This window comes from Streptomyces sp. NPDC107562, from assembly GCF_055657325.1.
This window is the reverse complement of the sequence record NZ_JBVKBE010000006.1, coordinates 1-115,343: the sequence shown is the minus strand read 5'-3', so window position 1 is coordinate 115,343 and position 115,343 is coordinate 1. Positions and strand designations below refer to the sequence as shown.

Annotated in this window: 89 protein-coding genes, 8 pseudogenes and 2 riboswitches (1 of these 99 running past the window's edge); of the genes and pseudogenes, 50 read left to right on the top strand and 47 right to left on the bottom strand. The window is 71.9% G+C overall.

Annotated elements, in window-relative coordinates; all coding sequences use genetic code 11:
• Positions 1–13,192, top strand: the 3' portion of a protein-coding gene (locus tag ACZ7LV_RS18965; RefSeq protein ID WP_471940621.1) for an amino acid adenylation domain-containing protein. The gene continues 5,690 nt to the left of window position 1, outside the view; only the last 13,192 of its 18,882 coding nucleotides appear in the window; its start codon lies off the left edge, out of view; its stop codon occupies positions 13,190–13,192.
• Positions 13,193–13,212: 20 nt separating this feature from the next.
• A complete protein-coding gene (locus tag ACZ7LV_RS18960) occupies positions 13,213–13,422 on the top strand; it encodes an MbtH family protein (RefSeq protein ID WP_399894323.1) in 210 nt (69 codons plus the stop codon).
• Positions 13,423–13,482: 60 nt separating this feature from the next.
• Here ACZ7LV_RS18960 and ACZ7LV_RS18955 read toward each other — a convergent pair whose 3' ends face one another.
• From ACZ7LV_RS18955 to ACZ7LV_RS18940, 4 genes are all read right to left on the bottom strand, one after another.
• Complete coding sequence (locus tag ACZ7LV_RS18955) at positions 13,483–14,550, bottom strand: iron-siderophore ABC transporter substrate-binding protein (RefSeq protein ID WP_471940620.1); 1,068 nt, start codon at positions 14,548–14,550, stop codon at positions 13,483–13,485.
• A gap of 69 nt (positions 14,551–14,619) precedes the next feature.
• On the bottom strand, positions 14,620–16,410 hold the full coding sequence (locus tag ACZ7LV_RS18950; protein WP_471940618.1) for an ABC transporter ATP-binding protein: 1,791 nt from the start codon (positions 16,408–16,410) through the stop codon (positions 14,620–14,622).
• Entirely contained in the window at positions 16,407–18,116 is a 1,710-nt protein-coding gene (locus ACZ7LV_RS18945; RefSeq protein WP_471940617.1) for an ABC transporter transmembrane domain-containing protein, read from the bottom strand. The genes ACZ7LV_RS18950 and ACZ7LV_RS18945 overlap by 4 nt, the downstream gene beginning before the upstream one ends.
• Positions 18,117–18,178: 62 nt before the next feature.
• Positions 18,179–18,787, bottom strand: a complete 609-nt coding sequence (locus ACZ7LV_RS18940) for a hypothetical protein (RefSeq protein ID WP_471940616.1) — start codon at positions 18,785–18,787, stop codon at positions 18,179–18,181.
• An 89-nt stretch (positions 18,788–18,876) separates the two neighbouring features.
• Between ACZ7LV_RS18940 and ACZ7LV_RS18935 the strand changes: the two genes are divergently transcribed.
• The 8 genes from ACZ7LV_RS18935 (at position 18,877) to ACZ7LV_RS18900 (ending at position 29,274) form a co-directional block, all read left to right on the top strand.
• Positions 18,877–20,445, top strand: a complete 1,569-nt coding sequence (locus ACZ7LV_RS18935) for an amidohydrolase (RefSeq protein ID WP_471940614.1) — start codon at positions 18,877–18,879, stop codon at positions 20,443–20,445.
• 614 nt (positions 20,446–21,059) lie between these two features.
• Positions 21,060–21,899 (top strand): DMT family protein, encoded by an 840-nt coding sequence (locus ACZ7LV_RS18930; RefSeq protein ID WP_471940613.1) that lies wholly within the window; start codon positions 21,060–21,062, stop codon positions 21,897–21,899.
• Positions 21,900–22,049: 150 nt separating this feature from the next.
• Positions 22,050–23,495: a Gfo/Idh/MocA family protein gene (locus tag ACZ7LV_RS18925; protein WP_471940612.1), complete on the top strand. Its 1,446-nt coding sequence runs from the start codon at positions 22,050–22,052 to the stop codon at positions 23,493–23,495.
• A gap of 120 nt (positions 23,496–23,615) precedes the next feature.
• A riboswitch (cobalamin riboswitch) is annotated at positions 23,616–23,810 on the top strand.
• A gap of 45 nt (positions 23,811–23,855) precedes the next feature.
• Positions 23,856–24,254 (top strand): (2Fe-2S) ferredoxin domain-containing protein, encoded by a 399-nt coding sequence (locus tag ACZ7LV_RS18920; protein ID WP_471940610.1) that lies wholly within the window; start codon positions 23,856–23,858, stop codon positions 24,252–24,254.
• Positions 24,255–24,389: 135 nt separating this feature from the next.
• Positions 24,390–25,382, top strand: a complete 993-nt coding sequence (locus ACZ7LV_RS18915) for an ABC transporter substrate-binding protein (RefSeq protein WP_471940609.1) — start codon at positions 24,390–24,392, stop codon at positions 25,380–25,382.
• Positions 25,379–26,491 carry a FecCD family ABC transporter permease gene (locus ACZ7LV_RS18910; RefSeq protein WP_471940608.1) on the top strand — a complete coding sequence of 371 codons (1,113 nt, stop codon included), beginning with the start codon at positions 25,379–25,381 and terminating at the stop codon, positions 26,489–26,491. Before ACZ7LV_RS18915 ends, ACZ7LV_RS18910 begins: the two co-directional genes overlap by 4 nt.
• Positions 26,488–27,300 carry an ABC transporter ATP-binding protein gene (locus ACZ7LV_RS18905; RefSeq protein WP_471940606.1) on the top strand — a complete coding sequence of 271 codons (813 nt, stop codon included), beginning with the start codon at positions 26,488–26,490 and terminating at the stop codon, positions 27,298–27,300. The genes ACZ7LV_RS18910 and ACZ7LV_RS18905 overlap by 4 nt, the downstream gene beginning before the upstream one ends.
• 192 nt (positions 27,301–27,492) lie before the next feature.
• On the top strand, positions 27,493–29,274 hold the full coding sequence (locus ACZ7LV_RS18900; RefSeq protein ID WP_471940605.1) for an FAD-binding dehydrogenase: 1,782 nt from the start codon (positions 27,493–27,495) through the stop codon (positions 29,272–29,274).
• 57 nt (positions 29,275–29,331) lie between these two features.
• Here the strand turns inward: ACZ7LV_RS18900 and metE are convergent, their stop codons facing one another.
• Positions 29,332–31,650 (bottom strand): 5-methyltetrahydropteroyltriglutamate--homocysteine S-methyltransferase, encoded by a 2,319-nt coding sequence (gene metE / locus ACZ7LV_RS18895; protein ID WP_471940603.1) that lies wholly within the window; start codon positions 31,648–31,650, stop codon positions 29,332–29,334.
• A 172-nt stretch (positions 31,651–31,822) separates the two neighbouring features.
• A riboswitch (cobalamin riboswitch) is annotated at positions 31,823–32,044 on the bottom strand.
• Between the two features lie 147 nt (positions 32,045–32,191).
• Here metE and ACZ7LV_RS18890 point away from each other — a divergent pair.
• The 3 genes from ACZ7LV_RS18890 to ACZ7LV_RS18880 are packed head-to-tail and all read left to right on the top strand — an operon-like array spanning position 32,192 to position 34,463.
• On the top strand, positions 32,192–32,827 hold the full coding sequence (locus ACZ7LV_RS18890) for a metal ABC transporter ATP-binding protein (protein WP_471940602.1): 636 nt from the start codon (positions 32,192–32,194) through the stop codon (positions 32,825–32,827).
• Positions 32,824–33,693 (top strand): metal ABC transporter permease, encoded by an 870-nt coding sequence (locus ACZ7LV_RS18885; protein ID WP_471940600.1) that lies wholly within the window; start codon positions 32,824–32,826, stop codon positions 33,691–33,693. Before ACZ7LV_RS18890 ends, ACZ7LV_RS18885 begins: the two co-directional genes overlap by 4 nt.
• Positions 33,651–34,463 (top strand): metal ABC transporter solute-binding protein, Zn/Mn family, encoded by an 813-nt coding sequence (locus ACZ7LV_RS18880; protein ID WP_471940599.1) that lies wholly within the window; start codon positions 33,651–33,653, stop codon positions 34,461–34,463. The genes ACZ7LV_RS18885 and ACZ7LV_RS18880 overlap by 43 nt, the downstream gene beginning before the upstream one ends.
• Before the next feature lie 191 nt (positions 34,464–34,654).
• Here the strand turns inward: ACZ7LV_RS18880 and ACZ7LV_RS18875 are convergent, their stop codons facing one another.
• Positions 34,655–36,331, bottom strand: a complete 1,677-nt coding sequence (locus tag ACZ7LV_RS18875) for a class I adenylate-forming enzyme family protein (protein ID WP_471940598.1) — start codon at positions 36,329–36,331, stop codon at positions 34,655–34,657.
• Positions 36,328–38,070, bottom strand: coding sequence for a CoA transferase (locus tag ACZ7LV_RS18870; RefSeq protein WP_471940596.1), 1,743 nt, complete (start codon positions 38,068–38,070; stop codon positions 36,328–36,330). Before ACZ7LV_RS18870 ends, ACZ7LV_RS18875 begins: the two co-directional genes overlap by 4 nt.
• A 199-nt stretch (positions 38,071–38,269) precedes the next feature.
• Between ACZ7LV_RS18870 and ACZ7LV_RS18865 the strand changes: the two genes are divergently transcribed.
• Positions 38,270–39,361 carry an acyl-CoA dehydrogenase family protein gene (locus ACZ7LV_RS18865; RefSeq protein WP_471940983.1) on the top strand — a complete coding sequence of 364 codons (1,092 nt, stop codon included), beginning with the start codon at positions 38,270–38,272 and terminating at the stop codon, positions 39,359–39,361.
• A 19-nt stretch (positions 39,362–39,380) separates the two neighbouring features.
• Here ACZ7LV_RS18865 and ACZ7LV_RS18860 read toward each other — a convergent pair whose 3' ends face one another.
• The 8 genes from ACZ7LV_RS18860 to ACZ7LV_RS18825 form a co-directional block, all read right to left on the bottom strand.
• A complete protein-coding gene (locus ACZ7LV_RS18860) occupies positions 39,381–40,376 on the bottom strand; it encodes a sugar ABC transporter permease (RefSeq protein WP_471940594.1) in 996 nt (331 codons plus the stop codon).
• Positions 40,373–41,590, bottom strand: coding sequence for an MFS transporter (locus ACZ7LV_RS18855; RefSeq protein WP_471940592.1), 1,218 nt, complete (start codon positions 41,588–41,590; stop codon positions 40,373–40,375). The genes ACZ7LV_RS18860 and ACZ7LV_RS18855 overlap by 4 nt, the downstream gene beginning before the upstream one ends.
• A gap of 103 nt (positions 41,591–41,693) precedes the next feature.
• Positions 41,694–42,392 (bottom strand): ABC transporter ATP-binding protein, encoded by a 699-nt coding sequence (locus ACZ7LV_RS18850; RefSeq protein WP_471940590.1) that lies wholly within the window; start codon positions 42,390–42,392, stop codon positions 41,694–41,696.
• Positions 42,385–43,542, bottom strand: a complete 1,158-nt coding sequence (locus tag ACZ7LV_RS18845) for an ABC transporter ATP-binding protein (RefSeq protein WP_471940981.1) — start codon at positions 43,540–43,542, stop codon at positions 42,385–42,387. Before ACZ7LV_RS18845 ends, ACZ7LV_RS18850 begins: the two co-directional genes overlap by 8 nt.
• A 110-nt stretch (positions 43,543–43,652) precedes the next feature.
• Entirely contained in the window at positions 43,653–44,558 is a 906-nt protein-coding gene (locus tag ACZ7LV_RS18840; protein ID WP_471940979.1) for an ABC transporter permease, read from the bottom strand.
• Positions 44,559–44,563: 5 nt separating this feature from the next.
• The gene (locus ACZ7LV_RS18835) at positions 44,564–45,532 is read right to left on the bottom strand and encodes an ABC transporter permease (RefSeq protein ID WP_471940978.1); all 969 of its coding nucleotides are present in this window, start codon (positions 45,530–45,532) and stop codon (positions 44,564–44,566) included.
• Between the two features lie 20 nt (positions 45,533–45,552).
• On the bottom strand, positions 45,553–47,139 hold the full coding sequence (locus tag ACZ7LV_RS18830; protein WP_471940588.1) for an ABC transporter substrate-binding protein: 1,587 nt from the start codon (positions 47,137–47,139) through the stop codon (positions 45,553–45,555).
• A gap of 619 nt (positions 47,140–47,758) precedes the next feature.
• Positions 47,759–48,229, bottom strand: a complete 471-nt coding sequence (locus tag ACZ7LV_RS18825) for a DUF6174 domain-containing protein (protein ID WP_471940586.1) — start codon at positions 48,227–48,229, stop codon at positions 47,759–47,761.
• Positions 48,230–48,551: 322 nt separating this feature from the next.
• Here ACZ7LV_RS18825 and ACZ7LV_RS18820 point away from each other — a divergent pair, with 322 nt between their 5' ends.
• From ACZ7LV_RS18820 to ACZ7LV_RS18805, 4 genes are all read left to right on the top strand, one after another.
• Complete coding sequence (locus ACZ7LV_RS18820; protein ID WP_471940585.1) at positions 48,552–49,202, top strand: DUF4360 domain-containing protein; 651 nt, start codon at positions 48,552–48,554, stop codon at positions 49,200–49,202.
• A 247-nt stretch (positions 49,203–49,449) separates the two neighbouring features.
• Positions 49,450–51,516, top strand: coding sequence for a galactose-binding domain-containing protein (locus ACZ7LV_RS18815; protein WP_471940584.1), 2,067 nt, complete (start codon positions 49,450–49,452; stop codon positions 51,514–51,516).
• 1,048 nt (positions 51,517–52,564) lie between these two features.
• Positions 52,565–52,972: an SseB family protein gene (locus ACZ7LV_RS18810; RefSeq protein WP_401671289.1), complete on the top strand. Its 408-nt coding sequence runs from the start codon at positions 52,565–52,567 to the stop codon at positions 52,970–52,972.
• A 164-nt stretch (positions 52,973–53,136) separates the two neighbouring features.
• Positions 53,137–53,952, top strand: coding sequence for an MBL fold metallo-hydrolase (locus ACZ7LV_RS18805; protein ID WP_471940582.1), 816 nt, complete (start codon positions 53,137–53,139; stop codon positions 53,950–53,952).
• A gap of 12 nt (positions 53,953–53,964) precedes the next feature.
• Here the strand turns inward: ACZ7LV_RS18805 and ACZ7LV_RS18800 are convergent, their stop codons facing one another.
• Both ACZ7LV_RS18800 and ACZ7LV_RS18795 read right to left on the bottom strand, forming a co-directional pair.
• Complete coding sequence (locus tag ACZ7LV_RS18800) at positions 53,965–54,234, bottom strand: hypothetical protein (RefSeq protein ID WP_471940581.1); 270 nt, start codon at positions 54,232–54,234, stop codon at positions 53,965–53,967.
• Positions 54,235–54,351: 117 nt separating this feature from the next.
• Positions 54,352–54,741 (bottom strand): MarR family winged helix-turn-helix transcriptional regulator, encoded by a 390-nt coding sequence (locus tag ACZ7LV_RS18795; RefSeq protein ID WP_471940579.1) that lies wholly within the window; start codon positions 54,739–54,741, stop codon positions 54,352–54,354.
• Between the two features lie 279 nt (positions 54,742–55,020).
• On the opposite strand from ACZ7LV_RS18795, the gene ACZ7LV_RS18790 reads away from it, so the two are divergent.
• The 3 genes from ACZ7LV_RS18790 to crcB (ACZ7LV_RS18780) all read left to right on the top strand — a co-directional run bounded on the left by ACZ7LV_RS18790 (position 55,021) and on the right by crcB (ACZ7LV_RS18780) (position 56,413).
• Positions 55,021–55,308, top strand: coding sequence for an ArsR family transcriptional regulator (locus ACZ7LV_RS18790; RefSeq protein WP_471940578.1), 288 nt, complete (start codon positions 55,021–55,023; stop codon positions 55,306–55,308).
• Between the two features lie 227 nt (positions 55,309–55,535).
• Entirely contained in the window at positions 55,536–56,042 is a 507-nt protein-coding gene (gene crcB / locus ACZ7LV_RS18785) for a fluoride efflux transporter CrcB (RefSeq protein ID WP_471940577.1), read from the top strand.
• Complete coding sequence (crcB, locus tag ACZ7LV_RS18780) at positions 56,039–56,413, top strand: fluoride efflux transporter CrcB (RefSeq protein ID WP_471940575.1); 375 nt, start codon at positions 56,039–56,041, stop codon at positions 56,411–56,413. Before crcB (ACZ7LV_RS18785) ends, crcB (ACZ7LV_RS18780) begins: the two co-directional genes overlap by 4 nt.
• A gap of 48 nt (positions 56,414–56,461) precedes the next feature.
• Here crcB (ACZ7LV_RS18780) and ACZ7LV_RS18775 read toward each other — a convergent pair whose 3' ends face one another.
• On the bottom strand, positions 56,462–57,523 hold the full coding sequence (locus ACZ7LV_RS18775; RefSeq protein WP_471940573.1) for a fatty acid desaturase family protein: 1,062 nt from the start codon (positions 57,521–57,523) through the stop codon (positions 56,462–56,464).
• Positions 57,524–57,731: 208 nt separating this feature from the next.
• Here ACZ7LV_RS18775 and ACZ7LV_RS18770 point away from each other — a divergent pair, with 208 nt between their 5' ends.
• The 5 genes from ACZ7LV_RS18770 (at position 57,732) to ACZ7LV_RS18750 (ending at position 62,902) form a co-directional block, all read left to right on the top strand.
• A complete protein-coding gene (locus tag ACZ7LV_RS18770) occupies positions 57,732–58,409 on the top strand; it encodes a FadR/GntR family transcriptional regulator (RefSeq protein ID WP_471940976.1) in 678 nt (225 codons plus the stop codon).
• The gene (locus tag ACZ7LV_RS18765; RefSeq protein WP_471940572.1) at positions 58,406–59,476 is read left to right on the top strand and encodes an asparaginase; all 1,071 of its coding nucleotides are present in this window, start codon (positions 58,406–58,408) and stop codon (positions 59,474–59,476) included. The genes ACZ7LV_RS18770 and ACZ7LV_RS18765 overlap by 4 nt, the downstream gene beginning before the upstream one ends.
• A 337-nt stretch (positions 59,477–59,813) precedes the next feature.
• Positions 59,814–60,065 (top strand): glutaminase, encoded by a 252-nt coding sequence (locus ACZ7LV_RS18760; RefSeq protein ID WP_471940974.1) that lies wholly within the window; start codon positions 59,814–59,816, stop codon positions 60,063–60,065.
• Positions 60,066–60,155: 90 nt separating this feature from the next.
• Entirely contained in the window at positions 60,156–61,550 is a 1,395-nt protein-coding gene (gene mptB, locus ACZ7LV_RS18755) for a polyprenol phosphomannose-dependent alpha 1,6 mannosyltransferase MptB (RefSeq protein ID WP_471940571.1), read from the top strand.
• On the top strand, positions 61,547–62,902 hold the full coding sequence (locus ACZ7LV_RS18750) for a glycosyltransferase 87 family protein (RefSeq protein ID WP_471940569.1): 1,356 nt from the start codon (positions 61,547–61,549) through the stop codon (positions 62,900–62,902). The genes mptB and ACZ7LV_RS18750 overlap by 4 nt, the downstream gene beginning before the upstream one ends.
• 83 nt (positions 62,903–62,985) lie before the next feature.
• Here ACZ7LV_RS18750 and ACZ7LV_RS18745 read toward each other — a convergent pair.
• Both ACZ7LV_RS18745 and rho read right to left on the bottom strand, forming a co-directional pair.
• Positions 62,986–63,822, bottom strand: a pseudogene (locus tag ACZ7LV_RS18745) (D-alanyl-D-alanine carboxypeptidase family protein); the annotation flags it as partial.
• Between the two features lie 175 nt (positions 63,823–63,997).
• Positions 63,998–65,194, bottom strand: coding sequence for a transcription termination factor Rho (rho, locus tag ACZ7LV_RS18740; protein ID WP_471940567.1), 1,197 nt, complete (start codon positions 65,192–65,194; stop codon positions 63,998–64,000).
• Positions 65,195–65,537: 343 nt separating this feature from the next.
• Here rho and ACZ7LV_RS18735 point away from each other — a divergent pair, with 343 nt between their 5' ends.
• Positions 65,538–66,263, top strand: a complete 726-nt coding sequence (locus ACZ7LV_RS18735) for a class I SAM-dependent methyltransferase (RefSeq protein WP_471940565.1) — start codon at positions 65,538–65,540, stop codon at positions 66,261–66,263.
• A gap of 42 nt (positions 66,264–66,305) precedes the next feature.
• Here ACZ7LV_RS18735 and ACZ7LV_RS18730 read toward each other — a convergent pair whose 3' ends face one another.
• From ACZ7LV_RS18730 to ACZ7LV_RS18690, 9 genes are all read right to left on the bottom strand, one after another.
• Complete coding sequence (locus ACZ7LV_RS18730; RefSeq protein ID WP_471940564.1) at positions 66,306–67,055, bottom strand: winged helix-turn-helix domain-containing protein; 750 nt, start codon at positions 67,053–67,055, stop codon at positions 66,306–66,308.
• A gap of 152 nt (positions 67,056–67,207) precedes the next feature.
• Positions 67,208–68,374: a serine hydrolase domain-containing protein gene (locus ACZ7LV_RS18725; protein WP_471940562.1), complete on the bottom strand. Its 1,167-nt coding sequence runs from the start codon at positions 68,372–68,374 to the stop codon at positions 67,208–67,210.
• A 142-nt stretch (positions 68,375–68,516) separates the two neighbouring features.
• A complete protein-coding gene (locus tag ACZ7LV_RS18720; RefSeq protein WP_471940560.1) occupies positions 68,517–68,930 on the bottom strand; it encodes a nuclear transport factor 2 family protein in 414 nt (137 codons plus the stop codon).
• 9 nt (positions 68,931–68,939) lie between these two features.
• A complete protein-coding gene (locus ACZ7LV_RS18715; protein ID WP_471940559.1) occupies positions 68,940–69,908 on the bottom strand; it encodes an acetylxylan esterase in 969 nt (322 codons plus the stop codon).
• A gap of 34 nt (positions 69,909–69,942) precedes the next feature.
• On the bottom strand, positions 69,943–70,392 hold the full coding sequence (locus tag ACZ7LV_RS18710; RefSeq protein ID WP_471940558.1) for a DUF6010 family protein: 450 nt from the start codon (positions 70,390–70,392) through the stop codon (positions 69,943–69,945).
• A gap of 135 nt (positions 70,393–70,527) precedes the next feature.
• Positions 70,528–71,112 carry an Rv1733c family protein gene (locus ACZ7LV_RS18705; RefSeq protein ID WP_471940557.1) on the bottom strand — a complete coding sequence of 195 codons (585 nt, stop codon included), beginning with the start codon at positions 71,110–71,112 and terminating at the stop codon, positions 70,528–70,530.
• 141 nt (positions 71,113–71,253) lie between these two features.
• Positions 71,254–72,009: a ferredoxin reductase gene (locus ACZ7LV_RS18700; protein ID WP_471940555.1), complete on the bottom strand. Its 756-nt coding sequence runs from the start codon at positions 72,007–72,009 to the stop codon at positions 71,254–71,256.
• Entirely contained in the window at positions 72,002–72,607 is a 606-nt protein-coding gene (locus tag ACZ7LV_RS18695; RefSeq protein WP_471940553.1) for a sulfite oxidase-like oxidoreductase, read from the bottom strand. Before ACZ7LV_RS18695 ends, ACZ7LV_RS18700 begins: the two co-directional genes overlap by 8 nt.
• A 97-nt stretch (positions 72,608–72,704) precedes the next feature.
• Positions 72,705–73,115: a MarR family winged helix-turn-helix transcriptional regulator gene (locus tag ACZ7LV_RS18690; protein ID WP_471940972.1), complete on the bottom strand. Its 411-nt coding sequence runs from the start codon at positions 73,113–73,115 to the stop codon at positions 72,705–72,707.
• Between the two features lie 381 nt (positions 73,116–73,496).
• On the opposite strand from ACZ7LV_RS18690, the gene ACZ7LV_RS18685 reads away from it, so the two are divergent.
• Positions 73,497–74,279, top strand: a complete 783-nt coding sequence (locus ACZ7LV_RS18685) for a putative protein N(5)-glutamine methyltransferase (RefSeq protein WP_471940552.1) — start codon at positions 73,497–73,499, stop codon at positions 74,277–74,279.
• Between the two features lie 9 nt (positions 74,280–74,288).
• On the opposite strand, the gene ACZ7LV_RS18680 is transcribed toward ACZ7LV_RS18685, so the two are convergent.
• Positions 74,289–76,367, bottom strand: a complete 2,079-nt coding sequence (locus ACZ7LV_RS18680; RefSeq protein ID WP_471940551.1) for a SpoIIE family protein phosphatase — start codon at positions 76,365–76,367, stop codon at positions 74,289–74,291.
• 329 nt (positions 76,368–76,696) lie between these two features.
• Here ACZ7LV_RS18680 and ACZ7LV_RS18675 point away from each other — a divergent pair, with 329 nt between their 5' ends.
• The 3 genes from ACZ7LV_RS18675 (at position 76,697) to ACZ7LV_RS18665 (ending at position 79,768) form a co-directional block, all read left to right on the top strand.
• Entirely contained in the window at positions 76,697–77,080 is a 384-nt protein-coding gene (locus tag ACZ7LV_RS18675) for a hypothetical protein (RefSeq protein WP_471940549.1), read from the top strand.
• A gap of 91 nt (positions 77,081–77,171) precedes the next feature.
• Positions 77,172–79,187 (top strand): NADPH-dependent 2,4-dienoyl-CoA reductase, encoded by a 2,016-nt coding sequence (locus ACZ7LV_RS18670; protein WP_471940548.1) that lies wholly within the window; start codon positions 77,172–77,174, stop codon positions 79,185–79,187.
• Between the two features lie 29 nt (positions 79,188–79,216).
• A complete protein-coding gene (locus ACZ7LV_RS18665; RefSeq protein WP_471940547.1) occupies positions 79,217–79,768 on the top strand; it encodes a PadR family transcriptional regulator in 552 nt (183 codons plus the stop codon).
• A gap of 52 nt (positions 79,769–79,820) precedes the next feature.
• On the opposite strand, the gene ACZ7LV_RS18660 is transcribed toward ACZ7LV_RS18665, so the two are convergent.
• Entirely contained in the window at positions 79,821–80,360 is a 540-nt protein-coding gene (locus tag ACZ7LV_RS18660; RefSeq protein WP_471940546.1) for a hypothetical protein, read from the bottom strand.
• Positions 80,361–80,527: 167 nt separating this feature from the next.
• Positions 80,528–81,508: a fibronectin type III domain-containing protein gene (locus ACZ7LV_RS18655; protein ID WP_471940545.1), complete on the bottom strand. Its 981-nt coding sequence runs from the start codon at positions 81,506–81,508 to the stop codon at positions 80,528–80,530.
• 368 nt (positions 81,509–81,876) lie between these two features.
• Between ACZ7LV_RS18655 and ACZ7LV_RS18650 the strand changes: the two genes are divergently transcribed.
• On the top strand, positions 81,877–82,578 hold the full coding sequence (locus ACZ7LV_RS18650) for a glycoside hydrolase family 75 protein (RefSeq protein ID WP_471940544.1): 702 nt from the start codon (positions 81,877–81,879) through the stop codon (positions 82,576–82,578).
• Between the two features lie 43 nt (positions 82,579–82,621).
• On the opposite strand, the gene ACZ7LV_RS18645 is transcribed toward ACZ7LV_RS18650, so the two are convergent.
• From ACZ7LV_RS18645 to dhaK, 3 genes are read right to left on the bottom strand one after another with little or no spacing between them, the layout of a single operon-like run.
• Entirely contained in the window at positions 82,622–83,032 is a 411-nt protein-coding gene (locus ACZ7LV_RS18645) for a PTS-dependent dihydroxyacetone kinase phosphotransferase subunit DhaM (protein ID WP_471940542.1), read from the bottom strand.
• Entirely contained in the window at positions 83,025–83,624 is a 600-nt protein-coding gene (gene dhaL, locus ACZ7LV_RS18640) for a dihydroxyacetone kinase subunit DhaL (RefSeq protein WP_471940541.1), read from the bottom strand. Before dhaL ends, ACZ7LV_RS18645 begins: the two co-directional genes overlap by 8 nt.
• Positions 83,625–83,663: 39 nt before the next feature.
• On the bottom strand, positions 83,664–84,656 hold the full coding sequence (dhaK, locus tag ACZ7LV_RS18635) for a dihydroxyacetone kinase subunit DhaK (protein WP_471940539.1): 993 nt from the start codon (positions 84,654–84,656) through the stop codon (positions 83,664–83,666).
• 586 nt (positions 84,657–85,242) lie between these two features.
• Here dhaK and ACZ7LV_RS18630 point away from each other — a divergent pair.
• Positions 85,243–85,418: pseudogene (locus ACZ7LV_RS18630) on the top strand (site-specific integrase); the annotation flags it as partial.
• 281 nt (positions 85,419–85,699) lie between these two features.
• Positions 85,700–86,005 (top strand): annotated as a pseudogene (locus ACZ7LV_RS18625) (SDR family NAD(P)-dependent oxidoreductase); the annotation flags it as partial.
• Between the two features lie 20 nt (positions 86,006–86,025).
• Here the strand turns inward: ACZ7LV_RS18625 and ACZ7LV_RS18620 are convergent.
• Positions 86,026–86,775 (bottom strand): transposase, encoded by a 750-nt coding sequence (locus ACZ7LV_RS18620; RefSeq protein WP_471940970.1) that lies wholly within the window; start codon positions 86,773–86,775, stop codon positions 86,026–86,028.
• Positions 86,776–86,878: 103 nt separating this feature from the next.
• Here ACZ7LV_RS18620 and ACZ7LV_RS18615 point away from each other — a divergent pair, with 103 nt between their 5' ends.
• Positions 86,879–87,424 carry an SDR family NAD(P)-dependent oxidoreductase gene (locus tag ACZ7LV_RS18615; RefSeq protein WP_471940538.1) on the top strand — a complete coding sequence of 182 codons (546 nt, stop codon included), beginning with the start codon at positions 86,879–86,881 and terminating at the stop codon, positions 87,422–87,424.
• Between the two features lie 492 nt (positions 87,425–87,916).
• Here the strand turns inward: ACZ7LV_RS18615 and ACZ7LV_RS18610 are convergent, their stop codons facing one another.
• The gene (locus ACZ7LV_RS18610; RefSeq protein ID WP_471940536.1) at positions 87,917–89,185 is read right to left on the bottom strand and encodes a hypothetical protein; all 1,269 of its coding nucleotides are present in this window, start codon (positions 89,183–89,185) and stop codon (positions 87,917–87,919) included.
• Between the two features lie 250 nt (positions 89,186–89,435).
• Here ACZ7LV_RS18610 and ACZ7LV_RS18605 point away from each other — a divergent pair, with 250 nt between their 5' ends.
• The 9 genes from ACZ7LV_RS18605 (at position 89,436) to ACZ7LV_RS18565 (ending at position 99,941) form a co-directional block, all read left to right on the top strand.
• Positions 89,436–89,669, top strand: coding sequence for a hypothetical protein (locus ACZ7LV_RS18605; protein ID WP_471940535.1), 234 nt, complete (start codon positions 89,436–89,438; stop codon positions 89,667–89,669).
• A gap of 299 nt (positions 89,670–89,968) precedes the next feature.
• Positions 89,969–91,009: a C40 family peptidase gene (locus ACZ7LV_RS18600; protein WP_471940534.1), complete on the top strand. Its 1,041-nt coding sequence runs from the start codon at positions 89,969–89,971 to the stop codon at positions 91,007–91,009.
• 420 nt (positions 91,010–91,429) lie between these two features.
• Positions 91,430–91,666, top strand: a complete 237-nt coding sequence (locus ACZ7LV_RS18595; protein ID WP_471940532.1) for a hypothetical protein — start codon at positions 91,430–91,432, stop codon at positions 91,664–91,666.
• 1,290 nt (positions 91,667–92,956) lie between these two features.
• Entirely contained in the window at positions 92,957–93,733 is a 777-nt protein-coding gene (locus ACZ7LV_RS18590) for a hypothetical protein (RefSeq protein ID WP_471940530.1), read from the top strand.
• Positions 93,734–94,393: 660 nt separating this feature from the next.
• Positions 94,394–94,882, top strand: a complete 489-nt coding sequence (locus ACZ7LV_RS18585; RefSeq protein WP_471940529.1) for a helix-turn-helix transcriptional regulator — start codon at positions 94,394–94,396, stop codon at positions 94,880–94,882.
• A gap of 8 nt (positions 94,883–94,890) precedes the next feature.
• Entirely contained in the window at positions 94,891–96,165 is a 1,275-nt protein-coding gene (locus tag ACZ7LV_RS18580; RefSeq protein WP_471940528.1) for an MFS transporter, read from the top strand.
• A gap of 297 nt (positions 96,166–96,462) precedes the next feature.
• Positions 96,463–97,419 carry a TauD/TfdA family dioxygenase gene (locus tag ACZ7LV_RS18575; RefSeq protein ID WP_471940526.1) on the top strand — a complete coding sequence of 319 codons (957 nt, stop codon included), beginning with the start codon at positions 96,463–96,465 and terminating at the stop codon, positions 97,417–97,419.
• Between the two features lies 1 nt (position 97,420).
• Positions 97,421–99,157, top strand: coding sequence for a non-ribosomal peptide synthetase (locus ACZ7LV_RS18570; RefSeq protein ID WP_471940525.1), 1,737 nt, complete (start codon positions 97,421–97,423; stop codon positions 99,155–99,157).
• Between the two features lie 13 nt (positions 99,158–99,170).
• Positions 99,171–99,941, top strand: a complete 771-nt coding sequence (locus ACZ7LV_RS18565; RefSeq protein ID WP_471940523.1) for a thioesterase II family protein — start codon at positions 99,171–99,173, stop codon at positions 99,939–99,941.
• Positions 99,942–100,358: 417 nt separating this feature from the next.
• On the opposite strand, the pseudogene ACZ7LV_RS18560 reads toward ACZ7LV_RS18565, so the two are convergent.
• A pseudogene (locus tag ACZ7LV_RS18560) lies at positions 100,359–100,984 on the bottom strand (IS5 family transposase); the annotation flags it as partial.
• On the opposite strand from ACZ7LV_RS18560, the pseudogene ACZ7LV_RS18555 reads away from it, so the two are divergent.
• Positions 100,984–101,276 (top strand): annotated as a pseudogene (locus tag ACZ7LV_RS18555) (IS5/IS1182 family transposase); the annotation flags it as partial. The pseudogenes ACZ7LV_RS18560 and ACZ7LV_RS18555 sit on opposite strands and share 1 nt — an antisense overlap.
• A 263-nt stretch (positions 101,277–101,539) precedes the next feature.
• Here the strand turns inward: ACZ7LV_RS18555 and ACZ7LV_RS18550 are convergent.
• Positions 101,540–101,757, bottom strand: a pseudogene (locus ACZ7LV_RS18550) (IS1380 family transposase); the annotation flags it as partial.
• 755 nt (positions 101,758–102,512) lie between these two features.
• On the opposite strand from ACZ7LV_RS18550, the gene ACZ7LV_RS18545 reads away from it, so the two are divergent.
• Positions 102,513–103,871 (top strand): chymotrypsin family serine protease, encoded by a 1,359-nt coding sequence (locus ACZ7LV_RS18545; RefSeq protein WP_471940521.1) that lies wholly within the window; start codon positions 102,513–102,515, stop codon positions 103,869–103,871.
• A 516-nt stretch (positions 103,872–104,387) separates the two neighbouring features.
• Here the strand turns inward: ACZ7LV_RS18545 and ACZ7LV_RS18540 are convergent.
• Complete coding sequence (locus tag ACZ7LV_RS18540) at positions 104,388–105,479, bottom strand: IS630 family transposase (protein ID WP_471940520.1); 1,092 nt, start codon at positions 105,477–105,479, stop codon at positions 104,388–104,390.
• Between the two features lie 89 nt (positions 105,480–105,568).
• On the opposite strand from ACZ7LV_RS18540, the gene ACZ7LV_RS18535 reads away from it, so the two are divergent.
• Positions 105,569–105,910 (top strand): hypothetical protein, encoded by a 342-nt coding sequence (locus ACZ7LV_RS18535; protein WP_471940518.1) that lies wholly within the window; start codon positions 105,569–105,571, stop codon positions 105,908–105,910.
• A 53-nt stretch (positions 105,911–105,963) separates the two neighbouring features.
• A pseudogene (locus ACZ7LV_RS18530) lies at positions 105,964–106,801 on the top strand (transposase family protein); the annotation flags it as partial.
• Between the two features lie 275 nt (positions 106,802–107,076).
• On the opposite strand, the gene ACZ7LV_RS18525 reads toward ACZ7LV_RS18530, so the two are convergent.
• On the bottom strand, positions 107,077–107,535 hold the full coding sequence (locus ACZ7LV_RS18525) for a MarR family winged helix-turn-helix transcriptional regulator (RefSeq protein WP_471940517.1): 459 nt from the start codon (positions 107,533–107,535) through the stop codon (positions 107,077–107,079).
• Positions 107,536–107,641: 106 nt separating this feature from the next.
• On the opposite strand from ACZ7LV_RS18525, the gene ACZ7LV_RS18520 reads away from it, so the two are divergent.
• Complete coding sequence (locus tag ACZ7LV_RS18520; protein WP_471940515.1) at positions 107,642–108,421, top strand: SDR family NAD(P)-dependent oxidoreductase; 780 nt, start codon at positions 107,642–107,644, stop codon at positions 108,419–108,421.
• Positions 108,422–108,468: 47 nt separating this feature from the next.
• Complete coding sequence (locus ACZ7LV_RS18515; protein WP_471940514.1) at positions 108,469–109,218, top strand: SDR family NAD(P)-dependent oxidoreductase; 750 nt, start codon at positions 108,469–108,471, stop codon at positions 109,216–109,218.
• A gap of 81 nt (positions 109,219–109,299) precedes the next feature.
• Here ACZ7LV_RS18515 and ACZ7LV_RS18510 read toward each other — a convergent pair.
• The 6 genes and pseudogenes from ACZ7LV_RS18510 to ACZ7LV_RS18485 all read right to left on the bottom strand — a co-directional run.
• A pseudogene (locus ACZ7LV_RS18510) lies at positions 109,300–109,417 on the bottom strand (IS5/IS1182 family transposase); the annotation flags it as partial.
• Between the two features lie 303 nt (positions 109,418–109,720).
• Positions 109,721–110,704 carry a transposase family protein gene (locus ACZ7LV_RS18505; protein WP_471940512.1) on the bottom strand — a complete coding sequence of 328 codons (984 nt, stop codon included), beginning with the start codon at positions 110,702–110,704 and terminating at the stop codon, positions 109,721–109,723.
• Positions 110,705–111,059: 355 nt separating this feature from the next.
• Complete coding sequence (gene dpgC / locus ACZ7LV_RS18500; protein ID WP_471940511.1) at positions 111,060–112,433, bottom strand: (3,5-dihydroxyphenyl)acetyl-CoA 1,2-dioxygenase DpgC; 1,374 nt, start codon at positions 112,431–112,433, stop codon at positions 111,060–111,062.
• Between the two features lies 1 nt (position 112,434).
• A complete protein-coding gene (gene dpgB / locus ACZ7LV_RS18495; protein ID WP_471940509.1) occupies positions 112,435–113,130 on the bottom strand; it encodes an enoyl-CoA-hydratase DpgB in 696 nt (231 codons plus the stop codon).
• 52 nt (positions 113,131–113,182) lie between these two features.
• Positions 113,183–114,319, bottom strand: a complete 1,137-nt coding sequence (dpgA, locus tag ACZ7LV_RS18490) for a 3,5-dihydroxyphenylacetyl-CoA synthase DpgA (RefSeq protein WP_471940968.1) — start codon at positions 114,317–114,319, stop codon at positions 113,183–113,185.
• 8 nt (positions 114,320–114,327) lie between these two features.
• Positions 114,328–115,343, bottom strand: a 1,016-nt coding sequence (locus ACZ7LV_RS18485) for a thioesterase domain-containing protein (protein WP_471940508.1), incomplete at its 5' end; no start/stop codon positions are given.

Genomic DNA, 115,343 nt, shown 5'->3' with positions numbered 1-115,343 from the left:
CGTGCGCGAGCGGTCCGTCACGACGATGCACTTCGTGCCGTCCATGCTGGAGGCGTTCCTCCAGTCGGACGACGTCACCGCCGACCCCGCCTGGGCCGCGTCCCTGCGCCGCGTGCTGAGCAGCGGCGAGGCCCTGCCCACGGCCGCCGCGCGCCGCTGGCACGCGCTCACCGGCGTACCGCTGCACAACCTGTACGGCCCGACCGAGGCCGCCGTCGACGTCACCCACCACCCGTACGACGGGGACACGGGCACGACCGTGCCCATCGGGCGGCCGGTGTGGAACACCGGGCTGCGCGTGCTCGACCGGTGCCTGCGGCCCGTCCCCGACGGCGTCCCGGGCGAGCTGTATCTGACGGGTGTGCAGCTGGCGCGCGGCTACCACGGCCGCCCGGCGCTGACCGCGGAGCGGTTCACCGCCGACCCCTACGGTCCGCCCGGCACCCGTATGTACCGCACCGGCGACCTCGTACGGCGCCGCGCGGACGGCGTGGTGGAGTACCTGGGCCGCACCGACCGGCAGGTCAAACTGCGCGGCAACCGCATCGAACTGGGCGAGATCGAGGCCGCGCTGACACGGCTGCCCGAGGTGGCGCAGACCGCCGTGACGGTACGGGACGACGCGCTCGTCGCCTACGTCGTGCCGTCGGCCGCCGCCGACGTCGACGCCACGGTGCTGCGTGCGGCCCTGTCCGCCGCCCTGCCCGCCCCGATGGTCCCCGGCGCCTACGTCCCGCTCGACGCGCTGCCGCTGACCCCGAGCGGCAAGCTGGACCGGGCCGCGCTGCCCGCCCCGCAGGCCGTACGGGCCGTCGCCCGCGCACCCCGCGATCCGCGCGAGCAGCTCCTCACGGAGATCTTCGCGGCCGTGCTGAAGCTCCCCGACGCCGGTGTGGACGACGACTTCTTCCTGCTCGGCGGCGACAGCATCACCTCCATCGCCGTCTCCAGCCGCGCCCGCCGTGCCGGTCTGGCGATCGGCCCGCGCGACGTCTTCGAGCACCGCACCCCGGCCGCCCTCGCCGCGGCCGCCACCGTGGACGAGCGGGCCGAACCCGCCGCGGCGGCACCGGCGTTCGTCCTCACCGAGGAGGAACGCGCCCGCGTGGAGCGACTCGCCCCCGGCCGCGTCGAGGACGTGTGGCCGCTCGCGCCGCTCCAGGAAGGCCTGTTCTTCCACTCCACCTACGACGACGGCGTCCTGGACGTCTACACCGTCCACGAGTCCTTCGACTTCGCCGAACGGGTCGACACGGCACGGCTGGTGGCCGCCACCCGCACCCTGCTCTCCCGCAACCCCAGCCTGCGGGCCGGCTTCACCAGCGAAGGCCTGCCCCAGCCGGTCCAGTTCATCGTCCGCGACGCGGAGATCCCGCTCACCGAGGTCGACCTGTCCGGGCTGGAGAGGGCCGAACAGGACGCCCGGATGCGGGAGTTGATGGACGAGGAGCGCTCGCGCCGCTTCGACCTGAGCAGCCCGCTGCTGTTCCGCATGCTCCTCGTGCGCCTCGGGGACGGCCGCGGCGACCGCCTGGTGATCGGACGCCACCTGATCCTGTGGGACGGCTGGTCGGCCTGGCTGTTCCTGGACCAGCTGTTCGCCCTCTACGAGAACGGGGGAGACCCGGCGGGCCTCGACCGGCCCGGCTCGTACCGCGACTACCTGACCTGGCTGGAGCACCAGGACGACGCCGAGGCCACCCGCGCCTGGCGGACCGCCCTCGCCGGGTTCGAGGAGCCCACGCTGCTGGTCCCCGCGGTCTCCGACCGAGGACCGGAGCCGGTGATCCCCGAGCAGCTCGACGCCGTCCTCGCCCCCGAGGTGACCGACCGGCTGCGCGACACCGCCCGCCGGCACGGCCTCACCCTGAACACGGTCCTCAACGCGGCCTGGGGCCTCGCCCTGGCGGCCGTCACGGGCCGCACCGACGTCGCGTTCGGCACCACCGTCGCCGGACGTCCCAGCGAGGTCCCGGACGTCGAGAACGTCATCGGCATGTTCCTCAACACCGTGCCCGCCCGCCTCGCCTTCGACCCGCGTGAGCCGGTCCTCGACCTGCTGCGCCGCGTCCAGGGCGAGCGCCTCGCGCTGATGCCGTTCGAGTACCTGGGCCTGGGCGTCCTCCAGGCCGAGACGGGCCACCGGCGCCTGTTCGACACCCTGTTCGTGCTGCGCAACGCCGACACCGACGAGCGCCTCGCCGAACTGCGCGACCGGCACGGGGCGAGCGCCGTCGCCAACGTGGACGCCACCCACTACCCGGCCAACCTGGTCGTCACCCCGGGCGAGCGGGTCCGGGTCACCCTCGCCTACCGTCCGGACCTGCTGGACGACGGGTACGCGCGCGGCCTGCTCGACCGGTTCGTGCTCCTGGTCGGCCGCCTGGTCGCCGATCCGTCGGCGCCGGTCGGCTCGCTCGACCCGCTGCTGCCCACCGAGGCCGAGGCGCTGGCCCGCGAGGAGGCCGGGAACCGGCAGCCGGTGCCGCACGAGACCGTCGCGGACATGCTCGCCGCCCAGGCCGCCCGCACCCCCGACGCGACCGCCCTCGTCTTCGGCGCCCGGACCGTCACGTACGCCGAACTCGACGCCCACTGCAACCGCATGGCCCGGCTGCTCCTCGCGCGCGGCGCGGGCCCCGAGAAGGTCGTCGCGCTGGGCCTGCCCCGGTCGATCGACATGGTGGTCGCGCTGTTCGCGGTGCTGCGCACCGGGGCCGCGTACCTGCCGCTGGAGCTGGACCACCCGGCCGAGCGGCTGTCGCTGATGCTGGCCGACGCCCGCCCGCTGCTCCTGCTGTCCACCGAGGCGGTGTCACGGACCCTCACCGGCGACACCCCGCGCGTCCTGCTCGACGACCCCGAGGTGGCGGCCGAGCTCAGGGGTCTGCCCGCCGACGCCGTGGACGTCACCTTCAGCCTCGACCACCCCGCGTACGTCATCTACACCTCCGGTTCCACCGGCCGCCCCAAGGGTGTGGTCACGCCGTACGTCGGCCTGACGAACATGCAGCTCAACCACCAGAAGGAGATCTTCGCCCCGGCGATCGCCTCGGCCGGCGGGCGCCGGCTGCGCATCGCGCACACCGTGTCGTTCGCGTTCGACATGTCCTGGGAGGAGCTGCTGTGGCTCGTCGAAGGACACGAGGTGCACGTCTGCGACGAGGAACTGCGCCGTGACGCCACCGCGCTGGTGGTGTACTGCGAGGAGCACCGCGTCGACGTCGTGAACGTGACGCCCACCTACGCCCATCTCCTCATCGAGGAGGGCCTGCTGGAAGGCCACCGGCCGCCGCTGGTGCTGCTCGGCGGCGAGGCCGTGACCGAGACGGTGTGGAACGCCCTGCGGGACACCGAGGGGACCTACGGCTACAACCTGTACGGGCCCACCGAGTACACGATCAACACGCTCGGTGGGGGCACCGACGACAGCGCCACCCCCACCGTGGGCCGCCCGATCCGCGCCACCCGGGCCCGCATCCTCGACGCCTGGCTGCGCCCGGTGCCGGACGGCGTGGCGGGTGAGCTGTACATCGCCGGCGTGGGCCTGGCCCGCGGCTACCTCGACCGGCCGGGCCTGACGGCCGAGCGCTTCGTGGCCGACCCGTACGGGCGGCCGGGCGAGCGCATGTACCGCACCGGCGACCTGGTGCGGCGCGGCCCGGACGGCAACCTCGACTTCCTCGGCCGCACCGACGACCAGGTCAAGATCCGCGGTCACCGCGTGGAACTCGGCGAGATCGAGACGGCGCTCGCCCAGCACCCCGAGGTGTCCCAGGCCGCGGTCGTGGCCCGCGACGACACCGCCGCCCCGGGCACCAAGCGGCTCGTGGGCTACGTCGTCCCGGCGGAACCCGACGCCGAGGCGCTCGACATGGCCGAGCGGGACCAGATCGGCGAGTGGCAGGAGATCTACTCCGCCGAGTACAGCGAGATCGGCACGGCCGTCTTCACCGAGGACTTCGCGGGCTGGGACAGCTCCTACGACGGCGCGCCCATCCCCGTGGAGCACATGCGCGAGTGGCGCGAGGCCACCGTGGAGCGCATCCGCGAGCTGCGGCCGCGACGCGTCCTGGAGATCGGCGTCGGCTCCGGACTGCTGCTGTCGCGGCTCGCCCCCGACGCGGAGGCCTACTGGGCCACCGACTTCGCGGCGCCCGTGATCCGCAAGATCGGCCAGGACCTGGAGGCCGACCCCGAGCTGGCGCGCAAGGTCGAACTGCGCTGCCAGGCCGCCGAGGTGACCGACGGCCTGCCGGCCGGGTACTTCGACACGGTCGTCGTCAACTCCGTCGTGCAGTACTTCCCGAGCCTGGACCACCTGCACAAGGTGATCCGCGGTGCCATGGAGCTGCTCGCGCCGGGCGGCGCCCTGTTCCTCGGTGACGTGCGCGACCTGCGGCAGGCGCGGGTCTTCCAGACCGGCATCCAGCTCGCCCGCGCGGGCACGGAGAGCGACCCGGACACCCTGCGCCGGGCCGTGGAGCGCGGCCTCGCCCTGGAGAAGGAACTCCTCGTCGACCCCGACTGGTTCAGCACCCTCGGCCTCGGCACCGAACTGCGCACCAAGGCCGGCCGGCACCACAACGAACTGGCCCGCTACCGCTACGACGTGGTGCTGTACGAGGGCGAGGACGCCCTGCGCCTCGACGACGCCCCGGTGCTGGACTGGGCCGGTACCGGCGACCTCACCGCCCGCCTGGACGGCGTGGACCTGCTCCGGGTCCGCCGCGTCCCCGACGCCCGTACGGCGGACGACCTCGCGGCGACGCGGGCGATGGACGCCGGACGCCCCGTCCCCGTTCCGAAGGGCGAGGAGCCCGAGCGGCTGCGGTGGCTGGGGGAGTCCCGCGGTTACCGGGTCCTGACGACCTGGTCGGACGAACCCGGCCACTTCGACGCCGTCTTCGTGCGCGGTACTGCGCCCCGGCGCACATCGGGACTGCACCGCCCCCGCCCCGAACGGGGCACCGCCCCCTACGCCAACACCCCCACCGCCGCCCGCGGCAACGGCGCGCTGGTCCGCCGGCTGCGCGAGGACCTGGGGCGGCGGCTGCCCGGCTACATGGTCCCCGCCGCCTTCGTGGTGCTGCCCCGGCTGCCGATGAACGACAACGGCAAGCTGGACGTGCGGGCGCTGCCGGACGCCGAGCCCGCCGTGGCCCTGTCGCAGGGCCGCGGGCCGCGCACGCCCGTCGAGGAGGTGCTGTGCCGTCTCTTCGCCGAGGTGCTGGGGCTGCCGCGCACCGGCGCGGAGGACAACTTCTTCGACCTGGGCGGCCATTCGCTGCTCGCCACCCGCCTGATCAGCCGGGCCCGCACCGAACTCGGCGCGGAGCTCGCGATCCGGGACCTGTTCGAGGCACCGACGCCCGAGGCGCTGGCGCTGCGCGCCGAGGCGGGACGGCCCGCCCGTCCGGTGCTGCGCCCCGTACCCGCGGCCGAGCGGCCCGCACGGGTACCGCTGTCGGCCGCCCAGCGGCGGCTGTGGCTGGTGGAGCGGATCACCGGCGGCGGCGTCGCCTACAACTTCCCGCTGGTCGTCCGGGTGCGCGGAGCACTCGACACCGACGCCCTGCGGGCCGCGCTGCGCGAGGTGACCGACCGTCATGAGACGCTGCGCACCCGGTTCGTGAGCGAGAACGGCGAGCCGTACCAGTGGATCGCGCCGCCCGGCGCGGTCGAGCCCGACGTCCGGGTGACCGACTGCGCCGAGGAGGAACTCGCCGCGCGGATCGAGGCGGCCCAGCGCCGCCCCTTCGACCTGGGCACCGAACTCCCCGTGCGGGCCGAGGTCCTGCGGCTGGGAGCCGAGGACCACGTGGTGGCGGTGGTGCTGCACCACATCACCACCGACGAATGGTCGGACCGGCCGTTCCTGGCCGACCTGAACCGCGCCTACGCGGCCCGCACCACCGGCGAGCGGCCAAACCCGGCGCCCCTGCCGGTCCAGTACGCCGACTACACGCTGTGGCAGGAGCGCCTGCTCGCCGAGGTCGGCGACGAACAACTCGCCTACTGGACACGGACCCTGCGCGAGCTGCCCGAGGAGATCCCGCTGCCGCTGGACCGCCCCGGCGCGGCCCGCACCACGGGCCGGGGCGCCACCGTGCGCCGCTCCCTGCCGGACGCGACGGGGGCCGCGCTGCGGGAACTGGCGGCCGGACACCAGGTCAGCATGTTCATGCTGTTCCAGGCGGCGACGGCGGCCCTGCTGCACCGGATGGGAGCCGGGGACGACATCCCGCTCGGCGCGCCGATCGCGGGGCGCACCGACAGCGCGGTGGACGACCTGGTCGGCTTCTTCGTCAACACCCTCGTCCTGCGCACGGACCTGTCCGGCGACCCGACGTTCACCGAACTCCTCGGCCGGGTACGGGAGGCCGCGCTCACCGCCTTCGAGCACCAGGACGTGCCGTTCGACCGGGTGGTCGAGGCCGTCAACCCGGCCCGCGTCGCCGACCGCAACCCGCTGTTCCAGGTGATGCTCGGCTACCACCACCGGCCCGACGGCGACCCCGACCTGTTCGGGCTGCCCACCGAGTGGTTTGCCATGGACACCGGCATGGCCAAGTTCGACCTGGACTTCACCTTCGTCGACCACGGCGCCGGATGCGACATGGCGCTGCTGCTGGAGTACGCCACCGACCTCACCGACGCGGACACCGCCGCCGGGCTCGTCCAGCGGCTGGTGAGCCTGCTGGAGCAGGTCGCGCGCGACCCGGCCCGGCCGGTGGGCTCGCTGACCGTGCTGACGGCCGAGGAGGAGTCGGCCACCACCACCGTGTGGAACGACACCGCGAGGCCGCTGGAGCCGCGCTCCGTGCCGGAGATCCTGGACGACATCGTCCGGGCCCGGCCCGACGCGCCGGCGCTCGTTGCCGGGAACGAACGGCTCAGCTTCCGGGAACTGGCGGCACGGGTGGACGCGGTGGCCCGGCTGCTGCGGCACCGCGGCGCGCGCCCCGAGACGGTCGTCGGGCTGGCCCTGCCCCGGCACCTGATGGTCCCGGCCCTCCTCGGCGTGCTCAAGGCGGGCGCCGCCTGCCTGCCGCTGGACCCCGAGTACCCGGCCGAGCGGCTGGAGTTCATGCTGCGGGACACCGCGTCCCTCTGCGTCCTGACCACGGCCGCCCTCGCGCCCCGGCTGCCGCGGGACTGCGTGCCCGTCCTGCTCGACGAGGCCGGCCCCGCCGCGGACGGCGAGACCCCCGCCCCCGTGGCACCCGACCCGTCGCACGCCGCCTACGTCATCTTCACCTCCGGCTCCACCGGCCGGCCCAAGGGCGTCGTCGGCACCCACCGCGGCCTGAGCAACCTCTACGCCGTGCAGCGCGAGGACGTCGTCGCCCCCGCCGAGCGGGCGGCCGGCCGTACGGGCCTGCGGGCCGCGCACGCCGCGTCGTTCAGCTTCGACGGCAGCTGGGAGCCGCTGCTCTGGCTGCTGGCGGGCCACGAACTGCACGTGACCGACGAGGCCACCATGGCCGACCCGGCCGCGCTGCTGGCCTACCTCGGCCGGGAGCGGATCGACTACCTCGACGTCACCCCGACCTATCTGCGCGAACTGGTCCACCACGGCTTCCTCGCCCCCGGCGGCCACGTCCCCGGCGTCATCACGGTGGGCGGCGAGGCGACCCCGGCGGCGCTGTGGGAGCGACTGCGCGCGCTGCCCGGCGTCCAGATCCACGACCTGTACGGGCCCACCGAGTGCGCCGTCGACGCCTACGGCTGGCACGACGGCACGTCCGGCCCCTGGGCGGCCCCGGTCGGCAACATCCGCGCCCACGTCCTCGACGACGCGCTGCGGCCCGTCCCCGTGGGCGTCACGGGCGAACTCCACCTGGCCGGCGAGGGGCTGGCCCGCGGCTACCTGAACCGGCCCGGTATGACCGCCGAGCGGTTCGTGGCCGACCCCTTCGGCGCGCCGGGCAGCCGCATGTACCGCACCGGCGACCTCGCCCGGCGCCGCCGGGACGGCACGCTGGAGTTCCTCGGGCGCGCCGACAGCCAGGTCAAGCTGCGCGGGTTCCGCATCGAACTCGGCGAGATCGAGGCACAGCTCGCCGAGCACCCCGACGTGGCCACCGCCGCCGTCATGGTCCGGGAGGACACGCCGGGCGTGCGCAGGCTGGTCGCCTACGTCCTCGCGGCCGGCGACCGCGAACCCGACCCGTCGCACCTGCGCGCCCACGTCGCCGCCACGCTTCCGGCGCACATGGTCCCGGCCGCCTTCGTCCGCGTCACCGCCCTGCCGCGCACCGTCTCCGGCAAGCTCGACGCGAAGGCGCTGCCCGCGCCGGACTTCGCCGCGCTCAGCTCGGGGCGCCGGCCCCGCACCCCCCGCGAGGACCTGCTCTGCGAGGCGTTCGCCGCGGTCCTCGGCGTCCCCGAGGTCGGCATCGACGACGACTTCTTCGCCCTGGGCGGCCACTCGCTGCTGGCCATGCGGCTCACCGCCCGGATCCGGGCGGTGCTCGGCACCGAGGTGTCGCTGCGCACGGTCTTCGACGCGCCCACCGTGGCCCGGCTCGCGGAACGCCTCACGGACGAACGGGACACCGGCCGCCCCGCCCTGACGGTCCGGCCGCGTCCCGAACGCCTGCCGCTCTCCTCCGCCCAGCGGCGCCTGTGGGTGCTGTACCAGGTGGAGGGCCCCTCCGCGACGTACAACATCCCCGCCGCGTGGCGGCTGTCCGGCGCCCTGGACGTGGAGGCGCTGCGCGCCGCGGTGCACGACCTGGTGGCACGGCACGAGACGCTGCGCACGGTCTTCCCCGACGAGGAGGGCCGGGCCTTCCAGCACGTGCTGGATCCGGCCGAGGTCCGGATCCCCTTCCAGGCGGAGGAGGCGACCGAGGAACTGCTGCCGGGGCTGCTGGAGCGGGCCGGCGCGTACGGCTTCCGGCTGGAGAGCGAACCGCCGCTGCGCGTCCAGGTGTTCCGCACCGGGGAGCAGGACTGGACCCTGCTCCTGCTGCTGCACCACATCGCCGGTGACGAGTGGTCCGAGGCCCCCCTCAACCGGGACCTGGCCCTCGCCTACGCGGCCCGTACGGCCGGACGGGCCCCCGAGTGGGAGCCGCTGCCCGTCCAGTACGCCGACTACACGCTGTGGCAGCGTGACGTCCTCGGGGACGAGAAGGACCCCCGAAGCCTCGCCGCGCGGCAGGTCGAACACTGGCGCCGGGCGCTGGCCGGGCTGCCCGAGGAACTCGCGCTGCCCGTCGACCGGCCCCGCCAGCTGGAGGCGAGCTACCGGGGCGGCTCCGCCGACCTGTCGCTGGACGCCGAAATGGCGGCGGACCTGCACCGGTTGGCGCGCGACAACGGCGTCAGCGTGTTCATGGTCCTCCAGGCCGCCGTGGCCACCCTGCTCACCCGACTGGGGGCGGGCCACGACATCCCCATCGGCAGCCCCATCTCCGGCCGCACCGACGCGGCCCTGGACGACCTGGTCGGGTTCTTCCTCAACACCCTGGTGCTGCGCACCGACACCTCCGGGGACCCCTCCTTCCGGGAGCTGCTCGCCCGGGTACGGGAGGCCGACCTCGCCGCCTTCGACCACCAGGACGTGCCCTTCGAGCGGCTGGTGGAGGTGCTCAACCCCACCCGGTCCCTGGCCCGGCACCCGCTGTTCCAGGTGATGGTGGTGTACCTCGCGTCCGGCGGCGACGACGCCGGGCTGCCCGGCCTGCGGGCCCACCGGGACGACGTGGCGCAGACGACGGCGAAGTTCGACCTGTCCTTCGACTTCGTGGAGCGCTCCGACGGCCACGGCGTGGACGGCGTGCTGGAGTACAGCGCCGAACTGTTCGACCACGCGACCGCGCAGTCCTTCGCGGACCGTCTGCGGCGCGTCCTGCGGGCCGTCACCGCGGACCCGGACGTCGCGCTCGGACGCGTCGGCATCCTCGACCCCGAGGAGGAGACGCGGCTGCGCGGCGGCTGGCACGGCCGTCCCCTCGGCGCCGCGCCGACCACCGTGCCCGCGCTCTTCGAGGAGGCGGTGCGCCGGTACCCGGACCTGCCCGCCGCCGCCTCCGACGGCGTCGAACTCGGTTTCGCCGAGCTCGACGCGCGGGCCAACCGGCTGGCCCGCCTCCTGGTCCGGCACGGCGCGGGCCCCGAGCGGTACGTCGCCCTCGCCCTGCCGCGCACCGCGCACTTCCTGACGGCCGTGCTCGCGGTGCACAAGGCGGGAGCGGCCTACCTGCCGCTCGACCCGGACGCGCCCAGGGACCGCACGGCCGACGTCCTCGGCGACGCCCGCCCGGTCCTGACGCTCACCACCCGCGCCCTCGCCGCCGCCCTGCCGCCCGGCACCGATCCCCTCGTCCTCGACGAGCCCGGCACGGCCGAGCGGATCGCGGCACAGGACGCGTCCGGCCTCACGGACGCCGACCGGACCGCCCCGCTGACGCCCCGCCACCCGGCGTACGTCATCTACACCTCAGGCTCCACCGGCCGGCCGAAGGGGGTCGTCGTCACCCACGAGACCCTCGGTCACCTCTTCCACAGCCACCGCGAGACGCTGTACCGGCCCGCCGTCGAGGCCACCGGGCGCCGGCACCTGCGGGCGGGTCACGCCTGGTCCTTCTTCTTCGACGCCTCCTGGCAGCCCCAGCTGTGGCTGCTCGACGGGCATTGCGTGCACGTGGTGTCCGAGGAGGTCCGGCGCGACCCCGAACTGCTCGCGGCGGCCGTCGCCGCGCACCGATTCGACTTCCTGGAGGTCACCCCGTCCTTCTTCGCGCAGATGGCCGACAGCGGTCTGCTGACCGGGGACGACTGTCCCCTCGCCGTCGTCGGCGTGGGCGGCGAGGCCGTACCGGGGGCGCTGTGGCAGCGGCTCGCCGCGCTGCGCGGCACCGAGGCCTTCAACCTGTACGGGCCGACGGAGTCCACCGTGGACGCCCTGGTCGCGCGGGTCCGTGACAGCGAACGCCCCCTCGTGGGACGGCCGGTGGCCGGAACCCGCGCCTATGTGCTGGACCGGCTGCTCCAGCCGGTGCCGCCCGGCGTCACGGGCGAGCTGTACCTGGCGGGCGGCGGCCTCGCCCGGGGCTACCTCGGCGCACCGGGACTCACGGCCGAGCGGTTCGTGGCCGACCCCTTCGGCGCGCCCGGCGGGCGGCTCTACCGCACCGGCGACCTTGCCCGCTGGACCGCCGACGGGCGCCTCGACTACCTCGGCCGCGCCGACGACCAGGTCAAGATCCGCGGCTTCCGCATCGAACCGGCCGAGATCGAGTCCACGCTCACCGCACACCCCGCCGTCGCGCAGGCGCTGGTGACGGTACGGCAGGAGGGACCGCGCAAGCTGCTGGTGGCCTATGTCGTCCCGGCCCCGGGCGCCGCCCCGGACCCGGGGTCACTGCGCGGCCATGTCGCCGCCCGGCTCCCGGACCACATGGTGCCGGCGGCCGTGGTCACGCTGGAGCGGTTCCCGCAACTGGCCAACGGCAAGCTCGACCGCGCCGCCCTGCCCGCCCCGGACTTCTCCGCCCTGTCCTCCGGCCGTGCGCCCGCGACCGAAGTGGAGGAGCTGCTCTGCACGGTCGTCGGCGAGGTGCTGGGGCTGGAACAGGTCGGCGTGGACGACGACTTCTTCGCCCTCGGCGGCGACAGCATCGTCGCGATGCAACTCGTCGGCCGCGCCCGCGCCGCAGGCCTGCGCATCACTCCCCGGCAGGTCTTCCGGCACCGCACGGTCGCCGCGCTGAGCACGGTCGCCGAGGCCGCCGGCGAGACCGGCTCCCGCCCGGTGGACGACGGCACCGGAACCGTGCCGCTCACCCCGGTGATGCACTGGCTGCGCGAACTGGGCGGCCCCTTCGCCACCTACCACCAGGCGGCGCTCGTGCGCACCCCCGCGGCCCTGGACCTGCCCGGCCTCACCGCCGTGCTCCAGGCGCTGGCCGACCGGCACGACCTGCTGAGGGCGAGACTGGTGCGGCCCGCGCCGGACGCCCTGGAGGACTGGTCGCTGCACGTGCCGCCGGCCGGCGCGGTCGACGCCGCCGGATGGATCGACCGCGTGGACGTGACGGGCCTGAACGCCGAGGCGCTCTCCGCGACCGTACGCGACCAGGCGCACGCGGCGCGGGCGCTGCTCGACCCGGACGCCGGCGCCATGGTCAGGGCGGTGTGGTTCGACGCGGGCGACGCCCCGGGACGGCTGCTGCTGCTGGCCCACCACCTGGTGGTGGACGGCGTCTCCTGGCGGGTGCTCCTGCCCGACCTGGCCACCGCCTGGCAGCACGTCGCCGCCGGCCGGCCGGCGCGGCTCGCCCCCGTCGAGACGTCCTTCGCCCGCTGGTCGCGGCTGCTGACCGAGCTGGCCCAGGACCCGGCCAGGGAGGCGGAACTGCCGGTGTGGACGGCCGTGTCGGACGGCGGCACGGAGCCCTTCCCGCTCCTGCGCGAGCTGGACCCGGACCGCGACACGACCGCCACCCGGGGGGAGGTCGTCCTGCGGATGCCCGCCGAGCACACCGGGCCGCTGCTGTCCACGGTGCCCGCCACCCTCGGGGCCGGGGTCAACGACGTGCTGCTGGCCGGACTTGCCCTGGCCTTCGCCGACCGGCGGCGGCGCGACGGCGGCGCGGACACCTCCGTCCTGGTCGACCTCGAAGGCCACGGCCGCGCCGAGGAACTGGGCGGTGACGACCTCGACCTCTCCCGTACGGTCGGCTGGTTCACCAGCGTCTTCCCGGTCCGCCTCGACCCCGGCCCGGTCGATCCGGCCGACGCCTTCGCGGGCGGCCCGGCGGCGGGGGAGGCCGTACGACGGGTGCGGGAGCACCTGGCCGCGCTGCCCGCGGGCGGCATCGGGCACGGCATGCTGCGGCACCTCAACCCCCGGACCCGCGAGGAGCTCGCCGGCCGCGAGGCGGCCCGGATCGAGTTCAACTACCTCGGGCGGTTCGGCATCCCCGAGGAGACGGACTGGTCGTACGCGCCGGAGGAGGACGCGGCCGACATCGGCCCCGAGGGCGCCATGCGCGAAGGCCACGCGCTGAGCATCAACGTGGTCACCGAGGACCGGGCGGACGGGCCGGTGCTGGCCGCCCACTGGTCCTACCTGGAAGGACTGCTGCCGCGCGAGACGGTCCAGGACCTGGCCGAGACCTGGTTCAGGGCACTGGAAGGGCTCGTCGCGTGGGCGGAGCGGAACACACGGTCGTGAACGATGAGGAGAGGAAGAACATGAGCAATCCGTTCGAGGACCCCGAGGGTGTCTTCCTGGTGCTGGTCAACGACGAGAACCAGCACAGCCTCTGGCCGGACTTCGTCGACGTGCCGGCCGGCTGGCGGGTGGTGCACGGTCCCGCCGACCGGCAGTCCTGCCTGGACCACGTCGAGACCCACTGGACGGACATGAGGCCGCGCAGCCTGGCCGAGGCCATGGACAGCTGAACACGACTGTGGGGCGGTCCCCGGGGACCGCCCCACAGTCATGCCCACAGCCGCGCCGGTTCAGGACGCGGGCTGTTCCACCTTCGTGGCGGTCTTGCCGTCGACGGCCGCCGCCAGCTGCGGGACCAGCCGCTCGACCACGTACCGCAGGCCCAGAACGGTGCCCATGGACAACGCGTTGCCGTAGTCGCTGGTCTCGCTCACGTAGACCTCGCGACCCTCCTTGACCACGTTCAGGTCCTTGTAGGACGCGTCCTTGTGCAGTTTGCCGGCGTCCTTGGTCACGTCCGTGACCTGCCACACGAGGGCGTCCTGGTCGAGCAGGTCGGTGCGCTCCTTGCTGATGTTCGCGCCGAACTGGTCACCGATCACCTTGTCCAGGTCCGGCGGCAGGGTGAAGCCGAGGTCGGTGAGGAGGTGCGAGCGCGGGTCCTGGCTGCCGAAGACGAACATGCCCTCGTACGGCGTGGCCATCACGGCCGTGCGGCCCTTGAACTCGGGGTGCTCCTCGACGGCCGCCGCGATCTGCGCCTCGGTCTCCTCGACCGCCTCGGCGGCCTCCTCCGGCTTGCCGAGCGCCTTGCCGATCGTCTCGGTCTGCTCCTGCCACGGCACGCCGTAGTCGTTGTACTTCTTCGGCTGGGCGACCACGGGCGCGAACTTGGACAGCGACTCGTACTGCTCCTTGGTGAGCCCGCCGTAGACCGCGAGGATCAGGTCCGGCTTGAGCGCGGCGATCTTCTCCACCTGCGGGCCGGTGCCGGTGTCCTTGAGGACGGTCGGCACCTCGGCGCCGCCGAGCCTGTCCTCGGCCCACGGGCCGACGGCGCCCTTGTAACCGCCGAGCCACTCGGTGGTGCCGACCGGCACCTTGCCGAGCGCCAGGACGGCGTCCTGGTCGGTGAGGCCGACGGTGACGATCCGCTGGGGCTCGGACTTGATCGTCGTACTGCCGTACTTGTGCGCGACGGAGACCGGGAAGGCGGACTCGCCGGAGGCGCCTTCCTGAGCCTTCGCACCCGTGTCGTCGGATCCCGAGTCGTCACCGCCACAGGCGGTGGCGGTCAGGAGCAGGAGGGCGGAGGTGAGCGCGGCGGCGAGCCGTGGTGCTCTGCGGGAGCGGAACATCGCTGGTCCTTCGTTGTTCGGGTTCCTGTGGAGCCGGGCGGTGCGGGGGGTTACGGGGTGTGCGTGGGGTCAGGTGCCGGTGTCGCGGGTGTCCGACCACGCCTTCCAGATGGCGGCGTAGCGCCCCTCGGCGGCGCGGAGTTCGTCGTGCGTGCCGGACTCGACGATCCGCCCCGCGTCCATGACGACGACACGGTCGGCGGCCGCCGCCTGGCTGAGACGGTGGGCCACGATCAGCGCGGTGCGGCCGTCGACCGCCTGCGCGACCGCCTTCTCCAGGGCACGCGCCCCGGCGCTGCCCGCCTCGGCGGTGGCCTCGTCGAGGATGACCAGGGGCGGATCGGCCAGGATCAGCCGGGCGAGCGCGAGGGCCTGCGTCTGCGCGCCGCTGAGCCGGTGGCCGCCGTCACCGACCACGGTCGCGAGACCGTCGGGCAGCGCCTCGGCCCAGCCGAGGGCGTCCACCCGGTCGAGCGCGGCGCGCAGTTCGCCGTCGGTGGCGTCGGGCTTCGCGAGGCGCAGGTCGTCGGTGAGGGGGCCCGCGAAGACATGGGTCTCCTGGGTGATCAGGGCGACCGTGCGGGTGGCCGCCGCGCCGAGCTCGGTCGGAGGCACACCGCCGATGAGGACGGTGCCCGCGGTGGGCGGCTGGATGCCCGCGACGAGCCGGGCCAGCGTGGTCTTGCCGGCGCCGCTCGCACCGACCAGCGCCACCCGCTCACCGTGCCGGACCGTCAGGTCGACGTCGTGCAGGACGGGATGCCCCGGCCGGTACGCGTGGCGCAGACCCCGCACGGTGACGTCGACGCCGCCCGCACGCACGGAAGCGGTGCCCTCCGGTGGCGTGGGCTGGTCGGTGACCCCGACGAGGCGCGACAGGCTCGCTGTCGCCGACTGGGCGTCGTCGAGCAGGACGAGCGCGGCGTTGACCGGGGTGAACAGGCTGTGGAAGTACAGTGCGGCGGCCGTCGCCGTGCCGATGGAGGCCGAACCGTCGCGGACCAGCCAGTAGCCGGTGAACAGCACGGCGGCGAGCCCGGCGTACTCCGCCACGTGCAGCCGGCTGTAGAAGCCCAGCACGAGCTGGACCCCGCGCATCGTCAGCGCCACCACCGACCAGGACCGCTCCGTGACCCGCTCCGTGTGCTCCCGCTCCAGCCGGAACGCGCGCACGGTGGAGCTGCCGGCGAGGGTGTCGAGCAGCTGCTGCTGCTGTGCGCTCGCGGCCCTGCGCTGTTCGGCGTAGAGCGGGACGGCGCGGGAGACGTACCAGCGGGCGGTGGCCGCCTGCACCGGCACCGCGATGAGGGCGGCCAGCAGGAAACGCCAGTCGAGCAGCGCCAGGGCGCCCAGGGTCAGGACGATGGTCAGCAGCGAACGGGCCAGTTCCGGCAGGGCGTTGCGGACGGCCTCGGCGATGAGGGAGACGTCGGCGGTGACCCGTGCGGTCAGGTCACCGGCGCCGGCCCGTTCGACCCGCTCCAGGGGAAGCCCGAGCGCCCGCTCCACGAACCGCTCGCGCAGCCGGGCCAGGGTCGTCTCACCCAGCCGGGAGATCAGCGACAGGCCGAACCCGGCGGTCACGCCCTGCGCGACGGCCACCGCGAGCAGAAGCGCCGCGGTGGTGGTGAGGGCGTCCACGGAGCCGCGGCCTGCGGCCAGGTCGACGATCCGGCCCAGCAGCGGCTGCACGAGCAGCCCGACGGCGGTGGAGGCGACCATCACGGTGAACGCGGTAGCCGCCAGCCGGCGTTGCGGGCGCAGCAGTTCGGCGACGGCGGCCCAGGTCCGGGCCGGTGTGGCGACGGGCAGCAGGGCGGCGTTCGCAGGAGCCCCGGTCCCGCGGCGCGGTTCGGTCATGCGAGCACCGCCGTCCGGTAGGCGGCGCGCTCGTGCACGAGCCGGTCGTGGGCGCCTCTCGCGGTGATCCTGCCGTCCTCGATCAGCACGACCCGGTCGGTCACGGCGAGCAGCGCGGGGCTGTTGGTCACCAGGACGGTGGTGCGCTCGCCGCGGACCTCCCTGATCCCGGCGGCGATGCCCGCCTCCGTGACCGCGTCGACGGCCGTCGTGGGCTCGTGGAGCACGAGGACCGGCGCGTCGGCGGCCAGCGCCCGGGCGAGGGCCACCCGCTGCCGCTGCCCTCCGGAGAGGGAGTGGCCGCGCGCGGTGACGGCCGCCCCGGTGCCTTCGGGCAGGGCGCGTACGACCTCGTCGGTGCCCGACGCGGCGAGCGCGGCGGCGACGGGTGCGGCCTCGGCGGTGGTGAGCGCGGCCGTGACGTTGTCGAGGAGCGTGCCCTCGAAGAGGTCGGCGTCGTGTTCGGCGACGAGGATCGTGGCCCGCACGTGCGCGAGGCTCAGCGCGGGCAGGGCGATGCCGTCCAGTTCCACGGCACCGTCCGCCGGATCGGCGCGGCGGCCCAGACAGCCCAGCAGCGCCGTGGCGTCGGCCGGGTCGGTGGTGACCACGCCCACCGTCTCGCCGGGGGCGATGTCCATGTCCACCTCGTGCAGGGAACCGTAGGACAGGCCGCTCAGTCGCAGCCGGCCCGCGGTCCGTCCCGGTGGGGCGCCGTCCGGCGGCGGACCGGGCGACACCGCGCGGTCGGCGTCGAGCACCTCGGCGATCCGGGCGGCGGACGCCCGGCCCTGCGCGAGTTCCGCGTTGACCCAGGAGAACTCGGAGAGCGGGCCGATGAGGAAGAGCGCGAGCGCCACGGAGGAGACGAGCTCACCGAGACCGATGTCGCCGCGGGCGGTCAGCCGCCCGCCGACGAGCGCCACCAGCGCGAGGAAGGCTCCGGTGAGCATGGTGACGACACCGTTCTGCCAGGCCTCGGCTCGGGCCGCGCGCAGGGTGGCGGCCAACGACTCCTGGCTGGTGAGCCGGTAGCGGGCCACGGCCGCCGGTTCGGCGCCGATGCCCTTGAGCACCCGCAGCCCCGCCACCAGGTCCGCGGCCACGCCCGAGGCCCGCGCGGCGCGTTCCTGCTCGGTCTCGCTGCGCCGTTCCAGCGGCTTGCTCAGCAGGTGCACCAGCCACAGCAGCAGCGGCGCGCCCAGCAGGACGAGCAGGCCGAGCGGGAGGGAGATGCGCAGCAGGACGACCGCGCCGACCACCAGGCCGGTGGCGGCACCGACACCGACGACGAGGGCCATCGTGACGGCACCGACCCGCTTGGCGTCCTCGGTGGCGGTGTTGGCCAGTTCGCCCGGCAACCGGCCTTCCTCCGCGCCGCCCTCGGGGGCGAGGACGCGGCCGACCAGTCGGGTCCTGAGGCGGTGCGCGGCGGTCACGGCGGCGCGTTCCCCGGCCCGGGCGCCGAAGCGGAAGCTGTAGGAGAGCCCGACGTAGACGACGGCCAGGACACCGAGCCACAGCAGCAGGCCGCCCATGTCACCGGCCACGACGCCTCGTTCGACGGCCAGTCCGATGAGCACCGGCACCAGGGCCTCGCCGGTCTGGTGGCCCATGCCCAGTACCGCGCCGAGCAGGACGTCCCGGCGCTGACCACCCACCGCACCCCACAGGACACGCCGTCCCGGCAGGTCCGCTCTTCTCACGCATCCCTCCGGAAGGGGGTCACCGCGCTTGCACCGAGTGCACAAAACTTAGGTAAGGCTAATCAGATCTGACGCTCGCGGCTACCCCCTTGGTGATGCGCGGGAGCGTCGTCGAGGCGGACGAGCCGGTACCGGTGTTCGTAGGCCGAACCGCCGCGCCGCTCGGTCCGCTTGGACCGGGCGCGGCGGGCCGCGAGCACGAGCGCGTCGACCTTCGGGCGTTCCTTGCGCAGCCGGTAGAGGGCCGCGCGGGGCAGGCCGGCGAGCGCCGCCGCGGAGGCGTGCTGGGCGCCCGCGCGGATCGCCTGGAGCAGCACGAGCAGCGCGGCGGGGGTCGGCGGCCGTGCCGCGCCGCCGCCCTCGGGCGCGTGGGAGCGGGCCAGGGCGCGTGCGCCCGACATCGCCGCGGCGAACGCCGGGTTCCCGTCCTGCCAGTTCCGCAGCAGCCGTTCCGGCACTCCGGCGGCCGTGGCGCAGCCTGCCGGTCCGAAGCCGAGGGCCGCCGCCCGCACGGCCTCGGCCATCCGGGCCAGCGTCTCCTCGCGCAGGCTCGGACCGCGTCCGAGGGCGGCGAGCAGTTCGTCGTCGATACCTTGTTGCGCGTCGATACGCGCGAGCACACCATCGGCCCAGGCCGCCAACTCGCGGTCGGGGCCCAGTGGTTCCTCCACCGGTAACCCCCTTAGGTTAGCCTTACCTAAACACATGTACGGGCTGTGTGCCAGCAGTTTCGCCTGGGAGAACCGAAAAGGAGTCGTCCTTGCTCTCGTCGAGGATCACCAACGCCCGCGTCATCACGATGGATCCGCACCGCCCGGTCGCCCGCGAACTGGGCATCTGGCGCGGTCGCGTCGTCGGCCTCGACGAGGACGTGGCGGGGCTGCCGGCGCGGCGCACCCACGACCTCGGGGGCGCCGTGGTGCTGCCGGGCTTCATCGACAGCCATGTCCATCTCGCCTGGACCGGGTTGAAGGCGGCGGTCCCCGGCGTGGCGCCGAGCACCCGGGCCGACGACGTGCTCCGGGTCGTCGCCGACGCGGTCGCCCAGGCGCCGGCCGGGGCCTGGCTGGACTTCGGCGGCTACGACCAGCGCACCCTCGACCGCCCGTTGACGGCCGCCGACCTCGATGCCGTCAGCGCCGGCCGCAAGGTGTACCTGGGCCATCTCTCCGGTCACGCGTGCCTCGTCAACACGGCGATCCTCGACGGACTGCCCGCCGAGGCGGTCAGCCCTGACGGCTTCCTCGTCGAGGGCGCCATGGGAGCCGCCCTGCGCACCCGGCCGCCGCACTCCCTGGACGAACTCGCCGAGGCGATCGAGCGCGCGGCCCGCGTATGCCGCTCCGAAGGCGTGACCGCCTGCGCGGAAGCGGGTGTCGGAGCCCGGCTGTTCCGCCACAGCCCGGTGGAGGCGGCCGCCTACCAGCTCGCCCACGAGAGGGGCCGCCTGCCCGTACGCGTACAGCTCATGGTGGCCGCCGACGCCCTCGACGCCGTACGCGCCGCCCCCGAGGACGCCACGACCCACGCCCTCACCCTCGGTCTGCGCACCGGCTTCGGCGACGGCGCGCTCTCCCTGGGAGCCCTGAAGATCTTCACCGACGGCGGGATGATGGCCCGTACGGCGGCCCTGACGAGCCCCTACCTGGGGACCGACACCTCCGGGCAACTCCAGGCCTCGCCACAGGAGTTGGAGGAGACCGTCGTCGCAGGGCACCGCGCCGGCTGGCAGTTGGCGATCCACGCCATCGGGGACCGCGCGGTCGACGTCGCCCTGGACGCCCTGGAGCGGGCGCAGCGCCTGCTGCCGCGCCCCGAGGCACGCCACCGCATCGAGCACGCGGGCCTGGTCCGCCCGGACCAGCTGCCCCGGCTCGCGGCGCTCGGGGTCACCGTCGTCGTCCAGCCGAACTTCCTGCGCTACTACGGGGACGACTACGCCACGGTCATGGGGGAGGACAGGGCCGGCTGGCTCTACCGCGGCCGGGGCTTCCTCGACCATGGCGTCCGGGTGGCGGGAAGCTCGGACCGGCCGGTCGCCGACGGCGCGCCGCTGCGGGCCGTCCAGTTCATGGTCGAACGGGCCTCGGAGTCGGGCCGCGCCATCGGCCCCGAGGAGTCGCTCACCGTGGACGAGGCACTGCGGGCCTACACCGTGGACGCCGCCCACGCCTGCCACTGGGAGTCCGACGCGGGGAGCATCGCCCCGGGCAAGCGTGCCGACCTCGTCGTCCTCGGCGACGACCCGTACCGGGTGGAGTCCTCCCGGATCGCGGACATCGAGGTACTGGGAACGTTCCTGGAGGGCGAGACCGAGAACGCCTTCTGAGCGACGGGGCCCACCGCAGCCGCCGCACCTGGCGACGCCGGCGTCCACCACGGCGGCCCCCTCCCGTGCCGGGATCCGGGGCCGGATGCGACGGCGGTGGCGCGGCGCGGCTGCGGGTGCCGGAGCGTCTGCGGCGGCTCGCCCTTGCTGAGGTGTCGGTTTCCGCCACGACGGCCCGGTCCCGTGCCGGGGTCCGCCACGGCGGCCCGGCCCCGTCGTGCGGGGTCCGCTGCGGCAGCCTGGCGGCCGTGCCGTGGGTGTCGGAGCGTACTGCGGCGGCGCGCCCTTGCTGGGGGTGCCGGAGTGCGCCGCGGCAGGCACTCGGTGCGGTGCGGTGCGGGGTTCGGTGCGGGTCTGTTGCGGCGGCGCTGTCCTGCCGTAGTGCCGGGGATCGGCGTGGCGGTGCGGCACTCGCTGCGGTGGCTCGGCCGAGCCGTGCCGGGTCGTTGTAGCGGCCTGGCCTCGGTGTGGGTGCCGGGTCTGCCGAGGTGGCGTGGTCCCGGCGTGCAGGTGGCGCGGACGCGCCGTAGGTGTGGGGGCCGGACCCGGTGGGGGCGACACCACGGGGGGTTGCCCTCCGAGGTCACGCGCGCTCGGCGCATTAGCCTGCGGTCATGGGACTCGGGCTGCTGTTCGCGCTGTGCGCCGCCCTCTTCATGGGAACGGCGACCGTGTTCCAGGCGCTCGGTGCGCGCAGGGTGGCCGGTGGGGGCGCCGGCGCGGCCGTGCGGGCCACCTGGCAGTGGCCGTTCATCGTCGGGGTCGCCCTCGACACCCTGGGCTTCGGCGCCGAACTGGTCTCCCTTCGCTCGGTCCCGCTCTTCCTCGTCGAGGCGGCGGTCGCCGGGGCGCTGGCCGTGACGGCGATCGTCTCGGCGTTCGTGCTGCGGATCCGCCTGCGACGGGTGGAGTGGGCCGCGGTCGTCGCGGTGTGCGGCGGGCTCGCGGTGATGGCGATCGCGGCAGGCCGGGAGACCGGCGGGGACGGCGACATGAGGATGCGGCTCGCGATCCTGGTGGGCTCGGTGGGGCTGGCCCTGGTGAGCTGGGCGCTGACCCCGCGTCTGCGGAACGTGCGCCACCGCGCGGCCGTCCTCGGGGGCCTCGCCGGGATCAGCTTTGGCGTGACGGCGGTCGGGGCCCGGCTGATGCCGGAACTGTCGCTGCCCGGCCTGCTCGCCGACCCGTCGGTGTACGCCGTGGTCCTCTCCGGCATCACCGGCTATCTGCTCCTGATCGAAGCCCTCCAGTCCGGCTCGGTCACCTCCGCCACGGCGGCGATGGTCATCGGGGAGACCGTCTGGCCCGCCCTGTTCGGCATCGTCTGGCTGGGCGACACCACCCGCCACGGCCTCGCACCGCTGGCCGTCGCCGGTTTCGCCGCCTCCATCGCGGGCGCCCTCGCCCTGGCCCGCTTCGGCGAGGCGGAGCAGCAGGCCTCGCCGCAGGCCTGATCGGCTCCACCCTCACCCCCGTGACCGCTGGATGCTCATTTCTGCTCGCAACAGCCTCTCTTCGAGCACCTATTGACACTCCGTCGTCCGCTCGCCAAAGTCGTTCGGCAACAAGAGCTGTCGGCCACCCACAAGGGAGCGTTCAGCGTCATGCATGAAATCCCTGCTGTCTCACGCCGTACTCTCATGGGCGGGGCCCTGGCCTCCGGCGCCGTCGTCGCGGGGCTCGGCACCACGGCCGCCGCCGCGCCGGGCGCCGCCCCCGCCACTTCTGCCACCGACGCCCCTCCGGTGCGGCGGCACGGCCAGAAGTCGATGGTCAACGTCCCCTTCGACCCGTACCGCACGGTCCGCGTCGCCCTGATCGGCCTCGGCAACCGGGGCAACGGCATGGCCTCGGGATGGGCCGCCGTCCCCGGGTGCACGGTGACCGCCGTGTGCGACATCCGCCCCGAGCGCGCCCGACGAACCGCCGACAAACTGGTCGCCGAGGGACGGCCCCGCCCCGCCGAGTACGGCGGCTCCGCCGACGCCTACGCCCGCATGCTGCGCCGTGAGGACATCGACCTCGTCTACGTCGCCACCCCGTGGGAGTTCCACTACGAGCAGGGCCGCGCCGCCCTGCTGTCCGGCAGGCACGCCATCGTCGAACTGCCCGTCGCCACCGAACTGCGCGAGCTGTGGGACCTCGTCGACACCAGCGAGCGGACCCGGCGGCACCTGTTCCTGTCCGAGAACTGCAGCTACGGCCGCAACGAGCTGGCGATGCTCAAGATGGCCCACGACGGCCTCTTCGGCGACGTCACCAACGGCCACGGCGGCTATCTGCACGACCTGCGCGAGCTGCTCTTCTCCGACACGTACTACACCGACTCCTGGCGGCGGCTGTGGCACACCCGCAGCACCGCGTCCTTCTACGCCATGCACGGACTCGCCCCGATCGCCGCCGCGATGGACATCAACCGCGGCGACCGCTTCACGACGTTGCGCGCCACCGCCACCGAGCCCAAGGGCCTCGCCGACTACCGCGCCCGCTTCGTGCCGCGTTCCCACCCGAGCTGGAAGGAGACCTACATCAACGGTGACCTGGTCACCTGCCTGATCGACACCGCGCAGGGCCGGGTCGTCCGCGCTGAGCACGAGGTCAGCTCGCCGCGCCCGTACAGCCGTATCAACTCGCTGGCCGGCAGCCGCGGCATCTTCGAGGACTACGCCGGAGTCACCTCCGCCGGCGGCGGCCGCATCTACGTGGAGCCCGATCACAGCGGCCACACCTGGCGGTCGTTCGACGCGTACCTCAAGGAGTTCGACCACTGGCTCTGGCAGAAGATCGGTGACGACGCCGCCAACAACGGCGGGCACGGCGGCATGGACTACGTCCTGCAGTGGCGCACCGTCCAGCAGATGCGCGCCGGACTCGTCCCCGACATGGACGTGTACGACGCCGCCGCCTGGTGCTCCCCGGTGCCGCTCAGCGTCAAGTCCCTCGCGGCGGGCGGCCGTCCGGTCGCCGTCCCCGACTTCACGCGCGGTTCCTGGGTCAACCGCCGCGCGGGCCTCGACTCACGACCCAGCGAGATGCCGCCGGTCAGCTGACCCCGGCTCCCCCCAACAGCGCGCAACGCGCCGCCCGGTCGATGCGACGGGGCGGCGCGTTGCGCATGCCGCCCGCCGGTCGTGTGCACCACCTCACCCTGCCCGGCGCCGCCGCCGGCGTATGAGATGACTGGCCCGTCTGACATGATGTCCCGCGAAAAGGCGACGGCGGAACGAGGAAGCCGGTGTGAATCCGGCGCGGTCCCGCCACTGTGATCGGCGAGCGGATCCCGAACGAACCACTGCCCGGATGCGGGTGGGAAGGCCGGGACGAGCACTGACCCGAGAGCCAGGAGACTCACGCGGTCGCCTCCTCGACGTGACCGGGGCGGATTTCCCCGGGGAGGAGGGTATGTCGTGATGCCTGTCGAGACGTCACCGGACGGGTCGGTGCCGTGCCGGGTCGTCGTGTGCCGTGACTGCTGCTGCGGCAGCCCCAAGGTGACCGGGGTGGACCACGCGGCGCAGACCGCGCGGCTCGCCGAGGACGCCCCCGTCCTCGTCACCGACTGCCTCGACGTGTGCGACCAGGCGAACGTGGTCGTCGTGCGGCCCTCGTCCGAGGGGCGCGCCGCCGGTGGCCGGCCGGTCTGGTTCGGCCTGGTCAACGACCCGGCCGCGACGGAGGACGTCGCCGCCTGGGTGCGCGCGGGGGGCCCCGGCCTCGTGGCACTGCCGGACATCCTGGAGCTCCACGTCTTCACGCCGCCCGGGCCCGCCCGGTCCGGGGCGACGCCGGCTCCCGGCCCGGCGGCCTGACCGCCCGCGCCCACCCCTCACTCCGGCTGCACCGTTCGCGGTCGTCCGTCCGCCGTTCCCGGCCCCTTTCCGGACCTGGTCCGCCGTCCTGCCTGTTCCGTGTTCCACGTTCCCCCTCCGGTGAGAGGACCCTCCATGATGGGCAAGCGCCCGCTGTCCCTGCTGTCGGCCACCGCCGCCGCGGCCCTGCTGATGTCCGGCTGCGGTGGCGGCGCCACCAAGGACGACGCCGCCCCGGCGAGCACCGTGGCCAAGGGCTTCCCGGTCACGCTGTCCAACTGCGGGGTGGAGACGACGTATCAACGGCCCCCGCGGCGGGCCGTGTCGCTGAACCAGCACGCCACCGAGGTCATGCTGGCGCTCGGTCTGGAGAAGTCGATGGTGGGCACGGCCTACCTCGACGACAGGATCCTCCCCGAGTACCAGGACGCCTACGACGGCATCGAGGTCGTCGCGGAGGAGTACCCCTCGTTCGAGACGCTGCTGGCCGCCGAACCCGACTTCGCCTACGGCGGGTTCGCCAGCACCTTCGACGAGAAGGAGGGCCGCAGCCGTGACGCCTTGTCCAAGGCGGGCATCAACTCCTACCTGAACGTGGAGGAATGCCCGTCCGGACCCGTCACCATGACCACGATGGACCAGGAGATCCGCAACGTGGCCAGGATCTTCGGGGTGCCGGACCGCGCGGAGGCGGAGCTGAAGAAGCTCCACACCACCCTGGACACGGTCGAGGACGAACTCGCCGGAGTCACCCCGGTCGAGCTCTTCGTCTACGACAGCGGCGACAAGACCGCCTTCACCGCGGGCGGCGCCGGCATCGGCAACGAGATGATCGAACGCGCGGGCGGGGTGAACGTCTTCGCCGACCTCGACAAGGCGTTCGGCGACGTGTCGTTCGAGCAGGTCGCCGAGCGGGCGCCCGAGGTCGTCGTGATCTACGACTACGGCGATCAGCCGGTCGCGGACAAGAAGGAGTTCCTGCTGGCCAACCCGGCGCTGAAGGACGTACCCGCCATCAGGAACAAGCGGTTCGCGGTACTGCCGCTGTCGTCCACCGTGCTCGGCGTGCGGGTGCCGGCCGGCGTGGACTCCCTGGCCCGCCAGCTCCACCCGGACCGCTTCGAGTGAGCGGCGCGACGACCGAGACCGACGCCACGGGCGGTAGCGCGCAGGCCGGCACGCGAAGGCCCCTCGGGGCGGACCCCGTCCGGCGCGGCGCCAGGCTTCCCTACCCCCTCGTCCTGGTGCTGCTGGCCGCGCTGGTGGTGCTCGCGGCCACCTTCGGGATCGCCGCCGGATCCGTCGGCGTCCCGGCCGACCAGGTCTGGGGCATCCTGCTCAACCGGGTGCATCCCGCCCTGGCCGACCCCACCTGGACCCCGGTCCGCGAGACGATCGTCGTCGACGTGCGGCTGCCCAGGGTCCTGCTCGCCGGCGTCGTGGGCGCGGGCCTCGCGGTGTGCGGCACGGCGCTCCAGGCGCTGGTGCGCAACCCGCTCGCCGACCCGATGCTGCTCGGTGTCTCGTCGGGCGCCTCCGTCGGCGCGGTGCTGGTCGTGGTCTTCCACCTCACCCTGTTCGGCGTGTTCTCGCTGCCGGTCGCCGCGTTCCTCGGCGCGCTGGCCGCACTCGTCGCCGTCTACTTCCTGGCCCGGTCCGGCGGGCGGATGACGACCGTGCGGCTGGTGCTGGCGGGCGTGGCGACAGCAGAGGTCCTCTCCGCGCTCGCCAGTTTCCTGGTGGTGACCTCCAGCGATCCGCACAAGACGCAGTCGGCGCTGCGCTGGATGCTCGGCGGTCTCGCCGGCACCACCTGGACGGTGGTGTGGATCCCCGTCGGCGCCGTCCTGCTCGGCACGGCCGTCCTGCTGGGCGTCTGCCGGTCCCTCAACCTGCTGCTCGCGGGGGAGGAGGCGGCCGTCGCGCTCGGCCTGGACGTCCACCGCTTCCGCGCGGCGCTGTTCACCCTGGTCGCCGTGATGATCGGCACGATCGTCGCGGTCAGCGGCCAGATCGGATTCGTCGGACTGATCATGCCCCATGTCGTACGGCTGCTCGTCGGCGCCGACCACCGCCGCGCGCTGCCCGCCGCGGCACTGCTCGGCGCGGCCTTCCTGATCGCCGCCGATCTGGTGGCACGCACCGTGATGAACCCGGAGGAGATCCCCGTGGGCATCCTCACCGCCCTGGTCGGCGGCCCCTTCTTCCTGTGGCTGATGCGTCGGAGGACGGCATGACGAGGACGCTCACGACCAAGCCCGCCACCCCGGCCGCGGCGTCGCCCGGCGCGCTGGCCGTGCGGGACGTCTCTGTCGTCGTCGACGGCCGGGCACTGGTGGACCGGGCGTCGCTGGACGTGGCGCCGCGCGAGGTGGTGGGTCTCGTGGGCCCCAACGGCGCCGGGAAGTCCACTTTGTTGCGCACGGTCTACCGGGCCCTGCGCCCCACCTCGGGGCAGGTGCTGCTGGACGGCGAGGACGTCCGGCGGATGCCCGGCAAGAGCCTCGCGCGACGACTCGCGGCCGTCCTGCAGGAGGCGGCCGGGGAGTTCGAGCTCTCGGTGTACGACGTGGTGGCCATGGGACGCACCCCGCACAAGCGGGCCTTCGAGGGCGACGACGCCGGTGACCGCGCCGTCGTGATGGCCGCGCTGACCGAACTCGACGCCGCGGGCCTGGCACAAGCCCCCTTCGCCCGGCTGTCGGGCGGTGAGAAGCAGCGGGTGCTGATCGCCCGCGCGCTCGCCCAGCGGGCGGGCACGATGGTGCTGGACGAGCCGACCAACCACCTGGACCTGCGCCACCAGTTGGACACGTTGCGCCTCGTGCGCCGGCTCGGCGTCACCGCCGTCGTCGCCCTGCACGACCTCAACCTCGCCGCCGCCTTCTGCGACCGCCTCTGCGTCATGGACGGCGGCCGCGTGGTGACCATGGGGCCGCCCGCGAAGGTCCTCACGCCCGAACTCCTCGCCGACGTCTACCGCGTCGACGCCGAGGTGACCGAGGATCCCCGCACCGGCGTACCGCACATCACGCTGCTGCCGTGAACGCCCGCACGAGCCCCCCGCCGCCGCGTGCCGGCTGACTAGAAAGTCAACTTGCCTATGCGCCAAGGCAGTTGAGTGACGCACGGCTCTGGTGGTCCGCGTACCCCCTGATCTACCGTCGGTAACCCCTGCTCTCGCAGCAGCATCCCGTACCTCTCCGGCCTCCTCCTCACCCCCATTGGAAGGCAGCCCATGGAGCACCCGTCATCACCGGCCGCGATCACCCGCCGCCATGCCCTGACCGTGGCGGGCGGCGTGCTCGCCGGCGCCGCCCTGGCCCAGGCCGCGACCCCGGCGTACGCCGCGTCGGACGCGGACGCCATCGTCGTCGGCCACGGCCTGGCCGGGCTGGTCGCCACGGCCGAACTGGCCGCGGCCGGACGCAAGGTGCTGCTGCTCGACCAGGAACCCGAAACCGGCCTCGGTGGCCAGGCGTTCTGGTCGTTCGGCGGCCTGTTCCTCGTCGACTCCCACGAGCAGCGGCTGATGGGCATCAAGGACTCCCACGAACTCGCCTGGCAGGACTGGCTGGGCACGGCCGGATTCGACCGCGGGACCGACGACCCGGCGGGCCAGGACCACTGGGCGTACCAGTGGGCCGAGGCGTACGTCGACTTCGCCGCCGGGGAGAAGCGGTCCTGGCTGTCGGGGCTCGGAGTGCAGTGGTTCCCGATCGTCGGCTGGGCCGAGCGGGGCGGCGGCCTCGCCGACGGCCACGGCAACTCGGTGCCGCGCTTCCACGTCACCTGGGGCACCGGACCCGCCGTCGTCGAACCCTTCGAGAAGAAGGTGCGGGCCGCCGCGCAGAGCGGCCGGGTCGCCTTCCGGTTCCGCCACCGGGTGGACGAACTGGTGGTCACGAACGGCGCGGTCACCGGGGTACGCGGCGCGGTCCTGGAGCCGAGCGACGCCGCCCGCGGCAAGCCCAGCTCCCGCGTGGTGGTCGGCGACTTCGAACTGCGCGCGCCGGTCGTGATCGTGACCTCCGGCGGCATCGGCGCCGACCACGACCTCGTCCGCCGGAACTGGCCCGCCCGCCTCGGCACCCCGCCCAAGTCCATGATCACCGGAGTGCCCGCGCACGTGGACGGGCGCATGCTCGCCATCACCGAGCGGGCCGGCGGACGGATCGTCAACCCCGACCGGATGTGGCACTACACCGAGGGCCTCAAGAACTACGACCCCATCTGGCCCGGTCATGGCATCCGCATCCTGCCCGGCCCGTCCTCCCTGTGGTTCGACGCCACCGGCAAGCGGTTCTCCAGCCCCGACATCCCGGGCTACGACACCCTGCACACCCTCAAGTCGATCACCGACAGCGGATACGACTACTCCTGGTTCGTCACCACACAGAAGATCATCGCGAAGGAGTTCGCCCTCTCCGGCTCCGAACAGAACCCGGACCTCACCGAGAAGAACGTCTGGCAACTGCTGTCACGCATCTGGCAGACCCCGGAGCCCATCGAGCGGTTCAAGGAGAGGGGCGAGGACTTCGTCGTCGCCGAGACCCTGCCACAACTGGTCGCGGGCATGAACGAGCTGACGGGCCAGAACCTGATCCGACCGGCCGACCTCCAGCGGCAGATCGAGGCCCGCGACCGCGAGATCGCCAACCCCTACACCAAGGACGTCCAGGTCATGGGCATCCGCAACGCGCTCGCCTATCCCGGGGACACGCTCAGCCGCACCGCGTCAGCGCACCGGATCCTGGACCCGGCCGCCGGGCCGCTGATCGCCGTGCGGCTCAACATCCTGACCCGCAAGACCCTGGGTGGTCTCCAGACCGACCTGTCCGGCCGCGTCCTGAACGCCTCCGGCACCCCGGTCCCCGGCCTGTACGCGGCCGGTGAGGTCGCCGGCTTCGGCGGGGGAGGCGTCCACGGATACCGCTCGCTGGAGGGCACCTTCCTCGGCGGCTGCCTGTTCTCCGGCCGCAAGGCGGGACGCGCGGCGGCCGAGGCGACCGCGAGCTGAACCCTCTCCCGCAGGCCGGGGCGCCGCCGACGCCCCGGCCTCTTCGGCACGGCGGGATCAGGAGGCCGACAGCTCCGCCCGGACCGTGCGGGCCGCGGCCACCAGGTTCTCCAGCGACGCGCGGGTCTCGGGCCAGCCGCGGGTCTTCAGACCGCAGTCGGGGTTGACCCACAACCGTTCGGCCGGAATGGCCTTCAGGCCGGTACGCAGCAGTTCCGCGGCCTCGTCGGCGCCCGGGACGCGCGGGGAGTGGATGTCGTAGACACCCGGCCCGGCCTCGCGCGGGTAGCCGTGCGACGCCAGCTCCCGTGCCACCTGCATGCGGGAGCGGGCGGCCTCCAGGCTGATGACGTCCGCGTCGAGGTCGTCGATGGCCTGGACGATGTCGCCGAACTCGGCGTAGCACATGTGGGTGTGGATCTGGGTGTCCGGGCGTACGCCTGCGGTGGTGAGCCGGAACGCCTCCGTCGCCCAGGACAGGTAGGCGGCGTGGTCGGCCGAGCGCAGCGGCAGGGTCTCGCGCAGCGCCGGTTCGTCGACCTGGATGACCGAGGTCCCGGCCGCCTCCAGGTCGTTCACCTCGTCGCGCAGCGCGAGGGCGACCTGGCGTGCGGTGTCGCCGAGAGGCTGGTCGTCGCGGACGAAGGACCAGGCGAGCATGGTGACCGGCCCGGTCAGCATGCCCTTGACCGGGCGGCCGGTGAGGGACTGGGCGTACGTCGTCCAGCGCACCGTCATCGGCCCGGGGCGGGAGATGTCCCCGGCCAGGATCGGCGGGCGGACGTAGCGGGTGCCGTAGGACTGGACCCAGCCGTGCTGGGTGGCGAGGTAGCCGGTGAGCCGCTCGGCGAAGTACTGGACCATGTCGTTGCGTTCGGGCTCGCCGTGCACGAGGACGTCGAGGCCGGTCTTCTCCTGGAAGGCGACGACCTCCTGGATCTCGGCCCGGATGCGCTCCTCGTACCCGGCGTCGTCGATCCGGCCGGCCCGCAGGTCGGCGCGGGCGGCCCGCAGTTCGCCGGTCTGCGGGAAGGAGCCGATGGTCGTGGTCGGCAGCAGGGGCAGGCCGAGGTGGGCGCGCTGGGCGGCGGCCCGCTCGGTGTACGGCTGGGAGCGCCGGGCGTCGGCCTCGGTGACGGCGGCGGCGCGGGCGCGGACCGCCGGGTCGTGGGTGATCGGCGAGCCCGCCCGGGAGGCCAGGACGGCCCGGTTGGCGGCCAGTTCGGCGGTGATCGCGCCGGTGCCCAGGGCGAGTCCCTTGGCGAGGGTGACGATCTCGGCGGTCTTCTGCTGCGCGAACGCGAGCCAGCGCAGGATCTGCGGCTCGACGTCCCGCTCCAGACCCGTGTCGAGCGGTACGTGCAGCAGCGAGCAGGAGGCGGCCACGTCGACCCGGTCGGCGAGGCCCAGCAGGGTGCCGAGGGTGGCGAGGGACTTCTCCAGGTCGGCGGCCCAGATGTTGCGCCCGTCGACCACACCGGCGACCAGGCGCTTGCCGGGCAGTCCGCCGACGGCCGCCAGGGCGTGGAGGTTGGCCGCGCCGGCCCCGGTGAAGTCCAGCGCGAGTCCCTCGACGGGGGACTTGGCCAGGACCGGCAGGGCGTCGCCGAGCCGGTCGAAGTACGAGGCCACGAGGAGCTGGGGCCGGTCGGTGAGGGCGCCGAGTTCGCGGTAGGCCCGCTCGGCGGCGTTCAGGTCGGCCGGGGTGCGGTCCTGGGCGAGGGCGGGCTCGTCGAGCTGCACCCACTCGGCGCCCGCCGCGCGCAGGTCGGCGAGGACCTCGGCGTACACCGGCAGCAGCCGGTCCAGCAGCGTGAGCGGGGCGAAGTCCGCGGGGGCGCCCGGCGCGGGCTTGGCGAGCAGCAGGTACGTCACGGGCCCGACGAGGACCGGACGGGCCGTCAGCCCCAGCGCGCGGGCCTCCTCGAACTCCGCGACCTGCTTGGCGGCGTCGGCGGCGAAGACGGTGTCCGGGCCCAGTTCGGGCACCAGGTAGTGGTAGTTGGTGTCGAACCACTTGGTCATCTCCAGCGGCGCGACGTCCTGCGTGCCCCGCGCCATGGCGAAGTACCCGTCGAGCGCGTCGGCCGCGACGGCCTCCCGGTGCCGGTCGGGGATCGCGCCGACCATGACGGTCGTGTCGAGCACGTGGTCGTAGTACGAGAAGTCGCCGCTCGGCACCTCGTGGACGCCGGCGTCGGCGAGGCGACGCCAGGTGGCGGCGCGCAGTTCGGCGGCGGTCGACCGGAGGGCGTCGGCGGTGACGCGGCCCTTCCAGTAGCCCTCGATCGCCTTCTTCAGCTCCCGGTTGCGGCCCTGGCGGGGGTAGCCGTACACGGTGGCCCGTGCTGCCGCGGCTGCGGGCTTGGTGGTCACGGAGATCTCCTTCGCGAGATGAATCCCTGAGATCCCGGGGACGGGACGAGAGCGCGAAGGGTGACGGAACCGGACGGACCCGACCTCGCGCGGCTTGCGAGCACCGCGCGGTCGTCCGCCTGGTAGTACGCCGACCCGCCCTCGAGGTCACCGGAATGTCCGCGCGCGAGGGGTCGCGCACGGGCAGTTGGCAGGTCTTCGGACTCGCGGGCCCGCCTCGTGTCGTACGAGGCACCTACTGGCCGTCGCTTCCCGGACCCGTCTCCTCGGGCCCAGTGCGTATGACGGCGGTCGTTCCCACTCACCGCTGCGGGGCAGTCCCGGATTTCCACCGGGTTCCCTCTTACGACGTCCCGCCTGGCGGACGGGGCGAACCAGCTGCGCCGACCACCCTACGCCGCGACGGGCGCGCGAGGCGGGCAGGTCCGGCATGCGGAAGGTGAAGTCGGACACGCGGGTGCGTGCCGCCGGTGTCGGCGCCACGCACCTGGGAACCAGCCGCCGTCTTCTTCCGACTGCTGTGGAGGAGCGAGGAGGTGGCATGGAAGGACTGGACGTCGTGATGCGCGAGGTCGCCTGCCGGCACGGCCGGGTGGAGGCCGTCCGGGGCGTCGACCTCGACGTCGCGGCCGGCCGGCGGGTGGCGTTGACGGGTACCAACGGCTCGGGCAAGACCACGTTGCTGCGGGCCGTGCTCGGTCTGCACCGCCGGGCGGGCGGCCGGATCCTGGTGGGCGGCCGGGACACCCGCAGCGCGGCCGAGTGGGCGTGGCGGCGCCGGGCCTGCGCCTGGATCCCGCAGAAGCCGGCCGTCGGCCGGTTCCCGCTGCTGGCGGGGGAGTTGCTGGACAGCGGCGGCGCGCGGGACGAGGCCGTCGAGGCGGCGGCGAAGCTGGGCGTCGGGCAGCTCGTCGGACGGCCGGTGCACACCCTGTCCGGCGGCCAGTTGCAGCGGATGTACCTGGCGCGGGCGGTCGGCTGTGTCGCCGCGGGCGCCGGGGTGCTGCTGGCCGACGAACCCACCGCCGCGCTGGACTTCGCCGGGCAGGAGGAGGCGGCCGATGTCCTGCTGTCCCTGCCCGTGACCGTCCTGGTCGTCACCCACGACCGGGCCCTGGCCGACCGCTGCGACCAGGTGCTGGAGATGGCCGCCGGCCGGCTGCGGGAGGTGCGGTGAACGCCCAGGCCGCCGCCGACGTCGGCCAGTTGCTGCAACTCGTCCCGGTCCAGCGTGCGGGGACCGCCCTGCTGCTGGCCGCCGTGGGCCTGCCCGTGATCGGCGTCGTGATCGTCGGTCTGGACATCATGCCGGTGCGGTTCGCGATGATGCACGTGGCGCTCCTCGGCATCGCGGTGGGCCTGCTGACCGGCCTCGACCCGATGCTGTGCGCGCTGCTCGCCTGCGCTCTCGCCGGCGCCGGGGTCGCCCCGCTGGCCCGCACCCCGGACGGGCTGTCGGGGGCGATGGGCCTGCTCATGAGCCTGGCGATCGCGGCGGCGCTGCTCGTGCTCGCGGTGTCCGGGGTCAACGCGGCCGGCGCGTTCGCCCTGTTGTGGGGTTCGATCCTGTCCGTGGGCACCGCCGACCTGTGGGTGCTCGGCGCCCTGGCGGTCGCCGTCCCGGCCCTGTTCTGGTGGCGGCGCCGCGACCTCGCCCTGCTGCTGTACGACCGCGAACTCGCCCTGTCCTCCGGCGTACGGATCGAGCGGCTCACCCTGGTGCTCCTCGTCCTGGTCGCGGTGGCCGTCGCGGGAGCCATCAAGCTCACCGGCGCGCTGCTCGTCGACGCCCTCACGCTGCTGCCGGCGCTCGCGGCCCGCCGCCTCGGCACGTCCCTGAAGTCCATCACCGCCTGGGCGGTCGGCATCGGAGTCGCCGTGAACCTGACCGGGTTCCTCCTCGCGCTCCGCTTCGACTGGCCGCCCGGGCCCGTCCTCGTCCTCACCGCCGGCGTGGTCGTCCTCGCCGTCCATCTCCTACCCGAACGGAGAACCAGCTCATGGCGCGCACCCGCGTCCCCAACACTTCCCTCCTCGCACTGACCCTCACCGCGGGGCTCGCCCTGACCACGACCGGGTGCGGGGGCGGGAACGAGCCGTCGTCGTCCTCGTCGTCCGGTGCCAAGAACTCCTCGCCGGTCGTCGTCGCCACCACCACCTGGGAGGGCGCACTCGCCAAGGCCGCCGGCGCCGAGGACGTCGAGGTCATCGTCCCGCAGTCGGTGCAGCACGCCCCGGACTACGACCCCAAGCCCTCCGACCTCGCGGCGGTGGCGGGCGCCGACTACGTGCTCTACGCGCCCTTCGAGCCGTACGCCGCGAAGATCAAGGAAGCGGCCGGCTCCGACGCCGAGCTGGTCGAGGTCGCCCTCGACAACGACGCGGACAAGGCGAAGGCCGAAGTCGCCAGGCTGGCGGAGCTGTTCGGCACCGAGGACGCCGCCGCGCGGTGGACCGCCTCCTTCGACTCCGAGTACGCGGCGCTGCACAAGGGCCTGAAGGCCAAGTGGCCGCGAGGGGAGCAGCCCACCGTCGTCGCCCAGGTGTTCACGACATGGGCGGCGAAGCTGGCGGGCGCCGAACTCGCCGGTACCTTCGGGCCCGAGGCCGTGACGGCGACGCAGCTGTCCGAGCTGTCGCGGACGAAGCCCCGACTCGTCCTGGACAACGCGCACATGACGACCGGCACGGTGCTGCCCGACGCGGGCGCCGAACAGGTCGAGATCGTCAACTACCCGGGGACGGATCTGGACCTGCTGGCGGTCTACCGGGAAGCCGCGAAGACGGTGGAGACGGCGATGGCCGCCTCGTAACGGTGTCGCGTCACGCACCGAGGGGGCCGCCCGCGCCGGATGGCCCTCTCAGCGCGTGGTGGACTCAGCCGGCCGGAGTCAGCGGGCGCTCCGGACCCGGTTGCGCGGCGGCGATGGCCGCCTCGTAACGGTGTCGCGTCACGCACCGAGGGGCCGCCCGCGCCGGACGGCCCTCTCAGCGCGTGGTGGACTCAGCCGGCCGGAGCCGGCGGCCGCTCCGGACCCGGCTGCGCGGCGAATCGTTCCCGCACTACGGCACGGTCCGGCTTGCCCGCGGGGGTGAGCGGCAACTCCGCCACGACCAGCAGCCGTTCGGGGTGCTTGCGCCGCTCCAGTCCGCGCCCGTCGAGGTGGGCGCACAGCTCGGCCAGCGTGGGCGTGCGGCCCTCGCGCGGCACCACGCACGCCGCGAGCCGCTCACCCATCAGCGGATCGGGCACCCCCACGCAGACCACGTCCCGCACCAGCGGATGGCCCGCCAGCTCGATCTCCACCTCCGCCGGGCTGATGTTGGCCCCGCCGCGGATCACGACGTCCTTGAGCCGGCCGACGACCCGCAGGGTGCCGTCCTCCTGGAGCAGTCCGAGATCCCCGGTGCGCACCCAGCCGTCGTCGGTGCGGTAGCGGGCGTCCAGGTCCGGGGCGGCGACGTAGCACAGCGGCGTCATCGGGCCGCGGGCCACGATCTCGCCGACCGTGCCGCTCGGCAGCTCGCGCAGTTCGCGGACGCCGGGGCTGGCGATGAGGATGTCGGCGACGCGTGGGTCGGGGTGGCCCGCGAGGACGCCGGGCCCCGCGCCCCTCGTGTCCTCGGCCGCGAGCCCCGTATGGCAGTTGACGCCGTCGGCCGAGCCGTAGAGGTGCACGACGGGGCAGCCGAAGACGCGCCGCGCCTCCTCGGCGGTGGCCTCGTCCAGCGGGGAGCCGCCGACCACCAGGGCGGTGGGCGGGGTGAACTCCGGCAGGCCGCCCTCGGCGACGCGGTCCAGCATCATCCGGATCATGGTCGGCACGCCGAGGACATGGGTGGGCCGGTGCTCGACGAGTGCCTCCAGCGCGGCCTCGGGCGTGAAGTGGTCGAGCAGGACGAGCGTGCCGCCGTGCCGGGCGAGCGCGACGGCGGTGCCGTTGCTGCCGAACGCGGAGGCCAGCGGCACCAGGAACAGGCAACGCGGCGGCTGCCCGCCGGTCATGAGCGAGGCGAGGAAGTTGCCGCGCCCGCCGGCCAGCGCGTTGTGCGAGTACGCCACCATCTTCGGCTCGGCCTCCGAGCCGGAGGAGACGAGGATGCGGGCGGCGGAGTCGGGGTGAGGGCGGGCCGGGGCGAACGCCCTGGGGTCGGTGCGCAGCAGCGCGGACAGCGCCACCGCCCCCTCGGGCACGGTACCGGGCCCGGCCGCCACCACGGCGCGCAGGGCGGGCAGTTCACCGGCCAGCGCCAGCAGGTCGGCCGCGTGGTGGTTGCCCCGGTGCTCGGCGGCCGCGACGACCGCGACCGCCTCCGATCTGGCCAGCAGCGACGCCGCTTCCCGCCCGCCTCGCCCCACGGGGAACGGCAGCGCGACGGCGCCCAGGGCGGCCAGCGCCAGATCGGCGACGACGGCGTTGCGGCCGTTGGGCAATTGTATGCCGACCACGTCGCCGGCGCGTATCCCGAGCCCCGACAGGCCGGCGGCCAGACATCGCGCCTTGCGGTCCAGCGCGGTGTAGCAGAGCTTGCCCTTGGCGTCGAGGATCGCCGTACGGTGCAGGTCGGCGATCTGATGGGCGCGGTAGAGGCTGTACAGGTCGAGATCGGGGCAGGTGCCGTCGACGGCCCAGGAGCGGCGCAGCTCGGCGGGCAGCAGGTCGTGCAGGGTGACGGTCATGCGAAGCTCCAGGGGTCGGGGACGGCGGGGGCGCCGTGCGCGTCGCGGCTGATCGAGCCGGTGGTCAGCAGGTCGGAGAGGTCGGTGACGACGGGGACGGCCGCGAGCCCGCGGCTTTGCAACTCTTCGAGCGCCTGCGCGGTGGACAGCGCGCGCGGGTCCACGGGGACGGCGGTGTGGTCGGGAGGGGCGATCCAGCCGTCGGCCGTCGGCAGCGGACGGCGGAAGCCGGCCGGCCGCCGGGGGTCAAGCCCCCGCGCCGCTCGGGCGCGGGCGGGCGCGGTGAGCACGTCGGCGGCACCGAGCAGGGACGAGTCCACCCGCACCCCGCATCCCGTGCGTTCCCGCAGCAGCAGGCCCGCCAGCACCGCCTCGGCGCCCAGCAGTCCGCCCAGCACGTCGAGCAGCGTCATCAGCGACGGTGCCGGCGCCTCGTCGGCGGGCCGGGCGGCCTCACCGACCCCGGTGCGGGCCTGCACCATGAAGTCGGTGCCCAGGGGCGCGCCGGGCAGCCGTCCGGCCCAGCCGCTCGTGTAGGCGTAGACCAGCGCCGGGTTGGCGGCCGCCAGGTGTGTGTGGTCCAGACCGAGGTCGGCCGCCTTGCCCGGCGCCCAGTTGTGCAGGAACACATCGGCGCCCGCCGCCATCTCGCGCAGCCGCTCGCGGTCCGCCGCCGACTTGATGTCGACCTCCACGGCCTTCTTGCCCCGGTTGAGCGCCAGCCAGCGTGCGGAGATCCCCGAGCAGGCCGGCGGCATGCCCCGCAGCGGATCACCGCCCGGCGGCTCGATCCGGACGACCTCGGCGCCCAGCAGGCCGAGCAGATGCGCGGTGAGCGGCGCCTGGATGCGCCGCCCCGCCTCCAGCACGGTCAGACCGGCGAGCGGGGCGTCCACCGGTGCCGTCGTCCCGGCGTACGACGCCTGGTGCGCAGCGAGCTCCCACGGTGGCGCTCCGTCGTACTCGGCGGCACGCCGCGCGAGCGACGACAGCGGGCACACGTCGACACCGGCGTCCCCGGCGGCCTCCCGGATCCGCTCCCAGGAACATGCCCGCACGATCTCGTGCAGTACGGGTGGGAAGGGCGCGCAGGCGGTCGCGTAGCGGAACTGGAAGGGCCGCCAGCCTCGCCGTACCGCCTCCTCGGGCGCGCCGAGCGCCCGCCAGAACGCGGCCCAGCCGCCCGGGTCGAGCGTCTCCAGCTCGAGGAGCGTGCCGTCCGCCGCCGTGAACGGGGGTCCGCCCGGGGCGAGTTCGGCGGCCTCGCCTTCCTCGGCGCCGGCGGCGGCCACGTACTGCGAGACGGCCAGCAGCCCGGCCCGCTCCGCGCTCACGTGCGCGCCGGGCAGGCTGCCGCCGCGGGCCCGCGCCAGCAGTCCGGCCAGCAGCGCCTGCACGGCGAGCACGCCGGTGGCGGTGGCCGCGTAGTCGACGGCGAGGCCGCGGGGGGCGCCGTCACGACGGCCGTGGACGGCCATGACGCCGGTGGCCGCCTGCACGGTCGCCTCGTCGACGAGCCCGTCACCCCACGTCGTACGGGCGGTGACCGGCTCCGGCGAGGACGGCCACCCGCAGAGGGCGAACCGGCCACCGGGACGGCCGTCGCCGTCGGCGCCCAGCAGCCGCAGATGCTCCGCGACGAGTCCGTCCGCGGGGCCGGGCGGCCCCGAGGCCTCCCCGCGCAGCCCCTCCAGCGGCCGGGCCGTGCGCAGGGTGATGGGTGTGGCTGGAGTTGCCATGCCGTTCCTTCCTGACGCTCGGGAACCCGGGGGCGGTCGCCCCCGACCTGTTCCACGACAAGAGCAGTCGGACCGGCGACGGCCGGAGTTCCCACCGGAGCGGAGGAAAGTGGTGCTGGTGACGCAGGGGGAGCCTCAATGCCCGCCCGACATCGTGGAGTTGCGGGACCGGGTGGCGGAGTTCGTCCAGGGGCGGGTGATGCCCCACGAGCCGGTGCTGGACGCGGGCGGCCCGCAGGCGGGCGCGGTGCTGGCCCGGCTCCGGCAGGAGGCGAAGGACGCCGGGCTGTGGGCCCTGCCCCATCCCGCCGAACTGGGCGGCCAGGGACTGCCGTTGCGGGCGTACGCGCATGTCGCCGAGGCCGAGGGCGCCAGCGACCACGGCCCGGCTGCCCTCGGGTCGGCGTCACTGCTGGACGTGTTGATGCTGTGGCGGCACGGCAGCCCGCGCGTCCGCGAGACGTACGTGCCCGCGCTCGTCGCCGGGGACCTGCGGGCCTGCTACGCCATGACCGAACCGGACGTCCCCGGAACCGACCCCTTCCGCACCGCCACCCGCGCCGAACGGACGACGGACGGGGCCTGGCGGCTCACCGGCCGCAAGTGGTTCACCAGCGGCGCCGCGGACGCCGGCCTCGTCACGGTGCTGGCGCGGACCGACGGCTCGGCGCCGGACCGGGACGGGCTGTCGCTGCTGCTGGTCCCCGCCGGTTCGGCAGGCTTCCAGGTGGTGCGCGACCTGCCGGTGTTCGGCGCGGCGGGCCAGTACGAGATCGCCCTGGACGGCGTCACGGTCGGCGCCGACCAACTGATCGGTGAGCGCGGCAAGGCCCTGGCCGTCGCGGGCGAGCGGCTCCAGCTCGGCCGCACGCTGCGCTGTCTGCGCTGGCTCGGACAGGCGCAACGGGCCTTCGCCCTGATGCGGGAACGCGCCCTGACCCGCACCCGCTCCCGCGGGCCGCTCGGCGACCTCCAGCTGGTCCAGCGCCACGTCTTCGAGTCCCTGCTCGCCCTGCGCACCACCCGGCCGCTCGTCCACGAGGCGGCGGCCCTCCTCGACGCCGGTCTCGACGCCCACGTGGAGGTGGGCCTGGCCAAGGTGGCGGCGGCCCGCACACTCCAACAGGTCGCGGACGCGGCGATCCAGGTGTACGGGGCGGAGGGCCTCGGCCCCGACACCCCGCTGCCCGCCCTCTTCCGCGTCGGTCGCGCCGCACGCATCCTGGACGGCCCGGACGAGCTGCACATCACCGCCGTGGCCCGCCGCGTCCTGCGGACGGGTACTTCCTAGAAGGGACTCGGGCTCGTCGTCATGCCGGTTCGACGAGGCCGGTGAGCAGGGCGAGCGCGTACGCGAGGAAGAAGTCGCCCCAGATCAGCTCATGCCGGACGGCCGTCGCGGAGGCGAGGTCGTAACAGCCGTCCAGCAGGCGGCCGTCGACGGTCAGATGGGAGCTGACCAGCTCTTCGAGGACGGCGACGGCCCGGCTCCGGTGTCCGAGAAGCAGCAACGCCGTGGCGATGACGGCCGCGGCCGAGGTGTCACGAGGGCCGTCGGGCCGCGCCGCGTCGGCGAGCGGCACGAGGTCCCCGAGCATCGACTCGGCCGTCACGTCGGCGAGTTCTCCGAAGCCCACATGACGTACGGCCTCGGCCACCGCCAGCAGCAGCCACGCCGGCCCCCGGCTCCAGCCCGGCGGCGGATCCTGCACGGCGGTCCAGCCCCGCGCCGGGTCGTGCCGCCACGCCCAGTGGCGCGGGGGCCGCCCGAGGCAGAGGTCGAGATGGCGCCGCAGGTGGGACAGGGCCGCCGCCGCGTCCACGGTGGCGAGCAGCGGCACCAGCCCCGGCACCGCGTCCACCCGCGCGAGCAGGCGGGGCCCGCCGAAGGCCGCACCCCAGGGCACCAGGCCCAGTTCCGCGTCGAAGGAGTCCCGGCAGGCCAGGGCGGCCCGCTCCTGCAGGCCGCCCTCGCTGCCGGCGGCGAGCAGGGTGCCGTACCAGAAGACGAGCCCGCGGGTCGCGGTGTCCGCCTCGGTCCAGGCGGCGAGCCGGGCGGTGCACAGCAGCGCGGCCTCCCGGTCCGCCGGTGCGCCGGTGTGCCGGGCGCGCAGCCACAGCAGCCCCGCCCAGAAGCCTCCGGTCCACGACCCGCGCCCGCTCGTCGTCCACGTCCCCTCGCCCGGTTCCGCGAACAGCGGGAAGCGGTCGCCGACCGCGGCACGGGTGACGGCGACCCGGTCGAGCACGGCGGCGAGAGCCGGTGCGGCCCACGCGGGCGGCACGGCCGGGAGGGACCCGCTCACGCCCCGCCGTCCTCGCGGCGTCCGCGCAGCGCCCCCAGCACGGCGACCACGCCCGCGGCCGCGAACTCGCCCGCCACGAGCCACCATCCGGCCCCGTACCGGCCCGCCTCCGCCAGCAGACCGAACAGCGGCGGCCCGATGGCGAACCCGGCGAAGAACCCGGCCGAGACCAGCGCGGAGTCCTGCCCCGCCCGGCCGGGCGCGGCACGCTGCATCACGAGGACCATGGACACCGCGTTGGCCGCCACCGCGAACACCCCGACCGCCACCGCGGCCACCCAGGCGAGCGCGGGGGCGTGCGCGGAGAGGGCGAGCAGTGCCGCCGCCGGCACGGCGCCCGCGGCCAGCGCAGCCGGCAACCACACCGCCCGGCCGGGGCGTCCGGCGAGCCGCGACCAGCCGACCCGCCCGGCGATCCCCGCCACGCCCAGCACCGCCACCAGCGTGCCCGCCGCCGTCGCGCCGAGGCCGAGCCGCTGGGCGCCGTACAGCGCCAGATAGGTGTTCACGGAGGCGATGCCGCAGCCCAGGAGCAGGGAGAACCCCATCAGCCAGGCGATCGTCCCACGCGGCACCCAGGCCGCCGCGGTGGACTTCGGGGGCGGATCGCCGGGCAGTACGCGTGCCGCCCAGCACGCCGCGACGACGGCGGCACCCGCCGCCGTCCACACCGCTCCCCGCCACCCCACGACGGCGGCGAGCGCCGCGAGCGGCAGCCCCGCCGCGAACGCCCCGAGCTGGACCCCCGACTGCTTCGTCCCCGTCACCGAGCCACGCCGGACGGGAGGTACGACGGCCAGGATCGCCTTGTTCGTCGCGGGGTTGGCCAGCGCCTGCGGGACCCCGCCGAGCGCCACCGCCGTCAGCAGGAGACCGGTGCCGGGCGCCGCCCCGATCAGGGCCAGCGCGAGCGCGGAGACCGCCAGCAGCGCGACGAGGCACCGGCGCGGTCCCACCCGGTCCACCACCCGGCCGCCGACCGGCGAGAGCACCGTCGCCGTCGCGAACCCGACGGTCGTGGTCAGCCCCAGCACGGTGGGGGAGACGCCGAGTTCCGTCACCAGCCGGGGGCCGAGGGCCCCCAGCAGGAACAACTGCATCATCGAGAAGGCCATGGCACAGGTGAGCAGCGCGGTCAGGGCGCCGCCCCCGCCGCCCGCCCCCGCCTTGCCCACCTCGGCCGCCGTACCCGTCCCGCTCCGACCCGTCGTCACAGACGCACCTCCCAGCAAGAGCAGTCGGGCGGGACCTTCTCCGGGTTCCGGCGCTCGCGGACCTCGGCGTGTGGCGTGTGCCACAGAGGGCGAGCCCGGTGGATCAGGCGCCGCCGGAACCCGGCTCGCCCACGGCGACCGGTTCCTTGCCGCACACCGTCTCCCAGGGGGCCGTGCGGTCGCACCAGCGGTGCAGGAGCACGCGGTCGTGGCCCACGGCGAGCAGTCCCGCGCCGGTGGTGGCGCGGTACTCCTCGACGGCCGCGACCAGGGCGGCGGTGGTGGAGGCGTCGAGCATCGCGGTCATCTCGTCGCACACCAGCCAGCGGGGGCGCAGGACCAGGGCACGGGCGAGGCAGGCCCGCTGCAGCTGGCCGTCGCTGACCTCATGGGGCTGCCTGCGCAGCAGGTCGGCGGTCAGGCCGACCGTGTCGGCGAGTTCGGCGACCCGCCGGGGGATCTCGTCACGTCGGCCGGTGGCGCGCAGGGGTTCGGCGATCAGGTCGGTCAGCCTGAGGCGGGGATCGGCGGAAAGCCGCGGCTGCTGGAAGACGACCCCGAAGGCGGTGCGCAGCGCGCGGGGCGCGCGGTGACGCCATTGCCGTACCGGCTCGCCGTCCAGGAGCACCGTGCCGGAGTCCGGGCGGTGCAGAAGGGCGGCGACCCGGGCGAGGGTGGACTTGCCGCAGCCGCTCGGGCCGAGCAGCCCGACGGCCTCGCCCGGCGCGACGGCCAGGGAGGCCTCGCGTACGACGGGTGCGTGGCGGTCGTATCCGGCGGTGACGGCGCGTAGTTCAAGCACGGATGTCCTCGGGAGCCGGAGCGGCGGGTCGCGGCGTCTCGGCGCCGTGACCCGTGAGCGGGTGATGGCAGGCGACTGAGTCGGCCAGGGGCGGCGGCGCGGCGCAGCTGTCGCTGACCCGGTCGCAGCGCGCGGCGAAGGCGCAGCCGGCCGGCAGGTCGCCGAGCTCCGGGGGCAGGCCGGGAATGGGGGTGAAGGCGCGGTCGGGAAGCGCCTGGAGCAGGCCGCGGCTGTAGGGATGACGGGGGCCGGGGGAGCCGAAGAACGCCGTGGCGTCGGCGATCTCGACGATGCGCCCGGCGTACATGACGGCGATCCGGTCGGCGATGCGCTCGGCCGCCGCCAGATCATGGGTGATCATCAGCAGCGCCCGCCCGGTGCCGTGCGCGTCCCGGGTGCCCTTGCCGTCCCGCGCGCCATCGGCACCGCCAGGCGTGCCCGGCCCGTCGGCGTCGACCGCGGCGCCCGTACTCTCCGGGTCGCCCGCGACGGTCGGCGTGCCCCAGTCCTTCGGGCCGCGTGAGACGGCCGGAGCGTCGGTGCCCTTCGGGGCGCCTGCGGTGACCGAAGTGCCCGTGTCGTCCCGGCCGTCGACGTGGCGGCGCAGTTCGTCGACCGTACGGTCCACCAGGTCGCGGTCGAGCCCCGTCGTCGGCTCGTCGGCGAGCAGCAGCGGGGCGTCGCCGACGAGGGCGAGCGCGGTGGCGGCGCGCTGGGCGAGGCCGCCGGAGAGCTGATGCGGGTGGCGGTCGAGGTGGTCCAGGGGGAACGCGGCACGGCCGGCGGCCGACTCCGCCGCCGCGCGCAGCGCGGCCCGGCCCCGGACCGGGGTCAGCTCCCGGATCGTCTCCTCCAGTTGGGAGCGGATGGTGCGCACCGGGGTGAGGTGCGCGGCCGGACTCTGCGGTATGAGCCCGATCCGGCGTCCTCGCACCCGTCGGGCGAGGGTCCGTTCGTCGGCGCGGAGCAGGTCGAGGTCGCCGAGCCGGGCCTCGCCGGCCGTCTCGGCGTTGGCCGGGAGCAGGCCGAGCAGCGCGGACGCGAGGACGGACTTGCCGCAGCCGCTCTCGCCGATGAGGGCGAGGCACTCGCCCGCCGCCACGTCGAAGTGCGCGCCGGTGACGGCGGCGACGTGGGCCCCGCCCGGCATCCGGAAGCGCACGGAGAGGCCCCGCACCGAGAGCACGGGGGACTGTCCGGGGGAGGGTGACGACGGGTGACGCGTCGGACGTTCGGCCGGTCCGGGGGGCGGTCGCTCGGTCACAGCATCAGCTCCGATCGGCGGCGGGGGTTGATCCGCTCCCGCCAGGCGCCGGCCAGCCCGGCGACGGCGAGGGTGGGCACGATGATGAACAGGCCGGGGAAGAGGGTCGGCCACCACTGCCCGGCGAGCAGCGAACCGCGCGCGCTCTGGATGAGGGTGCCCAGGCTCGCGGTGTGCGTGGGCAGCCCCAGCCCGAGGAAGGACAGCGCCGACTCGTGCCACATGGCGTGCGGCACCATCAGCACCGCGGCGAGCGCGGCCTGGGGCAGCACCCCGGGCAGCAGGTGCCGTACCGCCACGCGCCACCGCGAAGCGCCTCCGGAGACGGCGGCGTCGATGTACGGGCGGGCGCGCAGCGACAGCACCTCGGCGCGGACGATGCGCGCGGTCGACAGCCAGTGGGTGAGCGCCACCGAGACGACCACCGGCCAGACCCCCGGCCGGAACATGGCGACGATGAAGATGCCGAGCAGCAGATGAGGCACGGAGGAGAAGGTGTCGACCAGGCGCATGATGCCCCGGTCGAACCAGCCGCCCAGGGCGCCGGCGGCGGCGCCGACGGCCGTGCCGACCACGGTCGCCGTGAGCGCCGCCGCGACGCCGACGAGCAGCGAGACCCGCAGGCCGTACACGCAGCGCAGCAGCAGGTCCCGGCCCACGTCGTCGGTGCCGAAGGGGTGGTCCCAGGACGGCGGCAGCAGCTTGGCGGACAGGTCGACGGCCTGCTGGTCGAGTTGCGCCAGCGGCGGGACGAGCAGGACGGCGAGGACGGTCAGGGTCACCAGCGTGGCGGAGACGCGCACACGCAGCGCGCGGGTCGAGCGGCGGGCGGTGCCGGCCGCGCGCCACGCGGTCGGCGCCGGCCGCTCGGTCGGGAGCGCGGTGTCAGCCACGGGAATCACCACGGTCACATGTCACTGAGTTTCACCCTCGGGTCGAAGAGGCCGTAGAGCAGGTCGGCGACGAGGTTGCCGACCAGGACGGCGGCGGTCGCGAGGGTGGTCAGGGCGGCGAGCAGCGGGAAGTCGACGGCGGTGGCCGCCTCGACGGTGGCCGCGGCGATGCCCGGCCAGCTGAAGACGCTCTCCACCAGCAGCGCTCCGGTGATGAGTTCGGGAACGCGGGAGCCGATCAGGGTCAGCACCGGCAGCAGTCCCGAACGCAGGGCGTGCCCGAGCAGGACGGTGCGTTCGCCCAGTCCCCGGGCGCGTGCGCCCCGGACCGGGTCCTCCGCCAGGGCGTCGCCGACCCCTTGCCGTACGTAGAGGGCGAACCACGGGAGTTGGGAGACGGCGAGGACCCCTGCGGGCAGCACGAGGTGGCTCGCGACCTGACCGGGGGTGACCCGCTCGCTGGCCGTGTCGGTCAGGCCGCCCGCCGGGAGCACGTCGAGTTGCAGGGCGAACAGCCACACGGCGAGCAGGGCGATCCAGAAGACCGGCGCGGCCTCCAGGGTGTAGGCGAGCGAGGTGACGGCCCGGTCGAGCATCGATCCGGGTCGGCGGGCGGCGAGCACCCCGAGGATCGTCCCGGCGAGCACGGCCACGGTGAACGCGACCGCGCACAACAGCGTGGACCACACCAGGCGTTCGCCGATCACCTGCGCCACCGGCTGCCGCAGCACGCTGGAGTGGCCGAGGTCGCCGGTGAGCGCCGAGGTCAGCCACTCCCACCAGCGGGCCGGGAACGACTGGTCCACACCGAGGTTGTCGCGCAGCCGGTCCAGGGTCTCCTGGTCGGCGCCGAGCGCGGCCGTGCCGGCGTAGGCCTTGACGGGGTCGAAGGGGGAGGCCGCGGCGATGGCGAACACGCCGAACGTCACGACGAGCAGCACGGGGACGGCGAACAGGGCCCGCCGTCCCGCCAGTCGTGCCATCGCCCCCCAGGGCAGTGGCGTCATGTCCTGGGCTGCCAGTCCTCGATGTTCCACCAAGGGCCGCTGGCGAAGCCGTGCTCGTGCGGTTCGAGCTGGGTGGTCAGCCCGTTCCAGCGGTCCGCGAGCACGTAGAGGTGGTCGATGTGGGTGAGGAACGTGTAGCCGGGGTCCTTCACCAGCTCGCGCTGCACCGTCTCGTACGCGGCCCTGCGCTCGCCCGGGTCCTGGGTACGGCGGCCGGTGTCCAGCGCCTCGTCCACGACCGGGTTGTCGTAGCGCGCCATGTTGTTGAAGCCGTCGCCGGCGAGGGAGGAGTGCAGAAGGGTGTAGAGGCCGAAGTCGGGGTCACCCGTGCTGCCGAAGCCCGCGAGGACCGCGGTGTCCTTCATCCGCGGTTCGATGACCTCCCAGGTGGCGCTCTCCACCTTCACTTCGATGCCGGCCTTCTTGGCGTCGGAGGCGTAGGCGAGGGCGTGGTCCTGGCGGACCTTGTCGCCGGAGGGGTAGAGCAGCGTGAACGCGGCCTTCTGCCCGCTCTTGGCCCGGATGCCGTCCGCGCCGGGCTTCCACCCCGCCGCGTCCAGGATCCGCCGGGCCTTGGCCAGGTCCTGCGTGCGCTCGACGTCCTTGGCGAAGGCGGGATCGTCGACGGGCAGCGGCCCGTACGCCGGGGTGCCCGCGCCGTCGAGGATCTTGTCGACCATGGCCTCGCGGTCCACCGCGGCGTCCAGCGCCTGCCGGATCGCGCGGTCGCCGGTGACCTTGCCGGCGGTCGGGAGGGTGACGGTGCGGAAGTCGTAGGACCTCGCCTCGTACGACTTCGCGCCGTCGTCGTTCTTGAAGGTGGCGGCGAGGTTGGGCGGCAGGACGGCGCCGTCCAGGTCGCCGGAGCGCAGCCGGGTGGCGCGCACGTTGTCGTCGGTGATGACCGCCATGGTGAACGTCTTCACCTTCGGCGCGCCGCCCCAGTAGTGCGGATTCGCCTTGAACGTCATCTTCTCGCCCTTGCTCCAGGCGGAGAGGACGTACGGCCCGGTACCGACCGGCTTGGTGTTGAAGGAGCCGGTGTTGGGGTCCTGCTCGCCCGCTATGTGCTCGGGAGTGATGGGCAGTACCGTGCGCCCGGCGAAGGGCGCGTACGGGTACTTCAGGGTGAAGACGACCTTGTCGTCATCGCTCGCGCGGACGTCCTTGACGGCGTCCAGCTCGCTCCTGGCCGTGTTGTTGGTCTTCTCGTCCAGCACGGCCTTGTAGGTGAAGACCACGTCGGCGGGCGTGAGCGGCTCGCCGTCGCTGAACTTCACGCCGTCGCGCAGGGTGTACGTGTAGGTCAGGCCGTCGTCGCCGATCTCCGGGAGCGACTTCGCAAGCGCGGGCTTCAGCGCGAGGTCGGCGTCCCGGGTGAGCAGCCCGTCGAAGATCTTGGAATTGCCGTCCTTGCCGTAGCCGAGCAGCGGGCTGAAGGTGTCCGGCTCGTAGCCCACCCCGATCACGACCGAGTCGGCTGCGCTGCCGCCGGCGCCGCCCTCGCTGGGGGCGGAACAGGCGGCGACCCCTGCCGCCATCGCCGCCACGACGGCGGCTCCTCTTGTTCGACGGGTCGTCATGAGCCTCACACTCTTATTGCTGGCCGATCGTACTTGCACATTATGTGCGACGGGAGAGATACCCCTGCGCGCGGGCTGTCAGTCGCCGCGGATCGGAGCGAGTGCCGCCGCCTCGGCGGCCGATGGCGTCACGCCGGTCAGGGGCGTGGTCGCCGGTCCGGTCGGCTGTGAGGCGGGGGGCTCGACGGTTCGGCTGCCACGATGCGGGGGCTGGCCGGTTCGGGCGGCCGCGAGGCGGGAGCGGGTCGACGCGGGAGCGGCTAGCGAGGTCGTGCGGGGGACCGGGACGACGCGGGGACGTGTGCCGGTTCGTGCGGGGGATCGGGACGACGCGGGGACGTGTGCCGGGCCGTGCGGGGGACCGGGACGGGGAGGGGACGTGTGCCGGTTCGTGCGGGGGACCGGGACGGGGAGGGGAGGTGTGCCGGTTCGTGCGGGGGACCGGGACGGGGAGGGGAGGTGTGCCGGTTCGTGCGGGGGACCCGGGCGACGCGGGAAGGTGTGCCGAGTCGTGCCGGGGATCGGGTCGGCGCGGGAAGGTGTGCCAAGTCGTGTGCGGGAGCGGGGAAGCGGTTCGGTGGCGGCTCCGGCGCCTCACCTCGCCCGGCCGTGCCTCATCTCACCGCGCCCGCGGCTCGTAGGCGCTGATGACATAGGTGGCCTCGTCGTCGATGGCCCGCTCGTCCCGGTCGAGGACGATGCTGCGTGGATGCCCGTCCGCCGCGTACTCGATCTCGGCCCTGTCGGCGCCGTCCTGCCGGGCCCGGTCGAATTCCCTCAGCAACTCCCCGAGGGTGGGCACCGCGTCGGGATCGTGCCGGACCACGCGCCGTCCGCTGTCGTCCAGGCCGACCGCCGTCGCGACCTCGCCGTCCCGCACGGTCACGCGGAACGTCCCGATCAGCGATCGCTCGCCCTCGGTCGACAGGAGGGTGTACGCGTACGAGGAGGGTTCCTCCCAGTCCGTCGCGCGCTGTGCGCTGCCGCACGCGGCAGGCGCGCACAGCAATCCGGCGACCAGTGCGGCGAGCGGTCCGGCGATCGGCCGGGGAGCGAACACGGCACGGTCGCCGAGGCGTGCACTCGTCATGATGGCAGTCCCTTCGGCCCGAGGAGCGGCTACCGCTACGACGGCGGCAGGCCCCGGAACGTTCGGGCGTGAAGTGCGCGAGGCGCCTCCGGTCGACGGGGATGTCCGGATCCAGCCCTGGCCGCCCGATCGGCGAGCCCCCTACGATGCGAGCGCTCCCGACCTTCACAGCGTCTTCACAGGTGCCTCCCGGGGTCGGGAGCGCGACAGGTCCGCCATGAACACGTACAAGCTTGTCATGTTCATGACTGAACCATCGTGGTTGCCACCCCCCCGTTCGGAGGCCGCGTCCGGCCTCGAAGAAAGCACAGATGGGAGAACCATGGCCGCTGGCCTGCTCATGAGCGGCGCGATCGGCGCGCTGCTCGCCACGGCGGTACCCGCGCAGGGTCCGTCGACCGGCATCGTCGACCCGCCCCCGGACCGCATCGTCATCAAGGTCGCCACCGTCAACGGCTCCGGCTGCCCGCAGGGCACCGCCGCCGTGGCCGTCTCGCCCGACAACACGGCCTTCACGGTGACCTACAGCGAGTACCTCGCCCAGGTCGGCGCCGGCTCCGACCCCACGGCGTTCCGCAAGAACTGCCAGCTCAACCTGATCGTCCATGTGCCGCAGGGCTTCACGTACGCCGTCGCCAGCGCCGACTACCGGGGCTTCGCCGCCCTCCAGCCGGGCGCGAGCAGCGTGCAGCGGGCCTCGTACTACTTCCAGGGCTCCTCGAACACGGAGTTCAGGAGCCACCCCTTCCGCGGTCCCTACAACGACAACTGGCAGGCCACCGACTCCACCGACTGGGCCCAGCTGGTGTGGGCGCCCTGCGGCGTCCAGCGCAACTTCAACATCAACACGGAGCTGCGGGTCAACGCGGGCAGCTCCGACCCGGCGAGCACCAGCTTCATGACGATGGACTCGACCGACGGGGACATCAGCACCATCTACCACCTGGCGTGGAAGGAGTGCCCCGACGACTGACCCGAGGGGCCCGGGCCCGTTCCCCGGTCCGCCGAGACGTCCGGCGGACCGGGGAACGGCCGTACCGGTACCGGTCAACAGACGCCCCACGCACGGCTCTTGACGTCATCGGCACCGCTGGCCATCCTCGACGCATATCTCTCGCCGTTCATGACAACCCGTCAGTAGCGGCCCCAGAAGGGCCAGGGCCCAAGGATCCGAGGGCCCCTGGCGCCCCTGCCATCCCGCCGACCGAGGGACGTGGGTAATGACCCTGGCTCCACGAAGCCCGAACCGCCGCCGCAGGCATGTCACCGTCGTGTCGCTGCTGCTCCTCGTGCTCGCCACCGTCCTCGGCCCCGCGCCGAGTTCGGCCGCCGGGACCGACTGGTGGAACCCCACCGCGCGGCCCGCCCCGGACTCCCAGATCAACGTCACCGGCCAGCCGTTCACCGGGACCGACGCCCAGGGCGAGGTGCGCGGCTTCGTCGACGCGCACAACCACCTGTTCTCCAACGAGGCGTTCGGCGGGCGGCTCATCTGCGGCAAGACCTTCTCCGAGGCCGGCGTCGCCGACGCCCTCAAGGACTGTCCCGAGCACTATCCCGACGGCTCCCTCGCCATCTTCGACTTCATCACCAACGGCGGCGACGGCAAGCACGACCCGGCGGGCTGGCCCACGTTCAAGGACTGGCCCGCGCACGACTCGCTGACCCACCAGCAGAACTACTACGCCTGGGTGGAGCGCGCCTGGCGCGGCGGCCAGCGCGTCATGGTCAACGACCTCGTGACCAACGGCGTGATCTGCTCGGTGTACTTCTTCAAGGACCGCAGCTGCGACGAGATGACGTCGATCCGGCTCCAGGCCAAGCTGACGTACGACCTCCAGGCCTACGTCGACAAGATGTACGGCGGGCCCGGCAAGGGCTGGTTCCGGATCGTGACCGACAGCGCGCAGGCCCGCCAGGTCGTCGAGCAGGGCAAGCTGGCCGTGATCCTGGGCGTGGAGACCTCCGAACCCTTCGGCTGCAAGCAGATCCTGGACATCGCGCAGTGCAGCAAGGAGGACATCGACAAGGGCCTCGACGAGCTGTACGCCCTCGGCGTGCGCAGCATGTTCCTCTGCCACAAGTTCGACAACGCGCTCTGCGGCGTCCGCTTCGACTCGGGCGGCCTCGGAACGGCGATCAACGTCGGCCAGTTCCTGTCGACCGGGACCTTCTGGAAGACGGAGAAGTGCACGGGCCCGCAGCACGACAACCCCATCGGCGGGGCGGCGGCACCGGCGGCCGAGAAGGAACTCCCGGCCGGGGTGGACGTGCCCTCCTACGCCGCGGACGCCCAGTGCAACGTCCGCGGCCTCACCGCACTCGGCGAGTACGCCGTGCGCGGCATGATGCAGCGCAAGATGATGCTCGAGATCGACCACATGAGCGTGAAGGCCACCGGCCGGGTCCTCGACATCTTCGAGGCCGAGTCGTACCCGGGCGTGCTGTCCTCGCACAGCTGGATGGACCTCGACTGGACGGAGCGGGTCTACTCCCTCGGCGGCTTCATCGCGCAGTACATGCACGGCTCCGAGGGCTTCGTCGCGGAGGCGGACCGGACCGTGGCGCTGCGCGAGAAGTACGGCGTGGGCTACGGGTACGGCACCGACATGAACGGCGTCGGCGGCTGGCCGGCACCGCGCGGCGCGAACGCCCCCAACCCGGTGCAGTACCCCTTCCGCAGCGTCGACGGCGGCTCGGTCCTCGACCGGCAGACCACCGGGCAGCGCACCTGGGACCTGAACACCGACGGAGCCGCGCACTACGGCCTCGTGCCGGACTGGATCGAGGACATCCGGCGGGTCGGCGGTCAGCGTGTGGTGGACGACCTCTTCCGGGGCGCCGAGTCCTACCTCGGCACTTGGGGAGCGTCCGAGCGGCACCGGTCCGGAGTGAACCTCGCCTCGGGCGCGTCGGCCACGGCCAGTTCGGCGGAGTGGAACCCCTTCACCAGCTACGCGCCGGGCCGGGCCGTGGACGGTCACCGCGACACCCGCTGGGCCAGCGACTGGAACGACGACCAGTGGCTGCGGATCGATCTGGGGTCCACGAACCTGGTCGGGCGCGTCACGCTCGACTGGGAGCGGGCGTACGGGAACGCGTACCGCGTCGAGCTCTCCACCGACGGCACCGACTGGAGGACCGTCTGGTCCACCACCGCCGGCGACGGGGGGCTGGACACCGCGCGCTTCACCGCGACGCCCGCCCGCTACGTCCGCGTCCAGGGTCTGGGCCGGGCCACCGACTGGGGCTACTCGCTCTATGAGGTGGGCGTCCACAGCAACTGACACAACGACATCTCGCGGGCCCCGCCGGACGGTTCCGGCGGGGCCCGCTCGTCGTGTGCCCTGGCGGCGGGCCCCCACCACACCGCGCACGTATGCACGACAAGCGCGCATCTTGTGCGAATTTCCGGCTGTCTGATTGGCTTCGCCGTGCCCGAACCGGTGGATATTTCTACGCGGTGGAAAGGGTGGCGGGGTATGGCGAATTACCCTGGCGCACGACGCCGCCGGGCGTTGGAGTCCCCGAAGTGCTGGAAAGGGGAAGACGGTTGACAGGGATCACGGCCGCACGATGGCTGGTCCGTCTCCGGGTGCGGAGAACCCTGGGTGTCCGGGTGGTGCCGCGCACTCCTTCGAGTGACCCGCTCGCCGCGCTGGTGAGGACAGCGCAGCAGCTGGACTACGGCGCCGGCCGCGCCGACGGGCCGACAGGAGGCCCCCCGAAGCACCCGGGGCCTGTCTGACAATTCCCGTCCGCCGGACGGCCCCATGCAAGGGAACCCCCAGAGCACGCACCTGACGTCGTCCGGCCGCCCTCTGGGCGACGACGCGAGTTGTCGGACAGCCCCTGGACGCCCTTCGGCCGCACCCGACTCGTCCCTTCCGCACCCCCGAGTCACACCCGGGTCGCTCGGCTGACCTCCGCCCACGCCCCCGCCGGGCCCCCGACGCCATGTGCCTCGTGTGACCTCCTCATCCCCTGTGACGGGCCTACGGCATGCTCCCGCGACGTCCCTCGCTCCGCGCGTTGGCCACCCCCGCGTATCGCGCCGCGCCGCCGCTCGGCGAGGGCGAGGTGCACGCTGTTGCGGTGCGGCCACGGCGGGTGGTTCGGCGCTGCCTCCCGGGCGGTCGGCAGGAAGCGCAGGGCTGCGGGAGGCGGGACGCGGACGTACGGGCCGCAGAAGGGGGACGGCAGGTCCGCTGGGCAGGATTCCTCGGGCCGGCGGGGTATGGTCCGCGCCCCGCCGGGGTACGCGTCGAGGGCCGCACCGGGGACCGATCTTGGCCCGGGCGGGCCCCCCGAACCCCCACGATCAGGGAATCCGCCATGGAGACACCCGCGAACGACCCCACCCCCACACCGGCCCAGCGCGCACTGGACGCGCTCGTCGTGAACACCGAGGACGAGGCGGCGCTGGACACGCTCGCGAGCAGCGACGTGCTGATCCCCGTGCCGGACGACGCCGTCGAGGAGGAGGCGGCCGACCCGGGCGCGGTGGCGCTGCCCGTCCTGGAGGAACCGGACGGGCGGCCGGTGGTGCCCGTGTTCACCTCCGAGCTGGAGATGGCGGAACTGCTGCCGTTCGTCTCCCGGTACCGCCTCGTGCCGCTCGGCGCCCTCGCCTCGCAGTGGCCGTCCGACGACCTGTCCCTCACCATCGACGGCAGCTCGTCGCACGGTCTGACGCTCACCTCGGACGGGGTGCGGGCCCTGCTGGCCCGGCCGCAGCACTGAGACCGGGCGTTCACCTCTGGTGAACGCCCACGTCACACGGTGTCCGCCAGGCCGAAGGACACCGAGGTCGGCCGGAAATCTGCCCCGCGGCGGGGTGGTCGCGCCCCGCGCGGTGGGAAGACCCCACCGGAAGGATCCACAGCGAAGGAACGTCGGGGGTCGTCTTGAGGGTCGTCCTGCTCGGCACCGCGGCCGAAGGCGGCTTCCCGCGGTGGAACTGCGGCTGCGCGCCGTGCGCCGCCGCGCGTGACGGCAAGCTGCCCTCCCGTACCCAGGAGGCGGCTGCCGTCACCGGCAACAACCGCGACTGGTGGTTGCTGAACGCCTCGCCGGACATCCGCGCCCAGCTCACCACCACCTCCGCGCTGTGGCCCGCGCCCGGCCCCCGGGCCACCCCGGTGCGCGGGGTGCTGCTGACCGACGCCGAACCCGAACACGTCGGCGGGCTGACCGAACTGCGCGGAGGTCCGGGACTCAAGGTGTATGCCGCGCCCCCGGTCCTCACGGCGCTCACCCCGGCCCGCGCCATGGTCGACCGGTACGAGCCCTGGGAGTGGTGCGACAGCCTCACCGCCGGGGGATTCGTCCTCTCCGGCGGCCTCGTGGTCACCGCCCACCCCGTCGGCACGTCGGCGCCGTCGTATCTGCCGCGGCGCACGGCGGACGAGAGCTGGGTGACGGCGTACCGCATCGAGGACCTGGCCACCGGCGGTGTCCTCGTCTACGCGCCCCGCCTGACCGCGCCGGGCGCCGCACCCGAGGAGCTGCTCGTGGGGGCCGACTGCGCGGTGCTGGACAGTGGCTGTCTCCTGTCGGCCGACGAAGCCGGGACGGCTCCGGTGGTTCCGCCCGGGCCGCGCCGTGTCCCCACCCGCCTCCACGACGCGAGCCCCCTGCTCGACCCCGCCTCGGCGGCCTGCGCGCAGGCGGGGCGGACGGGGGTCGAGGTCCTCGCGGACGGGGCCGAGTTCGTCCTGTGAACGGCCAGGCCGTCACTCGGTGGTGAGCTCCAGCAGCTGATCGGCGGCGGTGGTGTTGCCGGCGTCGGCCAGCCGCCGCAGCTCGTCCAGGTTCCCCTGCTCGGTGGCGACCTCGATCAGCTGGTCGGTGGCGGCGCTGCTGCCCCGGTCCGCGAGCCGGCGCAGCTCGTCCAGGTCACCGCGTTCGCCCGCGAGCTCGACCAGCTCGTCGATGGCGTCGGGGTCCCCGCTGTCGGCCCGCTCCCTCAGCAGCTGGAGCGCGGTCGCGTCGGAATCGGTCATGTTCGCTACCTCTCGTGTTCGCGGCCCCGTCTGGGCAGGCTTTCCCGAGGCTCGAAGCCCGTCACGACCAGGTACCCCAGCGGTGGCCCCCCATCAGGGGGACGCGCCCCGTCCGGCTCAGGCGGTCAGCATCCGCCGCAGCGCCGCCCGCTGCAACGGCAGCACCTCCGCGTGCAGGGCGCGGCCCTTTTCGGTCAGGGAGACCCACACCCCCCGCCGGTCCTCCACGCAGACGCTGCGCTCGACCAGGCCGTCCTTCTCCAGGCGGCCGATGAGACGGGAGAGGGCGCTCTGACTGAGGTGCACCCGGCCCACGAGGTTCTGCACCCGGCAGTGGTCACCCGCCTCGGGCGTCTCGGCGACGAGGATGTCCAGCACCTCGAAGTCGCTCGCACCGAGCCCGTGCGGATGCAGTACGCGGTCGATCTCCCCCATCGTGCGGGCGTGCACCCGCAGGACGTCCCGCCACCGCTGCTCCAGAGAGGTGTCGACCGTGTTCGCTGCCATGTCCGCACGGTAACACCGATCCGGTCATTTATTGAAGGTGCAACTAGTGCGCGTGCAACCCGTGCCGCAGGTCGTCGCCGACGACTCCATCCGGCGATTCCTCCCGGCGATTCCACCTGACGACTCCTCCCGAAGCCGCCTCCCGAAGCCGCCTCCCGCGACATTGCGTCGAAAGCCCCTTCGATCCCGGTCAACTCCGGCCGTGCGCGGGCTGCGGCCGCTTGCCCGGAGCCACAGTGGGGAAACGCCACGTAGAGGGTCCGGACCAAGGGGGAAGCGATGCTGAGGACTCCCGCCGGCGACGCCCGCCTGCGCATCCTGGAATGGCTCAAGGACCCGGCCGCCCACTTCCCACGCCGACGCCGCACCGACCTCGTCACCGACGGCGTCGACGTCGGCGCGGTCGCCGCGAAGCTCGGTGTGCGGCGCGCGGTGGCCCACACCCACCTCACCCTCCTCACCGACCTCGGCCTGCTGCGCGCCAAGCGCATCCGGCGCCGCCTCTACTACCGCCGTGACGAAATCCGGATCGCCGAGGTGGCCCGCATGTTCGAGAAGGGCTGGTAGGCGGTGCCCCGTCGGTCCACGACGCGGCATGCGGCGCCGGCGTGCGGGAGGCACCGGCGCCGAAGTGACGGTGGCGCGGCCGTGGAGTTAACCTGACTCCGCCGTGTGCGCGCGACGCGGCGGAGCGGCCCGCCGTACCCGAAGCACGGCGTCGGCGCCGTCGACGGTCCCTCTTCGCGAGAGCGGGCGCCGCGTGCCCGGGGCCCGGCGAGGAGGAGACGTCCGGCATGACAACCCCCGATGCCGAGAGCTTTCCCGGCCACGCGCGAGCGCCGCGCGGGACCGGTCTGCGCGGCCAGGCGCCCGTCGTCGCGGTCGTCGCCGTCGGCGGTGCGATCGGCGCGGTGGCCCGGTACGCGGCGGTCCTGTGGTGGCCCCCGCACCCGGGCGGATTCCCCTGGTCGACGTTCGGGGTCAACGCCGTCGGCTGCGCGGTGATCGGCGTGTTCATGGTGGTCGTCACCGAGTTCCGGTCGCCGCACCGTCTGCTCCGCCCCTTCTTCGGCACCGGGGTGCTCGGTGGCTTCACCACCTTCTCGACCTACGCGGTGGACATCGAGCGACTGGCGGACTCCGGCCACCCGGCGACCGCCGTGGCCTACCTGGCGGCGACGGTCGTCGTGGCGCTGGCCGCGGTCTGGGCCGCGACGGCCGCGACCCGCCGTCTCCTGGGGCGCGCGGTCCGGTACGGCCACCAGGGAGACCCGGGCGGGAAGGCCGGGCAGGGCTCGTGAACTGGCTGCTGGTCGTCGCGGGCGCGATGGTCGGCGCCCCGCTGCGCTACCTCACCGACCGGGCGGTGCAGTCCCGGCACGGCTCCGCCTTCCCCTGGGGCACCTTCGTGGTCAACGTCGTCGGCTGCGCGGTCCTCGGTCTGCTGACGGGCGCGGCCGTCGCCGGCGCCGCCGGCTCCCACCTTCAGCTGCTGCTCGGCACCGGTCTGTGCGGGGCGCTGACGACGTACTCGACCTTCTCCTACGAGACCCTGCGGCTGGCCGAGACGGGGGCGAGGCGCTCCGCCGCGCTCAACGTCGCGGGCAGCGTGGTGGTGGGCCTCGTCGCGGCGTTCGCGGGAGCCGCCTTGGGCGAGGCCCTGTGGTCGTGAGGGACCGGAGGCGGAGGGTGGACGAGGGACCTCCGCCCACCCGAGGTCTCAGCCGTCCGCCCTGCGCAGCGGTTCCCCGACGCCGCGGAGATGGCGCAGCGCCTCCCGGTGCGAGGCCAGCAGGCCCGTCCGGTAATAGGGGACGCCCAGCTCGGCGCAGTACCGCTCGGTGATGATCTGGGCCTTGGCGAGCGCCGGTGTCGGCATGCTGGGGAAGAGGTGGTGCTCGATCTGGTAGTTGAGCCCGCCCATGAAGGCGTCGACGAGCGCGCCGCCCCGGACGTTGCGCGAGGTGAGCACCTGACGGCGCAGGAAGTCCAGCCGCGTCCCCTCCTCGATCATCGGCATCCCCTTGTGGTTGGGGGCGAAGACCGAGCCCAGGTAGACACCGAACAGGCCCTGGTGGACGGCGAGGAACACGAGCGCCTTGGCGGGGGAGAGGACGGTGAACAGGGCGCCGAAATAGACCGCGAAATGGGCGACGAGCAGTGACCCTTCCAGGACGGGCCGTTTCACCGACGGATTCCGCAGTGCCTTGAAGCTGCTGAAACTCAGGTTCAGCCCTTCCAGGGTGAGCAGTGGGAAGAAGAGCGCCGCCTGATGCTTTCCTATGAAACGGGGCAGCCCTTTCGCTTTTCGCGCCTGGCGCCTGGACCACACCAGGATGTCGGGCGAGACGTCCGGGTCCTTTCCCTCGTGGTTCGGGTTCGCGTGGTGCCGGGTGTGCTTGTTCATCCACCAGCCGTAGCTCATGCCGAGCAGCAGGTTTGCGACCAGCAGTCCGCCCACCTCGCTGGGCCGGCGACGGGAGAAGACCTGCCGGTGGGCGAGGTCGTGGGCCGCGAGCCCGAGCTGTCCGAAGACCACGGCGAGAAACGCGGCCACGATCAATTGACCCCAGCTGTTCCCGACCAGCAGGAACGCCCCGACGCCGCCCGCGAGAGCGAGGCCCACCGCGGTGAAGCGCACGATGTAATAAAGCGGCCGGCGCCGCAGAAGTCCGGCCTCGTTCATACGGCGGGCGAGTTCGGAGAAGTCGCTTCCCTCGCGTCGGTCGTCCCTGTCCTCGCGTGGGGACGAGTTCCTCGGAAGCACCACTGGTTGCGTCATGCGCTTCAGTATGTGAAGGAATTCCGGGCAGCAGAATGGCGTCGGCCCCCCAGACGGGGTGTAGGTAGCACCACCGCCGCCGCGGGGGTTTGCGCACGTAGGGCCGCTCGGCCCCGCTTGACACGGGCCACGGGTGGCCCGGACCATCGCTCCCGTGAACCTGTCAGACAGCCAGACAGCCAGTAGGGGCCCGCGGCGTGTGAGCGCGATGGAAGCAGTGCTCACCCACCTCCGCGGTGCCATCGAGCGCGGTGAGTACGCGATCGGCGACAAGCTCCCCTCCGAGGCCGAGCTCTGCCGCACGCTGGAGGTCTCCCGGCCCGTGCTGCGCGAAGCGCTCCGCGCCCTGCAGGCGATGGGGCTGACGGTCGCCAAGACCGGCAAGGGCACCTTCGTCGTCGCCGACAGTGTCGAGGACCCCACCTTCGGCGACTACTCGGCCAGCGACCTGCTGGAGGTGCGGCGCCACGTGGAGATCCCGGTCGCCGGGTACGCGGCGCTGCGCCGCACCCCCGACGACCTCGACCGTCTCCACCACCTCCTGGACCGCATGGAGCGGGAGACGGACACCACCGCGTGGGTCGCGATGGACACGCTCTTCCACCTGACCGTGGCCGAGGCCGCGCAGAACCCGGTGTTCCGCCGGGTCATCGAGGAGATCCGGGACGCGCTGGCCCGCCAGTCGGCGTTCCTGAACGAGCTCGGCGGACGGCGTGAGCAGTCCGACCGCGAGCACCGGGCCATCGTCGAGGCGCTGGCCGACGGAATCGAGCAGGACGCGGTCGAGGCGATGTCTCACCACCTCGACCGGGTCGAGACCACCCTCACCGACATCGTGCGCCCCGCGCGCACGGACCTCCCCAAGGAAGGCGGGACCGACCGATGACCCCCGAGACTGTCGACCTCGACCCCGTGGTGCGGGCGGACGGATCGGTGACGCACAGCGACTCCGCCGCGGAGACACCCCCGGTGCGGGAGCCCCGTCACGCCCCCGTCGCCCACCTCGTACGCGGCGGGGTCGTGGAGGGCGTCCACTACGGCTCCGTCGTCGTCCTCGGCGCGGACGGCGAGGTCGCGTTCCGGCTCGGCGACATCGAGGCGGCGTTCTACCCGCGCTCGGCGCTCAAGCCCGTCCAGGCCGTGGCCATGGTGCGGGCGGGGCTTCCGCTCGACGGCGATTTGCTCTCCCTGGCCGCCGCCAGCCACTCCGGCGAGGACCGCCATCTCGCCGGCACGCTGCGCGTCCTGGAACTGGCCGGACTCACCGAGAGCGCTCTGCGCAACGTTCCCGACATGCCGCTCGACCCGGGGGTGCGGGACGCCTGGGTGCGCGAGGGGCGCACGCCGTCCCGGCTCGCGCAGAACTGCTCCGGCAAGCACGCCGCCATGCTCTGGACCGCCAAGCTCAACGGCTGGTCCCTCGACGACTACCTCGACCCCGCCCACCCCCTCCAGCAGGCCGTCGCCGAGACCGTGGAGGAACTCACCGGTCAGCGCGTCGCCCAGGTGACCGTCGACGGCTGCGGCGCGCCGCTGTTCTCCGTCTCCCTGCACGGCCTGGCCCGCGCCGCCTCCCGGATCCTCACCGCGCGGCCCGGCACCCCCGAGTCGCGGGTCGCGGACGCGATGCGCGAGCACGCCGAGATGGCCTCCGGCTCCGGTCGGGACGTCGCGGCCCTGATGCGGGCGGTGCCCGGGCTGCTCGCCAAGGACGGCTACGAGGGCGTGCAGGTCGCGGCGCTCCCCGACGGCCGTGCCGTCGCCGTGAAGATCTCCGACGGGGCGAGCAGGGCGCGGGTCCCGGTGGCCGCCGCCGCACTGGCCCGCGCCGGCGTGGACCCCGACCTGCTCACGGAGTTCGCGGGCGAGCCACTGCTCGGCGGAGGCAAGCCGGTGGGCGCGGTACGCCCGGTACGAGCCCTGACCCCGCCGCCGCTCGCGACTCCCGCCTGAGCGCCACCGGTTCGGCTCGCGGCCGCTGAGCCTCAGTAAGGCGCGAGCCGCCGCTGGGCGGAGGCAAGCCGGTGCGGGCGCCGCCCCCGTCGCCGCTCGCGGCTCGCGCCGCGGACGCTGAGCCTCAGCAAGGCGCGAGCCACTGCTCGGCGAGGGCAAGCCAGTGGGTGCGGTACGCCCGGTGCGGGCGCCGCCCCCGTCGCCGCTTACGGCTCGCGCCTGAGGGGCACGGGTTCGGTTCGCGGCCGATGAGCCTCAGTAAGGCGCGGGCCGCTGCTGTGCGGGGGAAGCCTGTCGGGGGCCGTGCGGGCGCTGGGCCGCTCTCGGCTCGTGGCCGCTGAGTTGCCGTCAGGTCGAGCACTTGAACGCGGGGATGTCGGCCCCCGGGACGTACGACGCGGGCGGCGACTTCGTCCGTCGCTTCGGTCTGCCCGTCAGGGGCGGGTGCGGCGGAGGAAGCGTCGCCGTGGTGCCGGGCCGCCGCACTTCGTGCGTGCGGAGCCCGGGGGTCGACGCGTGCGGTGACCCGGTGGCGGGGGGCGCTGCCCTGGACCGTTTCACCGCGCTCACCGGAGTGTCGGTCTCCTGATCACGCGGAGGTCATGCGCAGGTTAACCCCGCGAGGGCGGCGCGTTGTTTTCCGGCCACCCGGTGTTGACAGGCTGACCGAGTGTTGGCCATGGCTTCCTCCGTCGATCTCCGCCGCTGCCAGATGCTGGGTCTGGCCGGCACCGCCTTTCTTGCGTTGGGCGGTGAGACGGCCGGAGCCCTCCCGGTCCGCGATCTGCTGTCGCCGTCCTCCGCCGGCGCCGCGCTCGGACTGGTCGGCGTCTACTTCGGCGTCGTCCTGCTGATAGCGGCCTGGGCCCTGCTCGGCAGGCTGCTGCGCGGCCCCGAACCACCCACGCCCCGCTCCCTGTTGCTGGTCCTCGCGCTCTGGGCCGCCCCGCTGCTGCTGGCGCCGCCGTTGTTCAGCCGGGACGTCTACAGCTACCTCGCGCAGGGCGCCATGGTCGACGCGCAGATCGACGTCTACACCCACGGCCCCTCCCAGCTCGGCGGCCCGCTCGCCGACGAGGTCTCCCCGGTGTGGCGGCACACCGCCGCTCCCTACGGCCCGGTGTTCCTCGCCGCCGCCTCCGCCCTGTCCGGACTGACCCGCGGCGAGATCCCGGCCGGCCTCATGGGCATGCGGCTGCTGGCGCTGCTGGGCGTGGCCCTGATGGCCGCCGCCCTGCCCCGCCTCGCCCGGCACAGCGGCGCCGACCCGGCCGCCGCGCTGTGGCTCGGCGCCCTCAACCCGCTGGTCCTGCTGCACCTGGTGGCCGGCGCGCACAACGACGCCATGATGCTCGGCCTGCTCGGCGTCGGCCTGGTCGCCGCGCTGGGCCGCTGGCCCGTCCTCGGCGCCGTCCTCGTCACCCTCGCCGCGCTCGTCAAGGCGCCCGCCGCGCTCGGGCTCGCCGCGATCGTCGTCCTCCAGATGCGCGCGGGCCGCAGCGCCGTGCGAGCCGTGCTGACGACCGTCGCCGCGGCGGCCGCGACGACGGTCGCCGCGACCGCGGTCGCCGGTACGGGATACGGCTGGATCGCCGCCCTCAACACCCCCGTCTCCCCGCACAACTGGGCCCTGACCAGCCTGCTCGGCCGCGCCACCGGCGCCCTGCTGGAGCGGCTCGGCAGTGACCTCGCACCGCTCGCCGTGCCCGTCTGGCACATGATCGGCCTGCTGATCACGGCGACCCTGCTGCTCGTCATATGGGTGCGGCTGCGCCCGCGCCCGGTGTACGCGCTCGGCCTCAGCCTGGCGGCGGTCGCCGCCTTCGGCCCCGCGATCCGGCCCTGGTACGCGCTGTGGGGGTTGTTCCTCATCGCCGCCGCGGCGCCCGACACCTCGGTACGGCACCGGGTCGCGGCGGTCACCGGAGTGCTCGCGCTCGGCGTCCTGCCCAGCGGCGGCCCCGCCGACCTCGGGCAGTTGACGCTGGCCGTCTCCGGCGGCGTGCTCGCCGTGGTGGTGCTGTGGCAGGCCCATCAGACCGCGCAGGCCCCGGTCCTGGGGCGTACCGCATGAGAACTCCTCGCACCGACCGCGGGCGGCTGCTGCTCGTGGTGCTCCTCGCCGCCGCCCTGACGGTCTTCACCGCGACCGTGCCGCTGCTGCGCGACTGGTTCGACCTGCGCGTCTACCACGGGGCCATCCACCACTGGATCCACGACGGCGGCCGGCTCTACGACTACCGGGTGCCGGGCACGATGTACGGGTTCACCTACCCGCCGTTCGCCGCCGTCGCGATGCTGCCCATGGCCCTGGTCGGGACGGGGACCGCGATCGCGCTCGCGCTGTTGCTGAACCTGGCGGCCCTGGCCGTGACGATGCGCGTGCTGACCGGCCGCGCCTGGCGCCGGCACGGCTGGTACGGCTGCGCCCTGGCAGCCTGCGCCCTCGCACTGTACGAACCGCTGCGGGACACCTTCAGCTTCGGGCAGGTCAACGTACTGCTGCTGGCCCTGGTCCTGGTGGACGCCTGGCTGCTCGCCACCGGGCGAGGCCGCTGGGCCGGCATCGGCATCGGTCTCGCCGCGGCCATCAAGCTCACGCCCGCCCTCTTCATCGGCCTGCTGCTGCTCGCCGGCCGCCGGCGCGCCGCCGCCGTCGCGACGGGCGTGGCCGCCGGGGCGACCGGTCTGGCGGCCCTGGTGACCCCCGAGGGGTCGCGCTTCTACTGGACGCAGGCCATGTGGGACACCACCCGCGTGGGCCGGCTGGACTACGTCTCCAACCAGTCCCTGCAGGGCATCCTGGCCCGGCTGGACATCGAGAGCCGCGCGGTCTGGGCGGTCACCGTGCTGGTGGTGCTCGGCGTGTGGGTGTGGCGCGCCCGCAAGGCGGTGGCCGCCGGCGACTGGTACGCGGCGTTCGCCCTCACCGGCCTGACGGCGTGTCTGGTCAGCCCGATCACCTGGGTGCACCACCTCGTCTGGCTGCTGCCCGCCTTCGTGCTGCTGGTCCGCGCCGGCCGGCCACGGCTCGCGGCCGTGCTGTACGCGGTCATGTGCACCAGCCTGGTGTGGCTGTGGTACGACGACGCGTCCGGCGTCGACGGGTTCCTCGGGAGCAACGCCTACGCCTGGATCACCCTCGGGCTGCTGCTGGGGCTGCCGGTAGGTCAGTCCTCGACGTGGAACACCTTGAGCCGCAGGACCAGTGCGGCGGCCGCCGCACCCAGACAGGCGGCCACGGCGATCGCCGCCGTCTCCGGCCAGCCGGGCTCGGCATCCGGCGTGACCGCGGCGGCCACCGGGGCCGGACCGGCCTCGGCGCCGGGGCCGGGCTTGCCGCGCAGGGCGTCCAGCGAACCGACCGGGTCCACCCGGTCGGCGGCGCCGAAGCCCCAGTCGAGCAGCGACCGGGCCTCCTCGTAGACGTCGAAGGGGACACCCGACTGAGGGTTCATCACCGTCACGACGAGGGTGCGCCCGTCGCGCCGGGCCGCGGCGACGAGCGTGTTCCCCGCGTCGCTGGTGTAGCCGTTCTTGACACCGATCAGGCCCGGGTAGCGGCGCACGCCGTCGTCGCCGGTCAGCAGCCGGTTGGTGTTGCGGATGTCGTACGCCCAGCCGTCCTCCCCGGGGAACTTGGCCTCCACGGTGGCGCAGTACTGGGCGAACTCCGCGTTGCGCAGCCCCTCCCGGCCGAAGACGGCCAGGTCGAAGGCCGAGGACACCTGGCCGTGCGCGTCGTAGCCGTCGGGTGACAGGACCCGTGTGTCGCGGGCGCCGAGGACGCGCGCCTTGGCCTCCATCTGGCGTGCGGTGACGTGCCAGCCGCCGTTGAGCCCGGCCAGCACGTGCACGGCGTCGTTGCCCGAGCTGAGGAACACCCCACGCCACAGGTCGGAGATGCGGTACGAGTGCCCCTCGCTGACACCGACGAGGCTGCTGCCCTCACCGACGTCCGCCAGTTCGCCGTACGTGACCCGGTGCTGGATGCCGCCGGGCAGCACGGGCAGCACGGTGAGGGCGAACAGGGTCTTGAGGGTGCTGGCGGGCGGCAGCTTGCGGTGCGCGTCCCGCGCGGCCAGCACCTCGCCGGTCCCGGCGTCGGCCACCAGCCACGACAGCGCGGAGACGTCCGGGACCTCCGGCGCGCCCGGCCGGGGGCGCACCTGGGTGCCGTGGCGGTGGAGCACCGCCGGCGCCGGTGCCGTCCCGCGGGGCGAACCCGGCGCCGCGGGGTCGGCGCCGGCCGGAGCGGCCGCGGCGACAGGCGCGAGGGTCAGGGCACCGGCCAGGCAGAGACCGCAGGTCGAGACGGCCGCCCGAGTAGAGAATCCGATCGTCATACGATCAACCTAGGAACGGACCGGCCGCGATCGGTGCTGGCCGGGCCGAGCGGTGCCGGCGTGCACCCGGATGCCGCACGGGCGCCCGGCGTGGCGCGTCGCCCGGCAGGTGGCGGCCCTCCCCGGCCTGTCGCGACGCGGTTCCCACGGCGGCCGCCGCTCGCACCGCGGGGCGCTACGGCCTGGCCGGCAGCGTCGGCTGGATCCGGCGCAGGAAGGTCGCGTTGTCCGGGCTCTGGCGCATCCGCTCCAGCAGCGTCTCCGGACCGGCCTCGCCGTCACGGGTCCGCAGCGCCCGGCGCAGCCCGTGCACGGCGGCCAACTCGGCCGGGGACAGCAGCAGTTCCTCGCGGCGGGTGCCGGAGCCTGCGATGTCGACGGCGGGGAAGACACGGCGCGAGGCGAGTTCGCGGCTCAGCCGGATCTCCATGTTGCCGGTGCCCTTGAGCTCCTCGAAGAAGAAGTCGTCGGCCCGCGACCCGGTCTCGACCAGGGCGGTGGCCAGGACGGTCAGCGAACCGCCCTCCTCGGCCAGGCGTGCGGCACCGAAGAACCGCTTGGGCCCCTGCAGCGCCGCCGCGTCCACACCGCCGGAGAGGGTACGGCCGCCGGAGGCCGCCGCGTTGTTGTGCGCCCGGCACAGCCGGGTCAGCGAGTCGAGCAGGATCACCACGTCCTCACCGGCCTCCACGAGCCGCTTGGCCCGTTCGATCACGAGCTCGGCGAGCGCGATGTGCTGTTTGGGCGTCCGGTCGAAGGTCGAGGCGTACACCTCGCCCCGCACCGAACGCCGCATGTCGGTGACCTCCTCGGGGCGCTCGTCGAGCAGGACGACCATCAGCCGGCATTCGGGGTGGTTGCCCGCGACGGCGGCCGCGAGCTGCTGGAGCAGCACGGTCTTGCCGGTCTTGGGCGGGGCGACGATCAGCCCGCGCTGGCCCTTGCCGACCGGCGAGATCAGGTCGGCGACGCGCCCCGTGAGGCCGGACGCCGGGTGTTCGAGGCGGAGCCGGGTGCGCGGATGCAGGGGTGTGAGGTCGTGGAAGTGGCGGCGGTCCCGGAGCCGTCCGGGCGTCTTGCCGCCCACGAGTCCGACCTCGGTCACGGTACGCCGGGGGCCGCTGACGGCCTCGACGAGGTCGCCCTTGCGGAGCCCGCATGTGCGGATCAGGGCGGCCGGGACCTGGGGATCGGCGGGCGTGGGCAGGCAGTCGAAGCCCCGCAGGTGCCCCTTGCCGCCCGCGTCGACGTCCAGGACGCCGGTCACGGTCCGGGACGCCGGGGCCTGCTGCTGGAGGGGAGGGTGTTCGAGTGTGGTGGTCATGGGGTCGGTCCTCTCACGGACTCGGGGGCCTGCGACGCAGGCGGACATGAGGAAGGGAAGGGGGAGGGGCCGCGGACGAGGCGTACGGAAAGGCCTCCGGGCGGCGGGAACAGCACCTCGGGCCGCGGACGCGGGGGTCCGCCGATGAGGTGATGCGGAAAGCCGCTGCACCGGCCGGGAACGGCGATGCTGCGCGGGCTGAGGAAGGAACTGGCACCGGCGCCACGACGGGGCGTACACAAGTGCTCACGCCACCGTACCACTCGGCGGACGTGCGCGCTGTGACGTACGCCACTGCGGCCCGGGGGGGTTCGCGGTCCCCGACGGCCCGGTCGCCGCTGCCGCCGTCATCGCCGGGTGCGACCGGCCGGGTGGGACTAAGCTGAGGCCGATGTTCAGCCCCCAAGGCCCCAGCCTGCGTGAACTCGCCGTCCAGGCGCTGTCGTCGGTCGAGCGCGGCTACGACCTGCTCGCGCCGAAGTTCGACCACACGCCCTTCCGTACGCCGGACTCGGTGCTGGACGCCGTCGCCGCGGCGCTGCGGCGGATCGGGCCCTTCGAGGACGGGCTCGACGTGTGCTGCGGTACCGGCGCGGGCGCCGACGTGCTCCGGCAGGTGTGCGAGGGAAGCGTCACCGGGGTCGACTTCAGTGCGGGCATGCTCGCGGTCGCCAGGGACCACGTCCCGTCCGGCGTGCCCCGGGTGTCATGGGTGCGGGCGGACGCCCGCGCCCTGCCGTTCCGCCCCGCCTTCGACCTCGCGGTGAGCTTCGGGGCGTTCGGGCACTTCCTGCCGGAGGAACTGCCGGTGCTCTTCGGGCAGGTCCACTCGGTGCTGCGGCCGGGCGGCTGCTTCGCCTTCCCGGTCGTGGGCCCGCCCCGGACGGTCTCGGTCGTGAACGGCATGCTGCTGGGCTTCGACCTGGCGATGCGGGTCCGCAACGCGGTGTGGCGGCCCCCGTTCGTCATGTACTACCGGGCCGTGCGGTTCGGGCGTCTGCTGCGGGAGCTGGAAGGCGCCGGGTTCCGGGTGGACCTGCACCCGCTGCCCGACTTCGGGCTGCGGCGGGACGGAAGCCCGCGGGTGCGCATGGTCGTCGCCCGGCGCCTCGGGTGAGCACGCGCCCCGGGGCGGCGGGGCGCGTGGGCGGCTGCCGGGTCAGACCGCTGCCGGCAGGGTGAACTCGTAGACCAGAGCGTCCCGTTGGGCGTCCACGACGAGCTCGGTGAACTCCAGCGGCCGTTCGTGCTGGTCGTGCACCAGGCGGGTCACCCGGACCGAGGTGCTGTCGGGGAGTCGGGTGATGGCGTCGCGGTGGTGCAGGGTCAGCCCCGCGGTGCGCATCCAGTCGTAGGCGCGGCGCAGTTGGGCCGCCGAGGTGCCGTCGGCGCGGTCACGGTAGCGGCCCAGCTCCACCACCTCGGTCAGGGCCACGTCCGAGAACGAGGTGACGGCGCTGCGCAGGCCGCGTCCGTCGGCGCGGGCGGATTCGTAGCGGTGCATCAGGGTCGGGCGGTCCGGCGCGAGCCGCAGCGCCGCCGCGTGCGCCGCCGGGGGCGTCTCCCAGGTGACGGTCGCCCGGTCGACGGCCCGCTCGTCGGGGCCGGGCCGGACGCCGATCGGGAAGGCCGCCGAGGTCGGGTGCTCGACCGGCGGGCCGGGCAGGGTGGCGTGACTGCCGCGCCGGTCGGTGGTGATCAGGCCGTCCCGGCGCAGCACCTCCAGCGCCTGGCGTACGGTCTCTCTGCTGACCCCGAAGTGCTCGGCCAACTGCCGTTCGCCCGGCAGCCGTTCCCCGGGTGGGACGGTGCCGTCGCGTAGTTCGCCGAGCAACTCCGTCGCCACGCGCCAGTACCGGGGCTGTTCGTCGGTGTGCGGGCGGTCGTGCGGGGTGGTGGTGCGGGCCATGCCGCGCCCTCCTGTTGGTGACGTGCCGTAGCCGTGCGGGCTCATTGCGCCACCAGAATTAGCATTGGTCTAAACCACCAGGGAAGACCGGCCCGGCGGTTCGGCCGAAACAGGCTGGGCGGGAACCGGCCGCGGAAGGGTGCGCGAGCCGGTCAGAGGGCGTCGTACACCGCGTTCACCAGCGCCATCTTGCGGGGGTCGTCGGCGATGTGCGGTCCCATGCGGTTCATCACATAGCCGAGCGACACGCCCGCCTCGGGATCGGCGAGCCCGGCGGAGCCGCCGAATCCGTCGTGCCCCACGGCACGCGGATTGGGCCCGTACGAGCCGTTCGGTCCGCTCAGCCACAGCCCGAGGCCGATCTCGGTCTCTTCCGGGAAACCGGCGCCCAGCACCAGGTCACGGCAGCTGCCCTGCCCCTCCCGCACCCGCTCGGCGGCGTCGGGGGACAGGACGCGACGCCCCTCGTGCACCCCGCGGCCCGCGACAATCCCGTACAGGGCGGCCACCGCCCGCGCGGTGCCGTGGCCGCCCGCCGCGGGGATCTCGGCGGCCCGCCACGCGGGCGTGTTGGCCTCGGCCGCGCCCACCGCGGGGTTGGTCAGCGCGGCGAGCGCGGCGGGCGACAACTGGCTGAAGATCGCCGCCTGTTCGCTGCTCGGCGCGACCCGGCGATGCGTCAGCTCCGCCGCTCGGCCGGCCTCCGACTCCGGCAGCCCGATGCCGAAGTCGATGCCGAGCGGCCCGGTCACCTCCCGCGCCAGGAACGCGCCCGGCCGCAGCCCCGAGACCCGGCGGACGACCTCCCCGACCAGATGGCCGTAGGTCAGCGCGTGGTACCCCGAGCGCGTCCCCGGCTCCCACCACGGCTCCGTCGCCGCGAGCCGACGTGTCGTCACCTCCCAGTCGCACAGCTCGGCGAACGAGTGCGGCTCGCGCAGTCCTGACAGGCCGGCACGGTGGGAGAGGAGATGGCGTACGAGCACCTGCTCCTTGCCGGCCGCGGCGAACTCGGGCCAGTACGTGGCGACCGGCGCGTCGAGGTCCAGCAGCCCCCGGTCGGCGAGGATGTGCGCGCACAGCGCCACCGGGCCCTTGGACGTCGACCACACGTTGACGAGCGTGTCGCGCTCCCAGGGCCGGGTGCGGGCCGGGTCGGCCCAGCCGCCCCACAGATCGACCACGGTCACGCCGTCGGCGACCACGGTGACGGCGGCGCCCAGTTCCTCCCGCTCCCGGAAGTTCTCCTCGAACGCCGCGCGCACCGCCGCGAAGCGGGCGTCGCAGTGGCCGTGGATCTGTGGCTCGCGCTCGGACATGCAGCCTCCGTGGTCGGTGGGAAGCCCGTCCACGACCCTGCGGAGCGGGCCACCCGAACGTACCGACTGGTCGGACTGCGCGGAAGGGCAGGGCGCCCGACGAGCGGGTCGCACGCCGGGCGGGTGCCCGGCGGGACGCGGCTCAGGTGAAGAACAGCGGGCCGGTCGGTTCCTGGTGGCCGTCGGCGGTGTGCCAGTAGTCCCGTGTCTCGACCGCCAGCCCGTCGGCGCCGAACCGCACGAAGACGCAGCCGGCGAGAGTGGCGTGCCGGCCCCCCTCCTGCGACAGCACCCGGAACTCGGCCACCGCCACCCCGTCCGGGCCCACCACCGGCGAGGCGAACCGCACGTCGCTCACCCGCTCCTGCGCGAACGACCAGCGCAGGTACTCGCCCAGTTCGGCGCGCCCCCGGTGCGGCTCGCGAAACGGCATGGAGCGGTGGACGCAGTCCTCGGCGTACAGCGCGAGCAGCGCGTCCACGTCGTGCGCGGCCCAGCCCCGCTCCCATGCGCGGACGAACCGCTCGGCGGCCTGACGTGTCTCCGTAGTCCCCACCCCGGCCCCTCAGGCGTACGCGCGCAGCCAGCGCATCCGGGCGGCGGCCTGGAACGGGCCGCCGCCCTCGTGGTCGTTGAAGTCGTACACCTCGATCGCCTTGTCCGGGTGCGCCCAGGCGTTGAACGCCGCGAAGACCGTCGAGGGCGGGCACGTCTGGTCCTCCAGCGCCGCCGAGAACAGGGCGGGGGCCCGGCCGCGCGCGGCGAAGTGCACCCCGTCGAAGTAGGACAGCGTGCGCAGCGCGTCCTGTGCGCGGCCGCGGTGCGTCTTGAGGTAGAGGCCGATCTCGCGGTAGGGGTGACGGTCCGTCAGCGTCGTCGCGCGCGGGTAGTCGCACAGGAACGGCACGTCCGGGGCGACCGCCACCAGGTCCGGGACCAGACCGCCGACGGCGATGCTGATGCCGCCGCCCTGGCTGGCACCGAGCGCGACGGTCCTGGCCGGGTCGGTGAGCGGGTGCGAGCGGGCCGCCTCGACGGCCCGCACCGCGTCCGTGAAGACCCGGCGGTAGTAGTAGTTCTCGGGCGCGTCGATGCCCCGGGTCATGAAACCGGGATACGCCGGCGCGCCGCCGACCGGGTCCGGGGTGCCGCCACCGCCGCCCCAGGCGCTGCCCTGGCCCCGGGTGTCCATCACGAAGTGCGCGCGGCCCGTGGACGCCCACAGCAGATGCTCGTGCGGCAGCCCGCGTCCGCCGCCGTACCCGACGAACTCGACCACCAGCGGCAGGGGTGCCGTCGCGCCGGCGGGCAGCAGCAGCCAGCCCTTTACCGGGTGGCCGCCGAACCCGGCGAACGTCACGTCGAACACCTGCACGGTCTCCAGGCCCGCGTCGACGGGCTCGAACCGGGCGTCCAGGTCGTGCTCGCGTGCCTCCTGGAGGGTCTTGGACCAGAAGGCGTCGAAGTCCTCGGGTTCGGTGGCCGAACCGCGGTACTCACGGAGCTCGTCGAGGGGGAGGTCGAACAGGGCCATGCAGGACCACCTTGGGTGCGGACGGCGTCGATGATCACACCGTACGCGCGGGGTCCGGCCACTCGCCAGGGCGCGCGCCGGGCCCGGCCGTCCGCCCGGGCCGGCGCCGGAGCAACTCGCGCGCGGTGGGACCGCCGGCCAGGCACCACAGGGCGATGACGGGGTCGCAGATCGCGCAGCCGAGCGAGGAGTCGTGGGCGAACGGGATGATCGGGTTGCCCTTGAGGTGGTGCACGGCGTCCCAGACGGTGTGCAGCAGCCAGGCGACACCGATCCAGGTCCAGGACTCCAGCCCGCGGAAGGCGCAGTAGGTGACGAGAGCGGTGAAGGCGAACTCGAATCCGCCCAGGCCGCCCCCGCTGAGGTAGGCGGCCCCCGCGCCGGCGACCATGATCGCGTTGAGGCGGCGCCGGTGCGGTTCGCGGACGAGGGACATGAGGAGCGCGTAGCCGACGCCGATGACGACCGGCAGGACATAGGTCATGGGAAGTGCCTGTTCCTGGTGAGGTGACGAGGGCGTCCGCGCGCGTGGACCGGTCACACGCTAGAACCCGCCCGCGGCGACCCCACAGGGGCATTGACGACACGTTCCGACGGGTTGTCGCCAGAGGGGCCGGCCTCAGGCCCGGCGGCGCGTCCACTCCGGTTCCTTACGCGCCCAGGCGCGCTCCCACTCGGCCATCCGGTGCCGGTTCGCCGCCCGCCGGACGGCCATGTTGCCGAGCAGCACCACCCCGGCCGAGCCGGCGGTCGCGCAGATGCCCAGGGTCAGGGAGTGCTGCCAGACGGTCGTCGCACTCGGCGGCGGCGGCACGCTGCGGCCCCGCCCGTCGAACCACACGTCGACCGTCTCCCCGGGCCGCGTCCCCGCCGGGACCCGGGCCGTGCCCGTACGAGGCCCCTCGCCGGGCTCGGACCAGCGCACCGTCGCGCGGTACGTGTACTCCCGGCCCGCCTCCGCCGACGGCAGCGTGTCGGGTGTTCTGCCGACGACCTCCGCCCGGACGTGCCGCCGGTCCTCCGTCTGGGCGACCACGGTTCGCCGCGCCTGGCCGTACGCCCACCAGCCCGTCAGCACGCCGACCAGCGGCGCGCCCACCAGGACCAGGAGGGCGACGGCCACCACCGTCCATGCCTCTATGACGTCCGACCTGCGCCGCAGCGAATTGCGCCGCCAGCGCCAGCCACGCACCCGGGTTCGCATCTCCGCCTCCTCGCCGTCACCGGAGCCGGGGAGCGGCACCGCCGCCCTCGGGTCCACGCATGCGTGCGAGTGCCACATGAATGTCGTACCCCGTCACAGGCACTTCCTGCATCGAGAAGGGGCCGCGAGAAGGCGGGATCGTCAGCCGAAGCGTTCGATCCGGATCCGGTCCACCGGCTGGCCGGCGGCGGTGAGCAGGCGGGACGCGTGCTCGGCGAAGGCGTTGGACCCGCACACATAGGCCTCCCACCCGCCGGGCGGCGCGGCCTCCAGGAGCGGCGCCACATGTGCCTCGGCGAGCCGGCCCACCGGAGCGCCCGGTGGGGCCGTCCGGGTGAAGACGGGCGTGGTCTCGGCCCCGTACTCCCGGGCGTAGATGAGTTCGCCCGGCCCGCGCGCGGACACCAGCAGCCGCAGCGGCACGGACAGGCCCCGCGCCCGGTGGTGGCGGACCATCGACATCAGCGGTACGACACCGGACCCGGCGCCGATCAGCAGTGCGGCGCGGTCGCCCGGCCAGGCGAAGAAGCCGCTCAGCGGGCCCCGCACCTCGACGCGGTCGCCGGGCCGGGCCTCACCGTGGAACCAGCCGGACACCTCACCGTCCTCGACACGGTCCAAGGTCAGCTCGATGTGCCCGGAGTCGTCCGGCGCGGTCGCGATCGAGTAGTGGCGCTGCGCGACGTAGCCGTCGGCGGCGGTCAGCCGGAGCATCAGGTGCTGGCCGGGCAGATGCCCGGCCCAGTCGGGCACCGCGAACCGGAAGGTGGCCGCGCGCGGGGTCTCCCGGCGGACCTCGGTGAGCGTGGCGGTCTGCCAGCGACCGGCGGTGCCCTCGCCCACGGCGATCCGGCCGGGCACGGCGAACCGGGTCGGGGGAGTGAAGGTGTCAGTCACCGGAGTACCGCTGCTCCTCCCACGGGTTGCCCCGCGCGTGGTAGCCGTTCTGCTCCCAGAAGCCGGGCTCGTCGTGGTCGAGCAGACGGATGCCGGCGATCCACTTGGCGCTCTTCCAGAAGTACAGATGCGGCACGATCAGCCGCGCCGGGCCCCCGTGCTCCGGCGCGAGCGGCCGGCCGTCGTACTCCCATACGATCCAGGCCCGGCCGCCGGTGAGGTCGGTGAGCGGGAGGTTCGCGGTGTACCCGGTGTGCGCGTAGGCGACGGCGTGGGTGGCGTCCGGCAGCGGGCCCGCCTGTTCCAGGAAGGCGTCCAGCGAGACGCCCCCGAAACGCACCCCGAACTTCGACCAGCCGGTCACGCAGTGGATGTCGCCCTCGTAGGCCGACGCGGGCAGCGCGTGCGCCTGCGCCCAGTCCCAGGCGCGGGGCTCGGCCACCAGGCCGTCGACCCGGAAGGTCCAGTCGGCGGGCGCGAGGTCGGGGGTGACCTCGGCGGACAGGACGGGCCAGTCGTCGCGCGCGTCGTACTGCCCGGGCGGCAGCCCCGGATGGTCGACACGGGGACGCCCGGTGAAGCCTCGGGTGACGTTCATGCGGGTGGTGCCTCCAGACCGCCGCGCGGCGGCCCCGCGGACAGAGCCTGATCAGTGCGTACGCGTACCACCGTAAGGGGTCCGTGGGGCCGTCCCCTCAGCCGCCCGAGGCCGCCGCGTTGTAGCGCTCCAGATATCCGGCGAACCGCCGCAGATCCTCCTCCGGCCAGTCCGCCAGCCGCTCCCGGACGACCGCCCGGCGGCTCACCGTGACCTGCGCGAGGATCCGTCGGCCCGCGTCGGTCAGGTCCAGCACCTGCACGCGGTGGTCCTCCGGGTCCTGGCGGCGCCCGATCAGCCCGGCCTGCTCCAGCGCGGCCACCTGCCTGCTGACCGTCGACTTGTCCAGCGCGCAGTGCGCGGCGAGGTCGGTGGCCCTGAGGCCGTCCCGCTCCTCCAGATGCCCCAGCAGAGTGTACGAGACCAGCGACAGTTCGGGGTGCATCCGCCCGGCCGAGGCCCGGGCACGGCGAGCCAACGCCGTCAGCTCCCGCTGAATCGTCTGCACGGCGATCTCCGCGATCTCCGTGGTATCCGAGATCTCCGCGATCTCCGCGACCTGCGCGGGATCCGCGAGGCCCGCAGGCTCGTCCATGGGTGGCGCAGCGGCATTCTCGATGGCGAGGCCCTCCCTTCCCGCATCTCGTTGCACGGTGCAACTGTAGTGCGGGCGGGGTGCGGAGACCGGACGAGGGCCGCTCCTCCCGTGGGATAGCCCGTGGGATAGGGTGGCCGTCCGGCTGAGGGCGGTCCCAGCCGTGCGTGACCGAGGAGGTGAGACCCATCACCGCTGTGTCAGATCGGGTGCTCTCCTCCCATGTCGGCGCCGGCCACCGGCAGTAGTCGACCGCGAGAGCGCCCTTCGGCTTCCGAAAGGCTCTCGCCCCGCATGTCCCTGCCGCTTTCCCCCTCCCCGTCCTCCGTGGTGGCCGCCCTGCGCGCCGCCGGCTGCGTCTTCGCCGAGGACGAGGCGGAGTTGATCCTCGGCGCCGCCCGCGGCCCTGCCGAACTCGCCGCCATGGTGGCCCGCCGTACCGACGGCCTGCCGCTCGAACTCGTCGTCGGCTGGGCCGAGTTCAGCGGCCTGCGGATCGCCGTCGAACCCGGCGTCTTCGTACCGCGCCGCCGCACCGAGTTCCTCGTCGAACAGGCGCTCGACGCCGCACCGCACGCCTCGCTCGTCGTCGACCTGTGCTGCGGCTCGGGCGCGGTGGGCGCCGCCCTGGCCACGGCCCTCGGCCCGGTCGAACTGCACGCGGCGGACATAGACCCGGCCGCGGTGGACTGCGCCCGGCGCAACCTCGCCGGGCACGGCGGCCGGGTCCACCAGGGCGACCTGTACGCGGCCCTGCCCGGGCGACTGCGGGGCCGCGTCGACATCCTGGCCGCGAACGTCCCCTACGTCCCCACCGCAGAGGTCGGCCTCCTGCCCGCCGAGGCGCGGGACCACGAGCCGGCGGTCGCCCTCGACGGCGGCACCGACGGACTGGACGTGCTGCGCAGGGTCGCGGCCGGGGCCCGCGACTGGCTCGCCCCGGGCGGCTGCCTCCTGACGGAGACGAGCGGCCGCCAGGCCCCGGAAGCCGTGGCCGTCCTCACCCGCGCGGGCCTGACGGCCCGGCCGGCGGTGTCGGAGGAACTGCACGCCCATGTGGTGATCGGCACCCGTTGACCCGGCCGGTCACTCCCGTGGCTGGGCGCGCGCGATGAGGACCGCGACGTCGTCATGGTTGTCGGGGTGGTGCAGGGTGCGCACGAGGAGGTCGCAGACCTCCTCCAGGGGGCGGGCCGGATCGTCGAGCAGGCGCAGCAGGGTGTCCAGGCGCTCGTCGAGGGAGTGGGTGCGGGTCTCGACCAGGCCGTCGGTGTACAGGACGAGTTCGTCGCCGGGGTCGAGCGTGAAGGCGGTGGTGGTGAACTCGACGCCGCCTACGCCGAGGGGCGCGCCGGTCGGCAGGTCGAGCAGTGCCCGCGCCCCGTCCCGGCGCACGTGGACGGGCGGCAGATGGCCCGCGTTGGCGATCAGGCAGCGTCCCTCACGGGGCTCGTGCACGGCGTACACGCAGGTGGCGATGGAGTGGTCGAGGTCCGAGGTGATCCGGTCGAGGTGTTCGAGGAGCACCGCGGGGTCCAGGCCCAGCGACGCCAGCGTGTTCGTGGCGGTGCGCAGCCGCCCCATGGTCGCCGCGGCCGTGATGCCGCTGCCCATCACGTCGCCCACGACCAGCGCGGTGCTGCCGCCGTCCAGGGGGATGACGTCGAACCAGTCGCCGCCGACCTCGGTGGCGGCACCGGCCGGCTGGTAACGGGAGGCGACCTCCAGGCCGCCGGTGACGGGCGGATGGGTGGGCAGCAGGCTGCGCTGGAGGGTGATGGCGGTGTCGCGGGCGTTCTGGTACCAGCGGGCGTTGTCGATCTGCACCGCCGCCCGGGCGGCGAGTTCACGGGCGAGCAGCAGATCGTCCTCGCTGAACGGCAGCGGATTGTCGATGCGCTTGAGGTCGAGGGCGCCGAGCACCTCGCCGCGCGCGATGAGCGGGACGGCCAGATAGGAGTGGACACCGGCGCGGGCCAGCAGGGCGGCGGCCTCCGGGGAGCGGGCGATGCGGGGCAGGTCCTCGTCCTTGACCTGCGGGACCATCACCGGGCGCGCCGAGCGCACACATTCGGTGACCAGGCGGTCCGGACCGTAGCGGGCCACCTGTCCCGGGACGTCGGCCGCCTCCAGGGCCTCCGGCGCGTTCTCCGCCCGTACGGCCAGCGCCCGGATCACGGCCGGCTCGCAGGGGTCGGCACTGCTGCGGCGGCCGCCGATCACCGAGTCCAGCAGGTCCACGGCGGCCACGTCCGCCAGTTCCGGCACGGCGACGTCGGCCAGCTCGTTGGCGGTGCGTTCCAGCTCCAGCGTGGTGCCGATCCTGGCCGAGGCGTCGGCGATGAGCGCGAGCCGGCGCCGGGCGGTCTCGGCCTCGACGCCGGCCCGGCGCTGTTCCGTGACGTCGGTGACCGACTTGGCCACGCCCAGCACCGTGCCCAGGGCGTCCTCCAGCCGGTAGAGCGAGACCGACCAGGCGTGGTCCTCGTACGGGTCGGCCGGGGTGCGGCCCGACATGGGGTGGTCGACCAGCGGCTGCCCGGTCTCCAGCACGTGCAGCAACGCGGTCTCCAGCGGACCCATGTCCAGCATCGGCAGCACCTCGCCGACCCGTCGGCCGATGTGCTCCTCGGCCGGGACGCCGTTGATCCTCTCCAGCGCCGCGTTCACGGACACGTAGCGCAGCCCGGTGTCCAGGACGGCCAGCCCGATCGGGGACTGCGCGATCATCCGCGTGGACAGGGCGACGTCCTGCTCCAGTCGGCGCACGGTCGACTGGTCGGCGGCCAGACCGAGGGCGTAGACGTCGCCCTGGTCGTCCAGCAGCCGCATGTTGCGGAACTCCACCAGGCGCGTGCTGCCGTCCTTGCGCCGCACCGGGAAGGCGCCGGCCCAGCCCCGGCCGGTGGCCATGACGTCGGTGAACAGCTTCTTGACCAGGTCGAGGTGCTCCTCGTGCACCATCACCCGGGCGGCGTACGCGCCGAGCGCCTCGCCCGCCGGATAGCCGAACAGCTCCTCGGCCTGAGGGCTCCACAGGACGATGCGGCCCTCGGCGTCCAGCACCACGGAGGCCACGCCCAGCACGTCGAGCAGCCCGCTGGGCCGCCCCGGCCCGCTGCCCGGCTCGGCCCCGTCGTCCACCGGGGGCCCGGTCGGTCCCATCGCACGCACCGCCCTCGCCTTCCGCCACGGCACGCCGTCCCGTGCCGACTCCCCTCGCCGCCCGCGCTCAACCATCTCTTTACGCCACGACAGCCCTACTCCACCATCCCTCAACATGACTGGGGTGTCCGGCGATGAGGGCGGATCGGCGTGGCCCGTCCGAGGGTGCCCGCTCGCCCCGCGGCACCGCGCGGGTCCGAGGACGCTGAGCGGGCGCTTCGCTCGGGGCTGTACATCCCGGAATGTGGTGGTTTTCTGGGAGTGCGGCACGGCGCCGTGTGGGAACTCGCCTGCCGTGACACGGCGCGGCCACGAGAGGAGCCACCACGATGGACAGTGAGCGACTGCACCCGGAATCGGTCTCTCTGGAGATCAGTGGATGCAGCAAGGAGGACGCCCGGATCGTCTTCGACAGCCTGTGCGCGTACTTCGATTCCGACCGGTGCTCCGAGGACGTACCGCAGGACTGGCACGAGGTCCGGCCGACGGTGTGGCTCGGCACCTTCGAGGTGGCCTCGCCGCACGAAGGCGCCCACCCCGCCGCCCCCAGGCTGTCCGCCTCCGTCGAGGCCGACGCGCACGGCGGCTACTGGGCGATCGACCGCTTCCGCACCACGCTGCACGACCTGTTCAAGGTCCACGACCTCAGCACGGCCTCGGGCGACCAGGAGCGGGAGCTGCACGTACGGCTGGAGAGCCGCCCACCGATGTGACACGACGGACGGCCCCTCCGTTGTGCAACTAGTTGCATAAACCGTGCGCGGTCCTCTACAACAGAGGGACGTCACCGCGCACGGAGGGGCCATGAGCCGTTACCCGCACCTGCTGAGCCCGCTCGACCTGGGCTTCACCACCCTGCCCAACCGCGTCCTGATGGGCTCGATGCACATCGGCCTGGAGGAGGCCGAGGGCGGCTTCGCGCGCATGGCGGAGTTCTACGCCGCCCGGGCCCGCGGGGGAGTGGGCCTGATCGTCACCGGCGGCATCGCGCCCAACGACGAGGGCCGGCCCTACGAGGGCGGCGCCAAGCTCACCACCGAGGCCGAGGCTGCGGAACACCGGCGGATCACCGAGGCGGTGCACCGCGAGGGCGGCCGGATCGCGATGCAGCTGCTGCACTTCGGCCGCTACGCCTACCACAAGGACCTGGTCGCCCCGAGCCCCCTCCAGGCCCCGATCAGCCCCTTCCTGCCCCGTGAGCTGACCGACGCCGAGGTCGAGCGGACCATCGACGACTACGCCCGCGCCGCCCGCCTGGCCCGGTCGGCCGGGTACGACGGCGTCGAGATCATGGGATCCGAGGGCTACCTGATCAACGAGTTCATCGCCGCGCAGACCAACCACCGCACCGACCGCTGGGGCGGCGCCTACGAGAAGCGCATGCGCTTCCCGGTCGAGATCGTCCGGCGGGTGCGCGAGGCGGTCGGCGAGGACTTCGTCCTCATCTACCGGCTGTCCATGCTCGACCTCGTCCCCGGCGGCTCCACCCTCGACGAGGTCGTCACCCTCGCCAAGGCCGTCGAGGCCGCCGGCGCGACGATCATCAACACCGGGATCGGCTGGCACGAGGCCCGCATCCCGACCATCGCCACCTCCGTGCCGCGCGGCGCCTACACGTGGGTCACCAAGCGGCTCATGGGCGAGGTGTCGGTCCCGCTCGTCACCACCAACCGCATCAACACCCCGGAGGTGGCCGAGGAACTGCTGGCCGACGGCTGCGCCGACATGGTGTCCATGGCCCGCCCGATGCTGGCCGACCCCGACTTCGTCGCCAAGGCCGCGGCCGGCCGCCCCGAGGCCATCAACACCTGCATCGGCTGCAACCAGGCCTGCCTCGACCACACCTTCAGCGGGCAGATCACCTCCTGCCTGGTCAACCCGCGCGCCTGTCACGAGACCGAGCTGGTCCTGTCCCCGACCCGGCTGCGCAAGCGCGTCGCCGTCGTCGGCGCGGGCCCCGCGGGCCTCGCGTGTGCCGTGAGCGCCGCCGAACGCGGCCACGACGTCACGCTGTTCGACGCCGCGGGCGAGATCGGCGGGCAGCTCAACGTCGCCCGCAAGGTCCCCGGCAAGCAGGAGTTCGACGAGACGCTGCGCTACTTCCGCCATCAGCTCGACGCGCACGGCGTCGCGGTGCGCCTGAACACCCGTGTGTCGGCCGCCGACGTGGCCGGCTACGACGAGGTCGTGGTCGCCACCGGCGTCACCCCGCGCACCCCGGACATCCCCGGCGTCGACCACCCGAAGGTCGTCGGCTACCTCGACGTCCTGCGCGACGAGGTGCCGGTCGGCGACAGCGTCGCCGTCCTGGGCGCCGGCGGCATCGGCTTCGACGTGGCCGAGTACCTCACCGACGGCGGCGACAAGGCCCACGAGGACCCGGCCACGTACTTCCGCCAGTGGGGCGTCGACATGGGCTACGAGGGCCCCGGCGGCCTCGCCGCCCCCGAGCGGCCCGAACCGCCGCGCACCGTCCATCTGCTCCAGCGCAAGGCCACCAAGGTCGGCGCGGGCCTCGGGAAGACGACCGGCTGGATCCACCGCACCGAGCTGAAGCACCGCGGCGTCACCATGGTCCCCGGCGTGCGCTACGACCGGATCGACGACGCCGGGCTGCACGTCACCGTCGGCGACACCAGCACGGTCCTGGAGGTCGACACCGTCGTGCTGTGCACGGGTCAGGAGCCGCGCCGGGACCTGTACGAGGAGCTGATCGCCGCCGGGTGCCACGCCCACCTCATCGGGGGCGCCGACGTGGCGGCCGAGCTCGACGCCAAGCGCGCCATCAAGCAGGGCACCGAACTGGCGGCCGCGCTGTAGGCGCCGAGGGCGTCCCTAGGATGGCCCCCATGTCACTCCCGCACGCGATCCTCACCGCCCTGCTCGAAAGGCCGTCCTCGGGGCTGGAGCTGACCCGCCGCTTCGACAAGTCGATCGGCTACTTCTGGTCGGCGACGCATCAGCAGATCTATCGCGAGCTGGGAAGGCTGGAGGCCGACGGGCTGATCCGGGCCCTGCCGGCCGAGCAGCCGGCCCGCGGGCAGAAGAAGAGCTACGAAGTACTGCCCGCGGGGCGCGCCGAACTGTCCCGCTGGACCGCCGCCGCCCAGGACCCGAAGCCGCTGCGCGACACGCTGCTGCTGCGGCTGCGCGCGGCGGCCGTGGTCGGCACGGCCGGCCTGGAGGCGGACCTGCGCCGCCATCTCGACCTGCACCGGGTCCAGCTGACGGAGTACGAGGAGATCGAGCGGCGCGACTTCCCGCCCGGCAAGGACAGCCCCCAGGACCGGCTCCAGCACCTCGTCCTGCGGGCCGGCATCGACCTGGAGACCTTCTGGACGCGCTGGCTGGAGCACGCCCTGGCGGAGTTGGCCGAGCTGCCCCCGGGACAGGACGGCTGAGGAGCCACGAGCTGGAGGCGGTACGGCCGGGACGCCGCTTTCGCCGCAGGCCCTAGAGGCGGTACGGCTTCGAGCGGCGGCGCAGGAACCAGACCGTGGCGATCAGGGCGGTGGCCACCAGCGCACCGCCGCCCACCAGCGTCATTGCGCCGAAGTCCCGGCTGGCGCCACCGACACCGCCGACCACGCCGCGGGTGGGGGAGGCCGTGGGCGTGACGGTCGGCGAGACGGTGGGCGTCGAACCGGCGGAGACGACGACGGACTGCGTTCCGGCGGTGTTGCCGTTGGAGCACATGACGATGACCGTGTACGTGCCCGGGGTGACGTTCGTCCAGGCCGAGCCCTGCTGGGTGGTCGAACCCGTGAGCACCACCTGGCGGCCCTGGGCGAAGTTGGTCTGGTTGCTGTTGAGGATCGACGCGGTGCCCCATCTGCCGTTCAACTGGGTGCACGCGCTGGTCGTGACCGACACCGTGGAACCGTTGGTGCTCACCGAGATCCCGGAGTTCGCGGCGGCCGGCCCGGCGACCAGGGCCAGCGGCAGCGCGGCGGCTGCCACGGCCGCCCCGAGGAGAGGCTGAGAAGTACGCATGGGACTGCCCTCCGGCGGCACGGTGGCGGTACATCCCTTGCGCCGCCTAGGTCGGGGAACGCCCGTGCTGCCTCACAGAGGCAGCCAACGTGTCCCGGGCCCGCCCCGCATGGGGACCGCACCCGCTCAGGTGACGCGTACCGTCGTCCGGGGGACGTGAGGGCCCCTCAGCGGCCCTGGCCGGTCGTCACCGTCCGTTCCGCCGAGAAACCGCCCCAGGTGCCGTCCGGCAGCCGGGGACGGATCCGCACCCGATGGCGCTCCCCGGCCTCCTGCCCGATGTAGAAGCTGTACGTCGCCCGGTCCCGGGGCGGTGTTCCGCCGAAGACCAGGGAGGTGACCGGACGCCCGTCGAGCTGGACCTGGTACTCGGTGATCACCCCGTCCACCTCGGGCGGCACCCAGGACAGGTCGATGTGGTAGGCCCCGTCGGCGCGCCGGGTCGTGGCGCGGAAGTCGGCCGGGGCGGTGTCCCGCCCGTCGTCCGTGCCCGGCGCGGTGCTGAGCCGGACGGCGGCGCTGGCGGGGGAGACGTTGTCCGCGGCGTCCCGGGCCCGGACGGTGAACGTGTAGCGGGTGCCCGGCCGCAGTCCGGTCACCACGGTTGCGGTCTGTCCCCCGCCGACGCTGTGGATCTTCGCCGCGCCCTGGTAGACGTCGTACGACGCCACGCCCCGGTCGTCCTTCGACGCCGTCCAGGACAATTGCGCGGCCCGGCTCCCCGCGGCTCGCCCCTGTGCCTTGCCGGGCCGGGAGGGGGCGGAGGCGTCGGCCGCGGCCGCGGCGGGCGTGCGCGCCCGCACCTCACGGCTGCGCGGCCCGAGCCGCCCCTCGGTGTCCCGGGCCCGCACGGTGAAGACGTACGTCGTCGCCGGATCGAGCCGGACGACGTCGACCATGTGCGCGGAGCCCGCGACCTCCTGGACCTTGGTGGCGCCGCGGTAGACCTCGTAGCCGGCGACCTCGCGCGAGGGCACCGCGTTCCACATGACGTGGACGCTGGTCGCGCTCCCCGCCGCCGCGGTGACCCCCGTCGGCGCCGCGGGCAGCCGCCCCTCGTCGCCTTCCCCGGTGCCTTCCCAGCCGCAGGACGGGACGAACAGCAGCGCGCCGAGGACCAGGGCAACGGGCACGGGAACGCGTCGCACGACTCGGCCTCCAGGGACGTCGCGGCGGCAATGGTCCGGACCAATATGACGCGACTGACGCGCTCACATCAAGAGGGCGGTCCGTGTCGAGCACGCCACCCCGTTCCGTATGCTGAAGCAAGCACGGCCGAACTCCGCTCCAAAGAGGGGGAGTTCGTGCTCCCGGAGCGGATTCGCTGTCGTCGCCCATGCCGTGCCGGGACCGGAGCGGCCGGGTGGCCGGAGCCGACACGGGCTCGGCCACCCGGCCCCCGGGTGGGACGGGCGTGGCGTGCACCGTCCGGACCCCTCGGGTGGCCCCATGATCGGAAACAGCATCCGATGGTGCTGAGCGACCGTCAGTGTCCCCCAGCAGAGAGTCCCTTATCGTGCGTGTCCAGTCCCTCGCGCTGGCCGCGGCAAGTGCCGCCCTGCTCGCCCCGGCGACGTCCTCGACCGCCCACCCGCCCAAGGAACCCCGCACACGGCACGAGAGATCCGCGGACGGTCCCGTCCGCGCGGCCGACCTGCTGGCCGCGGTGCGCGACTGCACCCAGGTGTCCGAGGGCCGCTACCGCACCGACGCGGGCGGCCCGGCCTCCGTCCGTGTCTGCGGCACCCCCGACGCCGTCTTCTGGACGGCCGACCTGGACATCGACTGCGACGGCCGGCCCGGTCGCCTGTGCAACCGCCGCACCGACCCGTACTTCTCTCCCGGTACGGCCTTCCAGAGCTCCGACGGCCGTCATCTGGACGCCGAGCGCCTGCCCTTCGTCGTCGTGCCGGTGCCCAGCGACATCTGGGACTACCGCGAGCACGACGTACGTGAGGGCTCCGTGGTGGCCCTCGTCCACGACGGCCGGGTGCGGTATGCGGTCGTCGGTGACACCGGGCCGCACGAGGTGATCGGCGAGGCGTCGTACGCCGCCGCCGAGGCACTCGGCATCCCGCCCGACCCGCGCGGCGGGGGGACGGACTCGGGCGTCACCTACATCGTCTTCAAGGGTTCGCGGATCTCACCCATCGAGGACCATGCCGCCGCCGTGGCCGAAGGGCAGCGACTGGCACGGCGGTTCGTGGACGGCGGCTAGGTGTATTGGTCACGAGCGTTGACAACGCTCGTGACCAATACACTCACACCTTCCGGTAGCTGTACGCCTCGGAGGCCGCCGCCGCCACCGCGTCCAGGTCCGCCCCCGTGCTCGCCGTGACGACCGCCGCGACCGCGCCCTCGACGAACGGGCAGTCCACCAAACGCGTCCCGGCGGGGAGTTCGTCGCCCTCGGCGAGCAGCGCCTTCACGGTCAGCACGGCGCTGCCGAGGTCGGTGAGGACAGCCACCCCGGCCCCACGGTCCACGGCGGCGGCCGCGGCCGCGATCAGCTCCGCGCTGGTGCCCAGCCCGCCGCCCTCGGTGCCGCCCGCGGGGGCGACGGGCACCGCCGTGCCGCCGCCCGCGAGCCCTCGCGCCAGTTCGGCCACCGAGGCGGCCACTTCGGCGCTGTGCGACACCAGCACGATCCCGACCAGCTTCCCGTCACTCACCGGCCGCCTCCGCGAGTCCCGCGATCAGCAGCGCCGACGACGTGGCGCCCGGGTCCTGGTGGCCGATGCTCCGCTCGCCCAGATAACTGGCCCGGCCCTTGCGGGCCTGCAACGGGGTCGTCGCCAGCGCGCCCTGCTCGGCGGCGCCGCGCGCGGCCCCGAAGGAGTCGGCGAGCGCGTCCACGCCCGGCACCAGCGCGTCGATCATCGTCTTGTCACCGGGCGCCGCCCCGCCGAGCGTCATCACGGCGTCCACCCCCTCCCGCAGGGCGTCGGCGAGCGTGGCCCGGTCGACCTCGGCGGCGTCGCCGAGCGCCTTGCCCGTGCGGCGCAGCAGCGTGCCGTACAGCGGCCCCGAGGCCCCGCCGACCGTCGAGATCAGCTGCCGTCCCGCCAGGATCAGGACGGCGCCCGGCGTGGCCGGTGCCTCCTTCTCCAGCGCCGCCGCCACGGCGGTGAACCCGCGCTGCAGATTGCTGCCGTGGTCGGCGTCCCCGATGGGGGAGTCGAGAGCCGTGAGGCGCTCCGCCTCGCGGTCCACGGACGCGGCGGTCGCCGTCATCCAACGGCGGAAGAAGTCGGCGTCGAGCACTGGGTCTCCTTGCGTGGTAGGTGCCTTGATCGTCCCGTCTCACATGCCCCAGCGCAGCCCCGGCGTGCTCACCGGCGCGTCCCACAGGCGCAGCAGCTCCTCGTCGACCTGGCACAGGGTGACCGACGCGCCCGCCATGTCGAGGGAGGTCACGTAGTTGCCGACGAGGGTGCGGGCGACGGCCACACCGCGGTCGGCGAGCACCCGCTGCACCTCGGCGTTGAAGCCGTAGAGCTCCAGCAGCGGCGTCGCCCCCATGCCGTTGACCAGGACCAGCACCGGATTGCGGGGGTCGAGGTCCTCCAGCACGGCGTGCACCGCGAAGTCGGCGATCTCGCGCGAGGTCATCATCGCCCGTCGCTCCCGGCCCGGCTCTCCGTGGATGCCGATGCCCAACTCCAGCTCGCCCGGTGGCAGATCGAAGGTGGGGGAGCCCTTGGCGGGCGTGGTGACGGCGCTCAGCGCCACGCCGAAGCTGCGCGCGCTCTCGTTGACCTGCCGCGCGATCGTCTCGACCCGCTCCAGCGGCTGCCCCTCGTCGGCGGCGGCGCCGGCGATCTTCTCGACGAACAGGGTGGCCCCGGTGCCCCGCCGGCCGGCGGTGTAGAGGCTGTCGGTGACGGCCACGTCGTCGTTGACCAGCACCTTGGCGATCTGGATGCCCTCGTCCTCGGCGAGCTCGGCGGCCATGTCGAAGTTGAGCACGTCACCGGTGTAGTTCTTGACGACGAAGAGCACCCCGGCCCCGCTGTCCACGGCGGCCGCCGCCCGCACCATCTGGTCGGGCACGGGTGACGTGAAGACCTCGCCCGGACAGGCGGCCGACAGCATGCCGGGCCCCACGAATCCACCGTGCAGCGGCTCGTGCCCCGAGCCGCCGCCGGAGACGAGCCCGACCTTCCCCTGGACGGGTGCGTCCCGCCGCACGATCACCCGGTTCTCGACATCGACGGTCAGTTCCGGATGGGCCGCCGCCATACCCCGCAGCGCGTCCGCGACGACGGTCTCCGGGACGTTGATGAGCATCTTCATGGGTACCTCCTGGCTAGGCTAGCAGGCCAGTCGTTGACCAGTGTCTTTGCAGGTCGGACTGGGTGAGAGCGGATTGTGATCTTGGCGGTCCGTGACGGCCTGAAGCGGGTTCTGGCGGTACTGGTGCTGACTCATTGCTGACTTTGGTGACGACTCGTCAGGTCGGCGGACGGGCCGGCCGTGGCTTGGCCGGGATGCTGCTGTCGGCAGTATCGGCCTTGCGGCAGCGAAGGTCACGCGCGAGAACGTCATGGGCGCGCCTCGGTCCCTCCGCCGACGTGCTCACCACCCCCCCCGTGTGCGCCAACCTGTCGGCTCGGTTCTGCCGCCGCCACGACACCATCGAGGTCTTTCCTCCGCCTCTTCCCCGACGGCCAGGACCTCGACATCGCCGCCGCCAACGCAACATGCCCAGGGTGTTTCCATTGCATCCCTTGGTGACATGAGCACTGCGGTTCGGCCGCGCTCGGTCCACCTTCCCAGCGAAGCGTCTCGGGGGGTTGCGTCGGCCGGGTTCCGCGGTGATCCGTGACTAGGAAGCCGCCGCCTAGGGACCACGTCCCGAGATACCCCCGAACTCGGCAGGGTGCGCACCAGCGGCGACGACACCGTCTGCCAGCGCAAGGGCAGTCGCTGGGAAGCCGCCGGATACGCCCTCGCCCCTGGCAACAACCTCGCCGTATTCGCGTTTACGACCTCACCCGCAAAGGGGCCCTGGCTGAGCTCACCGAGAAGATCGCCGCCAGCAACCGCGGCCTCCCCGCAACGGAGACCTTGCCAACCCGAACCCGCTTGGTGACCCCGCGGGATCGACGAGGTGATGTGCCGACGGACATCGACTTGGCCCGGATCTTGGCGGGCATCAGTGCCCCCGGGCGCTGTATCAGCTTGCGGCCCACTTTATTCACTGGCCCCGACCTATATCAGGACGACCAGCCGTGTATGGCCGTACATCAGCATCCGTGGCCGAGGCTGCCCCGAATAGGTAAATCGTGCACCATGGTGGAATTGGGAACCTACGCGCAGAGCGAAAGGGGTAGGCCATGGCCACATGGTTCATCACCGGAGCGGCACGCGGTTTCGGCAGAGAGATCGCACGCCAGGCGCTCGAGCGGGGCGACAATGTGGTGGCGACGGCTCGTAGCCCGCAGGCTGTCGAGGAGGAGTTCTCCGCTTTCGGGAACCGCGCAATTGCGGTCGCCCTTGACGTGACCGATGAGGATCAGGCTCGGGGTGCAGTCGACGCGGCTGTGGCAGCGTTCGGCACGATCGACGTGCTGGTGAACAACGCTGGCCGTGGCGTCCTCGGGGCGGTGGAGGAGACATCTGACGCGACGTTCCGCTCCGTCTACGACACCAATGAGGCTTTTCAGCGGTGCCGCTCCAGGGTGAGGACAGCCGCGGTGATTGACGTCATGCGGTTCGGGCTGCATCGGGCTCTGCGGAAGATTCGCCAGGATTTGAGGCGGGCGATTCCTCGTTCGACGGGTACGCGAGCGGCGGACAAGGCCCGGTTGATCGTCTGCTCGGTCGGGCTGAGTTCGCCCTGGGGCGGCCGGCGTTTGGGGGTGGTGACCCACTCGCCTGCGCCGATGTAGGCCATGTCGGCGAGGACGGGGACGCCCTGGCGCTCGCAGATCCTGATGATCTTGTGGGTGCGGGCGGCGGTCAGGTCGTGAGTGCGGCCGGGCAGGGCGGGTGAGAGCCACAGCGTGCGACCGGCCGGGTCCGTGATGACCTGCACGTTCACACCGTGCCGCTTGTGCTTCGTCGAATAGTCCGCGCGCCCGTCGCCGACCCGGTCGCACTCGGCGAGCGTGCCGTCCACGAGAACGTAGTCGGGGTCTGTCTCGCGTAGGACCTTCAGCAGGCCCGGCGCCTTGTCGGCCAGGTGCTCGACGACGGTGGTGACGTACGCGTGGGCGGTGCCGACGGAAATACGGAAAACCGCGGCGAGTTGAGCCAGGGGGTCGTGCCGGCGCAGGTATGCCAGAGCGATCAGCGCACGCTCGGACGGCCGGAGTTTGCAGCGTCGGTCACCCTCACGGGTGACGATCAGCATCGTCACCCACTCCACGAGTGCGTGCGGCAGGTCGAGTGCGGCAGGATACGGGACCAACAGGGCTTCTGAGCTGGAGAGTTGAGACCTAGAAACCTCTCTCAACGGCACGGGAGCCCTGTCCGTTGCCTACGCTTCCGCCGTCACCCGTCCGGGGCCCAGCTTGAAGACTCTCAATGTCTTCGGGCTGGCCAACGTCACCCGCGCCGTTCTTCCCGTCATGCGGAAGCAGAGGGCGGGGCGCATCCTCAACCTCAGTTCCATCGGCGGCTTCAGCAGTGCTGCCGGCTTCGGCGTTTACTGTTCCACAAAGTTCGCGGTGGAGGGGCTGTCCGAAGCTATGCGCGACGAGCTTGCCCCCCTCGGGATCAAAGTCACCATCGTCGAACCGGGCTACTTCCGCACGGACTTTCTTGACGCCACCAGCCTCCATACCGAGGGAAGCGTCATCGAGGACTATGCCGCCACCGCTGGCGCGGTACGTGATGCAGTTCCCGGTCTGAATCAGAATCAACCTGGCGACCCTGTCAAGGGCGCCGCTGCGATGATCGTCCTGGCCGACGCCGCGGATCCGCCGCTGCGCGCCCAGTTGGGCAGCGACTGCGCCGCCGCGATGGACAGCAAGATTGCTCAGCTGCGCGAAGAGTCGGATGCATGGCGGGACCTCGCACTGTCCACCGACCACAACGACACGAAGTCCTCGGTGTGAACCTTTGTCAGTAGGCGGCTGCGGATGGACAGCATCTGTGCGTGGAGGAGCGCAGCAGCCCATGATCCGTGGGGTGGCCTCTTCGCAGCATCGCCGCAAGAACACGGACCTGGGGATTGCATCTGGTGGGGTCGGGCGCTCCTGGGGCTGTAGGAAGCTGATCGACGGGGTCAAGTGGCGAGTGCCCGCCGGCGCTGAGCTTCTGCGAGTTGGCCACCGATCTGGTGACGGTCCATGAAGCGCAACGAGCGAGGCCTCTGAGCTGTTGCGCGGCGCCGCCATTCGATGTTTGCCGCCATCTCTGCACTGAACGGACGCGGCCCTGGGGTACCTTGGCGAAGCCCCAGTTCGCGACACCCCGGGCGGACCGCTCGGTCGCACGGAGTCGCCGCGAACTGGCATCGTTCGTCAGTCAGGCCGCCTCGGCAAAAACCGCGTGCATGGCTGATACATCACAGCCAGCGACTTGTCGGCCTCGATGGCAGCTGGTGTTCACTTTCCGTGGTGAGAGATGAGCAGGCCGCAACTTCCCATCATGCTTTCGCATGCTGCGACGCCTGCAGCCATGACTGTGTTGGTCCCGGGCACAACGTTCATCTGCCCTATGGAGCTGGCGTAACTACTCGATGTCAGCTCGGCGGGGGGTGCCTCCTGCACCCACGAGGTTCCGTTCCACTGCGCGGGCATCGCGTGACCCGATGCCTGCCAGCCCGCCGCCCAGACTGTTCCGTCGGCACCTGCGACTAGATCGTTCGCAATAGCGAAGTCAGGCCCCGGCAGCTGCCGCCATGCCCTGCCGTCCCATTGCGCGGCCGCCTTCGTAGTGAATTCCTCGCCGTTGGTCTCCAGGAGTACGTACAGATGGCCCTTCGGGGTCGTGGCGGCGCCCTTGAGCAGCCACCCCGTCTCGTTGACGAAGGGCACGGGAACCGTGTTCAGGGTCCATCGACGGCCGTCGAAGTGGTAGAGCAGGGGCCTATAGACGCCGTTGGCGTCGTTGAGCACGCTGACCCAGACGTCATCAGGCCCTGTGCCGGTTACGGACTGGGGCTCCACAGTACCGCCGCCAGGTGGGGCTGGCAGCTTCTCCACAATCCAACTGGCTCCGTCCCAGCGTTCAAGCTGACCACTGAACTGCCCGTTGGTCGTGTCCCAGTCCATTGTGGACAGCCAAAGGGAGTCGCGCCCCAATGACGTCAGGTCCATGACGAAACGTATCCGGCCTTCGCCTGGGCCTGGACGTTCCACTTTTGTCCAGGTGGTGCCGTTCCAGTGCGCCAACAGCACTGGGTCGGAGACGCCAGCGCTGCCAACATGCTCCGACAGCCGCCCGGCCGTGCGCGACTTGACTGCTGCCGGGAGCGCGCTCCCGCTAGGGTCATCGATATAGTCGCCTGCCACCCAGACGTCACGAGGTCCATGTGCTTCCACACCAGTCAAACGAGCGGCTCGACCGGTTGCGACATTGAATGGCACATCGCTCCACCGACTGCCCACCTGATGCCGCACCAGCGGTTTGGACATGCCGGTCGATGCGTCGGCCTCCATCCCGACCGCCCAGACATCGCTACGACTGGAAGCATCGACAGCGTAGAGATCCGTGGACCTCTCAGGGTCCAAAGGCGCCGCGAGCTTCCATGCAGTTGTTTCCGGCGCAACCTGGCCGTGTGCCATCGACGGTGATGGCGCGAGCAGAGCCCCACCGGCTACGGCAGCGATGGCGGATGCGGCCAGAAAGCGGCGCGACAGAAAATTGGTCATTGTTTCCCTCAGGGGCATAAAAGGTCAGACCAGCCATTTCAATCGTTGGGAAACCAAGCTGCACACCCTTGCTTCTGTGGCACTAGACAACTCGACCCCACGCAGCCAGGCTTGACGGCTACGCGGGGTGTTTTCAACGGCACGTCCCGTCCACAGCGGGCAAATCGCCCGTCGCCAGGCCTTCCTGTGGCCTCCTGGTTGTACCCGCATCCTGAGGTAGAGATGTGAGGAACTTGTTAGATTGGTCTGGGTGTCAACGCTCACGCAGAACCAGACACGCGCCAGTCCCGCAGAGTTGACCGTGATGACCATGGAATTCGACTCTGTGCCGGTCACCCACCCTGCTCAGAAGCAGGCCCTGGCCGATCCGCTGTCACGGCTGGAGTGGGCCGCGGACTCCGATGTGACCGCCGATGACATTGCGGCGGCTCAGGGCGAAGTCGCCCGAGAGATGAAGGACCCACGGAGCCTGTTCGTAGCGTGACGCATGAACATCTGCGAGTCGGCCGCCGATCAGGTGACGGTTCGCGATGCGGGCGCCCTGCCGTCGAGTTCACCGCCAGGGTTTCCGTGGCAGGAAACCTGTGCCTGAGATTGCGCTCCCTGTAGAAGACCGTGACTTGCCCTAACCAATTCCTAACTTTGGTGCCGCACGCTTACGACGGACGGCCGGCTACCCGCAGTGCGCGAGCAGGCCAAAATATGGATGAGTCGAACGTTTGCCTCAGGGTTCGCGATGTGTCTCTGTGGCGGCGGAGTTGAGACAAGGAGGAGATTGCCCCCGTGGCGTCCCACCGTCGACCCAAGCAGCCGAGTCGCACGCGCGTGACCGTGCTGACCACCGCAGCCGCCGCTGCCGTCGCCCTCAGCTCCCAGGCCGCCAATGCCGCGCCGAGCGAGAAGCCGAGCAAGGACGAGGTCAAGGCCAAGGTCGACAAGCTCTACGAGGAGGCCGAGCAGGCCACAGAGAAGTACAACGGCGCCAAGGAGAAGCAGGAGAAGCTCCAGAAGGAGATCTCCACCATCCAGGACAACGTCGCCCGTGGCCAGGAAGAGGTCAACGAGCTGCGCGACGGCCTGGGTTCGATGGCCAGCGCCCAGTACCGCTCCGGCGGCATCGACCCCGCCCTGCAGCTCTTCCTCTCCGCCGACCCGGACGACTACCTCGACAAGGCCTCCACGCTCGACCAGTTGAGCGCCCAGCAGGTCGACTCGCTGAAGAAGATCCAGGAGAAGCAGCGCGAGCTCGCGCAGGACCGCGCCGAGGCCGCGGACAAGCTCAAGGACCTCGCCACCACCCGCAGCGAGCTCGGCAAGAAGAAGAGCCAGGTGCAGGGCAAGCTGGCCGAGGCGCAGAAGCTGCTCAACTCCCTGACCGCCGCCGAGAAGGCGGCCCTGGCGGCCGAGGAGGACCGGGCGAGCCGGGCCAGCGAGCGCACCGCCCTCGGTGGCTCGGGCGCCCCCGCCACCGGTCGCGCCTCCTCGGCGTACGGCGCCGCCCAGAGCGTGATCGGCTCGCCCTACGTCTACGGCGCCTCCGGCCCGTCCTCCTTCGACTGCTCGGGGCTCACCTCCTGGGCCTTCGCCCAGGCCGGCATCCAGATCCCGCGCACCTCGCAGGCGCAGGCCAACGCCGGCACCCGGATCTACTCCCAGAGCGACCTCCAGGTCGGCGACCTGGTCATCTTCTACGGCGACCTGCACCACGTCGGCTTCTACGCGGGCAACGGCCAGGTGCTGCACGCCCCGCGCAGCGGCACCGTCGTGCGCTACGAATCGATGGAAACGATCGGTGGACCGTTCATGTTCGGCGTCCGCATATAGCGACCTCGTACACGAAAGGCGGCGCGTCGAAATTTTCGATGAGCTTGATTGACGATCGCTCAGCTGCGGCCCGCAGCGGTAGGGCCGCACGGAGAGGCCAGCCAGTTCTTGGAAACCGCGTTCGAGGTCTGCGTCGGTGGCCTCTTGGAGGATGCTGTAGGTCGTCATCCTCGGAAAGTGCCTAATCGTCGGCCGCTTCAGGGACGATCTCGCACTGGGCGAAACCCAGGGCCTCCTGCGGGAGTTCGGCGCCAGTCCCACAGCCGCCGGCGCCTTGGCGCTCGCCGGGCTGCTTGCCCGCGCGGGCCGCCGTGGTCGCCGTGGCCGGCCACGGCGAGGCCGTCTTGCGGCTGTGGATACTTCCCCTCCTGCTTGCCGTGCCCCTGCACTTCCTCGTCGAACTACCCGAACACCTCCTCTATGACAACGAGACGACCGACGTTGCGCAACACCCGGTCTATCCGAAGAAGTCGCTTCAGCACCTGGTTCACCAACGGCAAGAACATGCACATCGAGCACCTCGCCGCGAGGACCACCCCGATCAACCGCCTGCCCGCCCGACACGAGGAGACCCGGCGCTACGCCACCCACGTCGAAACGACTTACCTCGACTTCTACGGACTGGTAAGGCGTGCGGCTCGGCACCCGAAAGCCTAGCCTCGGGCTTGCACGAGCGGGCTTGTGCGGGTCCTGATCAAATAGGCGCTGAGAGCTGCTGAGCTGCACCCATGGGATTTTCCAGGGGTTCTGTCCGCTGCGAGCAGGGAAGCACTCTCCGGGTGAACGAGCGCACTGGGCCACACCCGCCTGTCCGAGCCTTTGTCGGCGGTGCTGCGGGATCTCGTAGGCGCCCGCAAAATGTCTGGTCAAGGATGCGGTCTGTGCAGGACCCTGAGCAGCAACAACCCACCCCGACCAGCAGCCGTACCCCCTCGGAGCCGTGGAACCCGACGCCCACCCAACGCGACAGGCGGGCCACCACCATGCACATAGCCGCCCCTGCAAGCCGAAGCGGCCCGTCGGAGCTCCCACGGTCTGTCACGAAGCATCGACGCTGGAGAGACCGCGCTGAAGGGTTGCACACCGGACACGGGAACGGCATGAGATGCTGCGAGCCGACAGGCTAATCCGGTATGGGCTGACCAGCATCAGCGGGGAGACCTACTTTTGCTGGAGTTGGTGCGGCCCGTTGTTCCGATCTCGCCTTCGGCAATGGGCAGTGCTGTGCAGTGTGGTGATGACTGCTGCCGTTCACACAGGGGCAGCAGGATTGACACGGACGTTCATCGGGTACAGCCGCTCTTCGGCACGTCAGGGGCACATCCCGCCAGACAGCTTGCATCACCCGATCGAGGAGAACGAGCGAAGTGCCGGATGCGAGCGCCGAGATGGCGGCACCTGTGGCCAGGGCGACCTGCGAGACGGCAAGAACGCGATCCTTGCCGTAACGGTTGCCCGGACGATAGATGGGCGGCCCGCCGGCCACGGGTCCGCCTGGTTGTCAAGCGCCGCGTGAACTCCGAGTCAGTGGTTGGCTGGTTCCATGGCGAAGTCCCTATGCGGATCCCTTTTGGGAGATCCCCCTTCACGTGCCCCAGCAGCACGCTGGTGGGCCCGGACGATGGTGGAGTCGGCCTTGATGCGGTAGAAGGTGTCGTCCCATTGCCTGCGATGGGGTGTCCCGCCAGAACAAAGATCATCTCACGCGTGGGATCGCACCCCCCGATGTACGCCCCAGCTCGCCTGTCTGTGGGCAGCATGTGTCGGATGTAGGACATGACGCGGTTGCGCCACCGGAAGTGGTAGACGTCTTCGAACTGCTCCACGCATGCTCAGGCGGGTTGTGAGTTCCTGTGGGACGAAAGGCTCCCAGTGACGTCTTCAAGAGGCCGCCTCCGGGCGGCGTTACCGGCAGGGCTGGTACTTGCCGCCGGAGGCCTGCCGACCGTGGCCGTGGCGCAGTTGGCTCCTGGCGGCGTGCTTAGGGGTTCGCCCGCCACGAGGCGGCCGATCACCGGTGACCGGGTGACCTTGACAACGCTGCCCGAAGGGCGGCGCGTCGTGTCGGTCGAGCCTGGACCTGGCCGCGAACACATGCCGTTGAGACGGATCGAGGGCGACGACAAAACGCTGACGATCGGGCCGTCGAACGCCGTGTCACTGGTGTCGGCCGGCGCGCTGGACCGTCGGCTGTTCGATGTGAGGGGCCTGATCGAGGACGGCCTGGACGAAGCACACTGCTCCACACTGCCACTGATCGCCTCTTCTCTGCCGGAGCCGTCGTGTGTCACGCATCGGGCGACGAAGGCTGCGGCGGCGACCGCCGACCGCTTGGCGGCGTTGGAAGACGTTGAAGGCCGATTGCGCGGGCCAGGGTGTCAGGTCGCCGTGCTGGCCCCCGGCATCGATGCGAACCACGGGGACCTCGCCGACCGTATGTTCGGTAAGGCCTTCCACTACAACGGCCACGGCTCGGCGTCAGGGATCTTCGACGGCATGGTGTCCGGGTGGGGCGAAGTGTGTGGACTTTCACCTCGCGGGCCTCGGAGGCGTCCCTCGTGCAGCCCTACCACCACCACGGCGAACTGCCCGAGTGCTGCGCGTAGTTCAATCGCGACCGCGCCTCAGCGACCACGCCCGCGCCCGGCTCGAGAACTTTCGCCTCGCTCGGAGAGCGGCTGCTCCACGCGCGGCATCAGCCGTACCGTCGAGGCCATCCACTGACCTGCGACACCTGCTTTTGCCCGAGTTGGTCCCGTCTGCCGAGTGTGGTCGCGTTCAGTGGTCCGGATTCCTGATTGGGGCCGTTGTCCTGATCTCCGTTCTTTGACACTGAACAGCGGTAAGCAGTGGTGTGATGGTTCCTGTTGTTCACACCGAGGTCGGTTGACACTAGTGTGTTTCTGGAACAAGATCTCGAATGCGCTTGCTGATCGCGGGCGTTGCGCACGCGGGGAGCGAGTTCGAAGCACACGCGTCGTCGCCGCCTTCTTCGGGCGATGTCCGTGTACAAGTGATTCTTCAGATGCCAGGTGCGAGGTCTCGTTGCATAGCACAGTCACCCGTGCTGCCAGCGACGTCGATATAGCCCGATTCGGGGAACAAGATGTCGACGATGTCCGGCAGATAGTGGAACAGGCGTTATTGGCCTACCGTGCCCGTCGCCCGGATCTCCTTACGCCGGCGACACCACAATTAACTGCGAGTATCTTGAGCGACGCTCTCACAGCGGCTCGGAAAGTTAGTCGCACCGTTTCGGTCCAGATTGTCTCGGGGGACTGGTCCGCATTCGGTGAAGAAGGTTTCGAGAGATTCCTACGTACCGAAGTAGTGGCCGTCGGAGCCAACCTCAAGATTTTGTCCCACCTGTGTGCCGAGTGTCGCGTGGGCGAGGAGGAGCGGCTGTCGAGGCTTTCGGCCGAGGGTGCCGTCTTACGGGTCACTTCGCTGGGTCTTCCCGACGTGCTCGTCCTCGGCTCGGACCTCATGGTGCTGCGCGGACTGCGCGGCGTGTCGCAGGACCTTGTCGTTCGCGGCACGGAGATGCCCGGCGTGTTCGCCCAACTACTCGGTGGCCTATGGAAGCAGGCCACCGACCTTGGTCCGGCCACCCAGCGCATCTCCCTCGATCCGGCCGAGAGCAGGATTCTGGCCCATCTCTGCTCGGGCAGCAAGGATGAGACTGCCGCCCGCCTGCTCGGGGTGTCCCTGCGCACCTACCGACGCCGGGTTGCCGGGGTACTCAGGGCCCTCGGGGCGACGTCCCGCTTTCAGGCGGGGCTTCTCGCTGCTCAACTAGGGCTGACGGGAGGCGTACAGCCGTCGGCTTCCGGCACGGCCGCTACGTGCCGGGGCCCGAGGGGCGCGCAATGAGTGGCCCCGTGAATGACCTCGATGTCGGTTCGCCGACCGCCGCCGATGTGCCCCTGAGGCGCAACCGGAACTTCCAACTACTCTGGCTGGGTTCCGTTTTCTCCTTCCTCGGCGCGGAGATGGCCACCGTCGTCTACCCGCTGGTGATCCTGGTGACCACCGGATCACCCTCCTGGGCGGGCATCTTCGGCGGTGTGCAAATTCTCTCCACGCTCTGTCTGGGGCTCCCCGGGGGTGTCCTCGCCGACCGCTTCGAGCGCCACACACTGCTTCTCGTAGGGGACGGCATCCGGATCGTCACGACCGGATCCATCGCCCTGGCCGTTGGGCTGGACGCCCTCACGCTCGGCCATCTGATGGCCGTCGCCGTGGTCATGGGTGCAATCGCTCCAGTCGGTGGCGCCGCCCGTACGGCCCTGGTACGTACGCTGGTACCGTCCCACCAACTCACCACCGCGCTCACTCAGGACGAAGTCCGCTCGCACGGGGCCTCGTTGACCGGGCCTCCGGTGGGTACTTGGCTCTACTCCGTCAGCGCGGTCGTTCCGCTGATCGCCACCGCGTTCTCGTACGTGGCCTCGTTCTGCTGCGTCGCTTTCATACGAGTACCACCGACGGAGCGGCGAGGGCGGGCGTACGCGTCTGTCGGCGAAACATTCTTGAGCAGGATGGCCGCCGGCCTGACCATCCTCTGGAAGTCGCCGCTACTACGCAACAGCACCCTTCTCTCGGCTGCCATCAATCTGGCCGAGGCACCACTCGTCCTCGGTATCGTCGTCCAACTCCAAGGCCAGGGCCACTCCGAGGGCCTGGTTGGTCTGGTCATGGTCGGGCTGGCCGTCGGTGGCCTCGTCGGCACGCTTCTCGTCGAGCCGCTCCATCGGCTGCTGCCGCCCGGTCGGCTGATGCTGGCCACCGGTGCTGTCACCGCCGTCCTCGTCGGGATCCTTCCGTCCGGGAGGCAACTCTGGTGGGTGACCGGCTGTCTCTTCCTGTTGGGACTCGTCGGACCGCCCCTGCGGGTGCTCTCCGACATCGTGATTTTCCGCCAGGTGCTCGACGAACAACGAGGGCGCGTTGTCTCGGCATTCATGACGGTGTTGGGTGCCGGAACCGCGATCGGAGTATTTGGCGGCGGGCTCCTTCTCGCTCGATTCTCCGTGGGCACCACGATGCTGGTCTTCACCGGCGTGCTCATGGTCGCGGTCGCCCTGGGGCTCACCAGTCGTGTACTTCGCGATGCCGCCTGGCCGCAGGACATCGATGTCGAAGACAGTCCGTGAGCTGAACTGCCACATCCTCGATATCGCATTGAGCCCGATCGCATACCCCGATCCGGCCCTGGTACCTGTCTGCGGCAGAAGTCGCATGTCCAAGAACTGCGTGAAGACGACCGGGAAACCGGTCGGGAATTTCGATGGCTGTTGACGCGTCTTTTGGAGCGTTCCGGCTCTTTCACCCCACGCGAGTTTCACCACACGGGAAAGGTTAGGCGCCAGATGAAAAACGTCTCCGATCAAGGGGCCAGGAACCAGCTCGATCGTCGGCTCGACCTCCAGCTCGAGGCTGGAGCGCCGCCCATGGTTGTCACTCCTGAGCTGTCCACACTCGCCGACGCTCTGGACTGGCTGCGCTCGGTGGACGACGACCTTCGTGCCGCGACGCGCTCGTACGGGGCGCTGTACCTGCGCGGCCTCCCGGTACGCGGCGTGGAGGACTTCGGCGCCGTCCGGGACCAGCTCATTCCGCAGCGCACCCCGTACCGGGAGAAGGCCACGCCGAGGCACAGCTTCGGCGATGACGTGTTCTCCTCGACCGACCTGCCGCCGGCTCAGCCCATTCGGATGCACAACGAGAACAGCTACACCCTCGACTTCCCAGGAACGCTCCTGTTCTGCTGTCTCACCGCGCCCACGGAAGGCGGCGCGACCCCAGTCGCGGACTGCCGGGCGGTGCTGCGCGACATACCCGATCACCTGGTGCAGCGTATGCGTTCCTCGGGCTGGGCACTGCGCCGTAACTACTCCGACCTCGTGTCGCTGGACTGGCGCACCGCCTTCGCCGCTGACCGGAGCGAGCAGGTAGAGGCGTACTGCGCCGAGAACTTGATCGCCGCGCGCTGGTCCGGCGACGACCTGAGCACCAGCCAGGTGCGTGCGGGGGTGATCACCCATCCACGCACCGGAGAGGAGGTCTGGTTCAACCACATGGCATTCTGGAACACCTGGTCGCTCGACGAGGACATCCGAGAGTCACTCGTCGACGAGTTCGGCGCGAACGGCCTCCCGTTCGACACGTCTTTCGGCGACGGCGAACCGGTCACCAAGGAGGACCTCGCGGCCATCGACGCCGCGTACGCGGGAGCGACCATGCGGCGATCCTGGCAGCCGGGTGACGTCATGATGGTCGACAACATCCTCGCCGCTCACGGCAGAGAGTCGTTCCGGGGAGAACGTCGCATCGTCGTCGCCATGGGTGATCCGGTGTCGGTGCGGGACTGCCAGCCGACCGTCCCGGCCGAGGCGAGGTTTGTCTGAGATGACCACGAACCTTGTTGCACAGGATGACGATCTGCTGGCGCGCTTCCTGTGTTCCGCCGCGGCGGCTCCGGAGCGGGCCGCCGTGCAGTCCGCGGGCGTGACCGTCACGTTCGGGGGCCTTGCCGCACGGGTCGCGGACCTCGCTGGGGCTCTGCGCGCCCGCGGCGTGCGTCCTGGCGACCACGTCGGCGTGTGCCTGGAGCGAGGCGTGGACCTCGTCGCCGCACTGCTCGCCGTGTGGAGCGCGGGCGCGGCGTACGTACCGCTCGACCCGCGGTACCCCGGTGAGCGTCTCGCATTCATGATCCAGGACTCCGGTCTGCGTCTGGTGGTCGCGACGGACGACCTGACAGACAGGCTTGCAGGTGCCGAGGTGATCACGCCCTTCGCTTCGGGAATCACCGCCGAACCCGTGCCCGTGACACCGGCCGACGCCGCCTACGTCATCTACACCTCGGGCTCGACCGGTGTGCCCAAGGGCGTGGTCACGACCAGAGGCGCTGTGACGTCATTGGTGCACGGACTTGAGGCGATCGGCGCCTACCCGGACGGCCACCGCGTGGTCGGCTGGAATGCGAGCATGTCGTTCGACGCCTCGGTCCAGCAGTGGGTCAGGGTCTGCCGCGGAGACACGGTCGTCGTCCTCGACGAGGAACAGCGGCGCGATCCCGCCCGGTTCACCGCCGCCCTGACCGAGTACGCGATCACCGACATCGACGCCACCCCGTCGCACTGGGAGGCCATGGAGCAGGCGGCGCCACCCGCGGGACTGCGCCTGTTCCTGGGAGGCGAGGCCGTTCCCATCGCCCTGTGGCGGCGACTCGACGCGGCCAGGCAGGCGGGGCGTGTGGAAGCGTTCAACCTGTACGGACCGACCGAGTGCACGGTGGACTCCACTGCCGGACCGATCGAGGGCACCGAGCCGAACATCGGGCGGCCGCTGCCCGGTGTCGAGGTACATGTGCTCGACCACCGCCTGGCGGATGTGCCGGCCGGAGTGACCGGCGAGGTGTACGTCTCGGGTCCTGGGGTCGCGCGCGGATACGTGAACCGTCCCGGCCTGACCGCCGAACGGTTCGTCGCGGACCCGTTCGCCGGTGACGGACGGCGAATGTACCGCACGGGTGACGAGGCCAGGTGGCGTACGGACGGCACGCTGGAGTTCGTCGGGCGGGCCGATCGCCAGGTCAAGGTGCGCGGCTTCCGGGTGGAGCCAGGCGAGATCGAGGCCGCCATCGCCGGATACAGCGACGGGTGTGCCGCCGTCGTGGTCACGCGGGCGGACGACCTGGTGGCCTACTGCGTGGGCGACTCGGATCTCGACGAGCTGCGCGATCACGTGGCCGCAATTCTTCCGGCCCACATGGTCCCGGCGCGATTCGTGCGGCTCGCCGCGTTCCCCTTGACTGTCAACGGAAAGCTTGATCTCTCCCTCCTTCCCTATCCCGACGCCGGTGACGCGCGAGCGGACGGACGGCTCCCGACAGGCGAGTACGAGGAGCTCGTCGCAGGCGTATGGGCGACGATCCTGGGCCAGGACCGAGTGTTCGCCGACGACGACTTCTTCGCGCTGGGCGCCCACTCGTTGATGGCCATCCGGGTCGTGGCCCGCGTCAAGAAGGAGTTGGGCGTCGCACTGTCCATTCGGGATGTGTACCGGCAGCCACGGCTGCGGGACTTCGCAGAGCTCGTCCAGGCGGCGCACGCCGACCTGACAACGGCAGCCGGCCGGTAAGGAAGGACAGCAAGTGTCGAATCGACTGAGCCCGGCACGGCAGGACACCGCCGTGATACGCCCCAAGCAGCTCGACGGCGCGACCACCACGTTGGTCTGCCTGGGATTCTGCGGCGGTGGCACCGGGTCGTATCACCCGTGGGCCGATTCCGCGGCACCCGACGTTGACGTCGCGCTGGTCTGCTACCCAGGCCGCGACGGCCGCTTCCTGGAGAAGTTCGCCACGACCTGGGACGAGCTGGCGGAGGACACCACCCGCATGGTCGTCTCGGCGGTCGGCGACCAGCCGTACGTCCTGTTCGGTCACAGCATGGGTGGTTGGATGGCCTTCGACGTGGCGAGTCGGCTGGAGGCGCAGGGCACCTCTGTCCCGGACGCCCTGGTCGTGTCCTCGTGCAACGCACCAGCGCGTGGTCTCATGCCGCGGGACATGTTCCCGGCGTGCCAGGACACGGATGAGGAACTTCTCACCTGGATGCGCACGCACGGACTGCTCGCCGAGCACGTTCTGGGCGATCCCGACCTGCTGGAGATGGCGGTGGAGATAATGCGTGCGGACATCGCCGTGCGGGACACGTTCCATTACAACGGGGCCGTGGGGGTGAGCATGCCGCTGCAGTTCCTCTCCGGTGCCGACGACACGGTGATCGAAGCGGACGCAGCTGCCCAGTGGCGGGAGTTGGCGCTGGGGCCCTATCGGCACGATGCTCTGCCCGGTGGCCACTTCTACACCCCCGGGGTGTGGCGGGCCCTGCCAACCCACATGAAGGCGATCAACCGGTAAACGCGGATCGGACCAGGCGGATTTCGAACGCGCCCTTCGTCGTGACCGAATTGGTCACGACGAGGGATGCCGGCCACACCGTGGGCCTGCTGTGCTCTCCCTTGCGGGGGATCGGCGTCTTCGTTGATCGGGGAACGCCGTTTGCCCACGTGACCAGTTGCCTCGACGGGTGCGTGGTTCTCGTGGGAGCCACCTGGATACCCCAGATCCCCGGCCACGCCCAGCACTGGATACGGCACAGCTCCTGAGCTTGTTCTTGAACTTCCGGTGTTCTGCGACGGCTCTGCAGTGGGAACGCCCGAGATGTGGTCCAGGCCGTCCAAGATTCCACGCGCAGCCAGGTGTTGGCTGCGGGAAGCCAGAGGGAAAGGAGCGAGCGGCTAACTGGCCTTGCAGAGGGCGGCCTTACTGATCGTTTCAGAATGAGGTCCGAAGGCGGCGGAGGCATATGAGGCTGCAGGCCAGGTCGAGTAACCCCTGGTGGAGGTCGCGCGACGTTCGTAGCGGGTGCGGAGCCGTTTGAACTGGTGCAGCCAGGTGAACGCGCGCTCGACCACCCAGCGGACCTTGCCCAATCCGGAGCCGTGGGCGATGCCCCGTCGGGCGATCACGGGTTTGATGCCACGTTTCCACAGCAGGCGGCGGTACTTGTCGAAGTCGTAGCCCCGGTCGGCGTAGAGGCACCGGGGTTCGCGGCGAGGGCGTCCTCCGAGCTCCCCGAATCGGCGGGATCGCGTCGAGCAGGGGCAGGAGCTGGGTGACGTCGTGTCGGTTGCCGCCAGTGCGTCACGGCGAGTGGGGTTCCGTGGCGGTCGACGATCAGGTGGTGCTTGGAGCCGGGGTGGGCACGGTCGACGGGTGAGGGGCTGACAACGTCCCCCCATTGAGGGCCCGGACGTGTGATCCGTCCACGGAGCAGTCGTCCAGGTCCAGCAGGTCGGCGCGGTGCAGTTCGGTCAGCAGGGCGGCATGCAGGCGCGGCCAGACGCCGGCTCGGTCCAGTTCCGCAGCCGGCGCCAGGCCGTCACGCCGGAACAGGCCACTTCTGCAACTGCGGTGCTTCGGCTGCCGTTCGAAGCATCGCCGACACGACTTGCTTGGCCAGCACCCTCCGCGGCTGCCCCGACGAGTGGATCCGGCACGGCGCCTTCAGCCGGCTCAAGCAAATCTCCCTTGAGTCCTACGATCGCATCGTCGGCCTCGTGCTTGACCAGATCCGGCGTCGACGGCTCCATCACCGAGGCACCCGGCGGAGGCGAAGCCGCCGGACCATCCCCGGTCGACCGCGGCAAACAAGGCCTCAAGCGCTCCCGCATGACGGGTGGATACGGCATCACACGGCCCTGCGTGCAGCAACCGCTCACTGGAAGGACCCCTCAATCATTGAAGACAGGGAGCCCGGCCCAGAGTCAACGGCATCGCGTCAAGTTGCCGTTCCGGGCGAAGCGTCGGGCATTCGCCATGCCACGCTACGGCTTGAACACGTCCAGGCGCGCAGGATCTGCCAACGCCTTTGAGACCCCAGACCGGCACCGACCTCGAGGCCGCCCGCCGAGGGTCATAGACGGGCGGCTCTCTGGTTGGTTCAGTGGAGCTACACCACGCCAAGGGACACAACCGATTCCGCCGCGGCCTGTGGTGACGAGCTGGGTGGCTGCAGAGGTGGAACCGCAGTTGGCGTGGTTCCCAGAGCCACGCCTTACCGGTCAGGGCGAGCATGGGCGTCCAGGCCAAGCAGGTCGAGTGCGATCTGGACGATCTCCAGCCAAACCGGGCTCCGTACGGTGCAGTGCAAGGGCAGGTTTCCCAGGCCTGTCACCCACACGATCAGCAGCGCCGGATCCCGTTCGGGCATGTCCCGTGCACGGGCGGGAGTCGACGCCGCCCGGGACTGAGCCGCCTGAACGAGAAACGGCCGTCGACCGGCAGGCCCCCTACCCGTCGAGTACGACGCCCGGCAGCAACTCCATCTCAGCCAGCCCCAGTTCCATCCACGGCGGCGTGACGTTCCGGCCGGACCGGTCTTGTAGGCGTATTGCGTTGCCATATGCCACAGCACCCTCCGATCGCCATCCATCTTGACCTCGTACCACCACCGCGGCCGGTCGGCTGCATCGGCACCAGCTCCGCGAGCGCCACACCAACGGCAAACGTCACCTCACCAGGCCGCTGCAGGACCGACTCCCAGGTGCGACAAAGCAGGGCCAGCGAAGTGCCGGACGCTACCGCCAATAGCGAAGCGTCGAGCGAATCTTGCCCAGCACTCAATTGCATATGTACGCCTCCCTAGGGTGGGAGTCCATACGGTCAAATCCGCAGGAATAGGGGACAGAGATATCCGCCAGGGGAGGAGGTGCACGTCACAGCGGCAAGCCGTTTGCGATCAATAAAGACCGTGTAATCTGCACGCGTTCGAGGTTGCTTGGGTCGTTTGCGCGCCTCCGCGTCATCGGTCCAAGAAGCCCGACAGAAGGGCTCAGCGTGCGGATTCTTTCAACCCGACAAGAGCTCGACTCTAGGTCGATATCTGGCCTTCCCATTCACCAAGCAGACGGAAGCCGAAATACGCCCATGTCACGTAGGTTCATATCTCGACGGTTCGGAATGGCTGCGGCCGGCGTCGCTTCAGTAGCGATGCTCGCCGTTTCTGCAAATTCGTTTGCCGCAACCCCCGAGGCGGTGACTGCAACCCAGAAGGCAAAGGCAGAGACAGAAGAAGTTAAGCAGAGGGGCCTCAGCCCTGAGCAGATCGAGAAGTTCAGGGCGCTCCAGGCCAAGTTGATCGAAGCCAGCAAGAAGTCTGGAACCGCCGACGCCCGTAGAATGTACAGGGAAATTGAATACGAGTACGACAAGATCTTCGCTGTCAAGGGAAAGAAGAAGAGCACTGGGCAGTTGATGAAGAATTGGGCCTTTGAGAACAAGGCCCTGGGGGTCGACTTCGACTCGCGCACAAACACTCACACGGTCACCCTCCCCCGGTCATCTGCGGCACTGAAGAAGACCGCCACCCTCCCCTCGGAAGCGAAGGTGAAGGTCAAGGAAAGCGCCTGGACGCAGGCGGAGGTCGACGACTCCATCACCACCGTGGTTCAGCACGCGAAGAAGAACACCGATCAAGATTTCGGAATCTTCTACGACGCGAAGCGGGACGCGGTGATCGTGCAGACAAACGCACCTGAAGCGACCATCTCCGCCCTGAGGAAGGCGCACTCCTCGATCGTCACCGAAGCCATTTCTGCCTACAAGGAGGATCATGGTTACGACCGGAACAATGACTACAGCCCGCACTGGGGTGGGGCGTCGTTGACTGGGGGAGGCTCACTGTGCACCAGCGCATTCTCGCTGCGCACACTAGGTAATCCGAGCAGGACATTCAGCGCAACGGCCGGACACTGCTTCGCGCCTGGCACTCAAACTTATGGCTCCGCTAAGTTGAATCCGCGAGGCCAGGGAGTCATCAGCTGGCGTGCGCCCCAGCCGGACTTCGACATCGAGAAGCTGGAGTGCGGAAACTGCGGCGAACAGTACGAAATGTACATCTACACCGTTCCGAAATTCCGCGAACGGGTCACGGGAGCGGGTAGCGAGCCGACAGGATTCCCGGGCCAGACTGGCGTCTGCATCAGCGGCGCATCCACGCAGTACGAACAGTGTCAGGGTGAGGTTATCAGCTACTCGGCCACATTCTGCTCGAAGAACGGCTGCAACGACGATATGCTCGCACACGCTCGCAAGGACGGCACAAACATGGCTAACGGTGGCGACTCCGGCGGTCCTGTTTTTCTCCACAACAAGTCCGACGGACAAGCTCACATCCTGGGAATGCACGTCGGGAGGACACTCAACACGTCGGGTAATTTCACCAACTACGCTGAGAAATTCAAGACAGTTTCACTGATACTTGGGGGATTCATCAACAACTACTAGCATTTCGGGGACCTGCGCATCGTCCGCCGGGTTCGCACGCAGGTCTACTCGTCGGTCCCCGACAGCCCAATAATCGGGGACCCGCAAGGACCTGGCGTCGCAACGGCGCCTATCTGAGCAGCTCGACCATCACGACACCGTCCTGTCCGACGGCGCGGTGACGCAGTCGCCGTCACGCGCCAGAGCCCCGGCCCCGCCGCAGCCTCGACCGGCGCCCCACCGCCGGTCGAGGCGCGCTGGTACCCGCCGTGCCCCAGTGAGCGGTGTGCATCGTGAAGTCGCAGGTCACGGGTCTGGTGTGAATGGCGAGTTGGGTACTCGTGCCGGTCGGCGGCCGATGACCATGGCGTAGATCGTCGATCAGGTCCGGCTTCGGCGGGATGCCGGGTTCGGCTGCGCCCGCGACCGGCCCCCGCCTACGATCCGTCAGCAGGTCGGCACACCGTGAGAGCATGGGAGGGCGCGGGGATGCAGGAGCGGCAGTGGATCACCGCCCGCCGGAGCACACTGGACGCCCTAGTGACCTGAGTCAGAGATTCGTCGGCAGTAGGCGGCGACTTTGTCGAGGATCCCGTCGGCGGTCTTCGTCCAGACGAACGGACGTGGGTTGTCGTTCCAGTCGGCGAGCCAGCTGCGGATGTCGTGTTCGAGGGCCTGGACGGAGCGGTGGACGCCGCGCTTGAGCTTCTTCTGGGTCAGCTCGGCGAACCACCGCTCCACCAGGTTCAGCCAGGACGAACTCGTCGGGGTGAAGTGCAAGTGGAAGCGCGGGTGCGCCAGCAGCCACTGCTTGATGGCAGGCGTCTTGTGGGTGACGTAGTTGTCCAGGATCAGGTGCACCTCGAGGTCGGCAGGAACTTCCTTGTCGAGCTTGGTGAGGAACTTCTTGAACTCCACGGCCCGGTGCCGTCGGTGGAGGGAGCCGATCACCTTGCCGGTGGCGACTTCCAGTGCGGCGAACAGGGTGGTGGTGCCGGCGCGGACGTAGTCGTGGCTGCGGCGTTCGGGAACGCCGGGAACCATCGGCAGCACGGGCTGGGACCGGTCGAGTGCCTGGATCTGGGATTTCTCGTCCACACACAGGACCAGGGCCTTCTCCGGCGGATCGAGGTAGAGGCCGACGACGTCTCGGACCTTGTCGATGAACAAAGGGTCGGTGGACAGCTTGAACGTCTGCGAGCGGTGCGGGGCCAGTGCGAACGCCCGCCAGATCCGCGAGATCGCCGACTGCGACATGCCGGTGGCCGCCGCCATGGACCTGGTCGACCAGTGGGTGGCGTTCTTCGGCTTCTCCTCAAGTGTCTTGACGATGACACGCTCGACGTCGGCGTCGGTGATCTTCCGGGGGACGCCGGGCCGGGGCTCGTCACACAGGCCGTCCAGGCCGCGTTCGAGGAAGCGCCGCCGCCAGGTGCGGACTGTGTCCGCAGTGACCCGCAGTCGGCGTGACACCTCCATGATCGAGTGCCCGTCGGCGCACTCCAGCACGATCCGCGACCGTAAGGCCAACGCCTGGGCCGTCGAACGCCGCCGCACCCATCCCTCCAGCACGGCCCGCTGGGCATCGGTCAACGACAACGGCGGAATCTTCGGACCCGGACGACTCATACCGAACCAACGATAAATCTCCGACTCAGGTCACTAGCCGAGGAGTTGGCCAAGCAACTTCAGGGGTCCAGGTCGAGCGGGACGAACTGGTGATCGCGGAGCGGGTGTTGAATCGCCTGGCCGAGCAGGTCCAGTCCGATGCCGAGGCTGTCGCTCCGGTATCGGCGAAGGTGGCCGGGCGGGCCATCCTGCTCACCCCGCACCGCAGCGACGCGGCCGATGAGGGCGCGCTGCCCGGCGACTACCGCAAGATCCTGTCAATCGTGCGGGAGGCCGACGGCCCGGTGCAGGTCAGGGCAGTCGGCGAGCGGCTGGGCCTGCACGCCCCGGTGCGCGGCAAGCTGGAACCTCTGCGAGCGAAGATGACCAAGCTCGCCGACCGCGGCTGGCTGCACAAGCGGGGCGACGGTCGGTTCACGGCACGTCCGTAGTCACGAGCGGTGCGCCCGTAACTTACGGGCCCCCGGCGGAAGTTGAGTTTGGTTTGAAGAAAAACAACCATCCCGTCGGGGGCCCTGACGGCCTTGTCGACACCGCCCGCCTGCCGCTGTCGAGTGCCACCCTGAATCATCTCGCCGACCTGATACGCAGCCACCTGAAGAAGATCGGCTCGCGGTGGCGGGCCCCTCCCGCGGGGAGGATCGCCACCATCGTGCTCGCGGTGCTGCGCTGTGACCAGCGGCCGGGCGACCTGGCCGGCGGCAACGGAGTACACCGCACCACCGTGACCCGATGGGTGAGGGAGGTCGTCGGCCTGCTCGCCGCCCGCGCCCCACGCCTGGACCGGGCCCTGAAGAAGATCGCCCGAATGGGGCGGCGGCATCGTACTGCTGGACGGATCGGTGATCCGGACCCGGCGCAGGACCGGGAAGGAAAACCGGAAGAACTACTCCGGCAAGAACAAATGCCACGGCCTGCTCGTGATCGCCCTCACCGACGACCGGGGCCGACTGCTGTGGATCTCGGCGGCCCGCCCCGGGCGCACCTCGGAGATCACCGCCTGCCGGCACGACAAGCTCACCCAGAAACTGCGGGAAGCCGGGCTCGGCGCCATCGCCGACCTGGGATTCGTCGGCCTCGACGACGCCGGCCCCGACGCCGACCCGGCGGTGATCACGGGCTACAAGGCCGCCCGGAACCGGCCCCTGACACGAGGCCAGAAGCTGTCCAACACGGCACTGGCGGCCGTCCGGGCACCCGTCGAGCACGGCTTCGCCCCCCTCAAGAACTGGCGCGTCCTCGGCAAGGTACGCATCAACCCCGCCTGGGCGACCGCCCTGGTCCGGGCCTTGCTGGCCCTCACGAACCGCGAAGTCTCCCGATGGCCGACGATCTTCACCAAAGTCGCCTGCCAGCGACCAACAAGAGCATCCCGATGCCCACGCACACCAGCCCCGTGACCAGCAACTTCAGCTTGCGCACCTCTCAATGAGGCCCGGTCCTACGGTGCGCGGCCCCGGAACAACAACTGCCGTCGTCGCAGCACGCACCGCGCCAGAGCGTCGTCCCCTGGGGCACCGCTTCACCAAGTCCCACGCGCCGGCGTTGTAGCTGAGCAGGAGGGCGCTCAGCGCGGCCCCGAGGCGCCACGGCAAGCTCAGTCTCCGTCGCTCACGCCGGGTACGTCGTGGCCCACTGCCCGCCTGAGCAGGTGGTAGAGGGTCTCGCGCTGATCGGCGTCAAGGGCGGCGAACACCTCCTTCTCGACACCCTTGAGTACGGCCTCGGCCTCGGCAAGCCGCCGAGCTCCGGCGATCGTGAGCCGGACGACATGCCGGCGCCGGTCCTGAGGCGAGCGCACGCGCTTCACCAGCTTCTCGGCCTCCAGCTCGTTGAGCAGTCCGACGACGTTGGTGCCGTCGCGCTCCAGAGCCGCGGCGAGTGTCTGCTGGGGCGAGTCCCCCTGCTCACGCAGCAGCGTCAGCGCGATGAGATGGCGGACTCGCAGACCGAATGGAACGAGTTCAGCCTCCGAGCGCACCCGCATACGGCGCGCGAGGTGGTCGAGGAGGATCGCCGACTGGTGCACGTTCTGCTGCTCACTCCGCTGTCCCATGGGCCCACTATAGCCGTTTGACTTCATGCACGGCCAATGCTAAGCATTGAACAGATAGTTTGTACTACACAAGCTATCCGACCAACGCAAACATTGGAGTCCAGTCATGGGACACTTCGACAATCAGACCGCGATCATCACCGGCGCTTCCGGCGGCATGGGAGCCAGCCACGCTCGGGCCTTCCTGGAGCAGGGCGCGTCGGTGGTCATCGCGGACATCCTCGAGGAGCAGGGCAAGGCGCTTGCCCGTGAGCTGGGAGAGCGCGCCCTCTTCGTCCGCCTCGACATCACCCGCGCCGACGACTGGGCAGCCGCGGTCACCAAGGCCGAGGAGACCTTCGGACCGGTTTCCGTCCTGATCAACAACGCCGGCATCCTGCAGTACGGCACGATCGAGGACACCGAGCCGGAGGTATGGCGCCGGGTCGTCGAGATCAACCTGACCGGGCAGTACCTCGGGATTCGAGCCGTCACCCCGTCCATGCGGCGCGCCGGCGGAGGAACCATCGTCAACATCTCGTCCGTTGCCGGCCTGACCGGCGGGGTCGCGCCCGCCCTTGCCGCCTACACCGCGAGCAAGCACGCCGTGACCGGCCTCACCAAGGTGGCCGCGCTCGAACTCGGCCGGGACAACATCCGCGTCAACTCCGTCCACCCGGGCACGGTGGACACCAGCCTGGCCGCCTCGATGGCCACGGAGTTGGGCGGCGGGGAGGGCAACCTGGCGGGAGCAGTCGCCATCCCGAGGCTTGCCCAGCCCGAAGAGGTCAGCCGCGTCGTGCTGTTCCTCGCCTCGAGCCATTCCTCGTTCACGACTGGTGCGGAGTACGTCGTCGACGGCGGCATGCAGTTGGGCCCCGCCCTGCAGCCCGAGCAGGCCGTGTAAAACGCTCGCCCGAAATCGACAACAAGAGGACTGAAAGGACAAGCACGATGGATCGAGTATCAGGCAAGGTCGCCATCGTCACGGGGGCTGCCCAGGGCATGGGTGCCGCAAGCGCCGAGCTCCTCGTCAAAGAAGGCGCCAAGGTAGCCGTGGCCGACGTCAAGGAGGCCGATGGACAAGCCCTGGCAGACAGGCTGGGGCCGAACGCGATGTTCGTCAAGCTGGACGTCACGGACCCCGCGTCCTGGGCCGAGGCTGTGCGCGCCGTCGAAACCGCCTTCGGGACTGTCGACGTCCTCGTGAACAACGCGGGCATCGCAGACGTCGGCCCCCTGGCGGAGTGGGACCTGCCCCGGCTGCGCCGAGTCCTGGAGGTTAACCTCATAGGTGCCTTCAACGGCATACAGGCCGTCGAACCGGCGATGCGCCGAGCTGGTCGTGGGTCGATCATCAACTTCGGTTCCCTCGGCGGGATGAAGGCTCTCCCGCTGATGTCCGGCTACGTCGCCAGCAAGTGGGCGGTCCGCGGTCTGACGAGGGCGGCAGCGCTCGAACTCGGCCCCCACGGCATTCGCGTGAACGCCGTCCATCCGGGGCAGATCAACACACCGATGACCGAGGGCGCCCAGTTCGAGGTGAAGCACGTCGCTCTGCAGCGGACCGGAAAGCCGGAAGAAGTCGCCGAGCTCGTCCTCTTCCTCGCCAGTGACGCATCAGGTTTCGTCACCGGCGTCGATCTCCTCGGGGACGGCGGGGAGTTCGCCGGACCCGCCGACTGGGCCAGCATTCCCGACTGACCCGCGACGACAATGCGCTGCGGCCTGACCGCAGTGACACCAAGCGAAGCCCCGGAGCAGTCCGGGGCTTCGCTCCGTTGATTTCGAGCCCTTCTTGCCCCGGTCGACAGGCTTCGGACCTGTCAGGTCCCCGTTTCAGGGCCCGCATGTTCACCGAGTCGATCGCGCACCGCGACCAGTCCAGCTCCCCTTCCCGGCCGGCAGTCCGGTCTGGCCGTGTCCGCGGCGGTACGGGATGGCCAGGGTGGCAGACGCTCCAGTGTCCGCGCGACCTCGGCAAGGTCGGCCCCGATCGACGTCACGGCTCATCCGTGAGCTCGATGTCGCCCCTGCTCGTCTCGGCCGCACCCTCAGGGCGTCGGGGACGCCGCCACGGACGCGGTTGAAGGTGCCCCAGTGAGTAGTGTGCATCGTGAAAACTGCACGTCAGGTGAGCTGGTGTGCGTAGGCGTCGGGACGCTCGGCCAGGTCCGGGGCGGTAGTCCAGCGACACAATCGTCGGTCATCGGGCAACTTCCTTGTTCCTGAAGCCCAGCAGGGCCCGCGCCAGCGCGGTCGCCCACCTCGGATCCGTGCGGACCTTGCCCAGGACGCGCCAGTTCTTCAGGTGCGCGAAGCCGTGCTCGACCGGGGCGCGCACTGCGGCCAGTGCCTTGTTGGACCGCTTCTGGCCACGGGTGAGGGGCCGATTCCGGGCGGCCTTGTAACCGGTGATCACTGCCAGGTCGGCGTCCGGGCCGCTGTCGTCGACGCCGACAAATCCCAGGTCGGCGATGGCTCCGAGGCCGGCCGCGCGGAGATGAGCGGTGAGCTTGTCGTGACGGCAGGCGGTGATCTCCGAGGTCTGCCCGGGCCGGGCGGCGGAGACCCACAGCAGCCGGCCCCGGTCGTCGGTGAGCGCGATCACGAGCAGGCCATGGCATTTGTTCTTGCCCGAGTAGTTCTTGCGGTTCTCGGCCCCGGCGCGCCGCCTGGTGCGTATCACCGAGCCGTCCAGCAGCACCACCCCGCCACCCGTTCGGGCGATCTTCTTCAGCGCCCGGTCCAGGCGCGGGGCGTGGGCGGCCAGCAGGCCGACGACCTCGCGCACCCACCGGGTGACGGTGGTACGGTGCACCCCGTTGCCGTCGGCCAGATCGCCGGGCCGCTGGTCACAGCGCAGCACGCCGAATTGGGAGTCGGTGCCAGTCTCGATGATGGTGCCGTTGAAGGTGAGGCGGTCGACGATGGCCGCGACGAACCCAACCCCGGCCCGCTCCCGCACCGGACCTACGCCGAACTGGCCGGCGGGCCCTTGGGCGGCCTGCTCCTGGACATCCACGGATGGTAAGCCGAAGAAGTCGACGGCGGCATGTCCCTGGTCACCGGCCTCGGGCGGTGGCCGGGCGGACGCGCCGTGTACCACCCGCGCCCCGGCGAACCCAGCGCAGAAGGCGAGGTGCATCAGCGCCCTTGAGTAGTACGCGGCGCTGGGGATGAAGTTCATCGCCAAGGTTCTTTGCGAGCAGCTTGCAGATGAGGCCCCTATAGCGATCGGCTGTGGGGGCCTCGGTCAACGTGCCTCCCTGACCTGGCAGGGCACTTGACTCGAAGAACCGGCGGCCCGCCACCCGCCACGACGTGGGCAAGACCGTGAAACGACGCGAGAGCATCATCGAACGACACCTACTCGGACCATAGAGAACAAGCTGAACCGCAGCCGATCGGTGGTCCCGTGACCCTCGGTGAGACGCGGGGGCGAGGGAGATGGCCAGGACGTGTGTCCGTGGGCCGATCAGGAGAACAGTCCGAGGCTGTGTCGGTGCGGTCACCCGCGCCGACACAGCCTCGGACTGTAGTGCTCAGACGGAAGCGCCTGCAGGCGAAGCGGTACCGGTGGCGGTGAACCTGCCGACCTTGTCGATGACGTCTTCGCTGTACAGCCGACGGCTCTGCTGCAACGCGAACTCGGCCATGTACACCCGGAACGCCTCGGACGGCTCCTGCGCCAGACCCAGCATCCGACGGTTCGTCACCACCGCCGGATTGTCCAGCCGCACGACACTCTCCTCGATCGTTGCATCCATCCGCCCGGGATCGACCACGTCGTCGAAGAGCAGTCGCGCCTCCGGCTCGTGCGCCCAGATCCGCCGTCCCCACAGGACGACCTGCCGCGACAACCGCTCCCCGGCGAACCGGCCGAGCCGGAAATTGGCCGCGCCCGGGACGATGCCCTCCTGCGCGGCGGGCAGGCTGAAGTAGGAATCGGCCGCCGCGACCACCCGGTCGAAGGCGAGCAGCAGCTGGGCGCCCCCGCCGATCGCGAACGTGTCGACGGCCGCCACCCACGGCTTCTGCACCGTCGGCCCTTGCCACCACACGTCGTGGTCGACCAGCACCCCACGGATCAGCTTGCTGATGTAGCCGAGTTCGCGCCTCAGAAGGAAGTCGACGAGGGAGATCTGTCCTGCGTGCAGGCTCTTCAGGTTGATCCCGGCACTGAACACGCGCCGCCCCAGATACCGGGGATGTGTCATCGGGCCACCCCGCAGTACCCCGACCCGTACCCCTGGATCGAGCAGCGCCAGGTCGACCGCCGTCTCCATGTCGTCGACCTGGCGGTCGTCTTCGGCGTTCAGGCAGTCGTCGCGGCACATCGTCAGATGCGCGGCGCCGTCCCGCCGTTCGAGACGCACGGACGGTAGTTCCAGCAGGCCCGTGCGCAGGAACTCCGGCAGCAGGAGCTCAGCGCGTCTCGTCGGCCGGAGCATGCTCTCCATCAGGTGTGTGCCGGCCGTCGGCGAGCTGAGAAGACGTCCGAAGAAGATGCCCTGGTCCATCTCGTGGCCCTCCTTCGCCGCCTGGGCGCGTCGCCGTTCCTCGGCGAGTCGTTCCCAGTGCGGTACCAGGCCGGGAAACGCGCCGGCCGCGGAATCGGCCAGTTCGGCCAGCCGCAATGGCAGAGTCCGGCCCTCGGTCAGTGTGTCGTACACCGCGTCCGCGTGCTGTGACATGAAGCGGCTGCGCAGGGCGCGTACACGCTGCTTGGCCTGGGTGGCCGTCCGCTCCTGTTCGGGGGAGCGGTCGGGCCGTGCGGGCATACCCGCGAGGAGTTCCTCGACGTCGAAGGCCGCATTGCGCAGCGCCTCCCGTGCGACGGGTAGTTCCCCGCCGACGAGGCGTAGTAGGCGGAGCAGCGACTCCTCCGGGTCCTGGGCGACGGACACCGGTGTCATCTCATTCGCCCTTCCGGGTGCGGCGCAGCTCCCGGTCGCAGGCCGAGAGATGGCGCCCAAGGGCGTCCTCGAACGTCGACGTCGACGATTCGAGCATCAGCCGTCGCCGTATCGCGACATCGTGTCGTGCCGACGCGGCGACGGACTCCACCGCTTCGGCCGTACCCGTCGTCGCGTCGTCCACGACCTCGTCGAAGAGATGCAGGGCGAGAGCCTCGGCCGCCGTGATCGGCCGCCCGAAGAGGATTGCCTGCCGGACCGGCGCCAGTCCCGTCTGGGTGGCCAACCGGTACAGGCTCATCCCTGGCCACGGAACGTCCGCGCCCGCCGCGGGCAGTAGCCGCGCAGTGCTGGTCGCCAGCCGGTAGTCGGTGGTCAGCAGTACGTCGAATGCCGCTCCACCACAGTCCCCATCCGCGACCGCGATGGTCGGGACGGCGATCCGCTCCAGCCGGCGCAGCACCTGCTCCCACTTTCCGACCAGGTGGATGTCGCCGTCGCCCAGATGCGGCTCGGACGGCGTCCCGGACACCCACAGGACCGCGGGCGTGGTAGCGGACTCGTTCTCGGCATGCTCCTCGATGAGGTCGCAGAACTCGCCCAGCTCCTTGACCAAGGCGTACGACACGGGCCGCGTGCCGTCGACGGCGACGACGGTCCCGTCCTCGGGGCCCGTGATCATCTGACCAGCGCTCATTTCGTTCAGCCTTTCTCGTCGTTCAAGGTTCCAGCGGCATGATTTCCGCTCGTCACCAGCGCACAAGAGCCGTTTCCAGGGTGGATCCGGGGCCCATCGTCATCATCACGCCGTACTCACCCGCCAGGGCGACGCCTTCCTCGATCAGCCGCTCGTACGAGAAGGCGAAGGAGCCGCTGGAGAGGTTGCCGTAGTCCCGGAGCACTCCCGTCGTGTGGCGCACGTCGTGACGAGTGAGGCCTAGGTTGACCATCACCGAGTCGATGACCTTCTTGCCGCCCGAGTGCACCAGCCAGTGCCCGATGTCGCTGCGCCGCAGCCCGGTCCCGGCCAGTAGCCGGCCCACGGCGATCTCCGCGTGCGCGCCGACGACGTACGGCACATCACGATCCAGGAAGAAGCTGAACCGGGTCTGCTCGGAGTCCCAGTCGTAGCGCATCGCGTCCACCGCCTCCGGGACGATGCAACTGGCGAACTTGAGGACGCGCGGGCCCTGGCCCGGCGCCGTTACGGCGCCCTCGGGAGACTCCGGCGCGACGCCGGAACGCAGCGCCAGTGCGGCGGAGCCGTCGCCGAACAGACTGTTCACGACCGACGTCCGCATGGTGCCGTCAAACGCATATGCCGCCGAGCACGCCTCGATGCACGCCATCACCGCGAGTTCGCCAGGGTTGGCCCTCGCCCAGGCCGCGACGGCGTTGAGCGCGTTCAACCCGGCGTTGCAGCCCATGCCGACCACATCGACGCGGCTGCAGTGAGGGTCGATGCCGAGTTCCTTGATCAGCAGCGCGCTGAATCCTGGTGTCAGGAACCCGGTCGACGTCACGCAGCACAGGTAGCGGACGTCGGACAGGTCGGCGCCGGCGTCCTTGAGGCAGGTGGTGATCGACCGCGCCCCCATGTCGAGCCCCTGGGCCTTGTGTTTGGCGAGCAACTGGCCCTGGGACTCGATGATCGGCCGGCCGTCGCTGTCGACGGGCGGCAGTGTCAGGAAGCGCCTCTCGATCGTGCCGTTGAGGAACGCAGACCTGATCTTCCTGTCCTTGATCTCGAAGAGGTCGAGCAGATCGGTCTGCGAATACGCTTCCTCGGGCACCGAGGTGCCGACTCCTACGATCCGGGGTGCCCCGACGTCGCTGTCGGCAGCCCGCGGGCGCGTTCCCAAGATCCCCGGATGCTCCAGCGCCATTTCGAGCGTCATGCGTTCATCCCTTCCGTTCCGGGCGAGAGTGTCCTGCGGAGCATCGGTCCGATCACCTGCAGAGAATTGGTCTGTATGAGTTCCGCATGTCTGAACTGACTGTCGTGCGTCGTGAGATCACCGGTCAGCAGCGGCACCCATCCGGTGGACGCCGGGGTCGTCGGGTCACCTGTGGGGGTGGTGCCGACGACGGCGTTGAGGAAGAGCACTGGTCCGTCGAACGTGTCGGGCGTGTGTGCCGCCATGGCCCGGCCGTTCTCCCGGGCGACCACGACGATCCGGCTGATGGTCTGCTCGTCGAGTGCGCCGAGTGCGCTGCCGGCCTCCTGCAGCAGCTTCTTGGTCGCACCCGCGGGCAGCGGCTCGCCCTCCGGCTCGTCGAGCGGCGGGACACCGTCGAGGGCCGCGGTCAGCATGTCGCGCTCGGCTACCCGCGGATCTCCCTCGCCGGGGCCGTAGTACGAGTCGAACAGAACGAGCAATTCGACGTCCTGCCCGGTGGCGGCCAGATCGACCGCGACCTGCTGCGCCACCGTGCCGCCGAACGACCAGCCGAGCAGCACATATGGCCCGGACGGTCGCAGGGCACGAATCTGCTCCGTGTGGGCGGCCGCGAGTTCTCGTACGCTCATCGGCTTCACGCCGCCGGTCACCAGCCGCGGATCCTGCAGCGCGAACACCGGTCGGTCCTGGGGGAGATGGGCGGTCAGCGACGCGTAGTTCCAGCCGAGTCCGTTCACCGCCGGGATCATGAAAACTGGCGGCCGCTCGCCCGATGCTCGGAACGTCAGCACCAGGCCTGTGCCGGCCTCAGCCTCGCTGTCGGCGAGCGCCTCCGCCAGTTGGGCGACGGTCGGGGCGGCGAAGACCGTACGAACCTCGATCCGGACGCCGAGTACTTCGCGGATGCGATAGGCGAGGCGGGTGGCGAGGAGGGAGTGGCCTCCGTGGTCGAAGAAGTTGTCGTCGATGGTGGTGTGGGGGGTGCCGAGGATTTCGGTGTAGAGGTGGC

What these genes read in the sequence shown, in the direction of transcription:
- ACZ7LV_RS18770 (WP_471940976.1), top strand. Translation starts at nt 57,732, where the DNA reads ATGGAAGCAGTGCTCACCCACCTCCGCGGTGCCATCGAGCGCGGTGAG.
- rho (WP_471940567.1), bottom strand. Translation starts at nt 65,194, where the DNA reads ATGTCCGCCTGCGTCGCAGGCCCCCGAGTCCGTGAGAGGACCGACCCC.
- ACZ7LV_RS18810 (WP_401671289.1), top strand. Translation starts at nt 52,565, where the DNA reads ATGGAGACACCCGCGAACGACCCCACCCCCACACCGGCCCAGCGCGCA.
- dhaK (WP_471940539.1), bottom strand. Translation starts at nt 84,656, where the DNA reads ATGAAGATGCTCATCAACGTCCCGGAGACCGTCGTCGCGGACGCGCTG.
- ACZ7LV_RS18955 (WP_471940620.1), bottom strand. Translation starts at nt 14,550, where the DNA reads ATGTTCCGCTCCCGCAGAGCACCACGGCTCGCCGCCGCGCTCACCTCC.
- ACZ7LV_RS18735 (WP_471940565.1), top strand. Translation starts at nt 65,538, where the DNA reads ATGTTCAGCCCCCAAGGCCCCAGCCTGCGTGAACTCGCCGTCCAGGCG.
- ACZ7LV_RS18505 (WP_471940512.1), bottom strand. Translation starts at nt 110,704, where the DNA reads ATGAACTTCATCCCCAGCGCCGCGTACTACTCAAGGGCGCTGATGCAC.
- ACZ7LV_RS18680 (WP_471940551.1), bottom strand. Translation starts at nt 76,367, where the DNA reads ATGGGACCGACCGGGCCCCCGGTGGACGACGGGGCCGAGCCGGGCAGC.
- ACZ7LV_RS18525 (WP_471940517.1), bottom strand. Translation starts at nt 107,535, where the DNA reads ATGGGACAGCGGAGTGAGCAGCAGAACGTGCACCAGTCGGCGATCCTC.
- ACZ7LV_RS18915 (WP_471940609.1), top strand. Translation starts at nt 24,390, where the DNA reads ATGATGGGCAAGCGCCCGCTGTCCCTGCTGTCGGCCACCGCCGCCGCG.
- ACZ7LV_RS18800 (WP_471940581.1), bottom strand. Translation starts at nt 54,234, where the DNA reads ATGACCGATTCCGACGCGACCGCGCTCCAGCTGCTGAGGGAGCGGGCC.
- ACZ7LV_RS18715 (WP_471940559.1), bottom strand. Translation starts at nt 69,908, where the DNA reads ATGGCCCTGTTCGACCTCCCCCTCGACGAGCTCCGTGAGTACCGCGGT.
- ACZ7LV_RS18950 (WP_471940618.1), bottom strand. Translation starts at nt 16,410, where the DNA reads ATGACCGAACCGCGCCGCGGGACCGGGGCTCCTGCGAACGCCGCCCTG.
- ACZ7LV_RS18725 (WP_471940562.1), bottom strand. Translation starts at nt 68,374, where the DNA reads ATGTCCGAGCGCGAGCCACAGATCCACGGCCACTGCGACGCCCGCTTC.
- ACZ7LV_RS18765 (WP_471940572.1), top strand. Translation starts at nt 58,406, where the DNA reads ATGACCCCCGAGACTGTCGACCTCGACCCCGTGGTGCGGGCGGACGGA.
- ACZ7LV_RS18730 (WP_471940564.1), bottom strand. Translation starts at nt 67,055, where the DNA reads ATGGCCCGCACCACCACCCCGCACGACCGCCCGCACACCGACGAACAG.
- ACZ7LV_RS18750 (WP_471940569.1), top strand. Translation starts at nt 61,547, where the DNA reads ATGAGAACTCCTCGCACCGACCGCGGGCGGCTGCTGCTCGTGGTGCTC.
- ACZ7LV_RS18705 (WP_471940557.1), bottom strand. Translation starts at nt 71,112, where the DNA reads ATGCGAACCCGGGTGCGTGGCTGGCGCTGGCGGCGCAATTCGCTGCGG.
- ACZ7LV_RS18960 (WP_399894323.1), top strand. Translation starts at nt 13,213, where the DNA reads ATGAGCAATCCGTTCGAGGACCCCGAGGGTGTCTTCCTGGTGCTGGTC.
- ACZ7LV_RS18870 (WP_471940596.1), bottom strand. Translation starts at nt 38,070, where the DNA reads ATGGCAACTCCAGCCACACCCATCACCCTGCGCACGGCCCGGCCGCTG.
- ACZ7LV_RS18920 (WP_471940610.1), top strand. Translation starts at nt 23,856, where the DNA reads ATGCCTGTCGAGACGTCACCGGACGGGTCGGTGCCGTGCCGGGTCGTC.
- dpgA (WP_471940968.1), bottom strand. Translation starts at nt 114,319, where the DNA reads ATGGCGCTGGAGCATCCGGGGATCTTGGGAACGCGCCCGCGGGCTGCC.
- ACZ7LV_RS18610 (WP_471940536.1), bottom strand. Translation starts at nt 89,185, where the DNA reads ATGACCAATTTTCTGTCGCGCCGCTTTCTGGCCGCATCCGCCATCGCT.
- ACZ7LV_RS18930 (WP_471940613.1), top strand. Translation starts at nt 21,060, where the DNA reads ATGGGACTCGGGCTGCTGTTCGCGCTGTGCGCCGCCCTCTTCATGGGA.
- ACZ7LV_RS18575 (WP_471940526.1), top strand. Translation starts at nt 96,463, where the DNA reads ATGGTTGTCACTCCTGAGCTGTCCACACTCGCCGACGCTCTGGACTGG.
- ACZ7LV_RS18815 (WP_471940584.1), top strand. Translation starts at nt 49,450, where the DNA reads ATGACCCTGGCTCCACGAAGCCCGAACCGCCGCCGCAGGCATGTCACC.
- ACZ7LV_RS18880 (WP_471940599.1), top strand. Translation starts at nt 33,651, where the DNA reads ATGGCGCGCACCCGCGTCCCCAACACTTCCCTCCTCGCACTGACCCTC.
- ACZ7LV_RS18820 (WP_471940585.1), top strand. Translation starts at nt 48,552, where the DNA reads ATGGCCGCTGGCCTGCTCATGAGCGGCGCGATCGGCGCGCTGCTCGCC.
- mptB (WP_471940571.1), top strand. Translation starts at nt 60,156, where the DNA reads ATGGCTTCCTCCGTCGATCTCCGCCGCTGCCAGATGCTGGGTCTGGCC.
- ACZ7LV_RS18665 (WP_471940547.1), top strand. Translation starts at nt 79,217, where the DNA reads ATGTCACTCCCGCACGCGATCCTCACCGCCCTGCTCGAAAGGCCGTCC.
- ACZ7LV_RS18595 (WP_471940532.1), top strand. Translation starts at nt 91,430, where the DNA reads ATGACAACGAGACGACCGACGTTGCGCAACACCCGGTCTATCCGAAGA.
- ACZ7LV_RS18890 (WP_471940602.1), top strand. Translation starts at nt 32,192, where the DNA reads ATGGAAGGACTGGACGTCGTGATGCGCGAGGTCGCCTGCCGGCACGGC.
- ACZ7LV_RS18540 (WP_471940520.1), bottom strand. Translation starts at nt 105,479, where the DNA reads ATGAGTCGTCCGGGTCCGAAGATTCCGCCGTTGTCGTTGACCGATGCC.
- ACZ7LV_RS18875 (WP_471940598.1), bottom strand. Translation starts at nt 36,331, where the DNA reads ATGACCGTCACCCTGCACGACCTGCTGCCCGCCGAGCTGCGCCGCTCC.
- dpgC (WP_471940511.1), bottom strand. Translation starts at nt 112,433, where the DNA reads ATGACACCGGTGTCCGTCGCCCAGGACCCGGAGGAGTCGCTGCTCCGC.
- ACZ7LV_RS18695 (WP_471940553.1), bottom strand. Translation starts at nt 72,607, where the DNA reads ATGAACGTCACCCGAGGCTTCACCGGGCGTCCCCGTGTCGACCATCCG.
- ACZ7LV_RS18675 (WP_471940549.1), top strand. Translation starts at nt 76,697, where the DNA reads ATGGACAGTGAGCGACTGCACCCGGAATCGGTCTCTCTGGAGATCAGT.
- ACZ7LV_RS18830 (WP_471940588.1), bottom strand. Translation starts at nt 47,139, where the DNA reads ATGACGACCCGTCGAACAAGAGGAGCCGCCGTCGTGGCGGCGATGGCG.
- ACZ7LV_RS18545 (WP_471940521.1), top strand. Translation starts at nt 102,513, where the DNA reads ATGTCACGTAGGTTCATATCTCGACGGTTCGGAATGGCTGCGGCCGGC.
- ACZ7LV_RS18775 (WP_471940573.1), bottom strand. Translation starts at nt 57,523, where the DNA reads ATGACGCAACCAGTGGTGCTTCCGAGGAACTCGTCCCCACGCGAGGAC.
- ACZ7LV_RS18835 (WP_471940978.1), bottom strand. Translation starts at nt 45,532, where the DNA reads ATGGCACGACTGGCGGGACGGCGGGCCCTGTTCGCCGTCCCCGTGCTG.
- ACZ7LV_RS18710 (WP_471940558.1), bottom strand. Translation starts at nt 70,392, where the DNA reads ATGACCTATGTCCTGCCGGTCGTCATCGGCGTCGGCTACGCGCTCCTC.
- dpgB (WP_471940509.1), bottom strand. Translation starts at nt 113,130, where the DNA reads ATGAGCGCTGGTCAGATGATCACGGGCCCCGAGGACGGGACCGTCGTC.
- ACZ7LV_RS18520 (WP_471940515.1), top strand. Translation starts at nt 107,642, where the DNA reads ATGGGACACTTCGACAATCAGACCGCGATCATCACCGGCGCTTCCGGC.
- ACZ7LV_RS18845 (WP_471940981.1), bottom strand. Translation starts at nt 43,542, where the DNA reads ATGCCGGGCGGGGCCCACGTCGCCGCCGTCACCGGCGCGCACTTCGAC.
- ACZ7LV_RS18865 (WP_471940983.1), top strand. Translation starts at nt 38,270, where the DNA reads ATGCCCCACGAGCCGGTGCTGGACGCGGGCGGCCCGCAGGCGGGCGCG.
- ACZ7LV_RS18515 (WP_471940514.1), top strand. Translation starts at nt 108,469, where the DNA reads ATGGATCGAGTATCAGGCAAGGTCGCCATCGTCACGGGGGCTGCCCAG.
- ACZ7LV_RS18925 (WP_471940612.1), top strand. Translation starts at nt 22,050, where the DNA reads ATGCATGAAATCCCTGCTGTCTCACGCCGTACTCTCATGGGCGGGGCC.
- ACZ7LV_RS18570 (WP_471940525.1), top strand. Translation starts at nt 97,421, where the DNA reads ATGACCACGAACCTTGTTGCACAGGATGACGATCTGCTGGCGCGCTTC.
- ACZ7LV_RS18790 (WP_471940578.1), top strand. Translation starts at nt 55,021, where the DNA reads ATGCTGAGGACTCCCGCCGGCGACGCCCGCCTGCGCATCCTGGAATGG.
- ACZ7LV_RS18825 (WP_471940586.1), bottom strand. Translation starts at nt 48,229, where the DNA reads ATGACGAGTGCACGCCTCGGCGACCGTGCCGTGTTCGCTCCCCGGCCG.
- ACZ7LV_RS18900 (WP_471940605.1), top strand. Translation starts at nt 27,493, where the DNA reads ATGGAGCACCCGTCATCACCGGCCGCGATCACCCGCCGCCATGCCCTG.
- ACZ7LV_RS18660 (WP_471940546.1), bottom strand. Translation starts at nt 80,360, where the DNA reads ATGCGTACTTCTCAGCCTCTCCTCGGGGCGGCCGTGGCAGCCGCCGCG.
- ACZ7LV_RS18685 (WP_471940552.1), top strand. Translation starts at nt 73,497, where the DNA reads ATGTCCCTGCCGCTTTCCCCCTCCCCGTCCTCCGTGGTGGCCGCCCTG.
- ACZ7LV_RS18905 (WP_471940606.1), top strand. Translation starts at nt 26,488, where the DNA reads ATGACGAGGACGCTCACGACCAAGCCCGCCACCCCGGCCGCGGCGTCG.
- ACZ7LV_RS18670 (WP_471940548.1), top strand. Translation starts at nt 77,172, where the DNA reads ATGAGCCGTTACCCGCACCTGCTGAGCCCGCTCGACCTGGGCTTCACC.
- ACZ7LV_RS18795 (WP_471940579.1), bottom strand. Translation starts at nt 54,741, where the DNA reads ATGGCAGCGAACACGGTCGACACCTCTCTGGAGCAGCGGTGGCGGGAC.
- crcB (WP_471940577.1), top strand. Translation starts at nt 55,536, where the DNA reads ATGACAACCCCCGATGCCGAGAGCTTTCCCGGCCACGCGCGAGCGCCG.